This is a genomic window from Solibacillus sp. (assembly GCF_040273735.1).
Taxonomy (GTDB): domain Bacteria; phylum Bacillota; class Bacilli; order Bacillales_A; family Planococcaceae; genus Solibacillus.
In genome coordinates, this window is the sequence record NZ_JBELZM010000001.1 from 173,015 (window position 1) to 288,357 (window position 115,343).

Annotated in this window: 111 protein-coding genes (1 of these 111 cut by a window edge); 107 read left to right on the plus strand and 4 right to left on the minus strand. The window is 39.5% G+C overall.

From position 1 onward, the window contains the following. From lepB to ABS917_RS01210, 71 genes are all read left to right on the plus strand, one after another. On the plus strand, positions 1–157 hold the end of the coding sequence (gene lepB / locus ABS917_RS00860) for a signal peptidase I (protein ID WP_008403307.1). The gene continues 407 nt to the left of window position 1, outside the view; 157 of the gene's 564 nt are visible here — the last part of the coding sequence; the start codon falls outside the window, past its left edge; the stop codon is at positions 155–157. A 100-nt stretch (positions 158–257) separates the two neighbouring features. Continuing rightward, the gene (gene ylqF / locus ABS917_RS00865) at positions 258–1,211 is read left to right on the plus strand and encodes a ribosome biogenesis GTPase YlqF (protein ID WP_350477242.1); all 954 of its coding nucleotides are present in this window, start codon (positions 258–260) and stop codon (positions 1,209–1,211) included. 271 nt (positions 1,212–1,482) lie between these two features. Next, positions 1,483–2,256 (plus strand): ribonuclease HII, encoded by a 774-nt coding sequence (locus ABS917_RS00870; protein WP_350477243.1) that lies wholly within the window; start codon positions 1,483–1,485, stop codon positions 2,254–2,256. Positions 2,257–2,260: 4 nt separating this feature from the next. Next, a complete protein-coding gene (locus tag ABS917_RS00875) occupies positions 2,261–4,183 on the plus strand; it encodes a hypothetical protein (RefSeq protein WP_350477244.1) in 1,923 nt (640 codons plus the stop codon). Further along, entirely contained in the window at positions 4,180–4,473 is a 294-nt protein-coding gene (locus tag ABS917_RS00880) for an EscU/YscU/HrcU family type III secretion system export apparatus switch protein (RefSeq protein ID WP_350477245.1), read from the plus strand. The genes ABS917_RS00875 and ABS917_RS00880 overlap by 4 nt, the downstream gene beginning before the upstream one ends. A 188-nt stretch (positions 4,474–4,661) precedes the next feature. Further along, the gene (gene sucC, locus ABS917_RS00885) at positions 4,662–5,843 is read left to right on the plus strand and encodes an ADP-forming succinate--CoA ligase subunit beta (RefSeq protein WP_350477246.1); all 1,182 of its coding nucleotides are present in this window, start codon (positions 4,662–4,664) and stop codon (positions 5,841–5,843) included. Continuing rightward, positions 5,840–6,742, plus strand: coding sequence for a succinate--CoA ligase subunit alpha (sucD, locus tag ABS917_RS00890; RefSeq protein ID WP_079525181.1), 903 nt, complete (start codon positions 5,840–5,842; stop codon positions 6,740–6,742). The genes sucC and sucD overlap by 4 nt, the downstream gene beginning before the upstream one ends. A gap of 174 nt (positions 6,743–6,916) precedes the next feature. Beyond that, positions 6,917–7,810: a DNA-processing protein DprA gene (gene dprA / locus ABS917_RS00895; protein ID WP_350477247.1), complete on the plus strand. Its 894-nt coding sequence runs from the start codon at positions 6,917–6,919 to the stop codon at positions 7,808–7,810. A 125-nt stretch (positions 7,811–7,935) separates the two neighbouring features. Next, positions 7,936–10,020 (plus strand): type I DNA topoisomerase, encoded by a 2,085-nt coding sequence (gene topA / locus ABS917_RS00900; RefSeq protein WP_350477248.1) that lies wholly within the window; start codon positions 7,936–7,938, stop codon positions 10,018–10,020. 18 nt (positions 10,021–10,038) lie between these two features. Continuing rightward, on the plus strand, positions 10,039–11,352 hold the full coding sequence (gene trmFO / locus ABS917_RS00905; protein WP_350477249.1) for an FADH(2)-oxidizing methylenetetrahydrofolate--tRNA-(uracil(54)-C(5))-methyltransferase TrmFO: 1,314 nt from the start codon (positions 10,039–10,041) through the stop codon (positions 11,350–11,352). 269 nt (positions 11,353–11,621) lie between these two features. Beyond that, the gene (gene xerC, locus ABS917_RS00910; protein ID WP_350477250.1) at positions 11,622–12,521 is read left to right on the plus strand and encodes a tyrosine recombinase XerC; all 900 of its coding nucleotides are present in this window, start codon (positions 11,622–11,624) and stop codon (positions 12,519–12,521) included. An 18-nt stretch (positions 12,522–12,539) separates the two neighbouring features. Then, a complete protein-coding gene (gene hslV, locus ABS917_RS00915) occupies positions 12,540–13,082 on the plus strand; it encodes an ATP-dependent protease subunit HslV (RefSeq protein WP_079525191.1) in 543 nt (180 codons plus the stop codon). Next, entirely contained in the window at positions 13,082–14,473 is a 1,392-nt protein-coding gene (gene hslU / locus ABS917_RS00920) for an ATP-dependent protease ATPase subunit HslU (protein ID WP_350477251.1), read from the plus strand. Before hslV ends, hslU begins: the two co-directional genes overlap by 1 nt. A gap of 83 nt (positions 14,474–14,556) precedes the next feature. Beyond that, a complete protein-coding gene (gene codY, locus ABS917_RS00925) occupies positions 14,557–15,336 on the plus strand; it encodes a GTP-sensing pleiotropic transcriptional regulator CodY (RefSeq protein WP_350477252.1) in 780 nt (259 codons plus the stop codon). Between the two features lie 561 nt (positions 15,337–15,897). After that, positions 15,898–16,290, plus strand: coding sequence for a flagellar basal body rod protein FlgB (flgB, locus tag ABS917_RS00930; RefSeq protein ID WP_350477253.1), 393 nt, complete (start codon positions 15,898–15,900; stop codon positions 16,288–16,290). A 2-nt stretch (positions 16,291–16,292) separates the two neighbouring features. After that, positions 16,293–16,757, plus strand: coding sequence for a flagellar basal body rod protein FlgC (gene flgC, locus ABS917_RS00935; RefSeq protein ID WP_350477254.1), 465 nt, complete (start codon positions 16,293–16,295; stop codon positions 16,755–16,757). Between the two features lie 7 nt (positions 16,758–16,764). Beyond that, a complete protein-coding gene (gene fliE / locus ABS917_RS00940; protein WP_079525200.1) occupies positions 16,765–17,073 on the plus strand; it encodes a flagellar hook-basal body complex protein FliE in 309 nt (102 codons plus the stop codon). A gap of 57 nt (positions 17,074–17,130) precedes the next feature. Next, positions 17,131–18,726 (plus strand): flagellar basal-body MS-ring/collar protein FliF, encoded by a 1,596-nt coding sequence (gene fliF / locus ABS917_RS00945; RefSeq protein WP_350477255.1) that lies wholly within the window; start codon positions 17,131–17,133, stop codon positions 18,724–18,726. Positions 18,727–18,740: 14 nt separating this feature from the next. After that, entirely contained in the window at positions 18,741–19,754 is a 1,014-nt protein-coding gene (gene fliG, locus ABS917_RS00950; protein ID WP_350477256.1) for a flagellar motor switch protein FliG, read from the plus strand. Then, positions 19,747–20,544 (plus strand): flagellar assembly protein FliH, encoded by a 798-nt coding sequence (gene fliH / locus ABS917_RS00955; RefSeq protein WP_350477257.1) that lies wholly within the window; start codon positions 19,747–19,749, stop codon positions 20,542–20,544. The genes fliG and fliH overlap by 8 nt, the downstream gene beginning before the upstream one ends. A 5-nt stretch (positions 20,545–20,549) precedes the next feature. Beyond that, positions 20,550–21,875 carry a flagellar protein export ATPase FliI gene (fliI, locus tag ABS917_RS00960; RefSeq protein ID WP_251689336.1) on the plus strand — a complete coding sequence of 442 codons (1,326 nt, stop codon included), beginning with the start codon at positions 20,550–20,552 and terminating at the stop codon, positions 21,873–21,875. 2 nt (positions 21,876–21,877) lie between these two features. Further along, on the plus strand, positions 21,878–22,324 hold the full coding sequence (fliJ, locus tag ABS917_RS00965; protein WP_350477258.1) for a flagellar export protein FliJ: 447 nt from the start codon (positions 21,878–21,880) through the stop codon (positions 22,322–22,324). Continuing rightward, positions 22,281–22,943: a MotE family protein gene (locus ABS917_RS00970; protein WP_350477259.1), complete on the plus strand. Its 663-nt coding sequence runs from the start codon at positions 22,281–22,283 to the stop codon at positions 22,941–22,943. Before fliJ ends, ABS917_RS00970 begins: the two co-directional genes overlap by 44 nt. A 26-nt stretch (positions 22,944–22,969) precedes the next feature. Further along, entirely contained in the window at positions 22,970–24,220 is a 1,251-nt protein-coding gene (locus ABS917_RS00975) for a flagellar hook-length control protein FliK (RefSeq protein WP_350477260.1), read from the plus strand. Then, positions 24,221–24,916 (plus strand): flagellar hook assembly protein FlgD, encoded by a 696-nt coding sequence (gene flgD / locus ABS917_RS00980; protein WP_350477261.1) that lies wholly within the window; start codon positions 24,221–24,223, stop codon positions 24,914–24,916. It abuts the gene before it with no gap. A 12-nt stretch (positions 24,917–24,928) separates the two neighbouring features. Beyond that, a complete protein-coding gene (locus tag ABS917_RS00985; RefSeq protein ID WP_350477262.1) occupies positions 24,929–25,303 on the plus strand; it encodes a TIGR02530 family flagellar biosynthesis protein in 375 nt (124 codons plus the stop codon). A gap of 97 nt (positions 25,304–25,400) precedes the next feature. Next, entirely contained in the window at positions 25,401–26,366 is a 966-nt protein-coding gene (locus ABS917_RS00990) for a flagellar hook-basal body complex protein (protein ID WP_350477263.1), read from the plus strand. A 62-nt stretch (positions 26,367–26,428) separates the two neighbouring features. Further along, positions 26,429–26,650 carry a flagellar FlbD family protein gene (locus tag ABS917_RS00995; RefSeq protein WP_350477264.1) on the plus strand — a complete coding sequence of 74 codons (222 nt, stop codon included), beginning with the start codon at positions 26,429–26,431 and terminating at the stop codon, positions 26,648–26,650. Further along, on the plus strand, positions 26,640–27,065 hold the full coding sequence (gene fliL / locus ABS917_RS01000) for a flagellar basal body-associated protein FliL (protein ID WP_350477265.1): 426 nt from the start codon (positions 26,640–26,642) through the stop codon (positions 27,063–27,065). Before ABS917_RS00995 ends, fliL begins: the two co-directional genes overlap by 11 nt. 45 nt (positions 27,066–27,110) lie before the next feature. Next, a complete protein-coding gene (gene fliM / locus ABS917_RS01005; protein WP_350477266.1) occupies positions 27,111–28,106 on the plus strand; it encodes a flagellar motor switch protein FliM in 996 nt (331 codons plus the stop codon). Continuing rightward, complete coding sequence (gene fliY / locus ABS917_RS01010; protein ID WP_350477267.1) at positions 28,099–29,367, plus strand: flagellar motor switch phosphatase FliY; 1,269 nt, start codon at positions 28,099–28,101, stop codon at positions 29,365–29,367. The genes fliM and fliY overlap by 8 nt, the downstream gene beginning before the upstream one ends. A 22-nt stretch (positions 29,368–29,389) precedes the next feature. Further along, the gene (locus ABS917_RS01015) at positions 29,390–29,752 is read left to right on the plus strand and encodes a response regulator (RefSeq protein ID WP_008403273.1); all 363 of its coding nucleotides are present in this window, start codon (positions 29,390–29,392) and stop codon (positions 29,750–29,752) included. Between the two features lie 4 nt (positions 29,753–29,756). Continuing rightward, the gene (locus ABS917_RS01020) at positions 29,757–30,440 is read left to right on the plus strand and encodes a flagellar biosynthetic protein FliO (RefSeq protein WP_350477268.1); all 684 of its coding nucleotides are present in this window, start codon (positions 29,757–29,759) and stop codon (positions 30,438–30,440) included. Further along, on the plus strand, positions 30,437–31,102 hold the full coding sequence (gene fliP, locus ABS917_RS01025; RefSeq protein ID WP_340800471.1) for a flagellar type III secretion system pore protein FliP: 666 nt from the start codon (positions 30,437–30,439) through the stop codon (positions 31,100–31,102). Before ABS917_RS01020 ends, fliP begins: the two co-directional genes overlap by 4 nt. 13 nt (positions 31,103–31,115) lie before the next feature. Continuing rightward, positions 31,116–31,385: a flagellar biosynthesis protein FliQ gene (gene fliQ, locus ABS917_RS01030; RefSeq protein WP_350477269.1), complete on the plus strand. Its 270-nt coding sequence runs from the start codon at positions 31,116–31,118 to the stop codon at positions 31,383–31,385. A 4-nt stretch (positions 31,386–31,389) separates the two neighbouring features. Continuing rightward, positions 31,390–32,166, plus strand: coding sequence for a flagellar biosynthetic protein FliR (gene fliR / locus ABS917_RS01035; RefSeq protein WP_350477270.1), 777 nt, complete (start codon positions 31,390–31,392; stop codon positions 32,164–32,166). A gap of 1 nt (position 32,167) precedes the next feature. After that, positions 32,168–33,262 (plus strand): flagellar biosynthesis protein FlhB, encoded by a 1,095-nt coding sequence (gene flhB, locus ABS917_RS01040; RefSeq protein ID WP_350477271.1) that lies wholly within the window; start codon positions 32,168–32,170, stop codon positions 33,260–33,262. A gap of 23 nt (positions 33,263–33,285) precedes the next feature. Further along, a complete protein-coding gene (gene flhA, locus ABS917_RS01045; RefSeq protein ID WP_350477272.1) occupies positions 33,286–35,319 on the plus strand; it encodes a flagellar biosynthesis protein FlhA in 2,034 nt (677 codons plus the stop codon). Then, positions 35,316–36,506: a flagellar biosynthesis GTPase FlhF gene (gene flhF, locus ABS917_RS01050; protein ID WP_350477273.1), complete on the plus strand. Its 1,191-nt coding sequence runs from the start codon at positions 35,316–35,318 to the stop codon at positions 36,504–36,506. Before flhA ends, flhF begins: the two co-directional genes overlap by 4 nt. Continuing rightward, complete coding sequence (locus ABS917_RS01055) at positions 36,490–37,368, plus strand: MinD/ParA family protein (protein WP_350477274.1); 879 nt, start codon at positions 36,490–36,492, stop codon at positions 37,366–37,368. The genes flhF and ABS917_RS01055 overlap by 17 nt, the downstream gene beginning before the upstream one ends. Then, a complete protein-coding gene (locus ABS917_RS01060) occupies positions 37,369–38,508 on the plus strand; it encodes a protein-glutamate methylesterase/protein-glutamine glutaminase (protein WP_350477275.1) in 1,140 nt (379 codons plus the stop codon). Positions 38,509–38,525: 17 nt separating this feature from the next. Beyond that, entirely contained in the window at positions 38,526–40,622 is a 2,097-nt protein-coding gene (locus ABS917_RS01065) for a chemotaxis protein CheW (RefSeq protein WP_350477276.1), read from the plus strand. Between the two features lie 20 nt (positions 40,623–40,642). After that, positions 40,643–41,089, plus strand: coding sequence for a chemotaxis protein CheW (locus ABS917_RS01070; RefSeq protein ID WP_079525246.1), 447 nt, complete (start codon positions 40,643–40,645; stop codon positions 41,087–41,089). Positions 41,090–41,153: 64 nt separating this feature from the next. Beyond that, positions 41,154–41,792: a chemotaxis protein CheC gene (locus ABS917_RS01075; protein ID WP_350477277.1), complete on the plus strand. Its 639-nt coding sequence runs from the start codon at positions 41,154–41,156 to the stop codon at positions 41,790–41,792. Next, positions 41,789–42,292 carry a chemotaxis protein CheD gene (locus tag ABS917_RS01080; RefSeq protein ID WP_350477278.1) on the plus strand — a complete coding sequence of 168 codons (504 nt, stop codon included), beginning with the start codon at positions 41,789–41,791 and terminating at the stop codon, positions 42,290–42,292. Before ABS917_RS01075 ends, ABS917_RS01080 begins: the two co-directional genes overlap by 4 nt. After that, positions 42,292–42,663: a multidrug transporter gene (locus tag ABS917_RS01085; RefSeq protein ID WP_350477279.1), complete on the plus strand. Its 372-nt coding sequence runs from the start codon at positions 42,292–42,294 to the stop codon at positions 42,661–42,663. The genes ABS917_RS01080 and ABS917_RS01085 overlap by 1 nt, the downstream gene beginning before the upstream one ends. 143 nt (positions 42,664–42,806) lie before the next feature. Beyond that, positions 42,807–43,577, plus strand: coding sequence for a FliA/WhiG family RNA polymerase sigma factor (locus ABS917_RS01090; protein ID WP_350477280.1), 771 nt, complete (start codon positions 42,807–42,809; stop codon positions 43,575–43,577). A gap of 12 nt (positions 43,578–43,589) precedes the next feature. Further along, positions 43,590–43,898: an RNA polymerase subunit sigma gene (locus ABS917_RS01095; protein ID WP_350477281.1), complete on the plus strand. Its 309-nt coding sequence runs from the start codon at positions 43,590–43,592 to the stop codon at positions 43,896–43,898. A gap of 11 nt (positions 43,899–43,909) precedes the next feature. Continuing rightward, on the plus strand, positions 43,910–44,461 hold the full coding sequence (locus ABS917_RS01100; protein ID WP_350477282.1) for a hypothetical protein: 552 nt from the start codon (positions 43,910–43,912) through the stop codon (positions 44,459–44,461). A gap of 159 nt (positions 44,462–44,620) precedes the next feature. Then, positions 44,621–45,343 (plus strand): 30S ribosomal protein S2, encoded by a 723-nt coding sequence (gene rpsB, locus ABS917_RS01105; protein WP_008403254.1) that lies wholly within the window; start codon positions 44,621–44,623, stop codon positions 45,341–45,343. 162 nt (positions 45,344–45,505) lie between these two features. After that, on the plus strand, positions 45,506–46,390 hold the full coding sequence (gene tsf, locus ABS917_RS01110) for a translation elongation factor Ts (protein ID WP_350477283.1): 885 nt from the start codon (positions 45,506–45,508) through the stop codon (positions 46,388–46,390). Between the two features lie 161 nt (positions 46,391–46,551). Next, positions 46,552–47,277 carry a UMP kinase gene (gene pyrH, locus ABS917_RS01115; protein WP_079525266.1) on the plus strand — a complete coding sequence of 242 codons (726 nt, stop codon included), beginning with the start codon at positions 46,552–46,554 and terminating at the stop codon, positions 47,275–47,277. After that, complete coding sequence (frr, locus tag ABS917_RS01120) at positions 47,277–47,834, plus strand: ribosome recycling factor (protein WP_350477284.1); 558 nt, start codon at positions 47,277–47,279, stop codon at positions 47,832–47,834. Before pyrH ends, frr begins: the two co-directional genes overlap by 1 nt. A 351-nt stretch (positions 47,835–48,185) precedes the next feature. Continuing rightward, entirely contained in the window at positions 48,186–48,980 is a 795-nt protein-coding gene (locus ABS917_RS01125; protein ID WP_350477285.1) for an undecaprenyl pyrophosphate synthase, read from the plus strand. Next, positions 48,977–49,774, plus strand: coding sequence for a phosphatidate cytidylyltransferase (locus ABS917_RS01130; RefSeq protein WP_350477286.1), 798 nt, complete (start codon positions 48,977–48,979; stop codon positions 49,772–49,774). Before ABS917_RS01125 ends, ABS917_RS01130 begins: the two co-directional genes overlap by 4 nt. 22 nt (positions 49,775–49,796) lie before the next feature. Further along, positions 49,797–50,942: a 1-deoxy-D-xylulose-5-phosphate reductoisomerase gene (dxr, locus tag ABS917_RS01135; protein ID WP_350477287.1), complete on the plus strand. Its 1,146-nt coding sequence runs from the start codon at positions 49,797–49,799 to the stop codon at positions 50,940–50,942. A gap of 140 nt (positions 50,943–51,082) precedes the next feature. Then, complete coding sequence (gene rseP / locus ABS917_RS01140) at positions 51,083–52,339, plus strand: RIP metalloprotease RseP (protein WP_350477288.1); 1,257 nt, start codon at positions 51,083–51,085, stop codon at positions 52,337–52,339. Positions 52,340–52,459: 120 nt separating this feature from the next. Then, the gene (locus ABS917_RS01145) at positions 52,460–54,166 is read left to right on the plus strand and encodes a proline--tRNA ligase (protein ID WP_350477289.1); all 1,707 of its coding nucleotides are present in this window, start codon (positions 52,460–52,462) and stop codon (positions 54,164–54,166) included. A gap of 213 nt (positions 54,167–54,379) precedes the next feature. After that, a complete protein-coding gene (locus ABS917_RS01150; RefSeq protein WP_350477290.1) occupies positions 54,380–58,705 on the plus strand; it encodes a PolC-type DNA polymerase III in 4,326 nt (1,441 codons plus the stop codon). A 466-nt stretch (positions 58,706–59,171) separates the two neighbouring features. Then, positions 59,172–59,657 carry a ribosome maturation factor RimP gene (gene rimP, locus ABS917_RS01155; RefSeq protein WP_079525284.1) on the plus strand — a complete coding sequence of 162 codons (486 nt, stop codon included), beginning with the start codon at positions 59,172–59,174 and terminating at the stop codon, positions 59,655–59,657. A gap of 14 nt (positions 59,658–59,671) precedes the next feature. After that, positions 59,672–60,799 (plus strand): transcription termination factor NusA, encoded by a 1,128-nt coding sequence (nusA, locus tag ABS917_RS01160; protein WP_350477291.1) that lies wholly within the window; start codon positions 59,672–59,674, stop codon positions 60,797–60,799. A 39-nt stretch (positions 60,800–60,838) separates the two neighbouring features. After that, positions 60,839–61,117, plus strand: coding sequence for an RNase P modulator RnpM (rnpM, locus tag ABS917_RS01165; protein ID WP_008403237.1), 279 nt, complete (start codon positions 60,839–60,841; stop codon positions 61,115–61,117). Next, on the plus strand, positions 61,114–61,422 hold the full coding sequence (locus ABS917_RS01170) for a YlxQ family RNA-binding protein (RefSeq protein ID WP_079525290.1): 309 nt from the start codon (positions 61,114–61,116) through the stop codon (positions 61,420–61,422). The genes rnpM and ABS917_RS01170 overlap by 4 nt, the downstream gene beginning before the upstream one ends. A 14-nt stretch (positions 61,423–61,436) precedes the next feature. Then, positions 61,437–63,806 carry a translation initiation factor IF-2 gene (infB, locus tag ABS917_RS01175; RefSeq protein ID WP_350477292.1) on the plus strand — a complete coding sequence of 790 codons (2,370 nt, stop codon included), beginning with the start codon at positions 61,437–61,439 and terminating at the stop codon, positions 63,804–63,806. Next, positions 63,806–64,084: a DUF503 domain-containing protein gene (locus ABS917_RS01180; RefSeq protein WP_008403234.1), complete on the plus strand. Its 279-nt coding sequence runs from the start codon at positions 63,806–63,808 to the stop codon at positions 64,082–64,084. The genes infB and ABS917_RS01180 overlap by 1 nt, the downstream gene beginning before the upstream one ends. Before the next feature lie 59 nt (positions 64,085–64,143). After that, a complete protein-coding gene (gene rbfA, locus ABS917_RS01185; RefSeq protein ID WP_079525296.1) occupies positions 64,144–64,488 on the plus strand; it encodes a 30S ribosome-binding factor RbfA in 345 nt (114 codons plus the stop codon). 385 nt (positions 64,489–64,873) lie between these two features. Further along, complete coding sequence (truB, locus tag ABS917_RS01190; RefSeq protein WP_350477293.1) at positions 64,874–65,785, plus strand: tRNA pseudouridine(55) synthase TruB; 912 nt, start codon at positions 64,874–64,876, stop codon at positions 65,783–65,785. A gap of 10 nt (positions 65,786–65,795) precedes the next feature. Beyond that, entirely contained in the window at positions 65,796–66,746 is a 951-nt protein-coding gene (ribF, locus tag ABS917_RS01195) for a riboflavin biosynthesis protein RibF (RefSeq protein WP_350477294.1), read from the plus strand. A gap of 136 nt (positions 66,747–66,882) precedes the next feature. Next, positions 66,883–67,152, plus strand: a complete 270-nt coding sequence (rpsO, locus tag ABS917_RS01200) for a 30S ribosomal protein S15 (RefSeq protein ID WP_008403229.1) — start codon at positions 66,883–66,885, stop codon at positions 67,150–67,152. Positions 67,153–67,434: 282 nt separating this feature from the next. Next, the gene (gene pnp, locus ABS917_RS01205) at positions 67,435–69,549 is read left to right on the plus strand and encodes a polyribonucleotide nucleotidyltransferase (RefSeq protein WP_350477295.1); all 2,115 of its coding nucleotides are present in this window, start codon (positions 67,435–67,437) and stop codon (positions 69,547–69,549) included. Positions 69,550–69,879: 330 nt separating this feature from the next. Continuing rightward, positions 69,880–71,106: a M16 family metallopeptidase gene (locus ABS917_RS01210; protein ID WP_350477296.1), complete on the plus strand. Its 1,227-nt coding sequence runs from the start codon at positions 69,880–69,882 to the stop codon at positions 71,104–71,106. 44 nt (positions 71,107–71,150) lie between these two features. Here the strand turns inward: ABS917_RS01210 and ABS917_RS01215 are convergent, their stop codons facing one another. The 4 genes from ABS917_RS01215 to ABS917_RS01230 all read right to left on the minus strand — a co-directional run bounded on the left by ABS917_RS01215 (position 71,151) and on the right by ABS917_RS01230 (position 73,580). Continuing rightward, positions 71,151–71,582, minus strand: a complete 432-nt coding sequence (locus ABS917_RS01215) for a hypothetical protein (protein ID WP_350477297.1) — start codon at positions 71,580–71,582, stop codon at positions 71,151–71,153. Between the two features lie 185 nt (positions 71,583–71,767). Continuing rightward, positions 71,768–72,364 (minus strand): ATPase, encoded by a 597-nt coding sequence (locus ABS917_RS01220; protein ID WP_350477298.1) that lies wholly within the window; start codon positions 72,362–72,364, stop codon positions 71,768–71,770. Next, positions 72,361–73,206 carry an ABC transporter ATP-binding protein gene (locus tag ABS917_RS01225; protein ID WP_350477299.1) on the minus strand — a complete coding sequence of 282 codons (846 nt, stop codon included), beginning with the start codon at positions 73,204–73,206 and terminating at the stop codon, positions 72,361–72,363. Before ABS917_RS01225 ends, ABS917_RS01220 begins: the two co-directional genes overlap by 4 nt. A 2-nt stretch (positions 73,207–73,208) precedes the next feature. Continuing rightward, positions 73,209–73,580 (minus strand): GntR family transcriptional regulator, encoded by a 372-nt coding sequence (locus ABS917_RS01230; protein WP_008403222.1) that lies wholly within the window; start codon positions 73,578–73,580, stop codon positions 73,209–73,211. 260 nt (positions 73,581–73,840) lie between these two features. Between ABS917_RS01230 and ABS917_RS01235 the strand changes: the two genes are divergently transcribed. From ABS917_RS01235 to ABS917_RS01410, 36 genes are all read left to right on the plus strand, one after another. Next, entirely contained in the window at positions 73,841–74,113 is a 273-nt protein-coding gene (locus ABS917_RS01235) for a YlmC/YmxH family sporulation protein (protein WP_079525316.1), read from the plus strand. Continuing rightward, positions 74,106–74,882, plus strand: a complete 777-nt coding sequence (locus ABS917_RS01240) for an NAD(P)-dependent oxidoreductase (RefSeq protein ID WP_350477300.1) — start codon at positions 74,106–74,108, stop codon at positions 74,880–74,882. Before ABS917_RS01235 ends, ABS917_RS01240 begins: the two co-directional genes overlap by 8 nt. After that, positions 74,875–75,465, plus strand: a complete 591-nt coding sequence (locus ABS917_RS01245) for a dipicolinate synthase subunit B (protein WP_350477301.1) — start codon at positions 74,875–74,877, stop codon at positions 75,463–75,465. The genes ABS917_RS01240 and ABS917_RS01245 overlap by 8 nt, the downstream gene beginning before the upstream one ends. Positions 75,466–75,549: 84 nt before the next feature. Continuing rightward, complete coding sequence (locus ABS917_RS01250; RefSeq protein ID WP_350477302.1) at positions 75,550–76,590, plus strand: aspartate-semialdehyde dehydrogenase; 1,041 nt, start codon at positions 75,550–75,552, stop codon at positions 76,588–76,590. 17 nt (positions 76,591–76,607) lie between these two features. Next, positions 76,608–77,519 (plus strand): 4-hydroxy-tetrahydrodipicolinate synthase, encoded by a 912-nt coding sequence (gene dapA, locus ABS917_RS01255; RefSeq protein WP_350477303.1) that lies wholly within the window; start codon positions 76,608–76,610, stop codon positions 77,517–77,519. Between the two features lie 327 nt (positions 77,520–77,846). Further along, positions 77,847–79,514, plus strand: coding sequence for a ribonuclease J (locus tag ABS917_RS01260; protein ID WP_350477304.1), 1,668 nt, complete (start codon positions 77,847–77,849; stop codon positions 79,512–79,514). A gap of 326 nt (positions 79,515–79,840) precedes the next feature. Then, the gene (locus tag ABS917_RS01265) at positions 79,841–82,141 is read left to right on the plus strand and encodes an FtsK/SpoIIIE family DNA translocase (RefSeq protein ID WP_350477305.1); all 2,301 of its coding nucleotides are present in this window, start codon (positions 79,841–79,843) and stop codon (positions 82,139–82,141) included. Between the two features lie 199 nt (positions 82,142–82,340). Further along, complete coding sequence (locus ABS917_RS01270; RefSeq protein ID WP_350477306.1) at positions 82,341–83,069, plus strand: GntR family transcriptional regulator; 729 nt, start codon at positions 82,341–82,343, stop codon at positions 83,067–83,069. A gap of 61 nt (positions 83,070–83,130) precedes the next feature. Next, complete coding sequence (locus ABS917_RS01275) at positions 83,131–84,243, plus strand: BMP family lipoprotein (RefSeq protein ID WP_350477307.1); 1,113 nt, start codon at positions 83,131–83,133, stop codon at positions 84,241–84,243. A 262-nt stretch (positions 84,244–84,505) separates the two neighbouring features. Continuing rightward, on the plus strand, positions 84,506–86,047 hold the full coding sequence (locus tag ABS917_RS01280) for an ABC transporter ATP-binding protein (protein WP_350477308.1): 1,542 nt from the start codon (positions 84,506–84,508) through the stop codon (positions 86,045–86,047). Further along, positions 86,047–87,096 (plus strand): ABC transporter permease, encoded by a 1,050-nt coding sequence (locus ABS917_RS01285; RefSeq protein WP_350477309.1) that lies wholly within the window; start codon positions 86,047–86,049, stop codon positions 87,094–87,096. The genes ABS917_RS01280 and ABS917_RS01285 overlap by 1 nt, the downstream gene beginning before the upstream one ends. Position 87,097: 1 nt before the next feature. Further along, positions 87,098–88,057 (plus strand): ABC transporter permease, encoded by a 960-nt coding sequence (locus ABS917_RS01290; protein ID WP_350477310.1) that lies wholly within the window; start codon positions 87,098–87,100, stop codon positions 88,055–88,057. A gap of 786 nt (positions 88,058–88,843) precedes the next feature. Next, positions 88,844–90,106 carry an EF-P 5-aminopentanol modification-associated protein YfmF gene (gene yfmF / locus ABS917_RS01295; protein ID WP_350477311.1) on the plus strand — a complete coding sequence of 421 codons (1,263 nt, stop codon included), beginning with the start codon at positions 88,844–88,846 and terminating at the stop codon, positions 90,104–90,106. Between the two features lie 3 nt (positions 90,107–90,109). After that, on the plus strand, positions 90,110–91,414 hold the full coding sequence (yfmH, locus tag ABS917_RS01300) for an EF-P 5-aminopentanol modification-associated protein YfmH (protein WP_350477312.1): 1,305 nt from the start codon (positions 90,110–90,112) through the stop codon (positions 91,412–91,414). Then, positions 91,411–92,139, plus strand: a complete 729-nt coding sequence (ymfI, locus tag ABS917_RS01305) for an elongation factor P 5-aminopentanone reductase (protein WP_350477313.1) — start codon at positions 91,411–91,413, stop codon at positions 92,137–92,139. Before yfmH ends, ymfI begins: the two co-directional genes overlap by 4 nt. Positions 92,140–92,186: 47 nt before the next feature. Then, positions 92,187–92,444 carry a DUF3243 domain-containing protein gene (locus tag ABS917_RS01310; protein WP_350477314.1) on the plus strand — a complete coding sequence of 86 codons (258 nt, stop codon included), beginning with the start codon at positions 92,187–92,189 and terminating at the stop codon, positions 92,442–92,444. A 438-nt stretch (positions 92,445–92,882) separates the two neighbouring features. Next, positions 92,883–93,671, plus strand: coding sequence for a DUF3388 domain-containing protein (locus tag ABS917_RS01315; protein ID WP_079525352.1), 789 nt, complete (start codon positions 92,883–92,885; stop codon positions 93,669–93,671). 48 nt (positions 93,672–93,719) lie between these two features. Then, positions 93,720–94,622, plus strand: coding sequence for a helix-turn-helix domain-containing protein (locus ABS917_RS01320; protein ID WP_350477315.1), 903 nt, complete (start codon positions 93,720–93,722; stop codon positions 94,620–94,622). Between the two features lie 46 nt (positions 94,623–94,668). Next, a complete protein-coding gene (pgsA, locus tag ABS917_RS01325) occupies positions 94,669–95,247 on the plus strand; it encodes a CDP-diacylglycerol--glycerol-3-phosphate 3-phosphatidyltransferase (protein WP_350477316.1) in 579 nt (192 codons plus the stop codon). Between the two features lie 299 nt (positions 95,248–95,546). Then, a complete protein-coding gene (locus ABS917_RS01330; protein WP_350477317.1) occupies positions 95,547–96,806 on the plus strand; it encodes a competence/damage-inducible protein A in 1,260 nt (419 codons plus the stop codon). A 166-nt stretch (positions 96,807–96,972) separates the two neighbouring features. Next, the gene (gene recA, locus ABS917_RS01335; protein ID WP_350477318.1) at positions 96,973–98,043 is read left to right on the plus strand and encodes a recombinase RecA; all 1,071 of its coding nucleotides are present in this window, start codon (positions 96,973–96,975) and stop codon (positions 98,041–98,043) included. A gap of 782 nt (positions 98,044–98,825) precedes the next feature. Next, on the plus strand, positions 98,826–100,379 hold the full coding sequence (gene rny / locus ABS917_RS01340; RefSeq protein WP_079525364.1) for a ribonuclease Y: 1,554 nt from the start codon (positions 98,826–98,828) through the stop codon (positions 100,377–100,379). A gap of 279 nt (positions 100,380–100,658) precedes the next feature. Then, on the plus strand, positions 100,659–101,423 hold the full coding sequence (locus ABS917_RS01345) for a tyrosine-protein phosphatase (RefSeq protein WP_350477319.1): 765 nt from the start codon (positions 100,659–100,661) through the stop codon (positions 101,421–101,423). 157 nt (positions 101,424–101,580) lie between these two features. After that, positions 101,581–103,224: a phospho-sugar mutase gene (locus ABS917_RS01350; protein WP_350477463.1), complete on the plus strand. Its 1,644-nt coding sequence runs from the start codon at positions 101,581–101,583 to the stop codon at positions 103,222–103,224. 319 nt (positions 103,225–103,543) lie between these two features. Further along, entirely contained in the window at positions 103,544–104,455 is a 912-nt protein-coding gene (locus tag ABS917_RS01355) for an ATP-grasp fold amidoligase family protein (RefSeq protein WP_350477320.1), read from the plus strand. A 27-nt stretch (positions 104,456–104,482) separates the two neighbouring features. Then, positions 104,483–105,436 carry a glycosyltransferase family 2 protein gene (locus tag ABS917_RS01360; RefSeq protein ID WP_350477321.1) on the plus strand — a complete coding sequence of 318 codons (954 nt, stop codon included), beginning with the start codon at positions 104,483–104,485 and terminating at the stop codon, positions 105,434–105,436. Positions 105,437–105,498: 62 nt separating this feature from the next. After that, the gene (locus tag ABS917_RS01365; RefSeq protein ID WP_350477322.1) at positions 105,499–106,224 is read left to right on the plus strand and encodes an NAD-dependent epimerase/dehydratase family protein; all 726 of its coding nucleotides are present in this window, start codon (positions 105,499–105,501) and stop codon (positions 106,222–106,224) included. Positions 106,225–106,329: 105 nt separating this feature from the next. Further along, positions 106,330–107,127 (plus strand): TIGR00282 family metallophosphoesterase, encoded by a 798-nt coding sequence (locus ABS917_RS01370; protein ID WP_340800576.1) that lies wholly within the window; start codon positions 106,330–106,332, stop codon positions 107,125–107,127. A gap of 406 nt (positions 107,128–107,533) precedes the next feature. Continuing rightward, entirely contained in the window at positions 107,534–108,001 is a 468-nt protein-coding gene (locus tag ABS917_RS01375) for a VanZ family protein (RefSeq protein WP_350477323.1), read from the plus strand. A 206-nt stretch (positions 108,002–108,207) separates the two neighbouring features. Further along, complete coding sequence (gene galE, locus ABS917_RS01380; RefSeq protein WP_350477324.1) at positions 108,208–109,206, plus strand: UDP-glucose 4-epimerase GalE; 999 nt, start codon at positions 108,208–108,210, stop codon at positions 109,204–109,206. 117 nt (positions 109,207–109,323) lie between these two features. Next, a complete protein-coding gene (locus ABS917_RS01385) occupies positions 109,324–110,256 on the plus strand; it encodes an LCP family glycopolymer transferase (RefSeq protein WP_350477325.1) in 933 nt (310 codons plus the stop codon). A gap of 108 nt (positions 110,257–110,364) precedes the next feature. Continuing rightward, positions 110,365–111,264, plus strand: coding sequence for a UTP--glucose-1-phosphate uridylyltransferase GalU (gene galU / locus ABS917_RS01390; RefSeq protein ID WP_350477326.1), 900 nt, complete (start codon positions 110,365–110,367; stop codon positions 111,262–111,264). Next, positions 111,261–112,589: a UDP-glucose dehydrogenase family protein gene (locus ABS917_RS01395; RefSeq protein ID WP_350477327.1), complete on the plus strand. Its 1,329-nt coding sequence runs from the start codon at positions 111,261–111,263 to the stop codon at positions 112,587–112,589. The genes galU and ABS917_RS01395 overlap by 4 nt, the downstream gene beginning before the upstream one ends. Positions 112,590–112,651: 62 nt before the next feature. Beyond that, positions 112,652–113,284, plus strand: a complete 633-nt coding sequence (locus ABS917_RS01400) for a sugar transferase (protein ID WP_350477464.1) — start codon at positions 112,652–112,654, stop codon at positions 113,282–113,284. 32 nt (positions 113,285–113,316) lie between these two features. Next, complete coding sequence (locus ABS917_RS01405) at positions 113,317–114,531, plus strand: O-antigen ligase family protein (protein ID WP_350477328.1); 1,215 nt, start codon at positions 113,317–113,319, stop codon at positions 114,529–114,531. Between the two features lie 30 nt (positions 114,532–114,561). Continuing rightward, on the plus strand, positions 114,562–115,305 hold the full coding sequence (locus ABS917_RS01410) for a WecB/TagA/CpsF family glycosyltransferase (protein ID WP_350477329.1): 744 nt from the start codon (positions 114,562–114,564) through the stop codon (positions 115,303–115,305). The last annotated feature ends 38 nt before the right edge of the window (positions 115,306–115,343 follow it).

A 115,343-nucleotide genomic window follows, 5' to 3' on the forward strand; every position in this document is an offset into this window, starting at 1 on the left:
ACTGGACGTGATTCCGGAAGGCTATGTATTCGTAATGGGCGATAATCGTCGCTTCAGTAAAGACAGCCGCCATATCGGAATCGTCGACCAGAAAGAAATAATCGGCAATACGAACATCATTTTCTGGCCGTTAAACGAAATTGAGATTGTAAAGTAATATTTATTATCGTAAATATTGTCTAAAATGAGGGGGCAGTTTAAACTCCTCATTTTTTTGTTGAGAATAGAAGTACGTAATTTACAGGAGGTTATACATTATGACAATTCAATGGTTTCCAGGACATATGGCAAAGGCGCGCCGCCAAGTATCGGAAAGTTTAAAGCTTGTCGATATCATTTTTGAGCTTGTCGATGCGCGTTTACCGTTATCTTCACGTAATCCGATGATCGATGAAGTCATTCATCAAAAACCGCGCCTGCTCGTTTTAAATAAACAAGATATGGCCGATGAGCAGGAAACACGCCGCTGGATTCAGTATTTTGCCGACAGAGGCTTTAAAGCAGTAGCGATCAACTCGTTGGAAGGGAAAGGCTTGCAGGCGGTTACAAAGGCAGCTCAGGAGATTCTGGCGGATAAATGGGAACGCATGAAATCAAAAGGAATGAAGCCGCGTGCTATCCGCGCAATGATTGTAGGTATTCCGAATGTGGGGAAATCAACGTTAATCAACCGTTTAGCGAAGAAAAACCTTGCGAAAACAGGAAATATGCCGGGTGTTACAAAAGCACAGCAATGGATTAAAGTCGGTAAGGAAATTGAACTTCTCGATACTCCGGGTATTTTATGGCCGAAGTTTGAAGATCAGGAAGTCGGCTATAAGCTTGCTTTGACTGGTGCGATTAAAGATACAATTATGAATATGGAAGACTTGGCTGTTTACGGGTTACGTTTTTTAGAAACGCACTATCCAACACGCATGGAAGAACGCTATAAAATTTCATCCGTATCCGAAGAACTTGTCGAAACATTTGATGCAATTGGAAAGCTGCGCCGTGTATTTGGACAAGGCGGAGAGATTGACTATGATCAAGTGTCTGTATTAGTTGTACGCGACATCCGTGAACAGAATCTTGGGAAACTCACATTTGACTTTGTTTCCGAGCAACTTGAAAAAGAGCAATTGGAAGAAGCGATTGCACTGGAAAACGAAGAGCGCCGGAAAAAAACTGCCGCGCTAAATCGCCAGAAAAAGCAAGAAAGCAACGAATAAAGTGGGATAATAGACAGGCAAAACCTTTTTCATTTATTTGAGAAAGGTTTTTTCTTTTATAATAAGAAAAGTAGACGATATAACAGTAAGATTGAGAGAAAGTAAAATTAGATAAAAAGCCAAGTTGATTGGAATGGAGGGGGGCGACTCCTGCGGGAACAGCACGAGGGAGAGACAACAGGCTCGAGCCGTGCCCGTGGAAAGCGTCCACCCCGGAATGGAAATCAACTCTATATTAAGAAAACGGAAGTAATAGATTTGAGGACTTTATATGAAAACAATTAAAGAGATTACAGAAGCATTGAAAACAGCAGCACAAATCGAGCCATGGATGGGTTATATAGTAAAGGATGAACGGGCTGGGGTCCAAAAAGCATGGATGCAATTTCAAAAGCGTCTGGAAAAGATAGAAGCACTCCAACAAGCACATAATGAAAAATTGCAATTTGACGCAAGCTATCTACCATATGAAAGCGCCTATATCGCAGGCACAGACGAAGCAGGCCGCGGACCACTCGCAGGACCTGTCGTAACCGCGGCCGTTATATTGCCGAATCATTGCCAGGAACTGCTTGGTGTGAACGATTCCAAACAATTATCAAAAGAAAAACGCAATCAGTTTGCTGAACGGATTAGAAAACATGCATTATATTATTCTGTTCATTTTCAAAGTGCCGAAGAAATTGACCGCCTCAACATATATGAAGCAACACGTCAGTCTATGTTAAAAAGTATTGAAACACTTGAAATCACACCTAACTTCATATTGGCCGATGCGATGACGCTTTCGACGTCGATTCCGCAAGCATCCATCATAAAAGGGGATGCACGCAGCCTGGCAATCGCAGCAGCATCCATTTTAGCGAAAACGGCACGTGATGACTATATGGAAAAGCTGGATCGAGAATTTCCGCAATATGGTTTTGCGCAGCATGCCGGGTACGGAACAAAGCAGCACTTGGAAGCAATCGCCCAATATGGACCGACAGATCATCATCGAAAAACATTTGAACCGATTAAATCAATGCTTCAAAGAAGGGAGTAACGGTATGAACTTCTCATCGTTTAATGCAATCCAAACTAATGCTTCGCAGCAAGTATCAGCAAATCAGCCATTATCGTTAAGGCAGGATCAAGTATTTCACGGGACGATCAAGCAGCTATACCCAAATCAGATGGCAGAAGTCCAAGTGGGCAATCAAAAGCTCATGGCAAAGCTGGAAGTACCTTTAAAGGTAGGCGATGCACACTTTTTTCAGGTCACAGCGACAAATCCGCAGACAGAATTAAAAGTCGTAACTGGACCGATGTCACAATCAATGACAGCCGGCCAGCAAATGTCCCAGCTGCTCGAAACAATGAATTTGCCGAAATCGAATGAAATGCAGCAAGTACTTTCACATTTTATGAAAGCCCAGTTACCCCTTGCGAAAGAACAGCTCATTGCCGCGGAAAGCTGGATGAGAAACTTGCCTGCAGGAGTAGATAAGAATAATGCGCTTCACGCACTGCAGCGTATGGTGGAGCTGAAAATGCCTTTTACAAATACCGTATTTCAAGCATTGACTCAAGGGATCAAAACAGATGGTTTGTCGGCAAATTTAGCAAATTTAGCGCAGCTTTTGGCAACTCAATCTGGAGGGAATGAAGCGATCAAATCATCGCTCTTACAGCAAATTGACCAGTTGGCAAAGCCGTTGAACAATGAAACAGGCGGTATCCTCCTGGCGCGGGCGACCCAAAATTTACTGGATAATAATTCAGCGATTGCATCGAAACTTCAATCGCTGACGGTATTAAAAGAAGCGGGGATTTTACCGCAAAATGCAACTTTGCAAAATTGGCAAACGGTAAATCAGCAAGGGAACCAACAGACAATGAATCCAGTACAGGCTGCTGCAACACCGCTATTAAAAGAGGCGGGCCAAATGCTGCAACAGCTTTGGCAAACGAGCCCTGAACAAATAAAACCGGTTTTAGAGCAAGTGAAAGCATGGATTAATAATGAAAGCTTATTATCTTCTACACAAAAGCAGCAACTACAGCAATTACTATCGCGTTTTGAACAGCTACCTGCTTCAAAGCCAGCAGTGGAAGCATTGATAAATCAACTGCGGCAGCAACTGACAAACGCATACAGTGAAAATGTGACAACGCGATTATTTATGCAAAATGATCAAGGAATGTCCGCGAAAGATCAATTGCTTACGTTACTAAAGCCAGATATGAATTTACCGATTGCAGATCAGCTGCTGCGCAATTTAGTGAAAGTGACGGCTGATAGTCCGCAGCCTGTGATGCAAAGTGTGCTCACGCAAGCGGAAGGTCAAGTGCAGGCTGGGGTTGATAGCCGTGCGATGGAACAGGCGATAAAGACTGTCTTAAAAGGGCTTGGCGTAAGCTATGAGGCGGCACTGGCAAATAAGGCAGTGGATATACAGGCAATTGCCCAGCAAATAAAGCCGCAATTATTAGCGCTTCTTCAAGATGTCCAAACACCGGTTGCGATAAAAGATGCCACTGAAATGGTGATGGCCAGACTAAATGGGATGCAGCTTAATTCAGGGGAAAACGGACATCAGCATCAGCTTGTCATGCAGGTACCGTTGGATTTTTTCGGTAAGAAGATGGATGCCACATTGCAATGGAATGGTCGTATGAAAGAAGATGGTAAAATTGATGCCAATTTTGCGCGCATTCTATTCTATTTAAATATGGAAACATTGCAGCAAACTGTAATCGATATGCAAGTACAAAATCGTGTTGTCACAATTAACATATATAATGATATGCCGAATTTAGGTTCGTTGGCGACTTCGCTAAAAGGAACATTAAAGACAGGATTGCTGGAAAAAGACTATACATTATCAGGACTGTTTATCAAACCCTTTGGAGAACAAGCAGGAAAAACTGTCACAAAAATGTCAAATCAGCAAGAAGACGAGCAAGGAGGGGTAGATATCCGCGTATGACCGAAAAAAAATATATACGAAAAGAAGCGATCGCCCTTTCCTATGATCCGCAGAAAAGCAATGGTCCGACAATCGTCGCAAAAGGAAAAGGGAAGATTGCGGAAAATATATTAGAAAAAGCAGCAATGCATGAAGTGCCTGTTTACGAAGACCCGAACTTGGTGCAACTGTTAGGCCAGCTTGACTTAAACACATCGATCCCGGAAGAACTATATCAAGCAGTTGCCGAAGTTTTTGCCTTTATTTATCATTTGGACGAAAAGCAGAAGTTAACTTTTAAAAATAAATAACCGGTACTTTTTTATCTTTATGCAGAGTATATCTTTCGGAAAATTAGAAAATATCTATACAAAGAATATTTTGACATAAAGCAAACTAAAAATTGCTTGTGTGACAAATATAGACATTGTCTGAATAATTGTATAAAATAGATTATGTTAGTAGAATAATTTCCAAATGTCCGATGGGAGGATGTATCATGAATATCCATGAGTATCAAGGGAAAGAAATATTAAGACAATACGGTGTAGCGGTTCCAAGAGGAAGTGTCGCGTTTTCACCAGACGAAGCAGTAAAAGCAGCAAAAGAGCTAGGTTCAAACGTAACAGTAGTAAAAGCACAAATTCATGCAGGGGGCCGCGGTAAAGCTGGGGGCGTTAAAATTGCAAAAAACCTGGATGAAGTTCGCTCTTTCTCTAAAGAATTATTAGGCAAAATTTTAGTAACTCACCAAACAGGTCCAGACGGTAAAGAAGTAAAGCGTCTTTATATAGAAGAAGGTTCGGACATTAAAAAAGAGTATTACTTAAGTTTAGTATTAGACCGTGCAACTTCTAGAGTAGTAATGATGGGTTCTGAAGAAGGCGGTATGGATATCGAAGAGGTAGCGGAGACTAATCCGGAAAAAATCTTCAAAGAAGTGATTGACCCGGTTACAGGGTTAAATGCTTTCCAGGCACGTCGTATGGCATTCAATATGAATATCCCTGCCAAGCTAGTAAATAAAGCAGTAGGGTTAATGCTTGGTATTTACAAAGCCTTTATCGATAAAGATGCATCAACAGTAGAAATCAACCCTCTAGTTGTAACTGGTGATGATCAGGTAGTGGCGCTTGATGCAAAATTCAACTTTGATGCAAACGCTTTATATCGTCACAAAGATATCGTAGAATTACGCGATTTCGATGAAGAAGATCCAAAAGAAATTGAAGCATCTAAATATGATTTAAGTTATATTTCGTTAGACGGCAATATCGGCTGTATGGTAAATGGTGCAGGTCTTGCTATGGCGACGATGGATACGATTAGTTACTACGGCGGATCACCCGCAAACTTCCTTGATGTTGGGGGCGGTGCAACAGCTGAAAAAGTAACAGAAGCTTTTAAAATTATTTTATCTGACAAAAATGTAAAAGGAATTTTCGTTAACATTTTTGGTGGGATCATGAAGTGCGACATCATTGCAAAAGGTGTTATTACAGCTGCAAAAGAAGTCGGTTTAGAAGTTCCATTAGTAGTACGTTTGGAAGGGACTAACGTAGAGCTAGGTAAAAAGTTATTAAATGAATCTGGATTAAACATTGTGGCAGCTGACTCAATGGCGGACGGCGCACAAAAAATCGTGAAATTAGTTGAAGCTGAAGGCGGGGTAAAGGCATGAGTGTGTTCATTAATCAAGAGACAAAAGTAATCGTACAAGGGATTACTGGGGAAACAGCCCTTTTCCATACAAAACAAATGCTTGAATACGGAACGAAAATCGTTGCAGGGGTAACACCAGGTAAAGGTGGTCTTGAAATCGAAGGTGTTCCTGTATTCAATACAGTACAAGAAGCAGTCGATGCGACAGGTGCAAATGTATCAGTTATTTACGTACCGGCACCATTTGCTGCTGATGCTATTATCGAAGCAGTTGATGCGGATCTGGATATGACGATTTGTATTACAGAACATATTCCGGTTCTTGATATGGTAAAAGTAAAGCGCTATATGGAAGGCAAGAAAACACGTTTAGTTGGTCCAAACTGTCCAGGTGTTATTACTGCTGATGAGTGTAAAATCGGTATCATGCCAGGTTACATTCATACAAAAGGACATGTAGGCGTGGTTTCGCGTTCTGGTACATTAACTTATGAAGCGGTACACCAGCTGTCTCAGGCAGGAATCGGTCAAACAACAGCCGTAGGAATCGGGGGCGACCCGGTAAATGGGACAAACTTTATCGATTGCTTAAAAGCATTCAACGAAGACCCGGAAACTTATGCGGTTGTCATGATTGGTGAAATCGGTGGTACAGCGGAAGAAGAAGCTGCTGAATGGATCCAGGAAAACATGAACAAACCGGTAGTAGGCTTTATCGGTGGTCAAACAGCTCCTCCAGGAAAGCGTATGGGTCACGCAGGTGCCATTATTTCCGGCGGTAAAGGAACAGCTGCAGAGAAAATCAAAGCAATGAATGCAGCGGGTATTGAAGTAGCTCCGACACCTTCTGTAATCGGTGAAACACTGATTAAAGTAATTAAAGAAAAAGGCTTGTACGAAGCTTGTAAAACACATTAAAATGAAAGATGTAGCGGTCGCCTCGCTACATCTTTTTCGTATGTCTCCATATGCTAGGTTCCGTGAACGGGTTATGATCCCCATTCATTGGCAATACTATGTTCTGCACAATGCTTACCTCACACTTAAAAACTGCGGTCATCTGAATTTCTTCTATTAAAAAGGAGTGTCGAAATGACCAACCCAGTAAATGAACAATTATTGAAACTGCATTTTATTCTTCCTCTCTCCTGGAAAAAAGTCCGGAATTTAATGAAAATTACAGATGATTTCGACGAAATATTGCATATTTCGCCAAAATTTTTAGCGTTCCAGCTAAATATAAAAGAAGAAAAAGCCTCGCAGTTATTAAAACATTATAAAGAGCTCATACCAAAGACGATGGCAACTTATTATGGCCAACATAATATAATGGCCATTCCCTATACGGATCCTTTATATCCGGAACGCATTAGACAACTGTACGATGCACCTGCTGTTATATATGCAAAAGGTGATATTCAGTTGCTGAACAGACCGAAAATGATTGCGGTCATCGGTTCAAGGGCAGCGACAAGCTATAGTGAGGATGTATTGAATTTCATTCTTCCTCCGTTAATTCGTGAGCAATATGTGATAGTGAGCGGTCTTGCAAAAGGAGCGGACCGACTTGCACATGAAGCAACAATCCGATATGGTGGAAAGACAATAGGTGTTTTAGGTCATGGTTTTTTCCATAGTTATCCTCCCCAAAATAAAGAGCTGAATGCATCTATGGCACATGAGCATTTACTTGTAACAGAATATCCTCCCTATATAGGTGTGCAGAAATGGCATTTCCCTGCACGAAACCGTATTATTAGCGGTTTAAGCGAAGCGCTGGTCGTTACGGAAGCAGCACTGAAAAGCGGAACACTTATAACAACAGAGCTTGCTCTTGAACAAGGAAAAGATGTTTTTGCAGTGCCGGGAAATATTTTTAGCGAGCAGTCACGAGGGACAAATAAATTAATAAAAGAAGGGGCAATTCCAGTGTGGGATGGCTTTCAAATCTTAGAGGAAATTCAATTGTTTTCAAAATCACGTTGAAAAAAAGTTGCAATATTAGCCAATCTGTTATACATTTTGCAACAGGAAAAGCTTTGACATACATGGACAGCTTCATGTGAGTAGATATAAGAAAAATAACTATACCTCTATAAGGAGGACAACAGATGGCAGATTATTTAGTAATTGTTGAATCACCTGCAAAGGCGAAAACAATTGAACGATATTTAGGAAAAAAATATAAAGTAAAAGCTTCGATTGGGCATGTACGTGATTTACCACGTAGTCAAATGGGAATCGATACCGAAAATAACTATGATCCAAAATATATTACAATTCGCGGTAAAGGTCCGGTACTTCAGGAACTGAAAACAGCGGCAAAAAAAGTGAAAAAGATTTATCTCGCAGCCGATCCAGACCGTGAAGGGGAAGCAATTGCCTGGCATTTAGCCACTGCTTTAAACATTGATATTAATTCAGATTGCCGCGTCGTATTCAACGAGATTACGAAAGAAGCAATTTTAGAGAGCTTCAAGCATCCACGCCCGATTAATATGGATTTAGTCGATGCACAGCAAGCACGTCGTATTTTAGACCGTCTAGTAGGCTACAATATTAGTCCGATCCTTTGGAAAAAGGTTAAGAAGGGCTTATCGGCAGGACGTGTACAATCTGTTTCATTGCGTTTGATTATTGACCGTGAAAATGAAATTAAAAACTTCGAGCCGGAAGAATACTGGTCAATCGATGCAAGCTTCGAGAAAGGCAAAAAGCAATTCGATGCCTTTTATTACGGAAACGGCAAAGAAAAAATTAAATTAACAAATGAACAACAAGTGAAAGATATATTAAAAGGTGTTAAAGGCTCGGAATTTGAAGTAAAGAATGTTGTAAAAAAAGAACGGAAGCGCAATGCTTCTCCAGCCTTCACGACTTCTTCACTTCAACAGGAAGCCGCACGTAAGTTAAACTTCCGTGCCAAGAAGACGATGATGCTTGCACAGCAGCTTTATGAAGGTATTGAGCTAAGCAAAAAAGAAGGCGCTGTCGGTTTAATTACGTATATGCGTACCGACTCAACGCGTATTTCCGATACAGCGAAAACAGAGGCTAAGTCATATATCGAAACAAAATACGGCAAAGATTTCATTGCCGGAGAGCAAAAACAGGCAAAAGCAAAAGCAAATGCACAAGATGCCCATGAAGCGATCCGTCCAACGAGTGCGATGCGTACACCGGAGGAGCTTAAAGCTATTTTAAGCCGTGACCAGCTGCGATTATACCGTTTAATTTGGGAGCGCTTTATCGCAAGTCAAATGGCACCAGCTGTACTTGATACCGTGACAGTTGATTTGCAAAACAATGACGTATTATTCCGTGCAAACGGGTCTCAAGTGAAATTTGCCGGGTTTATGAAACTTTATATTGAAGGCACAGACGATCAGGAAGAAGAAACAAATAAGCTTTTACCTGAAATGGAAATCGGCGATAAAGTAAAATCGCTTGAAATCGAACCGAAGCAGCACTTCACTCAGCCACCTCCTCGCTATTCAGAGGCGCGTCTAGTAAAGACATTGGAAGAGCTAGGTATAGGCCGTCCATCGACATATGCCCCAACACTGGATACTATCCAAAAGCGCGGTTATGTGCAGCTTGATGCGAAGCGCTTTGTGCCGACAGAACTTGGAGAAATCGTTCATCAGGCAACATTGGAATTTTTCCCGGAAATCATCAACATTGAATTTACCGCACAGATGGAGCATAATCTTGATGAAATCGAAGAAGGCATTACACAATGGGTAAATGTCATCGATGAATTTTACAAAGACTTTGAACCGCGGGTGAAATATGCGGATGAAGTAATGGAAAAAATCGAAATTAAAGATGAGCCTGCTGGAGAAGACTGCGAAAAATGCGGTGCGCCAATGGTATTCAAGCTTGGACGTTACGGGAAATTTATGGCTTGTTCAAACTTCCCGGATTGCCGCAACACAAAAGCGATTGTAAAACCGATCGATGTTAAATGTCCTTCATGTGAGACAGGTGAAATTGTTGAGCGTAAATCCAAAACAAAGCGCATTTTTTACGGATGCAATCAGTATCCGGAATGTGACTTCGTATCATGGGATAAGCCGATTAGTAGACCTTGTCCGAAATGTAGTGCATTATTAGTAGAGAAGAAATTGAAAAAAGGTGTTCAAATTCAGTGTACAAACAGTGAATGTGATTATGAAGAAACACCGTCACAATAAAATGAAGAGGTAACAAAAATGACACAACAAGTAGTAAATGTAATTGGTGCAGGTTTAGCCGGTTCAGAAGCAGCTTGGCAAATTGCGAAGCGCGGTGTGAACGTACGTTTATATGAAATGCGCCCAGTAAAACAAACACCAGCACATCATACAGATAAATTCGCTGAGCTTGTATGCTCAAACTCTTTACGTGCAAACGGACTGACAAATGCTGTTGGTGTAATTAAAGAGGAAATGCGTAAATTGGATTCTGTTATTATTGCAGCAGCAGACAATAGCTCTGTACCTGCCGGCGGTGCTTTAGCAGTAGACCGTCATGAATTTGCTGGTATCGTAACAGAAAAAGTGAAAAACCACCCGCTAATCGAGGTAATTAATGAAGAGGTGACTGAAATTCCGGAAGGCATTACAGTAATCGCAACTGGTCCATTAACTTCTGAAGCATTGGCAAAACAAATTCAGGGACTTACAGGGGAAGACTATTTGTACTTCTATGATGCGGCAGCACCGATCATCGAAAAAGATTCAATCAATATGGATAAAGTATACTTGAAATCACGCTATGACAAAGGTGAAGCGGCATACTTGAACTGTCCGATGACAAAAGAAGAATTCGATGCTTTCCGTGAAGCGCTTATTACAGCGGAATGTGCACCTTTAAAAGAATTCGAAAAAGAAAAGTATTTCGAAGGGTGTATGCCAATTGAAGTAATGGCGGCACGCGGCGAGAAGACTATGACATTCGGACCGATGAAACCGGTTGGTCTGGAAGATCCGAAAACCGATAAACGTCCATATGCTGTTGTTCAGTTACGACAAGATGATGCAGCCGGGACACTTTATAATTTAGTAGGCTTCCAAACACATTTAAAATGGCCTGAACAAAAGCGTGTCTTCTCGATGATTCCTGGTTTAGAGAACTTGGAAATTGTACGCTACGGCGTAATGCACCGTAATACGTTCATCAATTCACCGAAAGTGCTGACACAGACATATCAGCTGAAAGCACGTCCAAACCTTTTCTTCGCAGGTCAAATGACAGGTGTTGAAGGTTATGTAGAATCTGCCGGCAGTGGTCTGATCGCCGGGATTAATGCAGCACGTATGGCTTTAGGCCAAGAGTTGCTTTACTTCCCGCATGAAACAGCATTAGGTGCAATGGCTCGATACATTACACATACAGATGCGAAAAACTTCCAGCCGATGAACGTGAATTTCGGGATTTTCCCGGAACTTGGCGAGCGCATCAAGTCAAAGCCAGAGCGTGCTGAACGCCATGCTAACCGCGCATTAGAGGCAATTCAGAATTTTATTAATAATCAGGCAATTTAATTGCGAAAAGCCCTTAAAGATTGTTATACTTTAAGGGCTTTTAATTTTGCGGTGATTATTTTGTAAATGACTATAAAATGAAGTATTGCTTGACATGATGTTGCGAAATTTGTCGAATAATACAAAGAAGTTGAATAACTCCAGCAAATTTTACTTGAAAAGTATTCACAATAGGTATAGTGTCAATATGTGTGTTTTTTTAGTAGGAAAATAAACATATTTATTCATACAACATCATTTCTCTTTTGTAATAACAGGGGGTATACACGATGGATGAAAATTTGCAAAGCCAGTTAGACCAATTTATTCGCTACGTGCAACTAGAAAAAAACTTTTCCCTACATACTGTTCGCGAATATACTTCTGATTTAGAAGAGTTTTTTGCATTTTTGCATGCTGAAGGTATACAAAAAATTACAGAAGTTGAGTATATCCATGCACGTCTATATGTTACAAAGCTTTATGATGAACAAAAAGCAAGAACTTCAATTTCCAGGAAAATCTCATCGATCCGTTCTTTTTTCCGTTTTTTAAATCGAGAACAGAATATTGATGATGCTCCGTTTCGTTCACTTTATCACCCGAAAAAGGAAGAGCGATTACCGAGCTTTTTTTATGAGGAAGAATTGAAGGAACTATTCGAGAAAAATGAAGGCGATGAGCCAATTCAAATTCGTAATATGGCGCTATTGGAACTTCTTTATGCGACCGGAATGCGTGTAAGCGAGTGTGTCAGTCTTGATCTGACAGATATCGATTTTCATTACAATATCGTCCGTGTAATGGGAAAAGGCCGAAAAGAGCGAATTATTCCGTTCGGTCAATATGCGCATGATGCACTTATACGTTATATAGAACAAGTACGTCCGACATTAATGAAGAAGGAAAATCATCAGAAAGTTTTTGTCAATATGCGCGGTGGCGAACTTACTACCCGTGGTGTGCGTTATATATTAAGTGAGATGATTGACAATGCCAGTATGCATACGAAAATTTATCCACATATGTTACGACACACATTTGCTACGCATTTATTGAATAATGGGGCAGATATGCGTACAGTCCAGGAGTTGCTTGGGCACGCCAATTTATCTTCAACTCAAATTTATACTCATGTAACGAAGGAAGCTTTAAGAAAGACATATATGAATAGTCATCCGCGAGCATAGTTAAGGAGGAAATAAAGAATGGGTCAAATTCATGCGACAACGATTTTCGCTATTCATCATAACGGTGAATGTGCAATGGCCGGGGATGGTCAGGTGACATTGGGAAATGCAGTTGTAATGAAGCACACGGCACGTAAGGTCAGACGTCTGTTTAATGGGAAAGTATTGGCAGGTTTCGCAGGTTCTGTTGCGGACGCTTTTACATTATTCGAAATGTTTGAGGCAAAACTGAATGAATATAATGGTAACCTGCAAAGAGCTGCCGTAGAAGTAGCGAAGCAATGGCGCGGAGATAAAATGCTCCGTCAATTGGAAGCGATGCTGCTTGTAATGGATAAATCAACATTGCTTCTTGTTTCAGGGACTGGTGAAGTAATTGAGCCCGATGATGGCATTTTAGCTATTGGTTCAGGTGGAAACTATGCATTATCAGCTGGCAGAGCATTAAAAAAACATGCGGGCGATCATTTATCGGCAAAAGAAATCGCAGAGGCTGCGCTGACGACCGCTGCGGATATTTGTGTGTTTACAAACCATAATATTATCTTGGAGGTATTATAATGACTGCGATCAATTTAACACCAAGACAGATTACGGAACAATTAAACCGTCATATTGTTGGCCAGGAAACAGCAAAACGTGCAGTTGCAGTTGCGCTGCGTAACCGGTACCGCCGCTCTTTATTAAGCGAAGAATTAAAAACAGAAGTAATTCCGAAAAATATTTTAATGATTGGACCTACCGGAGTAGGTAAAACAGAAATTGCGCGCAGAATCGCAAAACTGACGAATGCTCCGTTTATTAAAGTCGAAGCGACAAAGTTCACGGAAGTTGGTTATGTTGGGCGTGATGTCGAATCAATGGTACGCGATTTGGTAGAGGCTTCTCGTCGCCTTGTGAAGGACGAAATGTTCGAAAGAGTAAAAGATCAGGCAGAGCGCAATGCGAATGATGTACTTGTTAAATTACTTGTACCTTCAAAAGTAAAAGAAAAGCTTACGCAAAATCCTTTTGAAATGCTGTTCGGACAAAAAGAGTCGTCACAAGAAGATACAGCAAACCAGGATGAACCGGAAATCCGTACAAGACGTGCGCAAATTGCCCAAGATTTAAAAGACGGAAAATTAGAAGAGCAATGGGTAACAATAGAAGTAACGGAAAATGCCCCATCTCTTTTTGATGCAATGCCTGGTATGAATATGGATAATGCAAACGGTATGCAAGATATGCTATCTAATTTAATGCCGAAAAAGACAAAAAAACGCAAAGTCCAAGTAAAGGATGCACGTCGTTTGTTAACGCAGGAAGAAGCAAATAAGCTGATCGATACGGATGCGTTGTCCAGTGAAGCGATTCAACGTGCAGAACAGGCAGGCATTATTTTTATTGATGAAATCGATAAAATTGCAAGCAAAGGTTCTTCATCGGCGGAAGTATCCCGCGAAGGCGTTCAACGTGACATATTACCGATTGTGGAAGGATCCACAGTTACGACAAAATACGGCACTGTAAAAACTGACTATATGCTCTTTATTGCAGCAGGTGCTTTCCATATATCAAAACCAAGCGATCTTATTCCTGAATTGCAAGGACGATTCCCGATTCGTGTTGAACTTGAAAAATTAACGAAGGATGATTTTGTTCGTATTTTGAAAGAACCAGATCAATCGTTAATATTGCAATATAAAGCATTGCTTGAAACAGAAGGTGTTACGCTGAACTTTACGGACGAAGCGATTGAACGCATTGCGGAAATTGCTACAGAAGTAAATCAGGAGACGGATAACATCGGCGCACGCCGTCTGCACACAATTTTAGAACGCTTGCTTGAGGAACTTTCCTATGAAGCATCGGAAATTGCACCGGCACATATCGACATTACACCGAACTATGTCGATCAAAAATTGGCGAATATAGTAAAAAACAAAGATTTATCGCAATTTATTCTCTAAGTACAAGTTGAAATAGTATCTTTAAATTGTAAAAACCTTTAGAATATTAAGTGAATTAAAACGTTCCGTAGGAGGAAACAGAAATGAATTTATTAACAAAAACACGAAAAATCAATGCAATGTTACAAGCATCTGCTGGTAAACCAGTTAACTTTAAAGAGATGGCCAATACTTTAGGTGATATTATCGAAAGTAACGTATTTATCGTAAGCCGTAAAGGAAAGTTGCTTGGCATTTCAATTCACCAACAAATCGAGAATGAGCGTATTAAAAAAATGTTTGAAGAGCGCCAATTCCCTGAAGAATATACACAAAACTTATTCAATATTACAGAAACTTCTTCAAATTTAGATATTAACAATGAGCACACTGCTTTCCCAGTGGAAAACAAAGATCTATTTGCATCTGGTTTAACTACAATTGTACCGATTATCGGTGGCGGTGAGCGTTTAGGCACGTTAATGTTAGCGCGCATTAGTGATCAGTTTGAAGATGATGATCTTATTTTAGCTGAATACGGCGCAACAGTAGTAGGTATGGAAATTTTACGTGAAAAATCTGAAGAGATTGAAGAGGAAGCACGTTCTAAAGCAGTTGTACAAATGGCGATCAATTCATTATCTTATTCTGAGCTTGAAGCAATCGAGCATATTTTTGAAGAATTAGACGGTAATGAAGGTTTACTAGTTGCTTCCAAAATCGCTGACCGCGTAGGTATTACACGTTCAGTAATTGTAAACGCATTACGTAAACTAGAATCTGCCGGTGTTATTGAATCACGTTCATTAGGTATGAAAGGAACATACATTAAAGTATTAAACGGTAAGTTCCTGAACGCATTAGCAGAAATTAAAATGAAATAAGACATATTCAGGCACAGCAAGGAGGTTTTTCTCCTTGCTGTTTTTTTATTTCTTATTAAGAAATGAAGAATATTGTCGAATAAAAATACTTTAAACAAGATAATTTTTTGATTTAATTGTATAATTAGGTATATCGTAGTTGTTACCTAAAATAAATAAATATCTTTTATACCTAAATGATGATAAAATCCATATGACAAACGATTTGTTACAAATTTATGAAATGTAATTATATAAATACTAATACAAAGGGATTTAATGTATGATGTTTAAGGAAATAAATAGTATTTCAGTAAACTAAAAATTTTAAGGATAAGATTTATATATTAAATTTCTGTTAGATAAAGTATATATGTAGGTCTTAATAGTCTTATGAAATTTAATGTCGAAAAATATTTGGACTAATATATTGATAACTGTTAATTTTTACAAGTAAAAATAGTTCCTTTTGACTATTCGAAAGGGTCAAAAGTCGATAGACACTAAGGTTTAATCTAATTACAATTGTATTATTAAGTTTCTGCACGCAAATTTTAGCGAAATATGAACGAGGTGAGAAATTTGGATTTATTTGGCGGAACGATAAGTAGCCTGGAAAAGGGACTTTCCTATGCAACATTGAAAAATAAAGCAATTACTCAAAACATAGCGAATGTTGACACACCGAATTATAAAACTAAAGAGGTAAGCTTCAAAGATGTATTGAATGATGCCAAGCAAGCAACGATTCCTGCATATCGCACAGACGAAAGACATTATGATTTTAAAATTAATATTGGGGGCAGCGGTGTGTATTCAAACGAAAACTTCCGAAGCAGAGCAAATGGAAATGCTGTAAATATGGATGCAGAACAAGCAAAGCTGGCTGAAAATACAATCTACTATAATGCGCTTATAGATCGCGTCAGCAGTAAATTTTCAACATTGAATAATGTTGTTAAAGGAGGAAGATAGTGATGTCGATTTTTCATAGCATGAATACGACAGCTTCTGCATTAACGTCACAGCGATTACGAATGGATGTAATTTCCTCCAATATTGCCAATGTCGATACAACAAGAGCAAAACAGGTAAATGGAGAATGGGAGCCGTACCGAAAAAAATCTGTCACTTTAAAAGAGCAGGAAGGACAATTTTCTAGCTTTTTGAATATGGCAATCGGAAGAACGGAAAAAAGCGGTGTTGGGAACGGTGTTAAGGTAAGTTCTATTAAAGAAGATACGGAAACCCCTTTTAAATTAGTTTATGATCCATCAAATCCCGATGCGAATGCAGAAGGGTATGTTCAAATGTCGAATGTTGATGTATTAAAAGAAATGGTTGATCTCATTTCGGCGAGCCGCTCTTATGAAGCGAATATTACTGCTTTCAATGCAAACAAGAACATGTTAACAAAAGCATTAGAAATCGGGAAAGGATGATATATAAATGGCGATTAATCCAATAACATTCATGTCTCCTGCGCAATCAGTTAATGAAGTAAATGTTCAGAATCAACTGACTCCTGCAAATGCCCAGCAGCAATTTGCGGACACATTAAAAGAAGCGATTGCAAGTGTCAATGAACATCAAAAAACTTCAGATACAATGACACAAAAATTAATTAACGGTGGAGATGTCGATTTATTTGAAGTGATGATTGCTGCACAAAAAGCAAGTGTTACTTTAAACACAACAATTGAAGTTCGTAATAAAGCTGTGGAAGCTTATCAAGAAATTATGCGTATGAGTGTGTAATGATTTGAAAAACGACTGACGAATTGTTGGGCATTCACTTTAAGCGGAGGATTCATAATGAATGAACGACTTACAAAAATTAAAAGCGATTCAACCGGTTTCTGGAAAAGTCGCACTAAAAACCAAAAAGGGGCATTAATCGGTGCGTTTGCTGCTGTCATTGCAATTGCAGCGGTAATTACGTATTTCTCAACGCGTACGACAATGGCTCCGTTATTTCCGGAGATGTCACAGGCTGAAGTAGGGAGAATTACGGAAGTACTTACTTCACAAGGTGTAACGTACGAAGTGACAAACGGCGGGACAGTAATATTAGTGCCGGAAAATCAAGTACAGGACTTACAAGTGTCATTAGCAGCCCAGGGTTATCCTGATTCTGGGGAAATTGACACGTCTTTTTTTACATCTAACGCAGGGTTTGGGATGACCGACAATGAATTTAACGTAATTAAGCAAGCGACGATCGAAACGGATCTGGCGAATTTAGTTCGTAAGTTCGAAGGAGTGAAAGATGCAAGTGTCATGATTTCTTTACCTGAAGAAGGTGTCTTTCTTAAAGATGCCAAAGGTGAAGCACAGGCTGCAATTGTGTTAGATACAGCACCTGGACATAAATTCTCGGACGATCAGATTAAAGGATTATTTAATTTGGTATCGATGAGTATACCGAATTTACCTAAAGAAAATATCACTATCATGAATCAGTATTCTGAATATTATGATCTGGCATCTGCAGAGAGCGGTGGCGGTGGGATTGACTCAGTTACTGGACAAATGGAAGTGAAGAAAACGATCGAGCGTGATCTTCAGCGCCAAGTGCAGCAGATGCTCGGTACATTAATCGGTCAGGATAAAGTCGTAGTAAATGTATCGGCGGATATTGACTTTAAAAAAGAAAATCGCGAAGAAAATTTAATCCGACCTGTTGATGAAGAAAATATGGAGGGTATAGAAATAAGTGCCCAACGTATTACGGAAACTTACTCAGGCGGTGCTGCAGGAGCGGCAGAAGGTACTACTGAAGCCGGAAGTGTAACAGATAATTTTGTAGATTATGTTGAAGGAACAAACGGTGACGGCGATTATGAACGAGTGGAAGAGACGATTAACAATGATGTTAACCGTATTCGTCGAGAAATTCAGGAAAGTCCATACAAGATTCGTAATTTAGGTATTCAAGTAATGGTAGATCCTCCAAATGCAGAAGAAGGGTTCGATCAAGGTGTTCGTACCGATATTGAACAAATTTTATCAACAATTGTCCGTACATCGATTGATCAAGAAGCTGCCGGTAACCTGACAGACGAAGATATTGCAAATCGTATTGTCGTGTCTGTACAGCAATTCCAAGGAAATGATACAGCGGAAGACCAACCGCAATCGGTTATTCCTTGGTGGGTATGGGTAATTGGCGGTATATTAGTCGTTGCGATTATATTACTTGTCATTAACGTACTTCGTGCACGCCGACGTAAGCAAGATGAAGAAGAGCTGGAGATTATAGAACAACAACAGCAATTAATTGAAATAGAAGATATTTCCGAAGAAAAAGAAACTGAAGCGACTGTACGCCGTAAGCAATTAGAGAAAATGGCCAAAGATAAGCCGGAAGATTTTGCGAAATTATTGCGTAGCTGGATTGCTGAAGACTAATAGGAGGTTCCGCTGTGTCCAAGAAAGATAAAGACCTATCAGGAAAGCAAAAGGCTGCTTTACTGTTAATTTCTCTAGGACCGGAAGTTTCGGCTTCTGTATATAAGCATTTAAGTGAAGAGGAAATTGAACGTCTAACACTGGAAATTTCGAGTGTGAAAAGGGTGGAATCGACAGTCAAAGAAGAAATTATAGAAGAATTTCATCAGATTGCACTCGCGCAGGACTATATTACGCAAGGCGGTATAGGATATGCGAAGACGGTACTGGAAAAAGCATTAGGTACTGAACAGGCACAGGCGATATTAAATCGTTTAACTTCTTCATTACAAGTAAGACCATTTGATTTTGCTAGAAAAGCAGATCCGGCACAAATTTTCAATTTCATCCAAAATGAACATCCTCAAACAATTGCCCTTATTCTATCTTACTTAGAACCAGGGCAAGCAGGGGTTATTCTATCTTCGTTACCACAGGAAGTACAGGCGGATATTGCGAAGCGTATTGCGATTATGGAATCGACGTCTCCGGAAGTTATTAGTGAAATTGAATCCGTATTAGAGCGAAAACTATCATCTACTGTGACACAGGACTACACAGAAACAGGTGGCGTAGATGCAGTCGTGGAAGTATTGAATGGTGTGGACCGTCAAACAGAGAAAACGATTCTGGACGCGCTTGAAATTCAAGATCCTGAACTTGCCGAAGAAATTAAAAAGCGCATGTTTGTGTTTGAAGATATCGTTACACTCGATAATCGTTCAATCCAGCGTGTTATTCGTGACTGTGAAAACGAAGATTTATTATTATCGATGAAAGTTTCTTCAGAAGAGGTAAAAGAAATTATATTCCGCAATATGTCTCAACGTATGGCGGATACATTCCGTGAAGAAATGGATATTATGGGCCCTGTGCGCTTACGTGATGTAGAAGAAGCGCAGTCTCGAATCGTAGCAGTAATCCGACGTTTAGAAGATGCAGGGGAAATTATTATTGCACGTGGCGGAGGAGATGATGTAATTGTCTAAAATCATCCGTTCAACAAATGCACAGCAATCCGAAGAGTCATCAATTGTAGAAATTAAACTTCAAAATTTCTTCGAGCCGATTCATTATGGGAAAACGGAAGATGAACGTATAGAGGAATTGTCACAACAAAAATCAATTGACATTGAAACTGAACGTCAGCAAATGCTGGAGCAGGCAAATTATGAAATCGAACAGCAAAAAGCCCAATTCGAGCAATATCGAACAGAGCAGCTTGCGGCAATTGAAACGTTAAAGCAATCATGGGAAGAAGAAAAAGTCATACTTCAGCAGGAAGCTTATGACGACGGTTTTGCACAAGGATATGAAGATGGCGTACAAAAGGCAAATGCAGCGATGCAACAGGCATTACAAGCGGCAAATGAGACGATGGCAAATGCGCAAAAAAATGCAGCATCTTATATTGAATCACAGGAATCAATCCTTTTGGATCTTGCATTAACAGCTGCAGAACGCATTATTCATACAGCACTGGACCGTGACGATGAAATATTCGTTTCAATTGTACGACGTGGGTTAAAAGAAGCACGGGAAATGAAAGAAATTAAATTATATGTTTCGCCGAAATACCATCCGATTGTGACAGAACAGCAAAAGGAGTTAGCGGAAATGTTTCCGGTAAATGTTCCCTTTATGGTATTTGTCAATGAAGATCTGCTAGATTCGGAAAGTTATATCGAAACAAATCATGGACGCATCGTTGTATCAATTGACGAACAATTGCAGGAGCTCCGCAGACAGTTATACGAACTAATCGAAAGTAAGGAATGATAAGGATGAAAATGGCTCAATTAGTTGAACAAATTCCTAATCTTAATACATTTAAAAAGTATGGTAGAGTGACGAGAGTTGTCGGCTTGATGATTGAGTCCCAAGGTCCTGAAAGTTCCATCGGGGACGTTTGTAAAATTCATATCCAAACATCGAAAAACGGCCCGCAAGTAATGCTGGCAGAAGTTGTGGGGTTTAAAGATGAAATCGTGATTTTAATGCCATACTCTTCGCTGAAAGAAATTTCGATCGGCTGTCTTGTAGAGGGGACAGGCTCACCACTGGAAGTGAAGGTAGGCCCTGAGCTGATCGGGAAAGTACTTGATGCAATGGGCAACCCGTTTGACGGCCAACCATTGCCAAAAGGATTAACGACAGTCCCAACGGAAAAAGAGCCGCCAAATCCTTTAAACCGTCCTCCGATTAACGAACAGTTAGAGGTCGGAGTAAAGGCGATTGACGGAATGCTTACAGTTGGCAGCGGGCAGCGTGTAGGTATATTTGCAGGATCGGGCGTCGGAAAAAGTACATTGCTTGGGATGATTGCCCGAAACACGGAAGCGGATATAAATGTAATTGCTCTAGTAGGAGAACGTGGACGTGAAGTACGTGAGTTTATCGAACGGGATTTAGGTCCGGAAGGTTTACAACGGTCGGTTGTCGTAGCGGCTACTAGTGATCAGCCTGCATTAATGCGAATTAAAGCGGCATTTACCGCAACAGCTATTGCAGAATATTTCAGGGACCGCGGCAAGAACGTCATGTTAATGATGGATTCCGTTACCCGTGTGGCGATGGCGCAGCGTGAAATTGGACTAGCAATCGGTGAACCGCCTGCAACAAGAGGTTACACACCTTCCGTTTTTGCAATTTTACCAACTTTGTTGGAACGGTCAGGGACAAATATAAATGGGACAATTACCGCATTTTATACAGTGCTTGTAGACGGTGATGATATGAATGAACCAATTGCAGATGCTGTACGGGGGATTTTGGACGGTCATATTGTACTGGACCGGAATCTTGCCAACAAAGGACAGTATCCGGCGATTAATGTGTTAAAAAGTGTAAGCCGTTTGATGAACCATATTGCACAGCCTGAGCATGTTCGTGCAGCGAGCCGTTTGCGGGAATTATACTACAGCTATTCAAAATCAGAGGATCTGATTAATATCGGGGCATATAAGCGCGGGACATCGAAGGAAATTGATGAGGCGATTATGTATGAGCCGCTCATTACAGAATTTTTAAAGCAAGGGTATAAAGATAAAATTTCGATCGAACAAACAGTCAATGAAATTATCGCTTTATCGAATGGTGGTGCCCGTTAATTATGAGATACAATTATCGTTTTGAAAAAATTCTTGTCGTTAAAGATCAGGAAAAAACGGAATCGGAACTTGCTTTTAAACAATCGGTGCAAGTATTTGAGGAAATTGCTACAAAGCTGTATGACCTGTTAAAGAAAAAAGAAGATTTGATCGAGTATCAGCAGGAACGGTTAAAAATAGGATCTTCCATCGATGAAATCAATCATTACTCGAAATTTATCGATAGTATGGAAAAAACTATTGAAGACGCACAGCAAAAAGTAATGCAGGCACGGGCAAAAATGAATTGGCATGAACAAAAATTATTGGAAAAAAGTTTGGAAGTACGTAAATATGAAAAAATGCGTGAAAGAGATCATGAAAGATTCATAGAAGATCAACTTCATTTAGAAGCAATCCAGTTAGATGAGCTTTCAACAATTGCGTATTACAAGAAGGAAATCAGGTGATTCCGTGGCAAAAAAAATTAAAAATACGATGGAGCAAGTGGAAGAAATAGAATTGGAAAGCCAATCTCCAGGTTTTTTCAAAAAGTTTTTCTACCTATTTTTAATCCCGTTCATGTTTCTCATCGCAATTTTATTGATTATTACATCTATGACGGAATATAACGTGTTTAAAATGGCGGATAAGGCAATTGAAAAAATCCCGTTTATCAGCTCGGATGAACAAGAGGGAGTAGTAGAAAACAGCTCATTAAATGAACAGAAGGTAGTAGAGCTGCAAGCGGAAATACAAGAAAAGGAAGTGCAAATTTCCCAGCTACAATCACAAATTGACGCATCAGCGACTGAAAAGGAAGAGCTTTTAATTGAACAGGAACGTTTGCTGTTTGAAATTGAAAAACTGCAGCGCGATCAGGAAGAGTCGAAAAAAGAGTTCAAAGAAATTCTGTCTACTTTTGAGAAAATGTCTGCAAGAAAAGCAGCACCTATATTAGTTGAAATGAGTGACACGGAAAGCGTACGTATAATGTCAGAGATGAAACCCGATACATTATCAGCTATTTTCGCAAAAATGGCACCGGCAGATGCTGCCCGCTTTACAGAGCTTTTATCACAGCAATAGTCTTTGAGTGGAAGGAGGTGTAGTAAATGAATATAGCAATGTTACAAACAGTAAAAATGCCAAAGCAAGATATCCAGCCAAACACAGTAAAAACAGTAAAGCCGGATTCAAAAGCATTTGGGAGTGTGTTTAATTCGATGATTTCAAAGTCGTCTGCTCCAACCGCTAAGCAAGCTGAAGTATCAGAACCGCCGCTGGCTGAAAGTATTTCCGGGATTTTAGAAGAGGACTCACTGGAGGGTCTACTTGAACAATTAGGTGTGAAGATGGATGAGTCGGGGCTATTCGCATTAGTAGGTGAAGAAAGTACACCGATTGCGATAGACGAACTAATGACGTTAGATAACTTAACGGAGCTTTTAGGAATGACAAAAACGGAGTTGGACGAAATTGTTCAAAAGTTATTAGGTGATACAAAACAAGAAATAACGGATATTTGGTCCCTGATCGAGCAAGCTCCACAAATTCTAAGTGAAGTATTAGCAGCTATTGAAAAGCCTGAGCAAAATAAGGTTCAAGCGAAAGAATTGCAGCAAGTTGTGCAAATTTTAAAGCTAGCTCAACTAGCCGGAAGTAAAGTCGATACGGTCTATCAACAGGAAATCCAATTAGCCAGTTTAAAAGATGTATTGCTGGTATTGGCGAATGAAGCTCAGAAATTAGCAGGAACAGAGCAGAGCACTACGAAAACTACGACTTTCCAACAAGTAGTACAGCAAGGTCAACAGACTGCCCAAAACCAACAGACGACCGTTAAAGTTGAAGCGGATACGCAAACAGCAGGGCATTTACAGCAGCAAGTGACACATTCAAAAACAGTGACCGTTACATTACCTGCTGAAAAGCCGGCACAGTCGGATGCATTAATAAAAGAAATTCAAAACTTGATCAATCGAAGCCAACTTTCAGGTCAGCCAGGTAATATGAAATTATTCCTGAAACTGTTTCCAGAGAATCTCGGTCAAATACGAATTGAACTAGTTCAAAAAGACGGGGTCATGACTGCCCGATTATTGGCAACGACAGCAATGGGGAAAGAGTTGCTGGAAAATAACATTAACCAATTAAAAGCCGGTTTCGTTTCTCAAAATATTCAAATGGAAAGAATCGATGTTGCACAGTCTTTACAGGATGCCGATCGAAATGCGCGTGATCAAAACTTCTTTAATAACTTCTTCCGTCAAAAAGATGGGGAAAAAGAGCAGGATAATAATGAAGATACGCTAGAAGAAGAAAATGTTTCGTTTAAAGATCTATTAAGCGAGGAGGTAGAATAAGTGGCAAATTCAATTTCAAATGATTATTATTTACCGGCGAATAATGCAAATTTCAAAGTAACAGATAAACAAGATAACGGGGCGCTCGGTAAAGATGCGTTTCTAAAAATATTAATTACACAGCTGCAAAACCAGGATCCAACAAGCCCGATGGATGATAAGGAATTCATTGCACAGATGGCACAATTTTCTTCATTAGAGCAAATGCAGAATATGACAAAAGCGATGGAAAATTTACTGGAATCACAGCAACAGTCACAATTGATGAGTTATACAACATTTGTAGGCAAAGAAGTGAAATGGCATGAAATTACAGATAAAGTGGATGCAGATAACAAGCCAATTTACAACGAAGGAACAGGCGCCATTCAAGAACTGAAATTTGTTAATGGGGAGGCCGTGTTTGTACTGGCTGACGGCAAGGAAATTAAACCAGGCAATATTTCATCGATTCTTGGTGGTACGAGTACGACAGAGCCGACAGTTCCAGCCGGAAATCCATTAGCAGAAGCGAGCCAGCTGATCGGACAGAAGGTACAATATACAAATGGTGACCAGGTCGTTGAGGCAATTATTGAAGCGATTAAAACAAATAATGTGAATATCGAATACATTTTAAATGATGGTTCTCGTTTAACAAAAGACCAATTTACAGTGAGTTCTCAAACAACCCAAAATGAAAATGCAGCAGAATAAGAGGTGGGGCTGATGAACAGAGTCAATATTCAACATATCCCTTACCATCCACCGATAAAGCCGATAGCAAAGCAAAATACGGAGCAAGTTTCAAAGCAGTCCTTTATGGACCATTTAAAAAAGGCGACCGGTGATGAACTGAAAATAAGCAAGCATGCATCAGAACGGTTGAATGAACGAAATATTTCTATAACAGATCGTGAATGGCAGCAAATCTCCGAAAAAGTATTTGAGGCAAAAAATAAAGGTGTGAAGCAGCCGTTAGTCCTGTTAGATCAGGCTGCCTTAATTGTAAGTGCAAAAAATGCGACGGTTATTACGGCATTGGATCGTAATGAAGCGAAACAGCAACTATTCACCAATATTGATGGAACAATCCTTTTATAGGCCGGACCTTCAGAAGTAAGGAAGCCTACAGTCGTTGAATGATCGATACGACTGAACAAAAAAACAGATTTGAAAAACGAAGGGAGAACGACATTTCATGTTACGTTCAATGTATTCAGGTATTTCAGGCTTAAAAAACTTTCAGACAAAATTAGACGTGATTGGGAATAATATCGCGAATGTTAATACGTACGGCTACAAGAAAGAACGTACTATTTTTAAAGATCTAATTTCGCAAACACAGACAGGGGCATCTGGTCCATCTGCTACTCGCGGTGGTGTAAATGCTGTACAAGTGGGTTTAGGCTCTCAATTAGCTGCGATTGATACGATCCACAATCCCGGGTCAATGCAAACTACGGGTCGTACGCTAGACATGGCAATATCAGGTGATGGATTCTTTATGGTAGGAGATTCAGTTGTTGGTCCAGATGAAGAGGGGTTAATTACTGAAAGTGGTTTTACTAATACACTTTATACCCGCGCCGGGAACTTTTATATGGATCGCAATGGCTATGTCGTAAATGGCGACGGTAAATATTTAGTGGGTTTACCAAATGCAGAGATTTATGATGAAGTTGATGAAGCAGCAATAAGCAATGCCGATGCAGATAAAGAAACAGCTGCGGGTACAATTGGTACGGATAACCTGTATGAAGAAGGAGCAATTACTATTGCAGATGAAATTGCGCCAATTAAGATTCCAACAAATGCGCAATCTATGTCTATTTCACAGGATGGTTCGATCTATTATGTGGATGTAAATGGTAAATTACAGTTTGCGGGTCAGACATTATTAGCAAAGTTTCCTAACGCATCGGGTCTAGAAAAAACAGGTTCCAACTATTTCCAAGTAACGGCTAACTCTGGAGACCCATTAGTACAAGTAGGTACACAAGCTGGTATCGGCTCAGTTAACTCAGGCTTCATGGAAATGTCCAATGTAGACCTATCGGAAGAATTCACAGAGATGATTGTTGCACAGCGCGGGTTCCAGGCTAACTCTCGTATTATTACAACTTCGGATGAAATTTTACAAGAGCTTGTTAACTTAAAACGATAGTTTAAATTTACTATAGAAGGGGGGCCGGGTCGGTTCTCAAGTTCAGGTCCGGCCCTATTTCAATGATTGAGGTGACTCGCCTTAATGGCAAAGCATTTATTTTAAATGCTTTATACATAGAAACAGTTGAAGCATTTCCGGACACCCAAATTACGCTTACGACTGGACGTAAATTCATTGTGTTAGAGACTGAAGAACAGGTGCGGCAAAAAGTGAGGACATTTTATCAGAATGTCCAAGTTTTATCTAACCCGCACCTTAGAGGTGAAGAAGATGAAGAATAATAAACTATTAACAATTATGCTAATTATATTGGTGACGATTACATTATTCGGTGTTATTGTAGTTGTGTTATTGACACAGTTCGACAAAGAGAAGCCGGATGGTCCGTCGATTGATGAAATTATCGAGTCATCTGTAGACATTCCTGAGATTACGACGAACTTGGCAGATGGAAGCTTTGTCCGAATTACATTAAAAATTCAGGCATCAGATAAAAAGGCTGGAGAAGAGTTGTTTAAGCGAGATTTTCAAGTGAAGAATATCGTAATTCAAGAACTTTCTGAAATGGAAGAGAAAGCTTTAGAAGGCAAGCAAGGGAAAATTACATTCCAGGATGCAATTAAATCTCAACTAAATGAGTTAATGCAAGAAGGGGAAGTTACGCAAGTGTATATTACTTCATACGTACTTCAGTAATCATCAGTACTAAACAATTTTAATTTTTGAAATGGAGGTGGGCAAATGGCAGGAGATATAATGTCGCAATCCGAAATTGATGCGCTTTTATCGGCGATATCGACCGGAGAGATGTCTGCAGAAGACATAAAAAAAGAAGATGAGACACGAAAAGTTAAAGTATATGACTTTAAGCGGGCTCTGCGCTTCTCAAAAGACCAAATCCGAAGTTTGACCCGTATACATGAAAACTTTGCGCGACTGTTAACAACATTCTTTTCTGCACAGTTAAGAAGCTATGTCCAAATAACAGTTGCATCTGTGGACCAAATTCCATTTGAAGAATTTGTTCGTTCAATCCCAAACATGACATTGATCAATGTATTTGAAGTCCCGCCTTTGGATGGCAATATTTTAATGGAAATCAACCCGAACATTGCCTATTCGATGCTCGATCGATTGATGGGCGGAGCAGGGGGAAGTCATAGCAATGTTGACAATTTAACTGAAATCGAAACGAAAATCATGACAAATTTATTTGAACGTTCTTTTGATAATTTACGTGAAGCATGGGAGAACGTTGCTGAAATCGATCCGATGCTTGTGGAATTGGAAGTAAACCCGCAGTTTTTACAAATGATTTCGCCAAATGAAACCGTTGTTGTCATTTCGTTTAATACAATTATCGGGGAAACGACAGGGATGATTAATATTTGTATTCCGCATGTTGTACTAGAACCGATCGTTCCGAATTTATCTGTTCGCTACTGGATGCAGACAAATACGAAAGAAATTTCACCGGAACAAACAAAAATGCTTGAAACTCGTGTGAAACAAGCAAAATTACCGGTCATTGCAGAGTTAGGAACGGCAGACATTACAATTGAAGACTTCCTGACAATGGCTGTCGGTGATGTCATTCCGTTAAGTCAAAAAATTGAAAATCCGTTAACACTGAAAGTCGGCAGTTTACCGAAATTTACCGTTCAGCCAGGCAAATTGAATAATAAAATGGCTGTTCAAATTATCGACCCTTTGAAAGGAGGAGACGAAGATGAGTGATGAAATGCTCTCCCAAGAAGAAATTGAGGCTCTATTAAGGGGCGAAACGCTGGAGGATTTTTCTGCAAATACAGCAAATCCGGAAGAAGAAATTAAAGTTGAGGATCACTTAACTCCAATAGAAATTGATGCATTAGGTGAGGTAGGTAATATCTCATTCGGCAGTTCTGCAACTGCATTATCTTCATTACTAGGTCAAAAAGTAGATATTACAACACCTAGTATTGCAATGATTAATCGTAATCGTTTAGAACAAGAATTCCCGCATCCATACGTTGCTGTACAAGTAGAGTATACAACAGGTCTTTCAGGAATGAATCTTCTCGTAATCAAACAATCGGATGCTGCAATTATTGCCGATCTAATGCTGGGTGGCGATGGTATTAATCCAAGACCTGAATTAAGTGAAATTCAGTTGAGTGCAGTTCAAGAAGCGATGAATCAAATGATGGGTTCAGCAGCCACATCCATGTCGACAGTATTTAACCAAAAGGTTGATATTTCACCGCCGACAATTGATTTACTGAACATTTCACAAAATGAAGGTACTGACACGATTCCTACAGATGAATTATTAGTGAAAATTTCATTCAGATTGCGTATCGGTGAATTGATCGATTCTAATTTAATGCAATTACTACCTTTAAAGTTTAGTAAAAAGATAGTAAAGTCATTAATGGGAGAAACTGATGAGCCTCTTACTGCAACAACAACAGTGGAGCCTGCACCAGTTCAGCCTACACAACAGCAGCCAATGCAGCAGGCACAACAACCGACTGCACAGCAACCGGTGTTTGAACAACCTGTTCAGCAGCCAGTATATGAGCAGCCAGCACAACAGCCCGTCTATCAGCAACCGGTGCAGCAGCAAGCGTATCATCAACAGCAGCCTGTATATGAACAGCCAGTTTACCAGCAGCCTGCTTATACAGCACCACCGGCAAATGTACAGCAAGCTCAATTTGCAAGTTTCGAATCGCCGAATATTACACAGGCAGAAGCGCGCAATTTAAATATGCTGCTTGATATTCCATTGCAAGTAACAGTCGAGCTTGGACGTACTAAACGTTCAGTAAAAGAAATACTCGAACTATCGAGCGGATCGATTATTGAATTAGATAAGCTTGCAGGCGAACCGGTAGATATTTTAGTAAACAGTCGGTTAATTGCAAAAGGTGAAGTTGTAGTAATTGATGAGAACTTCGGTGTTCGCATCACAGATATTTTAAGTCAGGCAGATCGCTTGAACAATATTAGATAGTTTTAATTGGAGGAATTGGATTATGTCTAAAAGGATTTTAATTGTGGACGATGCAGCTTTCATGCGCATGATGATCAAAGATATTTTAACGAAAAACGGTTTTGAAGTAGTAGGGGAAGCAGCTGACGGAATTCAAGCGGTTGAAAAATACAATGAATTGCGCCCTGATTTAGTAACAATGGATATTACAATGCCTGAAATGGACGGTATTGCAGCATTAAAAGAAATTAAAGGCACAGATCCAAGCGCGGTAGTGATTATGTGTTCAGCAATGGGCCAACAAGCAATGGTTATCGATGCGATCCAAGCAGGTGCGAAAGACTTTATCGTAAAGCCTTTCCAAGCAGATCGCGTAATCGAAGCGATTCAAAAAGCTTTAGGTTGATCTGATGAAAGCAAAAAAATCATTTCGATTTTGGATCGCTGTTGGAATTGTATTGATGACGGCATTATTTACACCAATCTCAAATGGAACTTTTGCGATGGTAAGTAACGTATACGAAAACTGTAATGAAAACCCTGAAGTATGTTCAGAAGAAAAAATTTCAGATGAGAATACTCCGGATGCCGACGCAGAACAAACTGACTCGGCATCCGTTAGTATTGGTTTTTGGGATTATCTTAAAGTTTTAATAGCACTTGTCTTCGTCATAGGGCTATTATTGTTCATTTTAAAGTATTTAAACAAGCGTAACTTCAACTATCAACAAAATGCCGTTATAAAAAATATCGGTGGTTTGTCAGTAGGACAGCAAAAGTCTGTACAATTATTACTAATTGGTAAACGAGTTTATGTAGTTGGTGTCGGCGATAATATTCAACTTCTGAAGGAAATTGAATCCGATGAAGAAATCGACCATTTACTAAATCAAATTGAAACTAAGCAGAGCATGGTGAATACTTCACCATATATAGCTCAATTAATTAATAAATTTTCACAAAAAAAGCGCCCGCAGGATATTTCGGAAAGCCCTAAATTCAATGATTTGTTCAATGAAAAAATCGGGAAAATCAAACAGCAACGTAGTGACGAACTAGAGCGTTGGAAAGAACAGGAGCGTGATGATCGATGAACGACCTTCTTTCCGTGTTTTCTGAAAGCGATCCGGGAAATGTATCCACATCGGTTACGCTGTTATTTCTGTTAACTGTTCTATCTTTAGCGCCGAGTCTGTTAATATTAATGACTTCATTTGCGCGAATCGTCATCGTTCTGTCGTTTACTAGGACAGCCCTTGCCACGAACCAAATGCCGCCTAACCAGGTAATTATCGGGTTGGCGTTGTTTTTAACATTCTTTATTATGGCGCCGACATTCCAGCAAGTAAACGAGCAGGCATTACAGCCGCTCTTTGATGAGGAAATTAATTTGGAAGAAGCATATGAACGGGCGACGATTCCGTTCAAACAATTTATGGCTCAACACACAAGGCAAAAGGATTTAGAACTTTTTATCGAATATAATCAGGCAGAGTATCCGGATTCCATCGAGGAAATTCCTATGACGCTGCTAGTACCCGCATTTGCGTTAAGTGAAATTAAAACAGCTTTTCAAATGGGCTTTATGATCTTCATTCCGTTTCTAGTTATTGATATGGTGGTCGCAAGTACACTGATGTCAATGGGGATGATGATGCTGCCTCCAGTAATGATTTCACTGCCATTCAAAATCTTATTATTTGTACTCGTCGATGGTTGGTATTTAGTGATGAAATCTTTACTTCAAAGTTTTTAGGGGATGATATAAAGTGACACAGGAAATGGTCATTGCAATTGCAGAAAATGCAGTATTCACGATATTGATAGTTTCGGGACCTTTACTATTAATCGCACTTGTCAGCGGTTTAATAGTCAGTATATTTCAGGCAACAACTTCCATTCAAGAACAAACATTGGCGTTCGTACCTAAAATCGTAGCGGTATTAGTGGCGATTATTTTTTTTGGTCCGTTTATGATCAGTAGAATGACGGACTACTTTCACGACATTTTAAATAACCTAGTTCGGTATATTGGGTGAGAAAATGACGGAATTACTACCGAATTTATCAATATTGCTATTAATTTTAGTACGTGTTTCTGCATTTTTCGTCTCCGTCCCTTTATTTTCATATCGTACAATACCACCGCAAATGCGCATTATACTAGCTGTCGCTTTAGCGTGGATGATGTATTATACGTTTAATATTGAACCGTTTGAAATTAATGCTTTCTACTTGCTGCTCGTTTTAAAAGAGGCAATTATCGGGCTGATGCTAGGATTGGCCGCGATGATTATCGTTTCTGCTGTCCAGATAGCGGGCGGATTTATCGATTTTCAGATGGGTTTTGCGATGGCGAATATTATCGATCCGCAAACAGGTGCCCAGTCTCCGTTAATGGGTCAGTTTTTAAATTTTTTAATGCTTTTAGTATTGCTTTCAATAAATGGTCATCATCTTATTTTAGATGGGATTTTTTATAGTTATCAGTTTATGCCGATGGATCAGTTTTTTCCGAATTTCGGTGAAGAAGGGACCGCACTGTTTATTATAAAAATATTTGTTTCTGTTTTTGCCATAGCATTTCAAATGTCAGCTCCAATAGTTGCAACATTATTTTTAGTAACGTTAGCGTTAGGAATAACAGGGAAAACGGTACCGCAAATGAATATATTTGTAATCGGATTCCCGATTAAAATTGCAGTAGGGTTTCTAGTATTGATGGTGACAATGGGTGTATTAGTAGGGGTTATGAAGGAGCTAATTGAATTTATGATTATTTCTTTACGTGACTTAATGGTTATTTTAGGTGGTGGCTAACATGGACAAAAAGCTATTGATCAACGTTGACCTTCAGTTTTTTGCAGGCGAAAAAACGGAAAAAGCAACACCGAAAAAGCGGCAGGATTCACGAAAAAAAGGACAAGTATTAAAAAGTCAGGATGTCACAGCCGCCGTATTACTGCTATTGTCATTTTTCTTTTTACTTTTCTTTGCACCATTCATGTACGAAGGAATGAAAGATTTTTTACTACAAGCACTTAACCGCAATATGTTAATTGAAACGCTGAACGCTGAAACCGTAATGGATATGTATGTTGAATCCATTAAAGAAATGGCAATTATCGTTCTGCCGATCATGGTCATTGCCATTATTGCAGGTATTGGAGCTAACTTTTTTCAGTTTGGCTTACTTTTTACAACAGAGACATTAAAAATAGATTTGAAAAAAATGGATCCGATTAAAGGAATCAAAAAGATTATTTCTGTAAGAGCGATCGTCAATTTAATTAAATCATTATTGAAAGTAACGTTAATCGGGACCGTAACAACCGTTGTTATTATTATATATTTGGAAGATGTATTATCGCTTGCTTTACATAGTCCGGCAGAAATTTTGGCCACAGTAGCATACATGTCGGCAATCATGGGAATTGCCGCTTCGATCATGCTCGTATTCATTGCATTGTTTGACTATATTTATGAACGTTATGAATACGAAAAGCAATTGAAGATGTCGAAACAGGATGTTAAAGATGAGCATAAAAATGCAGAAGGCGACCCGCTGATCAAATCGAAAATTAAACAGCGTCAACGGGAGATGGCAATGCGCAGAATGATGCAGGATGTACCTGCTGCAGATGTTGTCATTACAAACCCGACCCATTTTGCCATTGCATTAAAATATGATGAAGATATGATGGATGCGCCGAAAGTTGTAGCAAAAGGAACCGATTTTGTCGCACAGAAAATTAAACTTATTGCAAAAGAACATGATGTCATTATGGTAGAAAATCGTCCGCTTGCCCGTGCGATGTATGACCAGGTTGAAATCGGCCAGGCTGTACCGGAAGAGTTTTTCAAAGCAGTTGCCGAAGTTCTTGCATACGTATACCGGATCAAACGCAAAATTTGACATAGATTTCAGGAGGGACAACAATGCAAATACGCGACTTAGGGGTTTTAGCTGCAGTGATTATGGTTGTAGCGATGCTCATTATCCCTCTTCCACATTGGCTACTCAGTTTTTTAATTATTATTAATATTACATTTGCACTTCTCGTGTTATTAACTTCGATGAATATGAAGGAAGCGCTCGACTTCTCGATTTTCCCAACTGTAATTCTATTATTAACGCTGTTCCGTCTGGCATTGTCTGTATCTACGACACGTGCTATTTTAGCGGAAGGTGACGCAGGTAAAGTAGTAGAGACATTTGGTAATTTCGTAACAGGCGGTAATATTTTAGTAGGTTTAGTTATTTTCTTATTATTAGTTATTATCCAGTTTATCGTTATTACTAAAGGTTCGGAACGTGTTGCGGAAGTTGCTGCGCGTTTTACTTTGGATGCGATGCCTGGTAAACAAATGAGTATTGATGCAGATTTAAACGCCGGAATGATTTCGGAAAAGGAAGCTCGAGAACGCCGTGAAAAAGTATCGGGAGAAGCAGACTTTTACGGAGCGATGGATGGTGCGACGAAATTCGTTAAAGGGGATGCGATCGCCTCAATCATTATGGTTGGTATTAACTTACTGTTCGGTATGATCATCGGAATGCTTCAGATGGAGCTGAGCTTTAGTGAAGCTGCATCGAAATATTCGATGCTGACAGTCGGTGACGGACTTGTATCGCAAATTCCGGCATTATTAATTTCGACTGCAACAGGTATTGTTGTAACACGTGCCGCTTCAAAAGGAAATCTTGGTTCGGATATTACAGCACAGTTATTTGCACAATCTAAGCTCCTTTATGTAGCAGCAGGTACAATCCTCCTGCTTGGGTTATTCACACCGATTCCGGACTGGATCACAATTCCGATTGCAGTAGCATTAGCTGCCGGTGCATTCTTAATGGATCGTAAAAAGGAAGAAACGCCGGAAGAGATTATGGAGTTTGAAGAGGAAGTTGCTTCTGATACGATGAAAAGTCCCGAAAATGTTATTAATTTATTAAATGTCGATCCGATTGAGTTCGAATTTGGCTACGGATTAATTCCGTTAGTGGATGCGGCTCAGGGCGGGGATTTACTGGACCGCGTGGTTATGATCCGCCGTCAGCTTGCATTGGAGCTTGGGATTGTCATTCCGATTGTCCGTATTCGTGACAATATCCAGCTGCAGCCAAATGAGTACCGGATTAAAATAAAGGGAAATGAAATGGCACGAGGTGAATTATTGCTGGATCATTATTTAGCAATGAGTCCTGGGGATGATAATTCAATCGATGGTATTGATACTATCGAGCCATCATTTGGATTGCCTGCAAAATGGATTACAGAAGCAGTAAAAGAGGATGCCGAAATGTTCGGCTATACAGTTGTCGACCCACCAAGTGTTGTATCGACACATTTAACTGAAATTATCCGTGCAAATGCCCACGATCTGCTTGGCCGTCAAGAGACGAAGCAATTGATCGATCATTTACGCGAAACCCATGCGATTTTAGTGGACGATTTAATTCCCACACCATTATCAATAGGGGAAGTACAAAAAGTATTGGCAAAACTATTGCGTGAAAATGTTTCAATACGTAATTTGCCGATCATTTTCGAAACATTAGCAGATTATGCAAAGCTTACTAGTGATCCCGATATTTTAACAGAATATGTGAGACAGGCATTGGCTAGACAAATTACATCTCAATTCATTAACGGCCAACAAGCATTGAAAGTTATCACAGTATCTGCAAAAGTGGAAAAACTTGTGGCTGACAGCATTCAACAAACGGACCATGGAAACTATTTAGCAATGGATCCGCAACAGTCGCAACTCGTATTGGAAGCTATTGCAAAAGAAGTGGAGCGTGTTTCCTATACGGAACAGTCGCCAATTATTTTATGTTCGCCAGCTGTACGACTGTATGTAAGACAATTAACAGAACGTTATTTCCCGCAAGTACCGATTCTTTCTTATAACGAATTGGATGCAGCCGTTGAAATTCAAAGTGTAGGGGTGGTGAATGTTGAATGAAGATGAAAAAATACAATGCACCTTCCATTGCTGAGGCTATGAAACAAATTCGGGCCGATTTAGGGGAAGATGCGGTTATTCTGAATTCAAAAGTCGTCGTGACGAAAAAGTTTTTCGGATTAGTAAAAAATAAAAGCTATGAAGTCGTGGCAGGATATGACCAGATGGAAAAGAAACCTTCATTGCCGTCTTTAGAAGACATTCCGACATTTGCGCCGCAATTGAAAGAGGAAGGAATCCGCGAAGCAGCCTCGTCTGTGGAACAGCATAAAAAAGTTCCGCAAGGCGATTCTGCCGGCTTGCCTGAAAACCTGATCAAAGAAATTGCCGATTTAAAATCGATGATGCAATCGATGCAGCGTATGTCGGCACAATCTCAATATCCTGATGAACTCTTACCATTTATCGACTTTCTACGTGAGCAGGAACTTGGAGAGGAGCTTATCACAGGAATCAGTGATGAGCTTTTTATATATTATAACGAGCATGGCAAGCAAATCACATGGAACGATATGCAGGAAGCAGCCAAGGACTATTTAAGAAAAGAATTGTATGACTTGCCGATTAGCGGAATTTCATATGAGAAAAAATACATTAATGTGTTAGGTCCAACAGGTGTTGGAAAAACGACAACGATTGCGAAAATGGCAGCACGTGCAGTCCTTGAAAAGAAAAAGAAAATCGGTTTTATTACAACTGACACGTATCGTATTGCAGCAATCGAACAATTGAAAACATATGCTGCTTTGCTGCAGGCACCTGTTGAAATTGTTTATAATGCAGCAGATTATGCTGACGCGATTAAAAAGTTTGACCATTTGGATTTAATTTTTATTGATACGGCCGGGAGAAACTATAAAGAAGCGAAATATGTAGATGATTTAAAGTCATTAATACAATTTAGCGAACAAGTAGAATCCTACTTAGTTCTATCTTTGACGTCTAAGCAAAAAGACTTAGAAGCAATTATTGAACAATTTACGAACTTGCACATTGAAAAATTTATCTTTACGAAGCTTGATGAAACAAATTCTATTGGCACTATGTTTAATTTAATGATTAAATATAATAAAGGACTAGCTTATTATACAAATGGTCAAGAAGTACCAGAAGATATCGAACAACCAAATAGTGATAATTTACTAGAACTTTTCTTCAAGGAGAATTCGGATGAAAGATCAAGCTGAAAAACTGCGCCAGAAAATGCTTGGAAGTGAACATAAGCCAGGGCGATCAATTGCAGTTGTTAGTGGAAAAGGCGGGGTAGGTAAAAGTAATTTTACGACAAACTTCGCTACCCTTTTATCAAAAAAAGGGAAGAAAGTAGTCATTTTAGATATGGATATTGGCATGGGCAATGTCCACATTCTCATAGGAAGCTCCGTAAAATACAGTTTAAAAGATTACCTCGATGGTCAAGTACCGCTCGAAGATGTTTTGTGCGAAACGAACGAAGGGGTAAGCTACATTTCCGGCGGTTCAGGCATGTCGTCGTTAATGGAGTGGTCTCCTGATGTTTTTACCCGTTTAATCACGGCATTTGAAACATTGCAGAAAAATTATGATTTTGTCTTATTTGATATGGGAGCGGGAGTTGTTGATTGGTCGCTCGATCTATTAACATCCATTGAAGAAATTATCGTTATTTCTACAGCTGAACCGACGTCCATTATGGATGCTTATTCTATGATGAAATTTATCCATCTAAAAGACCCGATTAAGAAATTTTATCTGTTAGGCAATCGTGCATTTACAGTTGAGGAAGGGCAAGATACGACACAGCGTCTAAAAACAGTGATGCAGCGTTTTTTAGAGAAGGAAGTATCGATTTTAGGCTCGCTGCCGGAAGACCCAGTTGTGCGTCAAGCGGTACGTCAGCAAGCCTTATTTACAGTGCTGTATCCTGATGCCCCAATCACAAAAACGATGGGGGAAATTGTTGAGCAATTTTTATCGACGCAGTCAGTAATGAAAGAAGTGCATGCAACAAACGATTCATTGAAATTTATATCAAAATTAAAAAGCATTTTTTCGAGAGGGCGTGATTAAATGAGCAACTTACAGAAAACCAAACTGCTAGTTGTTGATGATTCCGCCTTTATGCGGAAGCTAATAAGCGATTTTTTTTCGGATCATCTACATATTGAAGTTATCGGGACTGCACGCAATGGGAAAGACGCCATTAAAAAGATCGAGCAGCTAAAACCCGATGTCGTGACAATGGATGTGGAAATGCCGGAAATGAATGGGATGGAAGCGTTAAAAGAAATTATGCAAAAGTATCCATTACCTGTAATCATGCTTTCAAGTACAACAAAGCGCGGAGCAGAAAATACATTAATGGCAATGGAGTACGGAGCAGTTGATTTTGTTGCTAAGCCAAGCGGTTCCATTTCATTGGATTTACATAAAATTAAGGATGAACTTGTACGGAAAGTGGAAGAGGCATCTAAAGTAACGGTTTCAAAATTGAAAAAACCTTTCCATAAATCGACTGTCGCAAATCAAGCGATCCGTCATTCTTTCAGCAATGAAGAATCTAAACTAAGAAGTTTGGCAAAGCCAACCGTCAACATCAATGCGTCGATAAAAAAGACGGAGTGGAGCAAAACTTCAAAGAAAATCATTTTAATCGGGACTTCCACAGGTGGTCCTAGAGCTTTACAGGAAGTCATTACGAAAATTCCCGCAAATGTGGGTGCACCAATTTTAATCGTGCAGCATATGCCTGCCGGTTTTACAAAATCGTTGGCAGCAAGACTTGACCAATTGAGTGAAATTCATGTGAAAGAAGCAGAACAAGGCGACCTGTTGCAAAAGGGAACTGCCTATATTGCTCCGGGTGGCTATCATCTTAAATTAAGAAAAGTCGGATCATCATTTGCTGTCGTACTCGACGATCAGGAACCGCCAAGAGCAGGACATCGCCCGTCTGTAGACGTCATGTTTGAAGATGTCAGCCAGTATTCGGAGTTCGATAAAATTGCCGTTATTATGACGGGAATGGGGTATGACGGTTCAAAAGGATTAGTCTCACTCAAAAAAACGGGGAATGTCACGGCTATTGCCGAGTCAGCAGAAACATGTATCGTATATGGAATGCCGAAAGCTGCCGTGGAAACGCAGCTTGTAGATGAAGTGGCGGATGTTGATGATATTGCCCAAACAATTATGAAATATATGCCTTAAAAAGGGGTGCCTTCTAAATGGAATTAAATCAGTATTTGGAAATGTTCATTGAAGAAAGTAAAGAGCATTTACAAGCATGCAGTGAACACTTATTGGAATTGGAAAAGAATCCGGAAGATTTAACAATTGTCGGAGAGATTTTCCGTTCGGCACATACTTTAAAAGGTATGGCAGCAACAATGGGCTATGAAGATTTAGCCGACTTAACACATAAAATGGAAAATATTTTAGATGCGATCCGCAACAGTAAAATTAAAGTGAACGCTGAAATTTTGGATGTCGTTTTTGAATCAGTCGACCATTTAGAAGAAATGGTATTCGACATTGCAGATGGCGGTGATGGTAAACGCAATGTGCAAGCGACAGTGGAAAAGCTAAAGCGCATTGAAGCAGGCGAACCGGCAACTGCCGCTTTAGAAGAACCAATACATGGCCAGGAAATTGCTGCTGCATTGGTAGCCAATGAGGTAGAACAGCCAGCTGAAGCGCTCGAATTGAAATTATCCTATGATGATTTTGAAAAAACGGTCATTCTACAATCATCAGAACAAGATTACAATGCATATGAAATTACAGTAGCTTTGCGTGAAGACTGCTTATTAAAAGCAGCTCGCGTGTTCATGGTATTTGAAATACTGGAGAAAAACGGAGATGTCATCAAATCTTCGCCGACTGTAGATAAATTGGAAGAAGAGCAGTTTGATAGTGAATTCCACGTTGCCTTTATTTCGACAGAATCAGCGGAAGATTTGCAAAAGATGCTGATGAAAGTATCAGAGGTTGATCGTGTAGTGGTCAATAAAATCAACCGTGATGTGTTTGTTACAAAAACTACAGCAATCGAAGTACCTGCAGAAGAAGCATACCAACAGCCTGCAGTACAGGAAACTGTAACTGCCGTATCTGAGGAACAGCCAAAATCAGCAGCAGCTAAAAACAATACTGGTAAATCTGGGCATGCATCAAGTAAGACGATTCGCGTTAATATTGAACGCCTTGATATATTGATGAACTTGTTTGAAGAGCTTGCAATTGATCGCGGCCGCCTTTTATCGATCGCCGGTGATGTGAATCACGGAGAACTAAACGAGACAGTAGAACGTATGAGCCGTACAATGGGAGATCTGCAAAATATCGTTTTAACGATGCGCATGGTTCCTGTAGATACAGTATTTAACCGTTTCCCGAAAATGGTACGACAATTGTCGCGTGATTTAAACAAAAAAATCGAACTAAATATCGTCGGAGCAGAAACAGAGCTTGATCGTACAGTAATTGATGAAATTGGAGATCCGTTAGTTCACCTGATCCGCAACTCTGTTGATCATGGAATCGAAAGTCCGGAAGTACGCCGTGCAAAAGGCAAACCGGAAGAAGGAACGGTGGAACTTCGTGCTTATCATAGCGGGAACTATGTGTTCATCGAGATTGAAGATGACGGAGCAGGAATCAACCGCGATAAAGTATTGGCAAAAGCTTTGTCTAAAGGAATTGTTTCACATGAACAATCATTAACGATGACAGACAAGCAGATTAACGAGTTAATTATGGCTTCGGGTTTCTCAACAGCCGACGTCATTTCAGATGTGTCGGGCCGTGGTGTCGGATTAGATGTTGTTAAAACAACGATTGAATCATTAGGCGGCAACATTTCGATTGAATCGACTCAAAATGTCGGCTCGGTCTTCTCGATTCAATTACCGCTGACACTGTCGATTATTTCAGTCATGCTCGTAGAAATTGAAAATGAAATTTATGCAATTCCGTTATCATCTATTATTGAAACATCGATTATCCGTCATTCAGACATATTAAACGCACATAATCAAAAAGTAATCGATTTCCGTGGTAAAGTTGTACCGCTTGTATTCTTGGAAGAAATTTTTGAAGTACCACGAGCTGAACAAAAAGATGATGGCTTCCATTCAGTCGTAATCGTCCGCAAAGGCGATAAATTAGCTGGTTTAATGGTCGATTCATTTATAGGTCAACAGGAAATTGTACTGAAATCATTAGGTAACTACTTAACGAATATTTTTGCGATTTCAGGTGCGACGATATTAGGAAACGGAAAAGTGGCGTTAATTGTAGACTGTAACGCACTGATGAAGTAAAAGGATAAGAGGTGTGAAGAATGACGAATGCAACAGAGCAAAAAAACTTGAAAGTAATTGTGTTTCAATTAGCAGATAAAGAATATGCCATTCCTGTTTCGCACGTAAAGGGAATCGAAAAATTAATGCATATTACGCGTGTACCGAAAACAGAACGTTATGTAAAAGGAGTCATTAATCTTCGGGGTGTTGTAACACCTGTCATCGATTTACGTGAACGTTTCGACTTGCCGGTTTCGGGTAACGAAGAAACAACCCGAATTATTATTATTACACTGGAAACGATGGAAGTCGGTTTTATTGTAGATTCGGCAAATGATGTTTTGGACATTGATGCATCTTCCATTGAACAGCAGCCTGAAGTGGTTGGCTCATTAGAAGAAGATTTTATCGCAGGTGTCGCAAAATTGGAAAACCGCTTATTAATTTTACTTCACTTAGATAAAGTATTAAATCCGATCGATTAATTTCAATGAATAATTTTCCGGGTGAGCCTCGCTTGCCTGGAATCTATTAAAGTAGGGATTGAAAATGAACTTTAGTGAAAAAATCACGTTGCTGCATTTAGACGTTTTGAAGGAAATCGGAAACATTGGTGCTGCACATGCGGCTACGGCATTATCGAATTTATTGGGAAAAAAGATCGATATGCGTGTACCCGACGTGAAAATGGCCTCTTTTAATGAAATGATGGAGCTCGCTGGCGGCTCGGAAAATGCTGTCGTCGGCATTTATCTTCGTATTGAAGGGGATGCACAAGGAAGCATGTTTTTCATTTTGCCGATTGAGCAGGCAAACCGATTTATTCGAAGTCTCATTCATGACGAATCTTTTGATTTTCACACACCGCCATATTCGGAAATTGGCTTATCGGCAATGCAGGAAATGGGCAATATTTTATCCGGCTCTTATTTATCCGCCTTATCCGATTTTACAGGTCTTAAAATCTATCCGACGGTACCCGGATTAAGTGTAGACATGTTTGGCGCAATTATTAGTATCGGACTTATTGAACTATCACAAGTAAGTGATACGGTAATCGTCATTAACACATCTATATATGAAGAAGTCATGTCTGATGATGAAGCGGTAAAAGGACAGTTCTTCCTGTTACCTGAACCTGATTCATTTGAAGCGATTTTTAAAGCATTAGGAGTGCCTACGACATGATAGTTACCCATTCAAACGAAGTGATTAAAGTAGGTATTGCACAAATGGATATCGTGAAAATTCCTAAAACGATTCGTACGTCGGGGTTAGGTTCTTGTGTCGGTGCCGTCATTTACGATGATTCCAAAAAAGTTGCCGGTATGGTCCATGTCATGCTGCCGGATTCCAGTTTAAATCGTACGGCAACAATGAATGTCGCAAAATTTGCAGATACGGGAGTTGCCGCTTTAGTGGATCTTTTAAAACAAGAAGGAGCGCAACGCTTTAAGTTGAAGGCGAAAATTGCAGGCGGTGCACAAATGTTCCAATTTACAGCAGATAAAGATTCAATGAGAATTGGGCCCAGAAATGTGGAAGCTGTAAAAGCACAGTTAAAAGAACTGGGTATACCGCTTATCGCCGAAGATACGGGCGGCAACAGCGGTCGGACTATCGAGTTTAACCCTGAAACATGCATGCTTCAAGTACGTACCGTCAATAAAGGAGTGAGTGAAATTTAATGTTTGGTTCAATATTTTATAATTTTTGGGCAGCACTACTTTCATTCGCTGTATATTTTATCGCTGCAATTCAAAATCCGTATGCGATGCCGCTGCCGACGATTGGCACAGCTTTTGTCGTTGCTGTCATTGCATTTAGTGTAATGTTTATTATCCGTTACTTCCTTGGATATGTGTTTTATACACCGGAAGCACCTGTTTTGTCACAAACCGAAGAGGAACTGCCTGTAGTTGCCAAAGAGACGGATAAAACACAAACTGTTCCGCAAAACGATCATACAACAATGGAAGTTGAAGAAGATGAGAATACGGAAGAAATTGCAAAAGTCGTTCGTTCGATGCTTCAAAGCGATGAATCCCTAACACGGTAAAAGAGTCGTATATCCGGCTCTTTTTTATTTAGCAGAATATAAGGAAATACTGTGTCGAATTACTGGATTAAATGTATATTAAAAGGCTTTTTGGTATAATAAACATAAATAATGTTATTTTTCAAATAAAGGGGTGGGTATGTTTGACAGAACAAAGGCATAGAGACGAACAATCATTATGGGTTCGTTGGACAAAGAACCGTGATCCCGAAGCAGGCGATTTATTAATAAAAAAGTTTAAACCACTCGTATCGTATCATGTGCAGCGTATTGCTGTCGGGCTTCCGAAAAACATTTCCAGAGATGACTTAATGAGTCTTGGGATGATGGGGCTGTTTGATGCGTTAAATAAATTTGATATAAACCGAGATTTAAAGTTTGATACGTATGCCTCATTCCGTGTACGTGGCGCTATTCTCGATGGTTTACGTAAAGAGGACTGGCTCCCGAGATCAGCGCGTGAAAAAGCAAAAAAGCTTGAATCGCAAATCGAATCACTTGAGCAAAAGCTGATGCGCCATGCGACACCGGAAGAAGTTGCAGCACATATGAATTTGCCTGTCGAAGAAGTATACCAAACATTCCAGGAACATTTTTTCTCGAATGTGCTTTCGATCAATGAGCAGCTGGACCAGGAAGAATCGGAAGGCAAGTCCTTTGTTATCCGTGATGACAATACGAAAACACCCGAGCAGCAAACCGTTCTTGTAGAGCTATTAGGCGATTTGGCTGAAAATATTAAAAAGCTGAATGAAAAAGAACAGCTTGTCATTAGCTTATTCTACTCGGAAGAATTAACATTAACCGAAATCGGTGAAATACTGGAACTGTCGACATCAAGAATTTCGCAAATCCACTCAAAAGCATTGTTTAAATTACGTAAATTACTGTCTTCGGAAATGATCAATACGTAAGGAGGCGGCGTTATGAGCTTAAAGGGCCTGGAAATGCAGATTGCGATTCCTAAAACATTCGAGGCAGGGAAAATGGCGGATCAGCGTCAACAAAATACAATCCTGCAGCAAATGCATGCAAACGAAGCATTGAACAGAGAACTGGAACGCAAACAATTATCTGTCAATGAAACAGAGCATCTGAACGCAGTCAATGATGAGGAACAGGAAAAATCGCAAAACGGACAAGACCCAATGAAGGAAAACAAGAAAAATAAGGAACAGCTTGATCAAAAAGTGCAGCACCCGTTTAAAGGGAATCTTTTTGATTTTAGTGGCTAGGAGCAGTCATCATGATCGCAGTTATAATTACCTTATTTCTTATCCAGATGATTACGATTTTTGTAATTGTTCTTTTAAATAGTAAGCTTTCTAAGTTTCAGAATTTAGAAAAGCGCCAAAATGAACTGATTAATGAAATGGACAATGCGATTAGTGTATATTTAATGGAGATGAAAGAAGAAAATGACCGGTTAATCAGTGAATTGAAAAAACCGAATATTGCTCAAAAGACGGTAACATCCCGTAAAGAAGAGACTTCGCTGACTTTAAAAGAGCAGCCGGTAAAAGAACAGGAAATGGAACCGCGCAAATTCGTTCCGGTCAAGCAAGCAGCAAGCGCCTATCAAAAGCAAAAGGCACAGCAGCAAGTTGAGAGCAAAGACGATGCAGCATTAGTTGAAAATGAACCACTTTCTGAAGACAATGAAATCCAAGGACAAAACCTTACATTTGAGCAGCAAGTAATCCATCATTATCGCAATGGAAAAACAATTGAAGAAATTGCAAAAATGACGGAACGCGGGAAAACAGAAATTGAACTCCTCGTAAAGTTTCATGCGTAAAGTAGTTGCACTTGAAAGTCTATTATGATATATTTACAAACGGTGTTAACAATACACACGTATTTTGATGTAGTAAGTGGTGCTCGTAAGTCTACGGGTAGCTTGTTGCAGATGAAAAATACGGAGGAAAAAAACCAAACATATTAGGAGGAAACACTCATGTCAGTAATTTCAATGAAACAATTACTAGAAGCTGGTGTACATTTCGGTCACCAAACTCGCCGTTGGAACCCAAAAATGAAGAAATATATCTTCGTAGAGCGTAACGGTATTTACATTATCGATTTACAAAAAACGGTTAAAAAATTAGAAGAAGCATACGATTTCATGCGTCAAGTTGGTCAAGACGGTGGTAAAGTTTTATTCGTAGGTACGAAAAAACAAGCACAAGAAGCGATCAAAGAAGAAGCTGAACGTTCTGGTAACTACTACATCAACCAACGTTGGTTAGGTGGTACATTAACAAACTTCGGTACTATTCAAAAACGTGTTAAACGTATGAAAGATATCGAGAAAATGGAAGAAGACGGTACTTTTGCTGTACTTCCTAAAAAAGAAGTAATCCAACTTAAAAAAGAGCACGAGCGCTTAGTTAAATTCTTAGGCGGTATCCGTGATATGAAAGCTATTCCGGACGTAATGTTCGTTGTAGATCCTCGTAAAGAGCGTATCGCAGTTGCAGAAGCAATCAAATTAAACATCCCTCTAGTTGGTATCGTAGACACTAACTGTGATCCAGATGAAATTGATTACGTAATCCCTGCAAACGACGATGCTATCCGCGCGGTTAAATTATTAACTGCTAAAATGGCTGACGCTTTATTAGAAGCTAAACAAGGTGAAGAAGAAGCTCCTGCAGTAGAAGAAGCTACAGCTGAGTAATTAATTCACTGTTAGAAAAGGTGATAAGTGGATGAACCCCTTATCACCTTTTTTTGAGAAATGAATTTGAAGATGTATGAATCGTTGAAAAATAGCGATTTATCGCTTAAAGTATGAAATAGTGTAAATAAATTTTTCATTATATTTAGGAGGAAACTCAACATGGCAAACATTACTGCACAATTAGTAAAAGAATTACGCGAAAAAACAGGCGCAGGTATGATGGACTGTAAAAAAGCATTAGTATCAACAGAAGGTGACATCGATGCTGCAATCGATTTCCTACGTGAAAAAGGTTTAGCTGCTGCTGGCAAAAAAGCTGACCGTATCGCTGCTGAAGGTACAACTTACATTTTAGAAAACGGTAATGAAGCGATTCTTTTAGAAGTAAACGCTGAAACAGACTTCGTTGCGAAAAACGACAAGTTCCAAGTTTTAGTTTCTTCTTTAGCAGAGCAATTATTATCTGCTAAACCAGAATCAGTAGAAGCTGCTTTAGAATTAGAAAAAGACGGCGTGAAAATTGCTGACCAAATTTCTACAGCTACTGCTACAATCGGTGAAAAAATCTCATTACGTCGTTTCGAAATCAAAACAAAAACTGATGCAGATGCATTCGGTTCTTACTTACACATGGGCGGACGTATTGGTGTATTAGTAGTTCTTGAAGGTTCTACTGACGCTGCTGCTGCAAAAGATATCGCTATGCATATCGCTGCAATCAACCCAACTTACATTTCTCGTGACGAAGTTTCTGCTGACGAAGTTGAACGTGAGCGCAAAGTATTAACTGAGCAAGCGTTAAACGAAGGTAAACCAGAAAACATCGTAGCGAAAATGGTAGAAGGCCGTCTTGGTAAATATTTCGAAGACGTATGCTTATTAGACCAAGCTTTCGTTAAAAACTCAGATCAAAAAGTACGCGACTTCGTAAACTCATTAAATGCTACTGTAACAAGCTTCACTCGTTATGCTGTTGGTGAAGGTATCGAAAAGCGTGAAGATAACTTTGCTGAAGAAGTAATGAGCCAAGTTAAAGGTAACTAATTAAATTACAACTTAAATTAACATTAATTTAAGCAAACAGTAGGGAGCACCATTTGCGTGTTCCCTATTTTTAAAGAAATCTATTTTTGAATGAAGCGAAGTACGATACATAAAAAACACGTCGTATTTCCTTTTAAATAAATGAGTAACGGAGGTCTACTATGGGTGTGTCAGAGTACAAACGAGTAGTTATTAAACTTAGCGGGGAAGCATTAGCTGGAGAATTAGGCTTCGGTTTCTCACCGGATGTTATTAAATCGATCGCTGCAGAAATTAAAGAAGTTATCGACTTAGGTGTAGAGGTCGCATTAGTTGTCGGCGGAGGCAACATTTGGCGCGGGAAAATCGGCGCTGAAATGGGAATGGAACGTGCCAATGCAGATTATATGGGTATGTTAGGAACAGTGATGAATGCTCTTGCATTACAAGACTCGCTGGAAAATTTGGGTGTTCCTACACGTGTTCAATCATCGATCGTAATGACACAAGTGGCAGAGCCATATATTCGACGTAAAGCAGTTCGTCATTTGGAGAAAGCACGTGTCGTAATCTTTGCTGCGGGAACAGGTAACCCATACTTCTCGACAGATACGACAGCAGCTTTACGTGCCGCAGAAATTAATGCGGATGCAATTTTAATGGCGAAAAATAATGTGGATGGCGTTTATTCTGCAGATCCAAAATTAGATTCTGAAGCAGTTAAGTATGACACACTTACGTATTTAGACGTTATTCAACAAGGTTTACAAGTAATGGATTCTACAGCTTCGACATTATGTATGGATAATGACATTAAGCTTGTCGTTTTCAACTTATCAGAACCAGGTAATATTAAACGTGCCGCATTAGGCGAAAAAATTGGAACAGTTGTTAGGAGAGATGCGTAATGACACAACAAGTATTAAATCAAGCACAAGAAAAAATGACAAAATCAATTAATGCTTTCTCACGTGAATTAGCTTCAATTCGTGCAGGTGTAGCAAATGCTTCACTATTAGATCGTATTACGGTGGACTACTACGGTTCTCCAACACCGATCAACCAAATGGCAGGTATTTCTGTACCGGAAGCACGCCTTTTAGTTATCCAGCCTTATGATAAATCAATCTTAGGCGAAATCGAAAAAGCAATTATGCGTTCAGATATTGGAATCACACCAACAAATGACGGAAATGTAATTCGTTTAGCTGTACCGGCTTTAACTGAAGAGCGTCGTAAAGAATTAGTAAAACAGGTGAAAAAAGAATCAGAAGACGCAAAAGTTGCTGTACGTAACGTGCGCCGCGATGCTAACGATGACCTGAAAAAATTAGAAAAGAACGGTGAAATCACAGAGGACGAACTACGCGGCTTCAACGATGACATCCAAAAACTAACAGACAGCTCAATCGTTAAAATCGAGGAGTTAGTGAAAGAAAAAGAAAAAGAAATTTTAACAGTTTAATTTTAGTTTGCTTCGCGCTGGTGGATCACATTGGCGCGAAATCTTTTTCTGACGATGTATGAACTTTACATGGATTAAAACGTCCTGCTAATAAGGACGTTTTTTTTACAATAATAGATAAATTTTAAATTTGTTAGGGAAATATAGCTGTAGCAAAAAAAACATGCACATGAACCCGTTCCCCCTAATTGAAAGTATAAATTGTGGAAAAATTACATATGAAAGATTAAAAGAAGCACAATTATTCTTTAAGATACTAAAGAAGTTCATTATATAAAAAGGACAGGTTATCCCTTTTTTGATATGATAAAAAGGGAAGCAGTCCGATCTGTGCAGTTGGGGGTATTAACTATGTTTAAAAAACTTTTTGGGAAAAATACAAATAAAGAACAGTCATTCGGTAGTGAAAATGTGGACTTAGTTAAGGGAGAGGATATCCCTACCCATATTGCAATTATTATGGACGGAAATGGACGTTGGGCGAAAAAGCGTTCAATGCCACGAGTTGCAGGGCATCATGAAGGAATGAAAAATGTTCGGAAAATTACACGTTGCGCTTGTGATTTGGGAGTAGAAGTATTGACGCTCTATGCGTTTTCAACGGAAAACTGGAAGCGTCCTAAATCAGAAGTAGAATTTTTAATGCGTTTACCAGAGCAATTTTTAAATTCCTTTTTACCGGAGCTGATGGAGCGAAATATTAAAGTAGAAATGATTGGTGTGATCGATTCATTGCCAGACTATACACAATCTGCTTTAAAAAAGGCGATGGAAGCGACTGCAGGGAATACGGGATTAGTCCTAAACTTTGCGATGAATTACGGTGGGCGTGCTGAAATTGTAATGGCGATGCAACAGCTTCTGAAAGAAGTAGAAGCAGGAAAACTTACAATTGATGAATTAAATGAACAACATATTTCCCAGTATGTAATGACGGCTCATTTACCTGAACCCGATTTATTAATTCGCACGAGTGGGGAAGTGCGCATAAGTAACTTTATGCTATGGCAGCTTGCCTATACGGAATTCTGGTTCACTGATACGCATTGGCCTGATTTTGATGAAGCCTGTTTAAAAGAGGCAATCTCTGTGTATCAAAACCGTAACCGCCGTTATGGAGGGCTGAAAGGAGAAGGAACAAATTGAAACAACGCATCATTACCGGAGTAATTGCTGCAGCATTATTTATTCCATTCGTAATTTATGGAGGAACACCATTTGCGATTCTAATGAGTATCATCGCAGTCATTGGTTTCTATGAATTGCTGAAAATGAAAGGAATTTCAATTGCATCTGTTCCAGGTGTTATTGGTACACTTGCATTAGTAGTATTAGTTGTACCAAATGATTGGTCACTGAATATCGTTGAGTTTTTCCATTATGATTCAATATTGATGATTGTGTACGGAATCGCGACATTGTTGTTGATTTATATTGTACTTGTGAAAAATAAAATGACGTTTGATGAAATTGGTTTTATATTGCTAGGAGCATTTTATGTGGGACTTGGATTCCACTATTTTATCGAAACACGTTTTATCGGATTGGAATATGTCGTTTTTGTATTGTTAGTCGTATGGACAACAGATTCCGGTGCCTATTTTGTTGGACGTAAATTAGGGAAAAATAAATTATGGCCGGAAATTTCACCGAAGAAAACAGTGGAAGGGTTTATTGGCGGGATTGTTATTGCAGTTATTTTCGCAATTGCCATGCAGCTCATCTATCCCTTTGCTTCAAGCTGGCTGCAATTAATCGTTGTGACAATAATTGCATCGATTATTGGACAAATGGGTGATTTAGTCGAATCGGCTATTAAACGTCATTATGGTGTAAAAGATTCAGGCAATATTCTGCCAGGACACGGCGGCATATTGGACCGTTTTGACAGTTTATTATTTGTCGTACCATTATTGCATTTTTTACATTTCTTTTCCTAGGACATAGAAGGGACGTATCATTGTGAAAAAAATTAGTTTATTAGGTGCAACAGGTTCCATCGGATGGCAAACCTTTGATATTTTACTTGAGAATCCGAATGAATTTAAGCTTGTTGCATTTTCAGCCGGACAAAATATTGAAAAGTCCCGTGAAATTATAAAAAAACTTCAACCAGAATTAGTTTCAATGCAAACTGAGGAAGCTGCAGGCACTTTACAAAAAGAGTTCCCACATGTTTCCTTTACATATGGCGAAAAAGGATTGGTCGAAGTAGCGACACATCCGGATTCGACAGTGCTTGTCAATGCAGTATTAGGCAGCGTTGGACTGGAATCGACACTTGCTGCGATTCGTATGGGAAAAACGATTGCCATTGCTAACAAAGAAACACTTGTAACAGCAGGCCATCTTGTAATGGCTGAGGCAAAAAAATACAATGCCCCAATCTTACCGGTAGACAGTGAGCATTCAGCTGTATTCCAATCGATGAACGGTGAAAACAAAAAGCGTATCGAGCGCATCATTTTAACGGCATCTGGTGGTTCATTCCGTGATAGAACAAGGGATGAGCTAGTAGGAGTAACAGTAAAAGATGCTCTGAATCATCCGAACTGGTCTATGGGAGCCAAAATTACAATCGACTCAGCAACAATGATGAATAAAGGACTTGAAGTTATTGAGGCACATGTACTGTTTGATATGCCTTATGACAACATAGACGTATTGCTGCATCGTGAAAGCATCATTCACTCGATGGTTGAATATGAGGATACAAGTGTCATCGCACAGCTTGGAACACCGGATATGCGTGTACCGATCCAATATGCGCTTAGCTACCCGGACCGTTTACCACTTGCAAATGGCCAACGTTTAAATTTGGCCCAAATTGGACAACTTCATTTTAAGGAAGTGGATTTTGACCGTTTCCGCGCATTAAAGCTTGCTTATGATGCAGGACGTATGGGTGGGACAATCTTAACGGCAATGAATGCGGCAAACGAAGCAGCTGTTGCATTGTTTTTACAAGAAAAAATTACTTTTTTAGAAATTGAAGAATGTATTGAGCGTATTATGAATAGTCATAACAATATCGCTTTGCCAGATTTAGCAACTATTTTACATGTAGACAGTGAAACGAGAAAAACAGTCGCAAGCATGGTAAAATAGTGAAGTGTGAAAAACGGATGTGAAGAACGAAAAGGTGGACATCCCTTTTTGTACAAGCGGTGCCTTTTTTCAAAAGCTTTATTGCTAGAAAAGATTGAGCGAAATAATATTCGGCTCAGTTCCAATGAAGGTGGGAGATTATGCAAACAGTTATAGCCTTTATTTTAATTTTTGGCTCACTCGTTTTTTTCCATGAGCTAGGTCACTTCTTATTTGCAAAGAAAGCAGGCATTATGGTGCGTGAATTTGCGATTGGTATGGGACCGAAGATTTTTGGGATGACGAAAGGTGAAACAGTCTATACGCTACGATTATTACCGATTGGCGGTTATGTAAGAATGGCCGGCGAAGATACCGATACGGTAGAACTGCAGCCTGGTTACCGCGTAGCTTTAATAACGAACGAAGAAAATATTGTAGAAAAAATCATTCTCAACCAAAAAACACATTACCAGAACGTCATCTTTTTAGAAGTAGAGCGTGCGGATTTAGAACGCGAACTTTGGATTGAAGGTTATGATGAGGATGATCAGTTCATTCGCTACAATGTATCACGAACAGCAAGCATCGTTGAAAATGGTACAGAGCAGATGATTGCACCGCTTGATCGCCAGTTTAATTCAAAATCTGTTGGTGCTCGTGCAATGGCGATTTTCGCAGGTCCATTATTCAACTTTATTTTAGCTTTTTTCATCTTCCTGATTATCGGGCTTATTCAAGGGATCCCTTCCGATGAACCGATTATTGCCGAAGTTGTGGACAATTCTGTTGCGAGCAGTGCCGGTTTGGTCGATGGCGATAAAGTAGTCAAGGTGAACGGGCAGCCAATTTCTACTTGGACAGAATTATCAGAACAAATTGTCGACAATCCGAACAAAGCCGTAACATTCGAAGTGGAACGTACAACGGGAAATGAAGTGATTGAGCTGACACCAAATGCTGTGGAGCAGGAAGGTGGTCCACCTTATGGACAGATTGGTGTTATGCGTTCCATTGAAAAAAATCCGCTGCAAGCCGTAGTGTATGGTGTGGAAGAAACGTATAACATGATCATTACGATCGGAACACTTGTCGGCAAGCTGATTACCGGCCAATTCTCGATTGATGCACTATCAGGACCGGTAGGAATTTATAAAACAACTGAAACGGTTGTAACTTTCGGTTTTTATAATATTCTATACTTTGCGGCAATGCTGAGCGTCAACTTAGGGATTATGAACTTGTTACCATTACCAGCACTTGATGGTGGCCGTTTACTGTTCTTCGCTGTGGAAGCAGTAAGAGGAAAACCGATCGACCGTCAAAAAGAAGGTATGGTTCACTTCGTCGGAATACTCCTCCTGATGATCCTAATGGTCGTCGTAACATGGAACGATATCCAGCGATTCTTCTTCTAAAACAAAATACGTTTTAAAATGGCAGCTTTGAGCGTTTTGTATGAATAATACTAGCGTTCAAAGCTAAATTTGATTAGTATTATAGAAGTAGCAATTTAAATAAAAAAGGTGGCACTATTTATGAAACAGACCAAAACGTTTATCCCTACTTTAAGGGAAAATCCATCCGATGCAGATGTGAAATCGCATCGTATGCTTATGCGTGCCGGATTTATCCGTCAAAATGCAGCAGGAGTATATTCATACTTACCATTAGCGCGCAAAGTATTATCAAAAATCGAACAGATCATCCGTGAGGAAATGGAAGCAATCAATTCGATCGAGCTATTAATGCCTGCATTGCAACCAGCAGAGCTGTGGCAGGAATCAGGTCGCTGGGAAGCATACGGTCCAGAGCTTATGCGTTTGAAAGACCGTCATGACCGTGACTTCGCTCTGGGTGCTACTCATGAAGAAGTGATTACAACTTTAGTGCGTGATGAAATTAAATCATACAAAAAGTTACCGTTAACACTTTATCAAATCCAAAGTAAATTCCGTGATGAAAAACGTCCACGCTTCGGCTTACTGCGCGGCCGCGAATTCATTATGAAAGATGCTTATTCTTTCCACTCATCACGTGAGTCACTTGATGCAACATACGATGATATGTACCAAGCATATTCAAATATCTTCACGCGTCTTGGCCTGAACTTCCGTGCAGTAATTGCGGATGCAGGTACAATTGGCGGTAAAGGTACACACGAATTCATGGTACTTTCTGAAATCGGGGAAGATACAATCGCTTATTCGGATACATCGGATTATGCGGCAAACATCGAAATGGCAGAGGTTGTTGTAGAATATACAGCACCGACAACACCGATGAAAGACATCGAAAAGATTGAAACACCAGATCAAAAAACAATTGAAGAAGTATCGGCATTTTTAAATGTGGAACCTTCAAATGTGATCAAATCACTAGTTTTTGATATTGATGGCGAGTTGGTTGTTGTTTTAGCGCGCGGTGACCACGAAATTAACGATATTAAATTAAAAAATGCATTAGGTGCTACATCTGTTGAATTGGCAGAAGACGCAGCTATTAAAGAATTACTTGGCTGTACACCAGGTTCAATCGGTCCTGTGAAATTGCCGGTGAATGTAAAAGTTATTGCGGATAACGCAATCAAATCAATCCGTAACGGTGTTGCAGGTGCAAACGAAGATGGATTCCACTTATTAAATGTTAATCCGGAGCGCGACTTCGCGATCAGCTCTTATGAAGACATCCGTTTCATCCAACAAGGTGACCCATCTCCGGACGGTCAAGGTATCATTAAGTTTGCTGAAGGTATTGAAGTTGGACATATTTTCAAATTAGGTACAACTTATTCAGAAAAACTAAATGCAACATTCCTTGATGAGCAAGGTAAAGCACAACCATATATTATGGGATGCTATGGTATCGGGGTTTCTCGTATACTTGCTGCTGTGGCAGAACATTTCCAAGATGAAAACGGATTTGTATGGCCAGCACAATTGGCGCCATATGACTTGCAGCTAGTACCGGTCAATGCAAAAGACGAAGCACAAGTACAATTGGCGGACGAGCTTTATGGTGTACTGAAATCATACCGCTATGAAGTGTTATATGATGACCGTCCAGAACGTGCGGGCGTAAAATTTGCGGATGCAGATTTAATCGGATTACCTGTTCGTATTACAGTAGGTAAAAAAGCTTCAGAAGGTCTTGTGGAAGTGAAATTCCGTTCAACAGGCGAATCTGCAGAATGGGCGAAGGAAGAAGTAGTCGATCGCTTAAACGAATATTTCCGCCAAAACTAGTAACGATTAAGATAGAGAGAACGGGAAAGTACAATTTTTTGTGTACTTTCTTTTCTTTTTCATTGGAAGTGAAGGGCCTTTTTTATAGGTTGTGTTGATCTGGATGAATAACGGTATTAATTCCACTTATCTTAAAGAAAGTGGAGCATTTTTCCGTGCCCGACGAACTCCTTCGTCTCACAATGAAAACAGAATGATGAAAGGGTGAAACAATTGTCAAAACAGGAAGGAAGACAAAAATTCCTACTATTGTTACAGCAGCTTGAATTGACTGATGATGTCTATATGTCCTTTTTTGAAAATGGAACACTCGAACGTGTAACGGTTCATAAAAAGAAACGTATTTGGGACTTTAAAATAAAAATTGAAAATATATTGCCTTACCAAGTGTATCAATTACTGAGAATGCGGATGGTCGAGAAGTTTGCTCCCATAGCCAACGTGTTATTGACAATCGAATCCCATAATCCGGTAGTTAATGAACAGCATATTTTGGATTATTGGCAAGTAGTAATTGAACAATTAGATGAGATGTCGCCACTATTGCGCGCCAATTTATCGAAGCAAACACCAAAATGGACAGGTCATAAACTTGTCGTGACATCGATGCTCGAAGTAGAGTACTTATCATTAAAAGCGAAGTATACGGATAAAATTGCCGAGTCTTATAAAACATTCGGATTCCCTCATATCCCGCTTGAGTTTCAGCTTGTAGAGGAAAATGATGAATTTATCGCACAGCAAGAAGCGTTTTACGAACAGCGCAGGGAAGAGGAGGAGCGTCTGTCCAAACAGGCGATGACCGATTTTGCAACGCGTGAAAAAGAGAAGGCAGCCAATCCTGGTGCTGTTTCCAATGGAGATACACCGTTCCAGATTGGTGCACTCATTAAAAATCCGGATCCGGTCGAAATTCGTACAGTACTGGAAGAGGAACGCTCGATTGTACTGGAAGGGTTTATTTTTGCATGTGATATTAAAGAACTTCGAAGCGGTCGTTCTTTGCTTGAATTTAAAATTTCCGACTACACCGACTCACTAATGGTCAAAATGTTCTCAAACGGTGAAGAGGATGTCGTAAAGATGAAGCAGATGAGCAAAGGGATGTGGGTGCGTGTACGCGGATCTATTCAGCTTGATACATTTGCCCGCGATTTAGTCATGATGGTAAAAGACATCAATGAAATCAAGCGTGAACCTAAAAAAGACCATGCTCCGGAAGGCGAAAAGCGTGTTGAGCTTCACCTGCATACACCGATGAGTCAAATGGATGCGATGACATCTGTCGATAAACTAGTCGCACAAGCAGCCAAATGGGGACATCCTGCTATTGCGGTAACCGACCATGCTGTTGTTCAGGCATTCCCAGAGGCTTATGCTGCCGGTAAGAAAAACGGCATTAAAGTCATTTACGGCGTAGAAGCAAACTTAGTTGATGATGGAAAACCAATTGTTTACGATCCGATAGATGTCGATCTTGAAGATGCTACTTACGTCGTATTTGACGTAGAGACGACCGGCTTTTCGAACGTGTATGACACGATTATCGAGCTGGCGGCCGTCAAAATAAAGAATGGTCAGGTTATTGATACATTTGAACGATTCTCAAACCCGCACCGTAAACTGACGGCAAAAATTATCGAGCTGACACATATTACCGATGATATGCTCGTCAATGCACCAGAGCTGAGTGATGTCATTCGTGAATTCCATGACTTTATCGGCGATGGGGTTGTTGTCGCGCATAATGCAGCGTTCGACTTAGGTTTCTTATATGTTGCATACAAAAATGCAGGCATAGAAGTTCGCCACCCGGGAATCGATACGGTCGAGCTTTCCCGTCTTGTAAATCCAGGGCAAAAATCGCATAACTTAAAAACATTAACGAAAAAATACAATATCGAACTAACCCAGCATCACCGGGCAATTTATGATACCGAGGCAACAGGCGAGCTATTCCTGCATTTATTGAAACAGGCTGCCGATTTAGGCATTAAAAACCTGATTGAAATGAATGACCATGTCGGCGGTGCAGAAGGATATAAACAGTCACGACCAAGTCACTGTACAATTTTGGCGGTAGATGATGCCGGACTGAAAAATCTGTTTAAGTTAATTTCAATTTCGCATACGGAAACATTTTACCGTGTACCACGTATTCGTCGATCTGATTTGCAAAAACTGCGACAAGGTTTAATCGTTGGCTCAGGCTGCTCGAATGGTGAGCTATTTGAAACAATGATGAATAAAACGCAGGAAGAAGCCGAGCGTATCGCAAAATTCTATGATTATTTGGAAGTAATGCCGAAACCCGTCTATTCTCCATTAGTGGATGGCGGTACAGTCCATGATGAATGGGCATTGGAAGACATTATCCGCCGTATCGTCAAGCTTGGCAAAAAGCTGAACTTACCGGTTGTAGCAACGGGAAATGTTCATTATCTGCATGAAACCGATGCGAAGTTCCGTCAAATCCTCGTTGGATCAATGGGTGGGGCAAACCCGTTAAACCGGAATCCTTTACCGAAAGTCCATTTCCGTACAACGGATGAAATGCTGAAGGAATTCGATTTTTTAGGACCGGATTTGGCAAAGGAAATCGTTGTGACAAATACGCAGCTTGTCGCCGATATGATCGGCGATGTAAAACCGATCAAGGACGATTTATATACGCCGAAGATTGAAGGCTCGGATGATGAGGTAACGAATCTGACATATGAAATGGCACATAGCATTTACGGCGAAAATTTGCCGGAAATTGTTCAGGCGCGTATTGATAAGGAACTAAAGTCCATTTTAGGGCACGGGTTCGGAGTAATTTACCTGATTTCCGCAAAGCTCGTTAAAAAATCGCTCGCTGACGGTTACTTAGTAGGTTCGCGTGGTTCTGTAGGATCATCCCTCGTCGCGACATTTATGGAAATTACAGAAGTAAACCCGCTGCCGCCGCATTATGTTTGTCCGAAGTGCAAGCATTCTGAGTTTATCGCGGATGGTTCGGTTGCATCTGGCTATGACTTGCCGAACAAACAATGTCCGGAATGTGGTGCCCCGTTCAAAAAAGACGGCCAGGATATTCCGTTCGAAACATTCCTGGGATTCAAAGGTGACAAGGTACCTGATATTGACTTGAACTTCTCCGGTGAATATCAGCCACAGGCACATAACTACACGAAAGTGCTGTTCGGTGAGGATTATGTATTCCGCGCCGGAACAATTGGTACGGTTGCTGAAAAGACGGCATATGGTTATGTGAAAGGGTACGGAAGCGACAATGGCATCAATTACCGAAATGCGGAAGTTGACCGTCTTGTGCAAGGATGTACAGGAGTAAAACGTACAACCGGACAACACCCGGGGGGAATTATCGTAGTACCGGATTATATGGATATTTACGACTTCTCGCCAGTACAGTTCCCGGCGGATGCCCAGGATTCGGAATGGAAAACAACCCATTTTGACTTCCACTCGATTCACGATAATATTTTAAAGCTCGATATACTTGGGCACGATGATCCGACTGTAATCCGTATGCTTCAGGATTTATCGGGAATCGATCCGAAAACAATCCCGACAGACGATCCGATTGTTATGAAGATTTTCAGTTCGACGGAATCGCTCGGTGTAACGGAAAAGCAAATTGGCACGAAAACAGGTACGCTCGGTATACCGGAGTTCGGGACAAAATTCGTACGCCAAATGCTTGAAGAAACAAAACCGTCGACATTCAGTGAACTTGTTCAGATTTCAGGACTATCACATGGTACAGACGTATGGCTTGGAAATGCTCAGGAACTGATTAAAGACGGCACTTGTGTATTAAAAGAAGTAATCGGCTGTCGTGACGATATTATGGTTTATTTAATTTATCAGGATTTGGAACCGTCGTTTGCCTTTAAAATTATGGAATCCGTTCGTAAAGGTAAAGGCTTAACAGATGATATGGAAGCGGAAATGCGTGCGAAGAAAGTGCCGGAATGGTATATCGATTCTTGTAAAAAGATTAAGTACATGTTCCCGAAAGCCCACGCCGCAGCCTATGTATTAATGGCTGTACGTATCGCATGGTTCAAGGTCCATCATCCGATTCTTTACTATGCAGCGTACTTCACTGTACGTGCGTCGGACTTTGATTTAATTGCGATGACACAAGGTTCTGTCATGATCCGTAAAAAAATCGATGAGATTAACATGAAGGGGCTCGATGCAGCGCCAAAAGAGAAAAGTTTACTGACAGTTATGGAACTGGCACTTGAAATGTGTGAACGCGGGATGAGCTTCAAAAAGGTTGATTTATACCGTTCACAGGCGAGTGAGTTCATCATCGAAGGAAACTCATTGATTCCGCCATTTGATGCCATTCCAGGTCTAGGTACAAACGTAGCGAAACAAATTGTTGAAGCACGTAAAAACGGTGAGTTCTTATCGAAGGAAGATTTGCAGCAGCGCGGCCGTGTATCGAAGACATTAATCGAGTATATGGACGAGCTTGGATGTCTGGAAGGAATGCCGGATGCCAACCAGCTGTCATTATTCTAAAATTCAGATTGGCTAAGAGAGAGGATTATGTGTTTATGGATGCATATTCTCTTAATTGTTGTTAATTCTATCTGTTAATAGGCAAAATTTGCATTAGGATAGCCTTTGTGCTATGCTAAATGTAATAATTTGTTGATAGTTCACCAGCAAAAGAGTGGGGTTTCCCGCTCTTTTCTGTTGTTTACACAACTATTTAATTCCGATGAGCAAGTGTTCTGATCATTTGTTCAATGGTATTGAACTGTGGCGAATATCGCAAATTTTAAAATGAAAAAAATGAAGTCCGTCTAAAACGTCGTTTCTAACGGCAATTGACTGGCTGACCCACGTCCTGTGGGCCTCAAAAGAAATTTGGACGCAATTGCATGCAGATGTAAATGTCTCCATTTTTTTCAATGAAAACTCGTCTTTTGTTTAACCAATACTATGAAGATTTAAAACAAACAAAGACGTTAGGGAGGATACGATGAGCAAAGTTACGTCGATCATTGAAGAGCTAGTGACACCGATCGTGGAAGAGCTTGATTTGGAATTAGTTGATATCGAGTTCGTGAAAGAAGGACGCGACTGGTTCCTTCGTATTTATGTTGACACACCAGAAGGCGGCATTGATATTTTACAATGTGCACAAGTGAGTGAACGTTTAAGCGAGAAGTTGGATGAAAATGATCCAATCGAGCAAAACTATTACTTAGAGGTTTCTTCACCAGGAGCGGAACGTCCGTTAAAGAAACAACAGGACTTTGAAAAAGCAATCGGCAAATATATTTATGTGAAAACTTATGAACCAGTTAAGGATTTAAAAGAATTCTATGGTTATTTACGCGCATATACAGATGAATTTCTAGAAATCGAATTCCGTATTAAAACACGTAAAGTTACAGTACAAATTGAAAAAGAAAAAATTGCGCAAGCGCGTCTTGCTATCGATTTTTCAGATAAGCAAATTTAGGAGTGAAAACAAAAATGAGTAGTGAATTACTAGATGCCCTAACTGCCCTTGAAGAGCAGAAAGGTATTTCAAGAGATGTATTAATTGAGGCGATCGAGGCGGCTTTAGTAACGGCGTACAAACGTAACTTCAACCAAGCGCAGAACGTTCGTGTGGATCTTAACCTGCAAACGGGTTCAATGGTTGTTTATTCTCGTAAAGACGTAGTAGAAGAAGTAGAAGACGATCGTCTGGAAATCGCGTTGGAAGACGCGAAGTTCATTAATGCAGCTTATGAAATTGGTGACGTCGTTGAAGAAGAAGTAACACCACGTAACTTCGGACGTATCGCGGCACAGACGGCTAAGCAAGTTGTGACTCAACGTGTTCGCGAGGCAGAGCGCGGCTTAATTTATGAAGAGTATGTAGACCGTGAAGATGACATCGTAACGGGTGTAATCGAGCGTCAAGATGCACGTAATATTTATGTGTCAATCGGTAAAGTGGAAGCGGCATTACCTGTTAATGAACAAATTCAAGGTGAAGTTTATAAGCCAACATCACGCATCCGTGTTTACATTACAAAAGTTGAGCGTACAACACGTGGTCCACAAGTAATCGTATCTCGTACACATCCTGGATTATTGCGCCGTCTGTTTGAAATGGAAGTTCCTGAAATTTATGATGGTACTGTTGAAATCAAATCAATCGCGCGTGAAGCGGGAGACCGTTCAAAAATCTCTGTATATGCACATAATGAAGAAGTAGATCCTGTAGGTTCATGTGTTGGAGCTAAAGGTGCACGTGTGCAGACAATTGTAAACGAATTAAACGGTGAGAAAATCGATATCGTAGAATGGTCAGAAGATCCGGTTGTATTCGTTGCAAATGCACTAAGCCCTTCAAAAGTTCTGGACGTTCAAGTGAATGAAGAAGAAAAATCAACAACAGTTGTCGTACCGGACTACCAATTATCACTAGCGATTGGTAAGCGCGGACAAAATGCTCGTTTAGCAGCAAAATTAACGGGCTGGAAAATCGACATCAAGAGTGAGACAGATGCACGCGAATTGGGAATTTATCCTTCTGAAACGAGCACATTCGTTCCACGTGAAGATGCAGAAGAAGTACAATTTGATCTATATGGTGATGACGAAGAATAAGCCATCATTTGGAATGATTTTGCAAGGAGGGTAAGCAATATGGTCGTTAATAAAAAAATTCCTTTACGCAAATGTGTTGCAACAGGCGAGATGCTTCCGAAAAAATCAATGATTCGCGTCGTTCGTTCAAAAGAGGGCGAAGTGACTGTTGATATTACAGGAAAAAAATCCGGTCGTGGAGCATATGTTTCTAAAACGGAAGATGCTGTTGAAATGGCGCGTAAAAAGAATATTTTAGATCGCCAGCTTGATGCAAAAGTGCCGGATGAGGTGTATGAGGAGTTGCTAACGCTAATACGCCGGGAGTCGATTTTATGACAAACCCTGCATTGCTACAGTTATTAGGTTTAGCAGCACGTGCACGAAAAACAATATCCGGGGAAGAGCTTGTCGTAAAAGAAATTCGCAACGGCAATGCAAAACTTGTCTTTTTAGCTTCGGATGCTTCGGCAAATACGAGCAAAAAGATTCAGGATAAATGTACGTTTTATAATGTTGAGTATTATGTTTTCGGAGATCGATATGATCTTGGACATGCTACCGGGAAGGAAGCCCGTGTAGCGATTGCTATTACAGATAGCGGATTTGCTAAAAAAATGTCTAGTCTACTCAACGAAAATTAATCGGGGGTGAGCAGATGAGCAAAGTAAGAGTTCATGAATATGCGAAAAAGGTAAATAAAACAAGTAAGGAAGTTATTGAGGTGCTTGCAAAACATAATCTGCCGGTGAAAAATCATATGGCGGTTATCGATGAGCAGGCGGTCTCAAAACTAAATTCTGTCTTTAAGCAAGCAGTGGAACCAACGAAAGATTCTCCTGCAAAGACACCTGCCAAAGCTGTAAATGTAACACCAAAACGCGGTGAACAAGGGCAGAACAAAGTGCAGCAAGGTCAAAAGCAGGATCGTCCACAATCTGCTTCAAATAACCAGCAACCGAACAAAGCTTCAAACGCCCAAGGGCAACCAAAATCGCAACAAGGCGAAAATATAAGAAATGAAAAAGGTAACCAAAATCGAAATATGACACAAAATAACAATAATAACCGCAAAAGCGGCACAACACAAAACACTAGTAATAATAAAGGCGGTAACACGCCAAACAGAGGCGGAAATACGCCAAACAAGGGTGGCAACACTCAAAACAAAGGCGGCTATCAACAACGTAGAAAACCAGGTATCAATGGTGGTAAACGTCGTACGCATCGCCCTGCACCACAACCAATGGTGCAAAAGGAATTACCGGAAAAAATTACTTTCTATGAAAGTTTATCAGTTGCAGAACTTGCAAAAAAATTACACCGTGAGCCATCGGAAATTATTAAAAAATTATTCATGCTTGGCGTAATGGCAACAATTAACCAAGAGCTTGATAAGGATGCAATTGAGCTAATCTGTGCAGACTACGGGGTAGAAGTAGAAGAAGAAATCCGTATCGACAAAACAGATTTAGATACGTACTTCGATGATTCAATCGTGGAAGTTGACGAGAATGCATTAGAAGAGCGCCCACCAGTTGTAACAATTATGGGACACGTTGACCACGGTAAAACATCATTGCTTGACTCAATCCGTAAAACGAAAGTTACAGCGGGTGAAGCAGGCGGTATTACTCAGCATATCGGTGCATACCAAGTAGAAGTTAACGGGAAGAAAATTTCATTCCTTGATACTCCTGGACACGCGGCATTCACAACAATGCGTGCGCGCGGTGCATCAATTACAGATATCGCAATTATCGTAGTAGCAGCAGATGACGGTGTAATGCCTCAAACAGTTGAAGCAATCAACCACGCAAAAGCTGCAGAAGTACCAATTATCGTAGCAATCAACAAAATGGATAAACCATCTGCCAATCCTGACCGTGTACAACAAGAATTAACTGAACACGGATTAGTTCCTGAAGCATGGGGTGGAGATACAATCTTCGTACCAATTTCAGCACTAAAAGGTGAAGGTATTGACCAGCTACTGGAAATGATTTTATTAGTTTCTGAAGTAGGAGAATTAAAAGCGAATCCGACTCGTTCAGCAATCGGTACAGTAATTGAAGCACAGCTTGATAAAGGCCGTGGTGCAGTTGCAACACTTTTAGTTCAAGATGGTACATTACGCGTTGGTGATCCAATCGTAGTCGGTCATGCATATGGTCGTGTACGTGCAATGGTAAACGATCTTGGCCGTCGTATTAAAACAGCTGGCCCTTCTATGCCGATTGAAATTACAGGCTTAAACGAAGTACCACAAGCGGGCGACCGTTTCGTAGTATTCGCAGACGAAAAAACAGCTCGTCAAGTTGGTGAGTCTCGTTCAATGACAGCTATCCAAGCGTCACGTTCAGAAAAACAACGTGTTACACTTGATAACTTATTCGAACAAATGAGCCAAGGCGAAATGAAAGAGCTAAACTTAATCGTAAAAGCAGACGTACAAGGTACAGTGGAAGCAATGGCTTCTTCATTAATGAAAATTGATGTTGAAGGCGTTAACGTTAAAATCATCCACACTGGTGCGGGTGCGATTACAGAATCGGATATCTCACTTGCTGCTGCATCAAATGCAATCGTTATCGGATTCAATGTTCGTCCTGATACAAATGCAAAACGTGCTGCTGATGAAGAAGGCGTAGATATTCGTCTACACCGTATCATCTATAAAGTAATCGAAGAAATCGAACACGCGATGAAAGGGATGCTTGATCCAGAGTTCGAAGAGAAAATCGTTGGTCAAGCGGAAGTTCGTCAAACAATTAAAGTATCTAAAGTGGGTACAATCGCAGGTTCATACGTTATCGAAGGTAAAATCGTTCGCGATGCCGGTGTACGTGTTATCCGCGAAAACGTTGTTGTGTTCGAAGGTGAACTTGATTCACTAAAACGCTTCAAAGATGATGCAAAAGAAGTTGCCAAAGGATATGAGTGTGGTATTACGATTAAAAACTACAACGACATTAAAGAAGGCGACATTATCGAAGCCTTCGTAATGGAAGAAATCGTTCGTAAATAATGATTGTATACGCAGAAGTTGAATTCATGATTCAGACTGCCCACTCATTAAAAGAAAAGCGCGCCGTCCTTCAGCGGATGGTGACGCGCACGAAACAAAAATTCAACGTTTCCGTTGCAGAAATCGATCATCAGGATGTATGGCAGCGTACAAAGCTTGCGCTTGTCGCAGTTGCTTCTTCCAAAGAAGCGGCTGAACGCGAGCTAATGCGGGCTATCCATTATCTGCAGTCAAATCCGCAATGGGAACAGCTGGATTTCTATCGTGAATATTTATAAAGTCCACTTTTCGTGGCAAACTGTACTATTAATTACGCAATTTAAATGAGGTGACATTTATGTCTCTACGTTCTAATCGAGTTGCTGAGCAAATGAAAAAAGAAATTACTGAAATCATTGCGCGCAAAATCAAAGATCCGCGTGTAGGTTTCGTTACGGTTACAGATGTAGCAGTAACAGGAGATTTACAGCAAGCAACTGTTTATATTACATCGTTAGGCAATGACCGCGAACGTGCGGAAACATTGCAAGCGCTGGAAAAAGCATCCGGTTTCATCCGTTCGGAAGTCGGTTCACGTATCCGCTTACGCCGTACGCCTGAACTGGCATTCGAATTCGATACAGCAATCGAATACGGAAACAAAATCGATGCATTACTACGTGGCCTACACGAAGATAAATAAAACCAAGAAGTCTGCACTGCATAACTATGCGGGCAGGCTTTTTTGCATTTGAAGGTTCTTTAACTAAATTGTTGAATAATGCTAAGGTAAGAGTGACGCGAAGCGAAGGGGGGCGACTCCTAGGGGATCAGCGTGCGCGGAAAATCCACTTTATCGCTGCCGCCGTAAGAGGTAGCGATAAAGTTAGTTGGAGCCACGCCCCCAGGAATATTTGAACGAATGCTAAAACCGTTACGTCGTGTAACAACGCATTCGTGACCAACGTCCTGTTGGCCTCCCGTAGCGAAGCAGAACGGATCGTATGAAAAGTACCAACTATAGCTGAAGCTTATATCAAAGAATCTATTAAATATCGAAACCCTATTTCAAACAAAGGAGCAAAACAATGAACGGTATTTTGCCATTATGGAAAGAGCGCGGCATGACAAGTCATGACTGTGTGTTTAAATTACGAAAAATATTAAAGACGAAAAAAGTTGGACATACCGGGACACTTGATCCTGGTGTAGAAGGCGTCCTGCCAATCTGTATCGGTCAGGCAACACGCATCGCCGAATATTTAACAGATGCCGGCAAAACGTATGAAGCAGTCGTATCGATTGGACGCACGACAACAACAGAAGATGCGGAAGGCGAAACGGTAGAACAAAATACAGATCTCAAATCATTTACACGTGAAGAAATTTTAAACGCACTTCAAACGCTGACTGGTGAAATCGAACAAACGCCTCCGATGTTTTCCGCTGTAAAAGTGAACGGGAAAAAGCTTTACGAGTACGCAAGAGCTGGTCAGACAGTTGAGCGCCCAACACGTAAAATCAAGATTTACGAGCTGGAATTATTGGATGATGCACAAACGTTCGAAGGGGAAGAAGTGAAATTCTCGATTCGCATCAAATGTTCTAAAGGGACCTATATTCGTACATTAGCCGTACAAATTGGTGAAGCATTAGGCTACCCGGCGCATATGCATGAACTTGTAAGAACAGCATCGGGCACATTCACGAAAGATAATTGCTTAACATTGGCCGAAATCGCGGAAATGATGGCAGCTGGGGAGCAGGAGAAGTTTCTGTTGCCGGTTGAATATGCATTATCCGACTATCCATACATTGAAGTTACGGAAGACATTGAAAAGCAAATTTTCAATGGGCAAGTTCTCCCGATGCATACTTTATTAACGGAACATGATAAAATTGTATATGGTGTAGAGGGACGAGCATTTGCGGTTTACATCGCCCATCCGACAAAGAGCGGGCAAATGAAGCCGGACAAGATGTTTCCCGAAATTAATTAGGAGGCACGAGATGAACGTTATTCATTTGAAATACCCCCATCAATTAGCACAGGAAATAGAAAAAGAGGCATACTCATTAGCAATCGGATTTTTTGATGGGGTACATAAAGGACATCAGGCGGTCATTGAAGCGGCAAAGCAAAAAGCCGAGCAGCTTAATATTAAAAGTGCCGTGATGACTTTTGATCCACATCCATCGATTGTATTAGGTAGACGTAATGAAAAAGTATTTTATATTACTCCTCTATCGCAAAAATTAGATACTTTAAAAAAATTAAATATCGATACAGTATTTGTTGTAAACTTTACATCTGATTTTGCAAAGCTTACACCTGAAGAATTCATTAAGTATTTTATTGTAGATTTAAATGTTCGGCATGTAACTGCCGGTTTTGATTTCTCATTTGGCTCATACGGCAAAGGCAATATGGAGCTGATGGAGCAACTGTCTAACGGCCAGTATGGTGTAACAGCAATCGAAAAGCAGCAGGATGTAGTTGAAAAAATCAGTTCCACACGCATTCGCAAAGCATTGCAGGACGGAGAAATGGAGCAGGCTCGTAATCTATTAGGCCGCGCATTTGAAGTGCCGGGAATCGTCGTGCACGGAGATAAACGCGGGCGGACAATGGGCTTTCCGACAGCAAACGTCCAGGCGATGGAAGGCTGCTATATACCGGCAACAGGTGTGTATGCAGTGAAAATTTTAGTGCAAAATAAATGGTATGACGGGGTTTGTAATGTAGGCTATAAACCGACATTCAACAACCCGGATGAAAAGCAGCTGTCGATTGAAGTGCATATTTTAAATTTCAATAAAAACATTTACGGTGAAGAGGTCGTTGTCGGCTGGTATAAACGCATTCGCAGCGAACGGAAATTTAATGGCATCGAAGCGTTAATTGAGCAAATCGAATTAGATAAGCAGCAGGCAATCACCTATTTTGAACAACTACGCTAAATAGTTGCGCATCTATAAACAATTATGGTACTATTCACTAGTACGAAATTCTCGTATGAACCTTAGCTCGGCTTTTCGCAACTCCAGCGACTGCTGTGCTATTGGGGATATCTTATTTATCAGGAGGTCATTTAAAATGGCAATTACACAAGAACGTAAAAACGAAATTATCGCTGAGTACCGCGTACACGAAACAGACACTGGTTCTCCAGAAGTACAAGTAGCTGTATTAACTGCAGAAATCAACGCATTAAACGCTCACTTAGCTACTCACAAGAAAGATTTCCACTCTCAACGTGGTCTTCTTAAAATGGTAGGTAAACGTCGTCATTTATTAAAATATTTACGTGAAAACGACGTAGCTCGTTACCGTGAATTAATTACTAAACTTGGATTACGTCGCTAATACGTCGATAATCCGATAATAAAAGCGGGATTTTTCCCGCTTTTTATTATGTTTGAAAAGATTTTGCTTTCCGAATCAATGGTGCGATGTTTAACTTCTTTGAGCAGGTGTCAATACGCCTGTTGAAAGAAGTTAAACCATTGCTGGAAAGCCAAAAATATTTTACGAAATTTATCGATATTTTCAATCAAAAAATTTAGCATAGAAAACGCTTTTTTGATACACTAACTATGGTACATAATATGATACGTAGAGTGTTTCAATAAGAAAGGGGTTCATTTAATGAACGAAAAAAAGGTCTTTTCGTATGAATGGGCAGGCCGTCCACTTGTAGTAGAAGTAGGACAGCTAGCAAAACAAGCAAATGGTGCTGCAATGATCCGCTATGGCGAAACAGCAGTTTTAGCTACGGCGACAATGTCAAAACAGCCAAAAGCATTAGATTTCTTCCCGTTAACAGTTAACTTTGAAGAACGTCTTTATGCAGCAGGTAAAATCCCAGGTGGTTTCATTAAACGTGAAGGACGTCCATCAGAAGCGGCTGTATTAACTTCCCGCTTAATCGACCGTCCGATCCGTCCAATGTTCCCGGATGGTTTCCGTAATGAAGTACAATCAATTTTAATGGTTATGTCAAATGATTCAGACTGCCCTGCTGATGTAGCAGCAATGTTTGGTTCTTCATTATCATTAGCAATTTCTGATATCCCATTCGACGGACCGATTGCAGGTGTACATGTAGGATATATCGACGGTGAATTTGTTGTGAATCCGACTGTAGAACAATCTGCAAAATCGACTGTTCACTTAACAGTAGCAGGTAACAAAGACGCGATTAACATGGTAGAAGCAGGTGCTTTAGAAGTAACTGAAGAAATCATGCTTGAAGCGATAATGTTCGGTCATGAAGAAATTAAAAAGTTAATTGCTTTCCAAGAGCAAATTGTTGCTGAAGTTGGTAAAGAAAAACTAGAAGTAACATTATATGAATTAGATGCAGACTTAACAGCAGCGATCAAAGCTGAATGTGAAGCTGATATGAATACAGCGATCCAAACAGTGGACAAGCAATTACGCCAAGAAAATATTACAGCAGTAAAAACACGTGTTATTGAATCTTATGAAGCGCAGGAAGCTGACGAAGATACGATGAAACAAGTGAATGCTATTTTAGATAAAATGGTAAAAGACGAAGTGCGTCGTCTAATTACAGAAGATAAAGTTCGTCCGGATGGTCGTAAGCAAGATGAAATCCGTGCACTTTCTTCAGAAGTAGATTTATTACCACGCGCACACGGTTCAGCATTATTCACACGTGGACAAACGCAAGCATTATCAATTTGTACTTTAGGTGCTTTAGGTGACGTTCAAATTATTGACGGCTTAGGTATCGAAGAGTCAAAACGTTGGATGCACCACTACAACTTCCCGCAATTCTCAGTTGGGGAAACAGGTCGTTATGGTAGCCCAGGCCGTCGTGAAATCGGTCACGGTGCATTAGGTGAGCGTGCAATTTTAGCGGTAATGCCAACAGAAGAGGAATTCCCGTATGCAATCCGTTGTGTATCGGAAGTGTTGGAATCAAACGGTTCTACTTCTCAAGCATCAATTTGCGCATCAACAATGGCACTTATGGCTGCAGGTGTGCCAATTAAAGCACCAGTTGCAGGTATTGCAATGGGTCTTGTTAAAAAAGGCGAGCACTATACAGTATTATCAGATATCCAAGGTATGGAAGACCACCTTGGCGACATGGACTTTAAAGTGGCAGGTACAGCTAAAGGTGTAACAGCACTTCAAATGGACATTAAAATCGATGGTCTGTCTCGTGATATTTTAGAAGAAGCATTAACACAGGCGAAAATCGGCCGTATGCACATTTTAGAGCATATGATGTCAACGATTTCAGAGTCTCGCACTTCATTATCACAATACGCACCAAAAATTGTTTCAATCAAAATTAATCCTGACAAAATCCGCGATGTAATCGGACCGGGTGGTAAAGTAATCAATAAAATTATTGATGAAACAGGCGTTAAAATTGATACAGAACAAGATGGTACAATTTACATCGCTTCAGCTGATGAAGCAATGATTAACCGTGCTAAAGAAATGATCGAATCAATCGTACGCGAAGCTAAAGTAGGCGAGTACTACTTGTCAACAGTAAAACGCATTGAAAAATTCGGTGCATTCTGTGAAATATTCCCAGGTAAAGACGGATTACTGCATATTTCTGAAATTCAGGAAGAACGTACGAAAGAAGTAGAAGACGTATTAAAACTAGGTGATGAATTACTAGTGAAATGTATCGAGATCGATAAACAAGGTCGCGTAAACTTATCACGTAAAGTAGTTATCAAAGAAGAAAAAGAGCGCGCAGAACAAGGGAAATAATTGAAACAAGCGTTTCAAACAAGATAAAAAGGGAGGTTGTACACTATTGTACAGCCTCTTTTTTAAATAATGTCAAGTTGATTAAGCCGCGGAAAATCTGGTTGCTCCTGCAGTTGCTCCAAAGCTTTATTCAAAGCTTTGGAGCAACGCCCCCGGAAGTAATGGAACGAATGCTAAGAGCGTCACATCGTGTGACAACGTATTCGTGACCAACATCCTGTAGGCCTCCGGAATGGAGCATCCCATACTTTATAAATAAGCCCCAAATTGGAATACTACGGATTTTTAAGTCATACTTATAGTTTATTAGCCGAAATAAAGGAGAAATTTATGGTACAAGTAATTACAGCAAAAAATGGCGTGCGCATTGTCACAGAACAAATGTCGCATGTCCGGTCATTATCGGTCGGCATTTGGGTCAATGCAGGCTCACGCTACGAAACAAAAGAAGAAAATGGGATTACTCATTTTATCGAACATATGCTTTTCAAAGGAACGAAAAACCGTACAGCCCGTCAAATTGCGGAAGAGTTCGACCGCATCGGTGGAGAGATTAATGCTTTTACATCGAAGGAACATACATGCTATTACGCAAAAGTGCTGGACCATCATGGGGAGCTTGCAATCGACATTCTGGCCGATATGTTCTTTAACTCACTGTTTTCAAAGGAAGATATCGAACGCGAACGCCAAGTTGTGCTGGAAGAAATCTACATGAGCGAAGACGACCCGGCAGATGATGTCCATGAAAAATTATGGGGTGTCATGTTCCCGGATGATGCGCTAGGGCGTCCGATTTTAGGAACACCGGAAACGTTATCGACATTTGATGAAGAGATGATTCGCTCGTATATGGCGAAACATTACGGCCCCCAAAATGTTGTCATTTCAATTGCTGGGAATATTGAAGATAGTCTGCTGGAAAAAGTGGAAGCATTATTTGGAAACTATGAATCAAGTGAAGAATCGATAGTTTCCAAACCGTCTTACCCGACATTTACACCAGGGGAAGTTGAAAAACTGCGCGATACCGAACAGGCGCATATTGCAATTTCATTCCCGGCGATTGCAGTAAAAGATTCGAAAATGTATAGTTTTATTGCGTTGAATAATATTATCGGCGGCAATATGAGCTCACGTCTGTTCCAGGAAGTGCGTGAAGAGCGTGGCTTGGCGTATTCTGTTTTCAGCTATCAGTCGAGCTATGAAGATGTGGGGACGTTTACGATTTATGCATCGGCATCGAAACAAAACTTGGATGCATTAAAGCAGCAGATCGACCAGACGTTATTTGACCTTGTGGCAGGAGGGGTAACGGAAACCGAGCTTGAAAATGCGAAGGAGCAGCTAAAAGGCGGCTTCGTTTTAGGCCTTGAAGGTACGGAAGACTTTATGAACCGTAACGGGGTCAATGAACTGATCCATCAAAATCATCGTTCAGTCGATGAAGTACTAGCAAAAATCGATACAATATCGATGGAAACAATCGATGAGCTAATTACACAAATTTTATTATCCGAGCCGGCAATTGCGATTATCGGACCGGAAAACGATTAAACAAAAAGGACAGCGCGTGCTAGCAGTTAGCATACGCTGTCCTTTTAAAATTCGGCCGCTGGGAATTTCGTTGAAGCCGACTTGAAATATTGATAATAGATAATAAAACCAATAATCGGAACAATCGGTGCACCCATTAGTACAATATCCATAATACTAAATATAAGCACGATCACTAAATGAACAAACGTAAAGAGAAAAAAGTAGCCTAGCAATGTTCCAATTGAGATGCTTTTCGTACCTTTTGTCGGATTGCTTAAATAGTTTTTCAGCATTGATCCGATGGAAGCGATTCCGGCAGCAAAAGCAATTGAAAGAAAGGAAAATTCAAAGCCCCCGATTTGATTATTTAAATATAAATAAGTTTGATAGATTCCGATAGGAACTGCAATGATAAGCAAGAGCAGCAAACTGAAGATAAATAAGCTTTTTACTAAGTCCTTTGGATCAATCGGCATTACTCGTAATCGTTTCATAAAATGGTTCTCGAGTAAGTAGCTCGTACCTAATGAGGGTGAGAGCATAAATAAATAGAAAGTCAGAAAACCTAAATTAATTTCTTTGCTAATTACCCACTGAATTGCGATCATTCCTATAATAAATAAAAAAACAGTGATAAATAGTTTTCTAGATAGATAAAAATGAATTTTAAGTAGTGCTATCAAACGACATCCCTCCTGTTTTCACGAAAGTAAGTGATGCTTGCTGCGATGATGAGCAGAATCAATAAACTCACAAATAAAATGAAACTTTGAAAAGTAGATAATCTTCCAAGAAATACGAATAGTTGTGATAACCCTAATGGAATAAGAATTATAAAGAAGTTCGTAAATCGCCCAAACTGGCTTCGGCGAAAAAGCAGGAAAAAAGCGATAATAAAAAAGCTGATGCCAAAGCTTACTAATAGCTGTCTGACGGAAGGCAAAACAAGCTGCTTTTCCAGCAATGTTTGAATAGCGGTCGTTGCTACAATTGTATAAAGGATATAGTACAGTGTGTAACGTCCTAAAAAAGAGAGATCCACTATGAAAAAAGTCTTTCTGGAAATCGGAAACAAACTTGCCATGACGAGCTGGCTCTCACGTTGATCCAAATAAATGGCACATAGCGCTGTAATACTGATTGACAGTATAAAGTACGCCGCGAATTCGGCACCTTCAAATAATAAAGGAAGACCGAAAATTGATGCCACAAGTGGTGTAAACAAAATCCATGCAGACAATTGCTGTCCGTAAAAACGAAAAAGCATCTGTTTCATTTTTTCCGCCCCTTTACGAAAAACAGCATCAGATCATCAATCGTCGGTTTTTGCAGTTCAATAACAGGATTCACGAATTCACGCATAACCAAGTACTCAATTCCAAATACATAATCCCGTTTGCCTACAATCGAATGGCTCGGTATAATTTTCGCTTCTTCATGCGTTCCTTTCCAAATTCCGTAACCGTACAGCAGATCATCTTTATTTTTACTGAACAAAATTTCGCCATCATGAATAAATGTTATCGTATCTGCGATTTTCTCTAAATCCGTTGTAATATGCGAAGAAAATAGAATGGCATGATCTTCTTGCTCCATAAAGTTTTGAAGCATGCCGAGTACTTCATCACGCACAATCGGATCAAGACCGCTCGTTGGTTCATCAAGCAGCAAAAGTTTTGGCCTGTGACCCAATGCAAGTGAAAGAGCGAGTTTCATTTTTGCTCCTTTAGACATCGATTTGATTTTGTCATATTTCGGCACATCCAGCTCCTCCAGCAATTGATAAAAATAAGGACGGTCCCAAGTAGGATAAACATTTCCGTAAAGGACATCGAGCTCCTTTGGTGTAAAGCTTTCCGGTACATGCAGTTCATCAAATACAACTCCGATCAGCGCCTTTGACTCCACTTCATGTTCAATATGATCTTTTCCGAATAAAAGGATTTCTCCATCAATTTTTTTCAGCAAATTTAAAATCAGTTTGATCGTCGTTGATTTCCCGGCCCCGTTTTGTCCGATAAAGCCTGCAATGGTTCCGCTCTCAACCGTGAACGAAATATTATTTAAACGGAATTTTTTAAATTGCTTCGAAACATTTTTCACTTCAATTGCGTTCATCATCATTCCTCCAATAGTAAATCGAGTAAGTCATGCAGTTCCTCTTTCGGCACATTGGCAGTTTTCGCGATGGAAACCGCTTTCGTGAAATGCACTTCAATTTGGCGGATCAGCTCTTCTCTCAAGAAATCCTGATTACGTTCCGATACATAGCTTCCTTTACCGGCAATCGTGACGATAAAGCCATCCCTTTCCAAATCTGCATACGCCCGCTTTGTTGTCATAACACTGATCTTCAGTTCTTTCGCTAATGCCCTTATAGAAGGTAGGGAATCACCAGTTAAAAGAGTGCCTGTCAAAATGGCCTGTTTTAACTGGTCGGTAATTTGCTCATAAATAGGTTTTTCGCTGTTATTGCTTAATTTGATAATCAATCGTTTCACCTCACATGTTCAAACTGTGTATATACAGTATATACAGATATGGAATATTTTGTCTACCAAAAATTCAAGAAACAAAATTTTTACGCATTTGCATTTTTAAATTACATTATTTACTACCATTATTTTTCCGAACGAGTGCCGTGTGACTCGTTACACACGAATAGGTCCTTCAAACTTAAATGTTGAACCATTTCACTTCTGCCAAAGTTGATGCATATAGTAATGTAGGCTCTTACAAGAGGAGGGATGCAATGCTTTTATCAGAGCTCGCTGAAAAAGAACTGATCGAAATGGAAAACGGTGTTCGATATGGATTTTTAGCTGAGACGGAATGTATTTTTGATGCCAAAACAGGAAAAATTGCCGGATTTGAAATGCCGGCGCAAATGGTGAAAATGCCGTTCCAAAAGAAAAAGGCAGGGATGGTAAAATATATTCCTTGGAGTGAAATTATTTTAATTGGGGAAGACCGGGTATTATTTCAAAAAACAACATCGACATTAAAGCATGCCAATGATGACTGAACGCTGGCTTGTGATCGGTACAGATGAGCGGATGAAGTTTTTGGCGAAGCAATTATCTACAAGTGATCGCACGGTGTATTACAAAAACACGACTGTTTGGGATGAAGCACTGAACAAAGTGGCATTGGAGCTGCACCCGACAGAAATTGTGTTGCCGATCCACCCTTTATCGATTCAAGTGGAGGAGCTTTTAGGTATTCGTCGGGCACAATTTTTTGCGGGGAAATTGACAGATCAATGGAAACAAATTCTTGGAAACAAGCAAGTGCATTACTATTTGGAAGATGAAACATTCATCTGGAAAAATGCCGCACTTACTGCAGAAGGCTTTTTAGCGCATTTGTATAAAGATAAGGTAAATGTGCAGTATAAAACAATTATGATTACAGGGTTTGGACGTGTAGCGAAGATGCTTGCCCTGTTTTTAACACGTCTCAATGCAAAGGTCATCATCGCCGTACGTTCGGAAACGCAAAAAGCCGAGGCCCTTGCATATGGCTATCAAGGAATTGAATTAAATGAGAAAAATAGTATGGAATCGGATTTTATGATTAATACGATCCCGACAAAATGGCTGACGAAGGATTTTGAATCATGGATGGTCCATCCGATTTATGATGTCGCATCAAGTCCGGGATGTTTGAACGATATCAGATTATCACAATATGAGCTGCTACCTGCATTACCTGGGAAATACTTTCCGCAAGCTGCGGCAAACTTGTTATACGAAACGATACTAGATTTACGAAAGGAGGAAGCAAATGCTTGAGGGAAAACGCATTGGTTTAGGAATTACCGCATCACATTGTACGTATGAAGATGTCATACCGAAAATCACCCAATTTCGTGAAGCCGGTGCAACCGTTGTACCGATTATAACGCCTTCTGTATTACACGCTGCTACACGATTTGGAACGGGTGAAGAATGGATTGCGAAAATCGAGGAATTCTCGGGGGAAAAGGTTGTCAGTTCCATTGCGGAAGCGGAGCCGTTTGGACCGAGTAATCCGCTAGACTGCATGGTAATCGCACCGATGACAGGGAACTCCATCAGTAAATTTGCGAATGCCGCAACAGACAGTGCCGTACTGATGGCAGCAAAGGCGACACTCCGTAATGGTTCGCCTGTAGTACTTGGTATTTCAACGAATGATGCGCTTGGGTTAAACGGAATGAATTTAATGAAATTAATGAATGCAAAAAACATTTACTTCATTCCATTCGGTCAGGATGATCCAATTAAAAAACCGACGTCGCTCATAGCGGATTTCACAAAAATGCTCGATACTGTAGCATATACGCTCGCTCATAAAAAACAGATCCAGCCAATATTTATACAATATTTTAAATAATCAAATTATCTCGCACAATTCTTGTAATATATGATACAATATCCAACATTATATACATACCGATATTTTTAGGAGAGATGAGACATGACAAAGAAATTGAATGTTGCCGTAGTTGGGGCAACAGGAGCTGTAGGTTCAAAAATGATGGAGAAGCTGATTGAGCGCAAATTTCCAATCGCATCGATCAAGTTTTTAGCTTCTGCTCGTTCAGCAGGAAAACAAATTGAATTCAATGGTGAAAACTATACGATAGAAGAAGCGAAACCGGAAAGCTTTGAAGGGATCGATCTAGCACTATTTTCAGCAGGCGGCTCTGTATCAGAAACACTGGCACCTGAAGCAGCAAAACGTGGAGCGATTGTTATTGATAACACAAGTCATTTCCGTATGGATCCAGAGGTACCGCTTGTTGTACCGGAAGTAAATCGCCATGCATTAAAAACGATACCAAAAGGGATTATCGCAAATCCTAACTGTTCGACAATTCAAATGGTTGCAGCATTACAGCCAATCCGTGAAAAGTTCGGTTTAACAAAAGTTGTTGTATCAACGTATCAAGCGGTATCCGGTTCTGGTGTGGCGGCAATTGAAGAGCTGCGTGAGCAAAGTGCACAGTGGGATGCAGGGAAAAATGTTGAAGCGAAAGTTTTACCGGTCAAATCAGATAAAAAACATTATCCTATCGCACGTAACGTCATTCCGCAAATTGATAAATTTACGGACAATGGCTTTACATATGAAGAAATGAAAATGATCAACGAAACGAAAAAAATTATGGAAGCACCTGAGCTGAAAGTCGCTGCAACATGTGTACGTGTTCCGGTTGTTTCAGGCCACTCAGAATCGGTTTATATCGAACTGGAGCAAGAAGCAACAGTACAGCAAATTTTTGACGCATTAACTGGTGCGCCGGGCATTGTTCTGCAAGATGACATTCGCGAACAGCTTTACCCGATGCCGATTTTTGCGGAAAATGAAGAACCGACATATGTTGGACGCATTCGCCAAGATTTAGACAACAAAAAAGGATTCCACTTATGGATTGTGTCAGATAATTTATTAAAAGGGGCTGCACTCAACTCTATTCAAATTGCAGAAGCTATGCTAGAGGATCACTTACTATAAGGGGAGGATTATTAGTTATGGATTTCGGACGTATTGGTACAGCGATGATTACGCCGTTTAAAAAGGACGGTACGATTAATTATCCTGAGTTAGAACGAATTATTGATCATTTAATTGAAAATGGTACAGATTCAATTATTGCTTGCGGAACAACTTCGGAAAACCCGACAATGTCAACTGAGGAAAAAATCGAGGTCGTGCGCTTTACAGTCGAAAAAGTGGCAGGACGCATACCTGTTATTGCCGGTACAGGGGATAACGAAACAGCCTACTCGATTATGATGACTCATAAAGCAGAGGAAAATGGGGCAAACGGAATCATGCTCGTAACTCCATATTATAATAAGCCAAACCAGCGCGGCATGTATGCCCACTTTAAAACGATCGCAAAAGAAACGAAACTGCCTGTCATGCTCTATAATGTCCCTGGTCGTACAGGTGCCAATATTTCAGCAGAAACAACGATTGCGATCAGCAAAGACGTACCGAATATTACATGCATTAAAGAAGCAAGCGGTAACCTGGATCAAATGGGTGACATCATTGAAAATGTCGATTCGGATTTCTATGTATATTCAGGGGATGACGGGTTAACATTGCCACTGCTTGCAATTGGCGGTCGCGGCATTATTTCTGTCGCTTCACATGTAGTAGGGAAAGATATGCAGCAAATGGTTCGCGCATTTGAAGAAGGCCGTCACCAGGAGGCTGCACAAATTCACCGTGCATTACTGCCGCTCGTGCGCGCATTATTTGCACAACCGAATCCATCACCAATTAAATACGCGATGACAAAATTAGGCTTTGATACACTTGATGTACGGATGCCGATGATGGAAATGCTACCGGAAGAAAAGGCAGCATTTGATGAAATATGGGATACGTATCAGGAAAAAGCAAAAAGTTTCCGCGCATTACAAGTGAACTAACACAATCACAGTCACTCCTTCCGATGAGAAGCGGGTGACTGTTTTTTTGTTTTTAGTCAGTTTGAGGAATATAGCGGATGAAGTGAGGATTAACGGTCAGTAATTGAGGATTATGAGATCTCGCTTGAGGATTATCGGCCACCAACTGAGGATTATCCAAATAAAACCGGGGATTTAAATATCGGTATTCTGTAAAACGGTTGTGATTTTAATTTGCCCGGTATTCCGTAAAAAAAGAAAATCACTTTTTTATTTGTACTAACGACATTCTCACCGTATAATGAACTTTAAGTGGTTGCTGTTCGGAACAATTTAGGAGGAAATAAAGTGACAAAATCAAAAAATGAACTAATCCGTGTCATTCCATTAGGTGGAGTTGGCGAAATCGGAAAATCAATGTATGTAATAGAAATCGATGAAGAGCTTTTCGTAGTAGACAGTGGGCTCATGTTCCCAGAAGACGAAATGCTCGGAATTGATATCGTCATTCCAGATATCACGTATTTGGAGGAAAATAAAGAGCGCGTAAAAGGTATTTTCCTTACTCATGGACATGAAGATGCAATTGGATCGATTGCGTATGTATTGAAGAAAATTAAAGCACCGGTATACGGTTCAAAATTAACGATCGCATTGGCGAAGGAGCACTTAAAAGAATTGCCTGCACCTTACCAAGTGAAATTCTTTGAAGTATCGAGCAATAGTCGCATGAACTTCAATTCTACTTATGTGACATTCTTCCATACAACACATAGTATTCCAGATTCATTAGGTATCGTGTTCCATACTTCAGAAGGCGCTATCGTTCACACAGGCGAATTCAAATTTGACCAGTCAGCAACAGGCAAGTTCAAGCCGGATCTGGCAAAAATGGCGATGCTCGGTGAAGAAGGCGTATTCATGCTTTTATCAGAATCAATGGAAGCAGAACGTCCAGGCTATACAACAAGTGAAGCAGTTATTGCGGAAGAATTGCAAAAAACGTTCCATTCGGCACCAGGTCGAATTATTGTAGCATTATATGCATCAAACTTTATACGTATTCAGCAAGTGTTTAGACAAGCTGCCGCATCGCACCGTAAAGTCGCGGTAGTCGGGAAATCATTAGAGAAAATGGTCGATATCGGTGTGAACCTGGGCCATTTGGAAATCGATGAGTCAACACTTGTGCCAGTAAACGAAATTCATAAATATCATGATGACGAAATTATTATTATGGCAACGGGCAACAAAGGTGAACCACTTGATGCACTAGATAAAATTGTACGTAAACACCACCGTGATATTAAAATCAGAAATACAGATACAGTTTTAATTACATTCACTCCATCACCAAGCATGGAAGTGCAAATGTATAACACGATGAACCAATTGGCAAAAGCTGGAGCACATGTCATGACTTCGAACAAAAAAGTCCATGTTTCCGGCCACGGCAGCGCGGAAGATTTAAAGTTGATGCTGAACTTTATGAAGCCGAAATACTTTATCCCGGTTCAAGGGGAGTACCGCATGCTGATTGCGCACTCAAAACTTGCACAACAAGTGGGATTGCAAAAATCACAAATCTTCATTGCAGATAAAGGCGATATTGTCGAATACAAAAACGGCAAAGTGCGCATGACAGGACGCGTACAGGCAGGGAATGTACTGATCGATGGAATCGGTGTAGGCGATGTAGGTAATATCGTACTGCGTGACCGTAAACTGCTTTCACAAGATGGTATTTTCATTGTCGTTGTGACATTGAACCGTGCACAGAAGAAAATTGCTTCAGGTCCCGAAATTTTATCGCGCGGATTCGTATACGTACGCGAATCAGAGCAGTTAATGGAAGAAGCTTCTGAAATCGCACGCGAAGTGATCGAGAAGTACGTCGGCAAAGAAACGTTCGAATGGACAAACATTAAGCAAGAAATTCGCGACACATTAAATCAGTATTTATTCCAAAAAACAAAACGTCGTCCAATGATCATTCCGATCATTATGGAGTATTAATTTAAAGGGACAATTATCGTTGCTCCTATATCTAATAATCAAAAAGGGTTTTCTTACATTAAGCGTGAGAAAGCCCTTTTTCTAACTAAATTTCCGGAGTGAAGATGTTCCTTGTTGCTACTATTAGAGAATGCTGGATAATTGCGGTAAAGAATAATGTTTATTTGAAAAAAACTGATTTTTCGGTACATAGCAGTAAAAGTATTCTTAATTCAGCACAAACTAAATCAATTGATTAAATATTAAGCATCATCATAACCCGGAAGCCTATACAGCAACTTTGGCGTCTAACAATAGGGAACAATTTTTAAGTAGGTGAACAAGGATTGGATAAAAAGAAAAGTAGTAAAACAAAAGCAAAAGCAAAGCCGACGCTAAAGCCAAAAACGAAAGAGGAGCTCCACCCGCTCGCATATGAGATTATCGGATTGCTGCTCATTGCGCTAGCCATTATCGAATTTCTGGAGTTCGGACTTGTTGGGAGAATGCTCCATTCAATTGCCATGTTTTTATTCGGCAATTTACATTTTATCATCCCATTACTATGCTTTTTAGTCGCAGGGATGCTAATGGTCAAACGCCGGGGTGTCGCATTTAATACCCGTGTTGTATACGGGGTGCTGTTTGTCGGGGCCAGCTTGACGATTTTCAGTCACAGTTTGTTATTCGAACAAATGCATGCAACAAACACTCTGTTGTCAAATTCAGTATTAAAGGAAACATGGAGAATACTCATCAGCACAGATGGAATCGCAAATCGAAGCAATGCGCTTGGCGGCGGTATGATCGGCGGATTATTATTCAGCCTGTTTCATGTATTATTCGACGCATCCGGAGCAAAAATTGCCGCATTTGTATTATTGGCAATCGGGATTATTTTAATTACCGGAAAAGCGCTCGTGCCAATATTAGTGGAGAAAGCCCCTACACTTAAGGGAAAGTTCAGAAGAACGAAACGCAGCACAAGAAGTAAACCAAAACCTGAAACGAAAGAGAAGCAGCGTCGTTCTAAAACCGAACCAATTATGGATGAGGAAGCAGCCGATTTGGAAGACCTGATTATTACAACAGCAACGCCCACACCAACAGCGCATCATGAGCCGATCATTTCAAATTTTGTGGAGCAAGTAAAACAGGAAAAGCAAAAGGGTAGCGAAATTGAGGTAGAAGAAAAAATAAGTGAGCCGATCATGGCTGTAACTTCCGAACCGGACCAAACATACATTTTACCGTCAATGCAGCAGCTGAACCCACCGCCGGAACATGACCAAAGCGGTGAATATTCGGTCATCCAAACAAATGCAAAGAAATTGGAACAAACATTTTTAAGCTTTGGTGTAAAAGCGAAAGTGACACAAGTACATTTAGGTCCTGCAGTTACGAAATATGAAGTAATGCCGGACACAGGTGTAAAAGTAAGTAAAATTGTCAGCCTTCAAGATGACTTGGCACTTGCTCTTGCAGCAAAAGATATTCGTATTGAAGCACCGATCCCAGGTAAGTCGGCTGTCGGTATTGAAGTACCGAACAGTGAAGTGGCGGTCGTGACGTTGCGTGAAGTGCTTGAAGCAAATGAGCAGGTGAAAGTCGGAGCGAAATTGCTAGTGAGTTTGGGACGAGATGTAACAGGCCAGGCGATAGCGGCAGAATTAAACAAAATGCCACACTTATTGGTCGCCGGTTCTACTGGTAGCGGTAAAAGTGTATGTATCAATGGCATTATTGTGTCACTATTGATGCGCGCAAAACCAAGTGAAGTGAAAATGATGATGATCGATCCGAAAATGGTGGAGCTAAGTGTGTATAATGGCATTCCGCATTTATTGGCACCGGTTGTAACAGATCCACGTAAAGCGGCACAGGCATTGCAGAAAGTTGTATCGGAAATGGAGCGACGCTATGATCTGTTTTCACATTCCGGTACAAGGAATATTGAAGGATATAACGAATATATCGATATAGGTAATGAAGGTGCAATGGAGAAACAGCCTAAGCTTCCGTATATTGTCGTAATTGTCGACGAGTTGGCGGACTTAATGATGGTTGCGTCCAGTGAAGTGGAAGATGCGATTACACGACTTGCCCAAATGGCGCGTGCAGCCGGAATTCATCTCATTATCGCAACACAAAGACCATCTGTGGATGTTATTACCGGCATCATCAAAGCGAATATCCCTTCCCGTATTGCATTTGCTGTGTCATCGTCTGTCGATTCCCGCACAATTTTGGATATGGGCGGCGCCGAGAGATTACTTGGTCGCGGCGATATGCTTTATTTACCGGCAGGGGCATCGAAACCTGTCCGTGTGCAAGGTGCATTTGTAAGTGATCATGAAGTGGAAAGAATTATTAACAGTGTCATTGAGCAGCAAAAAGCTCAATATGAGGAGGCGATGATTCCGACCGATGAACCGATTGTTGACGTAATGGACGAAACGGACGACCTGTATGACGAAGCCGTACAACTCGTAATGGAAATGCAAACCGCTTCTGTATCTTTATTGCAGCGTCGATTCAGAATCGGGTATTCACGTGCAGCACGAATTGTCGATCAGATGGAGCAGCGCGGAGTTGTCGGACCACCAGAAGGAAGTAAACCGCGTCAAGTGCTAGGAAATAGATACTAGAAAACCTTGACATTATCGGACTTTTCGGAATATATTCTTTTCTATAAGTTTTTAAATAAATTCGCTAATTTTTCACAATAACATGACACATTTAAAGAAATATGTTTTCTTTTTTCGTTTAAAGTGTTATATTATTCACGAATTAGTAGGAATGTTGTACATCAGATGTCTGATCTCTATGTTATGGTGGTGATACTAATTGACAATTAAAGCAGATCATCGTCATTTATACTTACAAGTTATTGATCGTTTGAAGTCAGATATAGATAAAGGGACCTATCGTGAGAACGAAAAATTACCCTCTGAATTCGAACTTTCAAAAACATTAGGTGTGAGTCGTGCAACGCTTCGTGAAGCACTGCGACTTTTGGAAGAAGAAAACATTATTGTCCGACGTCATGGTGTCGGTACATTCGTCAATCCAAAGCCGGTCTTTACATCAGGCATTGAACATTTATCGAGTGTATCATCTATGATTGAAAACGCTGGTATGAATCCAGGCACAATCTTCATCAGTGCAAAGGAAGAAAAAGCCACGGAAGATGATGTGGAACGTTTCCAAGCTGACATTGATGACAATGTTATCACGATTGAACGTGTAAGAACGGCTGACAATGAACCGGTCGTCTACTGTGTAGACAAAGTACCGGCAAATTTATTGCCAAAAGAATTTATAAGTAATCAAAAAGTTTCTATTTTCTCAGCTTTAGAGCAAACTGGATCTATCCGTGTTGCATATGCAGTGACATATATTGATCCTGTAGGCTTCCACGATGAAGTATCACCGATATTGAAATGTGGGCCGGAAACAGCATTACTTGTATTAAAGCAACTTCACTATGATGAAAATGATCGTGTTGTTCTTTATTCAAAAAATTATTTCAGAGCTGACAAATTCAGCTTCCATGTAGTACGTAAACGGGTGTAGAACAATAATTTCTATTATTTAATTCCTGCTAATATCAATTACCTTTGAGGGGGACTCATTAATGAAAAAGCGTAAATTTGGTTTATTAATTTCTTCTGTAGTAGCAACTGGTGCAATTTTGGCGGCATGCGGAACTGACGAAGAGTCAACTGATTCAAAAGACACTTCTAAAAATGATTCTAATTCTGGTTCTGAGACAAGCACTGACACAGGTTCTGGCGATTTCTCAATCGCAATGGTTACAGACGTTGGCGGCGTAGATGACAAATCATTCAACCAATCAGCTTGGGAAGGTGTTCAACAATTCGGTGCTGACAACGGCCTTTCTAAAGGTGACGGTGGTTTCGACTACTTACAATCTCAATCAGATGCTGACTACAACACAAACTTAAACAACTTATTACGTCGTGACTTCGATTTAGTATTCGGTGTTGGTTTCATGATGGGTGATGCAATTGAAGAAATCGCTAATGACAATCCAGATGCACAGTTAGCATTAATCGATGCTGCAGTTGAAGCTGAAAACGTAGCAAACATTTTGTTCAAAGAGCAAGAAGGTGCTTTCTTAGCTGGTGTTGTTGCAGCTTCAATGTCTGAATCAGGCAAAATCGGTTTCGTAGGTGGCGTTGATATCCCAGTAATTAACCGCTTCCACGCTGGTTTCATCGAGGGTGCAAAAGCTGTTAACCCGGATATCGAAATCCAAGTAAACTACACAGGTGTTTTCGATGATGCATCTAAAGGTAAAATCGCTGCGAACTCAATGTACTCTTCTGGCGTAGATATTATTTTCCACGCTGCTGGTGGTACTGGTAACGGTGTATTCTCAGAAGCTAAAGAGCGTAAAGCAAAAGATCCAGATGCTAACGTATGGGTAATCGGTGTTGACGCTGACCAATACGCAGAAGGTCAAGTTGATGACTCTACAAACATCACTTTAACTTCTATGTTAAAAGGTGTTAACAACGCAGTAGTGGATATCGCTACAAAAGCGAAAAACGGTGAGTTCCCAGGCGGTGAAACAACTGTTTACGGTTTAGCTGAAGACGGTGTTGGCTTAGCAGATTCTCGTGGTGCGATTCCTCAAGAAGTAATGGATAAAGTAGAAGAATATAAAGAGAAGATTGCTTCTGGCGAAATTAAAGTTTCAGAAGAAAAACCTAAAGATAAATAATAATTCTTAATGGAGTAATCATCATAGGGGAATTATTCCCTATGATGATTTTCTAATTTACAGGTTCGTTTTAAATATTCAGTAAATTTAGTATTGAGAGAAATGTAAGCGTTATATTTTCATAGAATTGCAAGATGAGATACTTATTTAGTGTAGATTTCGTCTAAAAAAATTAATAGATGAAAGATTTTACCAAAAATCTTTCATGTGTTAATTTTATAAAAATAATTTTAAAGATAAATAGCCTAAGGGAGTGAGTCTAGTGGAATACGTGATTGAAATGCTCGGGATCCGCAAAGAGTTCGGTAATTTCGTAGCAAACAACAATATCACCCTCCAGTTAAAAAAAGGCGAAATTCATGCACTACTAGGAGAAAACGGTGCAGGTAAATCGACTTTAATGAATGTACTTTTCGGTCTATATCAACCAGAAGCCGGAGAAATTAAAGTACGCGGAGAATCAGTAAAAATTACAGATCCAAACAAAGCAAATGATTTAGGAATCGGAATGGTACACCAGCACTTTATGCTTGTAGAAAACTTTACGGTTACGGAAAACATCATTTTAGGTAGCGAACCTACGAAATTGGGAGCTATCAACATAAAAGATGCCGCAAATGATATCGCTGCATTATCGAAGAAATACAACTTGGATGTGGATCCATATGCGAAAATTGAAGATATTTCTGTCGGAATGCAACAGCGTGTAGAAATTTTAAAAACATTATACCGTGGTGCGGAAATCCTAATTTTTGACGAGCCGACTGCATCATTAACACCACAAGAGATAACGGAATTAATGGCGATTTTAAAACTTCTGATTAAAGAAGGCAAATCGATTATCATCATTACGCATAAGCTGAAAGAAATTATGGAAGTATCTGACCGTGTAACGATTATCCGTAAAGGTGAAGGGGTTGGAACTGTCGTAACGAACGAAACAAACCCGGATCAGCTTGCGGAATTAATGGTAGGCCGACAAGTAGAGTTCAAAACAGAAAAAGGGGAAGCAAACCCTACTGAAGAAATCTTTAAAGTCGAAAACCTTGTTGTAACGGATTACCGAGACATCGAAAAAGTAAAAGGTCTGAATTTATCGATTCGCCGTGGTGAAATCGTTGGTATTGCAGGGATTGACGGAAATGGTCAATCAGAATTAATCGAAGCAATTACAGGATTGCGCAAAATTAAAAGCGGTAAAGTGACTTTAGGCGGCAAAGATATTACAGGCTTAAAACCGCGTGAAATTACGGAAACAGGTGTAGGACATATTCCTCAGGACCGTCACAAACACGGGCTTGTCCTGGATTTCCCTATTGGGCACAATATCGCACTACAAACTTACTATAAATCGCCAATTTCAAAAGGCATTATTATGGACTATAAAAAAATCAATGAAAAAGCACGCAAAATCATTGAAGAGTATGATGTTCGTACAGGTCAAGGCGAAATGACGCCTGCACGTGCGCTTTCAGGCGGTAACCAGCAGAAAGCGATTATCGGACGTGAAGTCGACCGTGATCCGGATCTGCTTATCGCAGCCCTTCCTACTCGTGGATTGGACGTAGGGGCAATTGAATTTATTCACTCTCGTCTAATCGAGCAACGTGATAAAGGAAAAGCCGTATTATTGATTTCGTTTGAATTAGATGAAGTTATGAACGTTTCCGACCGAATTGCCGTTATTTATGATGGGACAATCGTTGATACGGTTTATCCGAAGGAAACATCTGAACAAGAGCTGGGCTTATTGATGGCCGGTGAAAAACGTAAAGCAAAGGCAGTTAAGGAGGGGAACGAATAATGTCAAATCGAGTTGTGAATCTGCTCGTTCCACTCATCTCGGTAGTTTTAGGATTACTCGTTGGCGGTATCATCATGGTTGTCAGCGGCTATGATGCGATCGATGGGTATACAGCACTATGGAATGGTATTTTCGGAGATTCTTATTCTATCGGTAATACTATCCGTCAAATTACACCGTATATTTTAGCAGGTCTTGCGGTAGCATTTGCCTTCCGTACTGGATTATTCAACATCGGTGTTGAAGGTCAGCTGTTAATGGGTTGGCTTGCAGCGGCATATGTCGGTTATGCAATTGAAGGATTACCACGTATTATCCACTTGCCATTAGCATTACTTGCGGCAGCGGCAGCTGGTGCATTCTGGGCATTTATCGTCGGTTTCCTGAAAGCAAGACTTCAAGTACACGAAGTAATTGCTTCGATCATGTTAAACTACACAGCATTATATTTAACAAATGCTGCGATTAAATCATTATCAGACGGCGGTTTCAAAACGCCTACTGTATTAGAGTCAGCGACATTACGTAATCAATGGTTACGTGAAATTACGGACAATTCAAGTCTTCACTTAGGGATTATCGTGGCACTGATCATGGTAGTTGTCATGTGGTTCATTTTAGAAAAAACAACTCGCGGTTATGAGTTAAAAGCAGTAGGGTTCAACAAAAACGCTGCTGAATATGCGGGTATGAACGTAAACCGCAACATCATTTTAGCAATGACAATTTCCGGTGTATTCGCCGGTCTGGGCGGTGCGATGGAAGCGTTGGGAACATACCAAAACGCATCGATTAAAGCGGCAGCTTCAGGTATCGGATTCGACGGGATCGCCGTAGCATTACTAGGAGCGAACAATCCAATCGGTGTTTTCTTCGGGGCTTCATTATTCGGTTCCCTGAAATACGGTTCATTAAACATGCCGAACGAAGCAGGTATTCCGGAAGAAATCGTATCAATCATCATTGCAGTAATTATTTTATTCGTAGCTTCAGGCTATATTTTACGTGTTGGTTTACAGAAATTCGGAAAGAAAAAGGAGGGCAAGTAACATGAGCTTTTTAGAAGTGTTATACTTTATCGTCCCTTCTGCCCTTTTATACGCAACACCGCTTATTTTAACAGGTATCGGGGCTCTATTCTCGGAGCGTGCAGGGGTAATCGGTCTTGGTGTTGAAGGGTTAATGATTGTCGGTGCATTTACAGGTATTTATATCAACTTGGAATACTATGCTGACTTTGGGAAAAACGTCATTTGGCTGGCTTTATTGGCATCGTTGTTGGCAGGGGCAATTTTCTCGTTGATTATTGCGGTTGCAGCTGTAACGTTCCGTGCAGACCAAACTGTTACAGGTGTTGCACTGAACATGCTTGCTGCAGCGATTACAGTATTCTTAGTAAAATTAATTTACGGTAAAGGTCAAACGGATATGGTTTCAGCACCATTACAACGTTTTGAAATACCATATTTATCAGATATACCATTCTTAGGACCGCTATTGTTCCAAAATGTATACTCCACAACAATTATCGCATTGGTTGTTGCGGTAGGAGCATGGTTTGTTCTTTACAAAATGCCATTCGGTTTACGTATTCGATCAGTAGGCGAACATCCAATGGCAGCCGATACGATGGGGATTAACGTAGCAAAAATGCGTTATATCGGCGTTATGATTTCCGGTGCATTAGCAGGTGTTGGTGGTGCTTCATTGGCTATGACATCATCTGGTGATTTCTCTGGATCAACAGTAGCCGGACAAGGTTTCATTGCGATTGCCGCGATGATTTTCGGTAAATGGCATCCACTTGGTACACTAGGTGCTGCACTGTTCTTCGGATTAGCACAGACATTGAGTATCGGTGGCGGGAACATCCCATACATTCAAGAAATCCCACCAGTAATCCTGCAAGTCCTACCATACGTTCTGACAATCCTGGCATTAGCAGGCTTCGTAGGAAAAGCAGTAGCACCAAAAGCATCAGGCGTTCCATATATCAAAGGAAAACGCTAATTATAAAACCGTCTGTACAAAGTGGATTTGTACAGGCGGTTTTTTTGTTTCTATTGGAGGTGGGCGCGAAATTTATCAGCTGAGTTGCGGAGGAAATTAGAACATCTTGAAGGTAAAGTAGAAACTATTTAGGCTAAAGTGGAAACTATTCATGTAAAAGTAGAACGATTCGCCTGGAAAGTAGAAAGTCCGAATTTTATTAACCAAGTGGCTGAAGAAAGTAGAAAGTATTGAGGGGAAAGTAGAAAGATATACGGCTAAAGTGGGATGTATTAAAGAGAAAGTAAAAAGTTTTGGGGAAAAAGTGGAAACTACTTACGGAAAAGTAGAACGATTCGCCTGGAAAGTAGAAAATTCGTATTTTATTAGCCAAGTTACGTTAGTGCATGAACTTTGAAGTTAAAGGGAATAAAATTCAGCATAGCTTGACTCAAAATATAAAAGAAGCTCAAACCCCATACAAAAACTTAGTTGGAGCCACACCCCCAGATTAAAAGGAACGAATGCTAAGAGCGTCATATCGTGTGACAACGCATTCGTGACCAACATCGTGTTGGCCTCCCGGAACGCAGCACAACGGAACCATTTAAGAAAAGCAGCTTCTAGAAATTTTATTAGAAAATGAATTTTTTTATTTTTTAACACCTTCAAACTTTTCATTCATAAATGTCACGAATTAGGGAACACTTAGTACGGATAATAATTTTGCACAAATCTAGGCAACACATGTATAGTAGAGAAGAAGCATTTATATTTATATTCACGAGGTAGTCAGGAGGAGTTTTTTTGTTTTTAACAACAGAAATTGCGAAAGGTGTTTCGCTTCATATACGACAAACCGCCCAATTTAAAACGGTGAACTTTTCGATTAAATGGAGAGCACCATTAAATGAAGAAACAGCGGCAAAGCGTACAGTATTATCGAATGTCCTGCAGCACAGCAACGAAAAATTTCCAACATCGGCAAGTTACCGCAGCTATTTAGATGACCTTTTCGGCACAGTATTGTACTTTGACACAGCAAAGCGCGGTCAGGAACATACAGTACTATTAAATGTCGAAACAGTAAACGACCAATATTTATCGCATGGCAATGTATTAAATGAAGTAATCGACCTGATCCAGGAAGCGATCTTCAAACCAAACTTCGAAAACGGCGTATTTAAAGAATCAATTGTGAACCGTGAAAAAGAAATGGTCATCCAACGTATCCAATCTATTTTTGATGACAAGTCACGCTACGCACAAAAACGTTTAACAGAAATCATCCGTCCAAACAGCGCAGCATCATTTTCTGCAAACGGAAATATCGAAGCCGTAAAGGCAATTACACCACAATCATTGACAAAAACTTATGAAGATATGCTAGCAAATGATGTCATTGATATTTACGTTGTCGGTGATATTAACGTAAAAGAAATGACAGAGCAGTTAAAAGCTGCATTCAAATTTGCTGACCGCAATGCACCACAAAAGACAAAAGAAGATACAGCTCCTGCAAACATTGAACCGTACACGAAAGAAACGCAGGAAATGAAACAAGGGAAACTGCATATCGGCTACTCGACACCAGTTCGATTTGGCGATAAAGATTTCCCGATCATGCAAATTTTCAACGGTATTTTTGGCGGGTATGCCCATTCAAAATTATTTATGAATGTCCGTGAAAAAGAAAGTTTAGCTTATTATGCATCAAGCTCTTATTCTTCACAATACGGATTACTGTTTGTCGTATCAGGTATTGAGCCGGCAAATGAAGAAAAGGCACGCCAATTAATTGCAGAACAGTTAAAAGTGATGCAAAATGGGGAAATTACTGATTTAGAATTGGCGCAAACGAAGGCGATGCTTATTAACCAGTTAAAAGAAGCATTGGATTCACCTCGTGGCCAAATTGAAATTTTTGACCAATACAAAGCATTAGACGAACCGTTTACTTTAGATACGTGGACTGCACGCTGGCAATCTGTGTCAAAAGAAGATGTGCAAAAAGTGGCACAGGATATTAAATTAGAAGCAACGTATTTCTTATGCGGTAAGGGGGAGTAATCCATGGAAACAATTGAATTCCAGCAACTAGATGAAACATTATATTACAAACAGCTAAACAATGGATTAGACGTATACATTTTGCCGAAAAAAGGCTTTTCAAAAACATTTGTGACATTCACAACGAAATATGGTTCGATTGACCGTACATTCGTACCGATCGGAGAAACAGAGCCGATTACTGTTCCGGACGGGATTGCCCACTTTTTAGAGCATAAAATGTTCGAAAAAGAAGACGGGGATGTCTTCCAAAAATTCAGTGAAGTAGGCGCGCAGGCGAATGCGTTCACATCTTTTACCCGCACAGCGTACCTGTTCTCCGCAACAGACCATATTTATAAAAGTACGGAAACATTATTGAATTTCGTACAGGAGCCGTACTTCACGGAAGAAACGGTAAATAAAGAAAAAGGCATTATCGGACAGGAAATTACGATGTACGATGATCAGCCGGATTGGCGTTTATATTTTGGTGCGATTGAAAATATGTACCATAACCACCCGGTGAAAATTGATATTGCCGGCACAATCGATTCAATTGACGGCATTACAGCCGAGCATTTATATACTTGCTACAACACGTTTTATCACCCATCGAACATGCTATTGTTCGTAATTGGTGCAGTAGATCCTGTTGAAATGATGGCATTTATTGAAGATAACCAGAACAAAAAGACATTCCAGGAGCCGACAGACTTAAAACGCTTATTTGATGAAGAACCAACAAATGTAGCGGAAAAAGAGCGTGTGCTTCATATGGATGTGCAAAAGCCAAAAGTATATGTTGGTTTAAAAGCGAAGCAAGTTGGTTTAAGCGGCGAAGAAATGCTGAAGCACGAGCTTGCCGTTCAGATCGGTGTTGAATGTTTATTCGGTCGCGCTTCATCATTCTACACAGATGTATATGAAAACGGCTTAATCGATGAATCATACGGCTATGATTTCTCATTGGAAAACGGCTACGGGTTTGCACTAATCGGCTCGGATTCAGAACAGCCCGAACAGCTTGCCAAATTGATTAAAGAGAAGCTGGCAGAAACAGAGCAAGGAAACTTGTTCACTTCTGAAGATGTAGAACGTATTAAACGAAAAAAAATCGGTTTCTTCCTGCGTGCACTGAATTCCATCGAATTTATCGCCAACCAGTTTACACGTTACAAATTCAATGATATGAATTTATTCGACGTAGTACCGGTACTGGAGACGATTACAGTGGAAGATATCCAAAAAGCATTTAAAACAATTCAAGGTGAAGAACAACAAACGGTGTTTACAATCATGCCGGTTAGCGGGCGCGATCAAAAATGAAGAAGTTTGCATTAGTTTGCGGAGCTTCCGGTGCGATTGGGCAAGCGATTTGCCAGCAGTTAGCACAGGATGGCTGGTCACTCTATCTGCATTATCATACTGGGCATACTGTCATTGACAGTATGCTCCAGGTGTTTACCGAGAACTTTCCGGATCAGGAGTTTATCCCGGTAAAAGCCGATTTCAGCAGTGACACAGGGGCGGAGCAAATTGCCGCCCAAATTTATTCATTGCAGGCGATCGTTTTTGCAAACGGCCATGCATTTTATGATTTACTGGAAAACACACCTGCAGAGGAAATGACCAAACTTTGGCACGTCCATGTACAAAATCCGATGCGGACGACGGCACTGCTCGCGGGCAAATTACGAGCGAACAAAGTCAGCTATGTGCTTGTGATTGGTTCGATCTGGGGAGACGTCGGAGCAGCAGGCGAAGTTGCCTACTCAGCTGTAAAAGGCGCCCAGCATAGCTTCGTGAAAGCATACTCGCAGGAAGCGGCGTTTAGCGGCATTCGTGTTAATGCCATTGCACCTGGAATTATTAATACAAAGATGAACGCAAAGTTTGATGTCGAAGAGCGTGAAATGATCGAAAGCCAAATTCCTTTGCAATCATTTGGAGAAGCGCTCGATATTGCGAATATGGCAGCTTTTTATTTAAGCGGACGCGCAGATTATGTAACAGGACAAATAATTCGAGTTAATGGCGGCTGGTACATATAATTTCCTGATATCCGCACATACTATTTGTGCGAGAGGAGGGAAAGCAAATGGGACTTTTACAAAACTGGGAACAATGGACAAGCTTCTTAGGTAAGCAAGTATCTGATGCAAAAGAAAGCGGCATGCCTAATAAAATGATTGAGAAGGCCGCAGTTCAGATTGGCGAGTATCTTGCGAAAAACGTTGACCCACAAAACGAGCAAGAGCGCGTGTTATCAGATTTATGGTCTGTTGCCGAAAAGGACGAAAAGCAAGCGATTGCAAGCTGTATTATGAAGCTCGTTCAAACTAAAACAACTCACTAATTAGTTTTACGGAAAAAATGCCGCTCACTGCATAAGTGAGCGGCATTTTTTCATGTATGCGAAAGTGGCGGAATAAGCTCTCTGAATTGATGAATGGTCAAAACTGGCGAATATCTCTATAAAAGTGACCATTAAAATTTACCCTACATAAAAAGTAGTAATTATTCCATACATATTGGCGATTAACTTAATAAAAACGTCTAACTAAATCCCCCTTCTGGTAAACAAAATTACCTTGCATCATTTTCTATTAGTACCAATCTTGAACTGTAAATGCACGATTGACCAACATTGATACTTCTAGAACGTGTTTTTCAAAAATTATTTCAAGAAAACTAACAAAAACGTGGCTTTCTAACTTTTCAATAGGTAGAAAATCCGCTATGATGGAACTTGTAAGAAATAAATACGTTTCTATTATGAGGGGACAGATACAAAATGGGCGAATGGTATTTTGAATATGAAATTCAAGTGAATCGACCAGGTTTATTAGGAGATATTGCATCGCTATTAGGAATGCTTCGCGTTAATATTGTCTCGATTAACGGTGTGGATGAGGAGCATCGGGGAATGCTGTTATCTACAGAGAACGAAGAATCTATCCAGCGTTTTATTTCAATCGTCTCAACAATGGAAAATATTAATGTAACAAGATTTCGTGAGCCAAAGCTGCGTGATCGGTTGGCTGTTCGGCACGGGCATTATATACCGAAAGATGCGGATGAAAAAAATACATTCCGGTTCGTACGTGACGAATTAGGAATTTTAGTTGATTTTATGGCCGAATTATTTAAAAAGGAAGGGCATAAATTAATTGGGATCCGTGGAATGCCGCGTGTAGGAAAAACAGAGTCAATCGTTGCTGCAAGTGTGTGCGCGAATAAAAAATGGATTTTCATCTCTTCTACTATGATTAAGCAAACCGTCCGCAATACATTAATGGGCGATGAGTTTAATGGGAATAATATTTTTATATTGGACGGTGCCGTGACACGTCGCTCTACGGATGAACGCCACCAGCAGTTAGTTCGGGAAATCATGGGTATGCCGACGATTAAAGTCATTGAGCATCCAGATCTGTTCGTACAGCATTCATCATATAAAATAGAAGATTTTGACTATATTATCGAATTGCGCCATGAGCCGGATGAAGAAATAACATATGAAATTATCGAAAAGAATAATATGTTATCGAGTACAGACCATTTTGGCGGATTTGATTTTTAGTAAATAAGAGGGCTTTGTGCCAACTTTATTTGAATATATTAAAAGTAGGTGTTTTTTTTGACGGAACTAGGAGCTCGCTTGAAGGAAGCGAGATTAGCTAGAGGTTATAGTTTAGATGATTTGCAAAATATCACTAAAATCCAAAAACGTTATCTAATAGGAATCGAAGAAGGCAACTATACAATTATGCCTGGTTCTTTCTATGTACGTGCCTTCATTAAGCAGTATGCTGAAGCAGTTGGTTTAGATGCGGATGAAGTATTAACTGAGTATCGAAAAGATATTCCGGAAATGCAAAAAGAAGAAGTTGCGCAATCATTCACACAAAGTCCGAGTCGCCGCAATATGAAAGCGACATCGAGCAATAAGATGATGGAAGCAATGCCTAAATTAATCGTCGCATTATTTGCGATTGTCATTATTATTGTTATTACAACTTTATACATCCAAAAAACTGGCAGTGTGCCAGATGTAGTAGAAGAAGACAATAAACCGATTGAATACGAACAAAATCCAAATTCAACACCAACAAAACCTGTTGAAGACAGCGAAGAAAACACAGATGAAGATACTGAAGAAAACACTGAGCCTGAAGAACCTGTCACAGATGAGCCTGAAGTAGCCCAAACAATCAGTGAAGGTGTTGTACAAGGTGAAGATACAACGTTTGAAGTATCGGGAACAGACAGCTTAAATGTTCGTGTTGAAGTATCAGGTCAAACATGGGTTGGTATCCGAAACGAACAACAGCAGGAGCAAGTAAATGCAACGGTTTATAATGCTGGAGATATCGTAGAAAATGATTCAACTGCAGATGGCTATGCAAGAATTCGTTTAGGGAATTCAAAAGTGGCTAAAGTATATGTAAATGATGTAGAATTGACATACGCACAAGATCGTATGACGCAAAATATCATTTTAAAATTAGTGAATGAAGGACAAGGAGAGTAGTCATCTTAAAAGATGGCTCTTTTCTTTAGACGAAAGGTGTTAACAAATGAACATTCCAAATAAGATTACAGTCTCGCGCATTTTATTGATCCCACTATTTGTGATTGTAATGATGTTTGATTTCGGTTGGGGAAATATGACGCTGTTTGGCGCGGAAATGCAAGTGAACTATTTTGTCGGGGCACTGATATTTATTTTCGCTTCTGCAACGGACTGGGTAGATGGCTATTATGCCCGCAAATATAATCTAGTGACGAACTTAGGGAAGTTTTTGGACCCGCTTGCAGACAAGCTGCTCGTTTCCGCTGCCTTTATTTTATTGGTGGAAATCGACTTGGCACCTGCATGGATTGTCATTATCATTATTTCGCGTGAGTTCGCGGTAACGGGACTTCGATTAATTTTAGCAGGACAAGGGGAAGTCGTAGCGGCGAACCAGCTTGGTAAAATTAAAACTTGGGCTCAAATCGTGGCGATTTCTGCATTAATTTTACACAATACGATTTTTACATTAGTTGGCATACCTTTTGATATGATTATGCTTTATGTAGCATTATTCTTTACAGTATGGTCTGGATGGGATTATTTCTATTTAAACCGTCGTGCATTATTGGATTCAAAATAAATAAAATTTCTAAAACTAGGTTAGAATTTCTTTTAGGATAGGTAATAGTAATAAGTATCCATAAAAGATAGAACAGGACTCGTGCATGAGAGGAATGTTTTTCTAATCTAGTTTTCTTTATTCTTACAGCAGTTGCCAAAACAACTGCTGTAAAAAAAGCCTCTGGCAGATGTCACAGATTTTCTTAAGGAAAGGAAGTCAGCCTACAACGGTTGCTTCGTGCGACAACGGCTGACTGACCCACATCCTGTGGGCCTGAATTACGCCAAGGTGAAATTGATCTATAGGGGGTTTTAGGAATGAATGCAGAAATTATAGCGGTAGGATCGGAATTACTATTAGGACAAATCGCCAACACGAACGCAAAATTTATATCGAGCCAGCTTTCTGAACTTGGCATTAATGTTTATTATCATACAGTTGTAGGGGATAACGAGGCGAGGCTTTTAGAGGCGATCAAAATTGCGGAACAGCGTGCGGATATTATAATCTTCTCAGGTGGTCTAGGTCCGACAAAGGATGATTTAACGAAGGAAGCGATTGCGAAGCATTTAAATCGTACGTTAGTGTTTGATGAAACGGCGCTGTTTGCAATTGAAGAATTCTTCTCGAAGCAAAGACGACCGATGACGGAAAACAACCGGAAACAGGCGCTTGTACTGGATGGCTGTGATGTATTGCTGAACCAGCACGGTATGGCACCGGGAATGTTTTTGGAGGAAAATGACCGTATTTATATTTTACTGCCAGGTCCGCCGAAAGAGCTTGAGCCGATGTTCCAATATGAAACGAAGCCGAAACTTGCGGCGCTTCTGCATGACGGCGGCGTTATTTTATCGCATGTACTACGTTTTTACGGTATCGGCGAAGCAGATCTGGAAACCCGCATACAGAACATTTTGGATGAACAGACAAATCCAACCGTTGCCCCGCTTGCTTCAGATGGTGAAGTAACATTGCGCATTACGGCAAAAGCGCAAAACGAGCCACAGGCATTCCGTCTTATTGAATTGAAGAAACGTGAAATTCTCGATATTGTCGGAGAATACTATTACGGGGTAAATGATGAATCATTAGGATTCAAGCTTGTACAAATGCTTCTTGAGAATGAGTTAACGGTTTCCGCTGCCGAAAGTTTAACGGCCGGTCTGTTCCAGTCGGAGCTGGCGGAAGTTCCAGGTGTCGGGTCCGCATTAATCGGCGGTGTCGTAACGTATACGAAAGAAGCGAAAATCCAACACCTCGGTATTTCCGGTGACCTGCTTGATGAATATGGTATCGTCAGCAGTGAATGTGCTGCCGCAATGGCGACACAAGTCCGTGAAAAGTTCGGTACAGATATCGGTGTCGGGCTGACGGGTGCAGCAGGACCAGGCGATCACGACGGACAGCCTGCAGGATCAATCTGGGTTGGTATTAAGATTGGCGACACAGAGCCATTAACGTACCGACTGCAGTTAACCGGCTCAAGAAATACAAACCGGATTCGCGCGGTGAAGTTTACGTTCAGCTATTTAATGAGAGAATTAGCGAATCAAGGTTACAAAAAGCTGATTTAATTGTCGGTTTCTTTTGATAAAGGCGATTTGATTACTGATTTAAAGGTATTTAGAAACATTCAAAGAAAAAGCGAAAATATGTTCGCTTTTTTCTTGAATGTTATCTCATTAGCAAGTATAATAGAGACATAAGTTAAATAAAGCTTTTTCTTAAGGAGGAAATAGTTTGAGCGATCGTAAAGCAGCATTAGATATGGCGTTAAAACAAATAGAAAAACAATTCGGTAAAGGTTCTGTCATGAAGTTAGGTGAGAACTCGAACAACAAAATCGATACAACTTCATCAGGTTCTATCGCAATTGATGCAGCATTAGGTATAGGCGGATACCCGCGCGGACGTATTGTAGAAGTTTACGGACCAGAATCATCTGGTAAAACAACAGTTACATTACATGCCATTGCAGAAATACAGGCTAACGGCGGTACAGCAGCATTTATCGATGCTGAGCACGCACTTGACCCGGTATATGCACAAAAATTGGGTGTTAACATTGACGAATTATTATTATCACAGCCGGATACAGGTGAACAAGCACTTGAAATCGCGGAAGCATTAGTACGTTCTGGTGCGATCGATATTATCGTAATCGACTCTGTAGCAGCATTAGTACCAAAAGCAGAGATCGAAGGCGAAATGGGTGACTCGCACATGGGTCTTCAAGCACGTCTAATGTCTCAGGCATTACGTAAATTATCAGGTGTTATCAACAAATCGAATACGCTTGCTATTTTCATCAACCAAGTACGTGAAAAAATCGGTGTTATGTTCGGTAACCCGGAAACAACTACAGGTGGACGTGCCCTTAAATTCTACTCTTCTATCCGTTTAGAAGTGCGTCGTGGTGAAGCGATTAAGCAAGGTACAGAAATTATCGGTAACAAAACGAAAATCAAAGTTGTAAAAAATAAAGTAGCGCCACCATTCCGTACAGCGGAAGTTGATATTATGTACGGTGAAGGGATTTCAAAAGAAGGTGAAATCGTCGACATCGGTGCAGAACTGGACATCATCCAGAAGAGCGGTTCTTGGTATTCTTACAACAGCGAACGAATTGGCCAAGGTCGTGAAAATGTAAAACAATTCTTCAAAGAAAACCCTGCAATGAAAGAAGAAGTAACAGAAAAAATTCGTCAACACTTCGGTATCGGCGAACTAGGCTACACAATCGGCGCCAACGATACAACTGACGAAGAAGAACTGGACGAACTAGAATTATTCGAAGACGAAAAAGAATAATGTTACAGACCCAAGCGAAGTAGTTTGCTTGGGTTTTTGTATTTGTTGGGGGTATGGATGGGGGAGCTGTTTAGGTATAGGGGCGCGGACTTTGGTCAAAGTACCTGCGGGTGAGGTAATCTGTGATTTTATTAGAACAAACATGGGGTTTATTAGAAGAAGTCTGAGTGATATTAGAAGATTAGGAGCAGATAATAGAAGATGGGACGGACTTGGCCCATTTTGACTGAATTTTGCTAGAGAAATTCGGTGAAAAAGTACAGCAAGAACTTTAATTAGAACAAACTTTACGATATTAGAAAATCTCCACCTGATATTAGAAGATTTGAAGACGATATTTGAAATTCGGGACCACTTATTAGAAGAAGTGCTGAATATATTAGAAAATCGAAAGTTTATTAGCACAATTAAAAATATATTAGAACATTTTATAATTTATTAGAACTTCCAGCGGCCAGCCCCGCCTCAATTGGGTATCTCCTGGAAAATTAGGGTATACTAGAACAACAGGGCCCGGGTACTCTATACTATGATACCGAACCCTATTTAGAAAATTTTAGGGTATACTAAACCTATCGCTTCTACCAATACAACTCACCCAAAAAATATAAAAAACCCCATAAACCATGGCTATTCTTGACATACCTAATTTTGAACTATACAATTAAAATGTATAATTTCTAAATTTTGAAATGAATAGGCGGTATGTTTGAACAATTCAGATATATTTAGCCGAATAAGAGAACATCAGACATATATAGGCATAGGAGGGAAACGATATTATGGAAATGATACTCCCTGCTTTGCTAGGATTCGCTGTCGGTGTCGCTGTTATCTATTTCTACATGAAAAACGTGAATGAATCAAAAGTGACTGGTGCAAAGCATGTTGCCGAACAAATCGTGGAAGACGCGAAACGTGAAGCAGATGCACTTAAAAAGGAAGCACTGCTTGAAGCAAAGGATGAAACTCACAAATTTCGAACTGAAGCGGAAAATGACATTCGTGACCGTCGTGGAGAGCTTCAGAAACAAGAGAACCGTTTATTGCAAAGAGAAGAAAACCTTGACCGCAAAGATGATACTCTGAACAAAAGAGAGATAAGCTTAGAGCGTAAAGAAGAAGCTCTGGCTAGCAGACAACAGCATATTGAACAGATGGAAAGCAAAGTAGAACAACTTGTTGCAAGTCAAAAAACTGAGCTTGAGCGCATTGCAGCTCTGACGCGCGAAGAAGCGAAAGAGGTTATCTTGAAGGAAGTTGAAAACGAACTTTCTACAGATATCGCTGTAATGACGAAAGAATCAGAATTGCGTGCAAAAGAAGAATCAGACAAAAAGGCTCGAGAAATTTTATCACTTGCATTACAACGCTTTGCAGCCGACCATGTTGCAGAAACAACAGTTTCCGTTGTAAATCTGCCAAATGATGAGATGAAAGGCCGCATCATTGGTCGTGAAGGCCGTAACATTCGTACTTTAGAGACGCTTACAGGTATCGATCTGATTATTGATGATACGCCTGAAGCAGTTATTTTATCCGGCTTTGATCCGATCCGCCGTGAAACAGCTCGTCTTGCATTGGAAAAACTAGTTCAAGATGGTCGTATTCACCCCGCACGTATCGAAGAAATGGTAGAAAAATCTCGCCGTGAAGTGGATGAGCAAATCCGTGAAACGGGTGAGCAAACAACATTCGAAGTAGGTATTCATAACCTGCATCCGGATTTAATGAAGATCCTTGGTCGTATGAAATACCGTACAAGCTATGGTCAAAATGTGTTGAAACATTCAATCGAAGTAGCCCACTTAGCAGGATTACTTGCAGCTGAACTAGGTGAAGATGTGACATTAGCGCGTCGTGCAGGTTTACTGCATGATATCGGTAAAGCAATTGACCATGAAGTCGAAGGAAGCCACGTTGAAATTGGTGTGGAACTGGCAACGAAGTATAAAGAACATCCAGTTGTTATTAACTCAATTGCATCCCACCACGGTGACACAGAAGCAACTTCAGTTATTGCCGTACTTGTAGCAGCAGCCGATGCATTATCAGCAGCCCGCCCAGGTGCCCGCAGTGAAACATTAGAAAACTATATTCGCCGCCTTGAAAAGCTGGAAGAAATTTCGGAAAGCTATGACGGCGTTGAAAAATCATTCGCGATCCAAGCAGGTCGTGAAGTACGTATCATCGTACAACCTGAAAAAATCGACGATCTAGCATCTCATCGTTTAGCGCGAGATATCCGCAAACGCATTGAAGAAGAACTCGATTATCCAGGTCACATCAAAGTGACAGTTATTCGTGAAACACGTTCAGTGGAGTATGCGAAATAATAATATTTTATATTTATCAAAAAACCCCATTTCGTAGGAGCTAATCTATGATATGGGGTTTTTATTATTAAATAAAATTGCTATATTATTCATTTTCATTATAGAATGAAATTAGTTTTACAAATAATGGTTTTTATAATGCAAAATGTAAATTATAAAAAATATTAATAACATAAATTCCATAGGCAACTAGGCTATTTAAAGTGTAATTATTAAGTGCAGTTCTATGTGCTTGAAGATGTTCTCCCTATATTAAATATTTGAAAGAGGGAAATGAAGATGATCGATATCCATAGCCATATTTTATTTGGTGTAGATGATGGTCCAAAGGAATTGCAAAATACACTTGAAATGTTGCAAAAAGCTGTCGATGAAGGAATAACAGCAATAATAGCAACATCACATAGTTTCCATCCTCAATACCATGTACCACCAGAAGCGGTGCATAAACAAATTTCGATTATAGAGCAACAGGTAAGCAGATTTAATATTCCTTTAAAAATCTATGCTGGACAAGAAGTGCGCTTAGTTGGAAATCTTTTCAAATTAATAGATGAAAAGAAAACTTTGTCCCTTGCAAATTCAAAATATATGCTTATTGAATTACCGTCCAACACTATCCCTTTCTATACAAAAGAAATTATTATTAAGCTTAAATTAAAAGGAATAACCCCAATTATAGCGCACCCCGAGCGTAATAAAATAGTTGCAGAACGTCCAAGCAAGTTAGAAGAGTTAGTGAGGGAAGGGGCAATGACGCAAATTACTGCTGGAAGTCTGGCAGGACAATTTGGAAAAAAGATTCAAAAACTTTCATTGGATTTAGTGAAAGCCAACTTAATCCATACTTATGGTTCTGATGTCCATAACCTTACTACAAGACCATTCCTCTTTAATGAAGGATTATCTTTTTTAGAGAAAAAGAAACAACTACATGCAGTTGAGCTATTTTTAGAAAACAATGCCCGAATAATTGAAAATAAAGATTTTATATTATATGAACCTGAAGAACTACCCTTAAAAAAATCCTGGCAAATTTTTTAATTTATATAACTTACCGCTTACTGCCTGTTCTGTTCTGCTGAAAATATATTCAAGCAATACATGTAATATTTTAGATTCAAGAATATAAAAAGAAATTATTAATTCAAATGAAGGTGATTAATTGATTAAGATTCAAACGCAAGTTGAGGAGTGGAGAATGGCAAAGCTACCTCACTATTTGCAGAAAGAGCTTGAAAAAATTACAAATGACAACAAGTTATTAGAAGATCACTTTTATCAATATGTGAAATTCGGTACTGGTGGCATGCGTGGTGTCCTAGGTGTTGGTACGAATCGGATGAACATATATACAGTGCGTCGTGCAGCGGCAGGTCTTGCCAAGTATGTATGTGATGGCGGTGAGAAAGCGAAAACTAGGGGTGTAGTCATTGCATATGATACGCGTCATTTTTCGAAAGAATTCGCTGTTGAAACTGCAAAAGTTTTAGGTGCTTACGGAGTGCATAGTTATGTGTTTAGTGAATCTCGCCCGACACCAGAGCTTTCATTTGCCGTCCGTTATTTATACGCCTATGCGGGAGTTGTAATTACGGCGAGCCATAATCCGAAACAGTATAACGGTTTTAAAGTATACGGTGCAGATGGAGCACAGCTTGTTCCTGCGGGTGCAGACGCAATTGTTTCCTATATGGATAAGATTGAGGATATATTTTCGATTGAAACAGTGGAGTTTGAACAGTATGGTCAATATATTTTAGAAAAGATTGACGAGGCTTATCAGTCGAGTCTGCTTCAACTAAAAGAACAGCCTGTGAAAAGTAATATGAAGCTCGTTTACACACCGCTTCACGGTGCTGGTTTAGTGCCTGTATATGAAGGGTTAAAAGCATTTGGTTTCGATGAAGTACATGTTGTTGAAGCACAAGCACTTCAAGATGGTGCTTTTTCGACTGTTCCTTATCCAAATCCGGAAGAAGCAGCAGCATTTGAAATGGCAATGGAATTAGGTCATCAAGTAGGTGCAGACTTACTGCTCGCAACAGATCCGGATGCAGACCGTCTAGGTGTTGCGGTTAGAAACGGCCAATCGTATGAACTTTTAACGGGTAATCAGTTAGGGGCTTTACTGTTAAACTATATTTTGCAAACAAAGCAAAGCAATAAAACTCTACCTGAAAATGGGGTAATGATTAAAACAATTGTCACATCGGAATTAGGAGCCAAGATTGCTGCTCATTATGGCGTGGAGACTATTAATACGTTAACAGGATTTAAATACATTGCCGAAAAAATTGCTGAATATGAACAGTCAAGTGCTTATATGTATTTGTTTGGCTATGAGGAAAGCTACGGCTATTTAATCGAACCATTCGTACGTGATAAAGACGCGGTGCAAGTGGCGTTAAAAGTAGCGGAAATGGCAAGTTTCTATGAGTCACAGGATAAGACATTGCTTGATACCATAGAAGATGTGTATAAACAGTTTGGCTACTACAAAGAAGCGCTCATCTCTAAGGTTTTTAAAGGTAAATCGGGTCAAGAAGAAATGGCCCTGCTGTTGGATACAGTTCGACAAAATCCACCAGCTGAAATTGCTGGTAAAAAAGTTGTTCTATACGAAGATTATTTAACAGCGACAGCAACTGCTATTACAGGTGATAAGCTACCGATCGATTTACCTAAAGAAAATGTACTGAAATTCATACTTGAAGATGAATCGTGGATTGCTATCCGCCCATCCGGAACCGAGCCGAAATGTAAATACTATTTTGGTGTAACTGGTGAAAGTGCTAGTCAAGCTTCAGAACGATTGGAACAATTAAAATTGAGTTTTATATAGATTATGTAAAGGTGTTTAGAATGAAATATTCTAAATACCTTTTTCATTTTAATAGAAGAAAAACTTGAATAGTAGGTATATATTAGATGTTTCGAGACTATACTATTAGAAAGATATTTATAGAATCTATTTTAATGCACCAAAATAGTTGAGACTCAACAAATCGTCAATCAGTCTATCTACTACACTTTATCAAACATATTTCATCTTTAAAACACTACCATTGCCACTCTATTATTCACAGCTAAAACTTCACTAACTTACTTAATCACAACCAGTTAATATGTGAAAAAATAATAGAAGGAGCTGTGATTCGTTTATGCAAATCCCATTACATGCAAAGCGCTATGCATTCACACAAGTCGTAAAGCTGTCCCCAATTGCCGCAAGTAAATTATTATACTGGAACAAATTCAAAACCCGTTTAAACCTGGAAAACCCAAAAACCTTTAACGAAAAAATAATGTGGCTCAAACTATTTGAAGATGTTGAATTTAAAAGAAGATTTACAGATAAGGTGAAGGCACGCGAATATATGATTACAGTCGGCTATAACTATTTACTGCCACCGCTGATCGGAATTTTTGATGAAGTGGAAGATATTATTTTCGAACAACTACCAAGGAAATTTGTTTTGAGATGCTCGCACGGTGATGGTATGACAATAGTTTGCGAGAACAAACGTGAAATGGATTACCGGGAAACAAGGCTGCAATTATCAGAAATGATGGCAACGGATTATTCGTTGAAATTTGCGGAACCTCACTATGCATCGATACTGCCTAGAATAATAATCGAGCGTTTCATCGAATCATCAACTGGCAATGATACACAAGAATACAGCATTCATTGTTTCCATGGTGTACCTAAGATTATCGAAACTACTTTCCACCGTTTTACACCGAAAGAGCAAACGCTCATGTTAACGCCGGATTGGTTTAATACAAATTATATTAAGAAAAAGTATCCGTTTGATGAAGGAAAAGCGAAACCTGCGCAGCTGGACGAACTGCTTGCCATTGCGAAAAAGCTGAGTAAGCCGTTTACGTATGTACGGATCGATTTAAAGGTAGTAGATGAGAAAGTTTACTTTAACAACTTTACATTCACACCGGACGCTTGTTTAAATAACCAAATTCAAGAAGATGACAGTTTGAAGCTTGGACAATGGCTTGATTTGGATATTGAAAAGTCAAGGCATCCTGTTTCTGTAGCCCGTTCCAAATATTAATCACTTTAACTGATTAGGAGGATTCCCATGATACCGATTGTATCTATTATTGTGGCAACACACAATGTTGAATATTCGATAAGAGAATGTCTGAAAAGCCTGCAGCAGCAAACATTGCAAGAGATTGAAGTGCTAATTATGAATAATGGTTCTTCTAAAGGAACGGCTCTTATTTGTGAAGAATTCGTTAGTGAAGATGAGCGTTTCAGTTTATTTAACGCGCAAAACCTTACGTTAAGTGAAGCGCGCAATTTTGGGATGCAGGAAGCTGCCGGAAAATACATTGCGTTTGTGGATGGACATGATTTTGTGGAAAGTACGATGTATGAAAAGCTTGTGCAGCGAGCTGAGCAGAAGCATGCGGATCTCGTGCTGTGTGGTTATACGAAGTACTGGCCGGAAACAGAGCGAAAAAAACAGGTGAAAGTAAATGAAGCACTTTTAACAAAACCGAACCCTGTTAATTATTATCTTACAAAGCATAATGAAGCCTATATTGTGCCATGGAACAAACTGTTTTTACGTTCCATCATTATGGGAGAACAATTATATTTTGATAATTATCCATTTTTTGAAGATGTTGGGTTTATCGCACAGTACTTATCGTTTGCGAAAAAGATCGCCATTGTGAATGAAGCGCAGTACAACTTTGTGCAATATGAGGAAATGCTGATGAAAAACTATAGTCCGTCCATTGCTCATTCCCATGCGCAAACATATGCACAAATGAAGCAGTTTTTTGATAAAAGGCAATATCGTAATGTAATTGAGGGATTAAATTTACGTCTATATATTCATCGTTATCATCATGTGCTGTTAACGACGTCAAATACACGCCAAGTAAAATCGCTGGAGCGTCAAATTATCCGGGAAAGCAAAAATTTTTCCCAGCTTCCTTGGAATCTGCGCATCATGAAACCGTTAGTGAAAATGAGGGTGTATCCGGCATTTTTCCGGTTGGTTCATAAAGTAAGGGCTTAAATAGAGGGAGAGAACTCGTTACTGTACAAGAAAAATTCGAAGCTGGATAAGGGGGAATATTTGTGATATTAGTCGTTGGTGGCGCGGGCTTTGTTGGAAGCCATGTCGTAAATTTGTTACTGGAAAAAGGGCCGGTCGTTGTGTATGATAATTTATCCACAGGACACCGCGGATCAGTCGATGAGCGGGCTATTTTTATTGAAGGCGATCTATCGGACCAAAAACGGTTAACGCAAATATTTACATTGTTTCCGGTTCAATCTGTACTCCATTTTGCAGCATCGGACTCAGTCAACGAGGCAATGGGGAATCCTGAATATTACTATGAAAACAATGTCGGCGGCACATTGGCGTTATTAAAAGTCATGCGGGCGTGCAGAGTAAAAAATATCGTTCTCTCTTCGGCGGTTACAGAAGAAAATGAGCGACAAGGGCAAAAGTGTATGATTGAACAGATGTTGGAAGTTTATACGAAAGCTTATGACATGAATGGAATTGTTCTTCGTTATAGTAAGAACAGCAGCGTACAAGCTTCGGTAAGCGGAACTCCGGAAGCTGCGATTTCTGAAAGGAAAGATAACAGTGGTTTTAACAATGTGTTCGATGTAGCAAATGCACATTTATTGGCACTTGAAGCGTTGGAACGGGAGGAGCCGGCATTCAGAATGTATGATTTGTCGGCGGCTAGCCCGAAAAATACGAACGAAGAGCTTGGCTGGCAGGCCGAACGAAATGTTCATGAAATGATTGAAGATGCCTGGAATTGGCATGAAAACTCAAAATGTTAGCTTCTTACTCTGTTACAATTCAATTTGTAGCAGTTTTTTTGCGTCTAGTATAAAAACAGTGGTAAAATAATTAGATGTTGAAGAACAGAAAGAGTGGTTTTAAAAATGAAAGTATTATTTATAGGCGATATCGTCGGTTCAATCGGTCGCGATGCTGTGGAGCAGTATTTGCCTCGATTAAAGAAAAAATATAATCTTGATGTAGTGATCGCGAACGGCGAAAACGCTGCAGCGGGCCGCGGCATTACACGTGCGATTTATAATGATTTACTTCAAATGGGTGTTGATGTCATTACAATGGGTAACCATACATGGGACAACAAAGACATTTTTGATTTTATTGATGATGCAGATTACTTAGTGCGTCCGGCAAACTTTTCGAAAGATGCACCAGGACGCGGTATGACGCAAGTATCGAAAAACGGTGTGACAATTTCAGTCATCAATCTGCATGGCCGCGTGTTTTTACCACCGCATGAAGATCCATTTGCGATGGCGGTCGAAATGGTCGAAGAAGCGAAAAAAACGTCGCCAATCGTATTTGTCGATTTCCATGCTGAAGCGACAAGTGAAAAAATCGCATTAAGCTGGCATCTGGATGGAAAAGCATCTGTCGTTGTTGGAACACATACACATGTTCAAACAGCGGACAACCGTATTTACCCAGGTGGCACAGCATACATTACAGATGTTGGTATGACTGGTCCGTATGATGAAGTATTGGGTATGGGCAAAGATAATGTCATTTATAAATTCCTGACAAATATGCCGGCACGCTATGAAGTACCGAAAAAAGGCCGCGCTGTATTAAGTGCATTCTTTGTAGAAATTGATGATAAAACAGGAAAAGCCATTCGCCAGGAACGTGTATTGATTAATGAGGATAATCCGTTTCGCGGCTAAGTAAACATTGAAGATTTAATCACCTATTACTGAACATGAGAGGCAAACGTCTTTTCAAATCAGTGATAGGTGTTTTTTTGTTGCGGATGAATTTAGTTATGGGTTCTTTTTGATTGCAATTGAGAATTATAAATGAAAGTGAGGATTATACAGATAAAGGCGATGATTGTCCGTCTAGAATTGAGTTTCAGGTTTTGTAGCATGCAAATTGCTGGCAACTTGGAACTGAGGATTAATGTTACACTTTAAGGATTAAGTCATACGTATTAAGAATTATAATTGCAGCACATATAATAAACCTGTAAAATCCAATGAATTTAAAAATTGATAATAGTATGGCAGTAGAAAATAGAATAAAACGAAAAGAGTATGGAAATAAATGTATTAAAAAGGGTGGAAGAAAAAGATGGGAAAAAGAATGGCTTGGCTGATAGTTGTTTTATGGATGTTGCTCATTTTTTATTTTTCACACCAACCAGTATTTGAATCGAGGGAATTGAGTACAATGATTACAAAACGATTGATAGAGATTGGAGAAAATGTTACACCAATAGAAAATGTGAAATTAGATCAGATTCATCATTTTGTCCGGAAAAATGCGCATTTCAATATATATTTTTTCCTCGGTATTTTTACGATGCTGGCACTAAAAATAAGTGGGGTGAAAGGTAATCGCAGTGTAGTTATCGCACTAATTATTTGTATAATCTATGCAGTTACCGATGAATTTCATCAATTATTTGTTCTCGGCAGAGGTGCTCAATTAAAAGACGTTATAATTGATTTGGTTGGAGCTACTACTGGTATTGCTACTGCCTCTCTTATTGGTATGAGAAGAAAATCTAGAATGGCTAATCTAAACAAGGGTCTTTGAAGTTAGTGTGCATAAATATGATTGTGAGTCATGGTAGAAAGTGAATTATTCTATAATATATTGTTAATCTGAGAATAGAATCTTGTCGAATACAAGATTCTATTCTCTTTTTTTAGGAAGAATGAATAGTTTCTCACTCGTATGAATATGCTAAAACTACTAATTATTTGGATTAGTAGTTAATCATCTATTAAGGTGGGGATATCGTGAATATTTTAGTGACGGGCGGGGCGGGGTACATCGGTTCACATGCCTGTATTGCATTAATTGAGGCAGGACATTCAGTAGTCGTTATAGATAATTTAAGGAATAGTAGCAAATATTCCATAGAGAGTATTAAGAGAATTACAAATCAAGAAATTTCTTTTTGTAAAATAGATATTTCGGATAAATCTGCGGTTGAAAGGATTTTCGAAAAGAATTCATTTGACGGTGTGATTCATCTGGCTGGATTGAAAGCAGTCGGTGATTCAGTAAAAAGACCGTTGGAGTATTATGAAAATAACCTCATGAGTACACTTTCCATTCTAAATGCATGCCAGAAGTTTAATGTGAATCGATTTGTATTTAGTTCTTCTGCTACAGTGTACGGAGAAAATAAAGTGCCTTTTACAGAAACGATGGAATTAATGCCAACTACTAATCCGTATGGCGAGACGAAGGTAATCTGTGAACGAATTTTAACTGATATTGCTAAAATTAATCCGGCATTTTCAGTTTCCATTTTGCGCTACTTCAATCCGATTGGTGCACATGAAAGTGGCTTAATCGGTGAGTCACCAACTGGTATTCCCAACAATCTCATGCCATACATTACACAAGTTGCTAAAGGAAAGCATCCATTTCTAAATATATACGGTAATCACTACCCAACAACTGATGGTACAGGGCAACGTGATTATATTCATGTTATGGACTTAGCTGAAGGACATGTAGCTGCGATGGAGCAGATGACTGAAGGGGTTCATATTTACAACTTGGGAACTGGTCGTGGCACAACAGTATTAGAGTTAGTAAAAGCATTTGAACAAGCTACTGGAATTACAATTCCCTATAAAATTTCGGTACAAAGACAAGGAGACATTGCAACGTGTTATGCAGATGTTTCAAAAGCACAGCGACAACTACAATGGTCAGCAAAACGCGATTTAATCGGCATGTGCCGTGATGCATGGCGCTTCGAGCAAAACTTTCAAAAAGTATAAGCCTTAATTATTTTCTATCTATCCTACTCTATCCATTCTAATATAGCGACATTATCTAATCCTACTTTGCCAATCTGCTTTTAACTAATCAAGGACAAACTAATCAGGAGGCACTTCATGAAAACTAGATGGAAGTGGGGAATTGGCATTACTATTCTTTTTTGTATAGTATCGCTGATTGTCTCGCTTAATGTATACGGAGATATTAAAAGTACTGCAAATGAAATCTATACCCCTCTTCAACTTAATAATTCAACTATTCGTTCACAACCTGTTGACATTAAAATAAAAGCAGAACCGTTTTCAGCATTGCTTTTAGGCGTAGATGAGCGCGGTGGAGACTCAGGTCGTACAGACACGATGATTGTTTTAACAGTTAATCCATCGCTCCAAACGACAAAAATGCTTAGCATACCTCGAGATACGTATATCGAGATTGTAGGCAAAGGATTTGAAGATAAGATTAACCATGCCTACTTTTATGGTGGAATGGAAATGTCAGTTAAAACAGTAGAAAACTTTTTAGAGATTCCAGTAGATTATGTAGTGAAAGTTAATATGGAAAGTTTTGTTGATATTGTAGACATTGTAGGAGGTATAACAGTTGATAATGGGTTAGATTTTTATTATGAAAATGAGCACTTTCCAATTGGTGAATTGACATTGGACGGAGAGAAATCTCTGAAATATGTTCGCATGCGTTATGACGATCCGACAGGTGACTTTGGCAGACAAAATCGACAAAAGCAGGTTATCCAGGGTGTCTTAAAAAAGGGGTTGTCTCTAAATACGGTTTGGAACTACAAATCTATTTTCAAAACAGTAGAAAAAAATATAGAAATGAATATCCCATTTAATGATTTATATAAACTTCAAAAAAATTATAGTAATAGTTTAAAAAACATTGAGCAACTTCACATAAATGACGGGAAATCGATGATAAAAAACAGAATTTATTATTATGTGCCGGATGAGAAGGAACTTTCTGATGTAAAAAAAAATATACAAGAGCATTTAGGAATAAAGAATGAACGAGAACTTGGGAAGTAGGTATAATTTAAATTAGATTATTAGTGATAAAGTCTCTATAGATAACATATAAAATATAATTAATCTTCAAAAAGACCTAAATGAATTAGCTATTGAAGGGGTGTTTTAATGAAAACAGTGAAAAAAGCCATCATTCCAGCAGCGGGATTAGGTACAAGATTTTTGCCTGCTACAAAAGCGATGCCTAAAGAAATGTTACCGATTGTCGATCGCCCTACTATTGAATTTATCGTTGATGAAGCAATTCAGTCGGGTATTGAAGATATTATTATCGTAACTGGAAAAGGAAAGCGGGCAATTGAAGATCATTTTGATCGAAATGTAGAACTTGAGCAATATTTAATAGAAAAAGGGAAAGTTGATTTGTTGGAAAAAGTGAATAAATCTTCGAAAGTCAATATTCATTATATCCGTCAAAAAGAGCCAAAAGGATTAGGGCATGCTATTTGGTGCGCACGTAAATTTATTGGAAATGAGCCATTTGCTGTGCTTTTAGGTGATGATATTGTACAAGCAAAAGTGCCATGTATAAAGCAATTAATCGCACAATATGAACAAACGCTATTTTCTGTTATTGGTGTTCAACCTGTATCACATGAAGAGACAAATCGCTACGGTATAATCGACCCAATTAACAATGAAAATCGATTGTATCGCGTAAGACAATTTATTGAAAAACCTGAATTGGGATGTGCACCATCAAATCTTGCAATAATGGGGCGTTACGTATTAACGCCTGAAATTTTTACGTTTTTAGAGCTTCAGGAAGTTGGGGCAGGAGGAGAGATTCAGTTGACTGACGCGATTCAAAAATTAAATGAAACACAGCCCGTCCATGCATATAACTTTGAAGGGAAGCGCTTTGATGTAGGCGAAAAGCTGGGATTTATATTGACAACAATTGAGTTTGCTCTACAAAATGAGGAGTTGGCCGCCGAGATACTTAAATTTCTGGAGCAAAATTATAATAGTACTTTAAAATTACCGTTAATGGAGGGAATCGGTTGAAAGTAGCGGTAGTTGGTACAGGATATGTAGGATTAGTAACAGGTGTCACTTTATCTGAAATTGGTCACCATGTGACGTGTGTAGATATCGATGAAGTTAAGGTAGACAAAATGAAAAAAGGAATTTCTCCTATATACGAGCCTAACTTATCAGAATTGATGGGAAAGAATATAGAAGCTGGAAGATTAAAATTTACAACGAATTATGAAGAGGGATTTAGTAAAGCACAAGTGATCTATATTGCTGTTGGAACACCGGAAAATGATGATGGTTCCGCTAACTTACAATATGTAGAACAAGTAGCCACAACAATCGCACTAACTGCCAAGCAAGATACGATTGTTGTAACAAAAAGTACCGTACCAGTTGGCACGAACGATCGATTACAGCTAATAATCGATCGTACTAAATTATATCATATTTCGATTGAGGTAGTGTCAAATCCTGAATTTTTAAGAGAAGGAACAGCAATTTTGGATACTTTTCAAGGAGATCGTATTGTAATTGGTGCTAAGAGTGAAAAGGCAGCCAAAATTGTAGCTGAGGTGAACCGTCCATTTAATATTCCAGTTTACACAACGGATATTCGGAGTGCGGAAATGATTAAGTATGCTTCTAACGCTTTTTTAGCAACAAAAATTAGTTTCATTAATGAAATCGCTAATATTTGCGAACGAGTAGGAGCTGATGTGGAAAAGGTTGCAGTTGGAATGGGACTTGATAAACGAATAGGGACAGGCTTTTTAAAAGCGGGAATTGGCTATGGAGGCTCTTGTTTCCCAAAAGATACTAAGGCATTAATCCAAATTGCCGGGAATGTGGAATATGATTTTGAAGTATTGAAAGGTGTAGTCAATGTAAATAAAAAACAACAAAGAAAAGTATTATCTCTCCTATATGAGCAATTACCCCAAGTTCAAGATAAAAAAATTGGCGTTCTTGGATTAGCATTTAAACCAAAAACGGATGACATGCGTGAAGCGCCATCAATCCCTATTATTAATGAGCTAATCAAAGCAGGAGCACGAGTTTATGCTTATGATCCCATTGCGGAGGAAAATGCAAGGAAATTTTTAGATCCGTCTGTCCATTATGTAGAAAAAATTGAGGGTGCAATAGAACAGGCTGATGCAGTGCTCATTCTGACAGAATTGGACGAGATTTTAAATATAAATTTATCAATTTTTTATAGAATGAATTACCCATTGATTATTGATGGGAGAAATTGTTTTGAAATAAACCAATTGGAAAAATTTCAATATGAATATTATTCTATTGGAAGAAACACTTTAAAACCACAGTACCCTTTGATGGAAAGTCGGTGATTAAGGTGATGTTTCAATCCATTAGAGAGTCAAAAAAAAAAATTAAAGACCAAAATACACCAATGCATCAAGTTCAAATAAATAATAACAAACTTTACTTGGTTAGTAAAAGAATTATTGACATCATATTTTCGTTATTTGGAGTTATCTTATTATTTCCAGTATGTATCATAATTGCTTTTTTTATAAAGTTAGAGGATAGGAAAGGGCCAGTGATTTTTAAACAGATTCGTGTTGGAGAGAATGGAAAAACATTTCGAATTTATAAGTTTCGTTCAATGATAACGAATGCTGAGGAAATAAAGTTACTTTTAGTGAATCAAAATGAAGCATCAGGTCCTGTTTTTAAAATGAAACAAGACCCTCGAGTCACTAAATTTGGTAGGCTTATACGGAAAACGAGTTTAGATGAATTGCCTCAACTTATTAATGTGTTAAAAGGTGAAATGACCTTAGTTGGTCCAAGGCCACCATTACCTGAAGAAGTTGAAAAATACTCCAGTTATGAAATGCAAAGATTAAGAGTAACTCCTGGACTTACATGTTATTGGCAGGTAAATGGGCGAAGTAATATTAGTTTTGAACAATGGATTGAAATGGATTTAAAATATATAAATGAAAGAAATTTATTTCTTGATATAAAACTAATTTATAAAACCATTTTTGTATTATTCGGATCTAAGAATGCCTATTAATTTCCTGATTTTATAAGAAAGGTAAACACTAAGTGTCTATATTACACAATAATCCAAAAATAAAGACAGATTTTCTTATATTTTACTTATTATGGCCAATTATAATAGTCCCCAAGGAAATTCAATTTGTTGGAATTGTCATTGTTTTAGTTTATTTACTTCGTAAACATAAACTAAATTTTGATGTTTTAAGTTGTTTTATGTTGGCATTTATTACAATTTATTTGTTTTCGATTATCGTCAATCTTATTGGGAATACGTATGAATTAGAGCGAATATTTGCTACTGTAAATACTTTTAGCATATGGGTATGTTCTTTATTTTTTTACTTGATTTTTAAAGTAATTCCACTCGATTTGGAACATTTAAAAAAAATAACTTTTATTAATTACTGTATTTTAATCATTTTATGGATATCCAGTATGATTATTTACTTTATTACTAAGTTCCCCAGATTTGAAATACTCAATAGAGAGTTATATTACACAGAATGGTTTGGCAATATGCCGGTAATTAGGTTTGTCGGTTTTATGGATTATCCAAATTTAATAATTATGTTTTTTATGTTTTTCTATCCACTCTTTTTATCATATTTGAAGTATTTAAAAAATTACATTTTTAGAATACTATTGATGATCCTCGGTATACTTCCAATAATTGGCTCTTTTTCGAGAAGCGGCTATGTCATCATGTTAACTTACTTACTAATAATAAGTATTTATTTTACTTATACAAAAATGAATAGAAATTTATTTATTGCTATTTCTTTCTTTAGTCTTTCAATATTCATCCTAACGATATTTTATACAAACGCTTATAACGAGTCAGTATCTATTTTACAGGAATTATTAAATGCACGTGAAGGTAGTAATGTTAGTAGAATTTATTTAATGGTTGAAAGTATAAAAATCACACTAGTTGAATCCCCAATAATCGGTATGGGTGTAAAAGTTACTTCTTTAATTGGTTATCCACTAGGGTCTCATTCGACCTATGTAGGATTATTTTATAGAACGGGAATTGCAGGAGTTATTTTAGGTTTACCAATTTTTGTGATAATAACTTTAAAAATTTTATTTACTAGAGTGGGTATCGATATGACGGTAATTAAAATTTCAATATTAATGATGCCTCTTCTCTTTATTTTTGAAGATATAGATGGGGCAAATTGGTTAATAATAATGTATTTCCTATTAGTAGCTACAATTTTTAATAAAACACCAATCTTATATAAAGACAGTCGATAATGAGCTCACTATCTTTAAAGGAGGCGCAGGATGAGGACTTTTATAGATAAGGATTTATATTTAGGCAGTCAGTTGGAACTCATTAAACTAATTGTAAAAAATTCAAATGACAAATTTAAAACTGCTTATTATGCTATCAATTCGGACTGTATGCTTAAATATTGGAATGATATAGAGTACAGGGGGATTATCAATAAAAAGGATAATATCTCTTATGTTGATGGAATGGGCGTAATTTATGCACAAAAAATACTTAATATTCCTGTAGCGAAAGAGAGAATCGCAACGACTGATCTCTTTCCGGAATTAATGAATTATTTAAATGTGCACAAAAACAATTTAAATATATTTTTGTTGGGAGGAGAACCAGATATAGCTGAGACCGTTAAAAGGAATTTCTCGGAGATATATCCTAATGTGAATATTGTTGGAACACATCATGGATATTTTAATAAGGATACTGATAGTAAAAGTATCATTGATATTATAAATTCTTTGGATGTGAATATTTTATTTGTAGGATTTGGAAATCCACTTCAAGAAAAATGGGTAGAGAAGCATTATTTTTCACTTGAAGTAAATTCAATAATTACTTGTGGAGGGCTATTTGATTATTATGCAAACAAAGTAAAAAGAGCTCCAATTATTTTTCAAAAAACAGGTTTCGAATGGCTTTTTAGACTATTTCAGGAACCGAGACGACTATATAAGAGATATATATATGGAAACTTAAATTATGTATTAAAGGTATTATTCATGAAATTGAAGTCATGAAGAATTATAAATTAATTTTTTGCTGCAAGTTTCGTAAA

What these genes read in the sequence shown, in the direction of transcription:
- ylqF (WP_350477242.1), top strand. Translation starts at nt 258, where the DNA reads ATGACAATTCAATGGTTTCCAGGACATATGGCAAAGGCGCGCCGCCAA.
- ABS917_RS00870 (WP_350477243.1), top strand. Translation starts at nt 1,483, where the DNA reads ATGAAAACAATTAAAGAGATTACAGAAGCATTGAAAACAGCAGCACAA.
- ABS917_RS00875 (WP_350477244.1), top strand. Translation starts at nt 2,261, where the DNA reads ATGAACTTCTCATCGTTTAATGCAATCCAAACTAATGCTTCGCAGCAA.
- ABS917_RS00880 (WP_350477245.1), top strand. Translation starts at nt 4,180, where the DNA reads ATGACCGAAAAAAAATATATACGAAAAGAAGCGATCGCCCTTTCCTAT.
- sucC (WP_350477246.1), top strand. Translation starts at nt 4,662, where the DNA reads ATGAATATCCATGAGTATCAAGGGAAAGAAATATTAAGACAATACGGT.
- sucD (WP_079525181.1), top strand. Translation starts at nt 5,840, where the DNA reads ATGAGTGTGTTCATTAATCAAGAGACAAAAGTAATCGTACAAGGGATT.
- dprA (WP_350477247.1), top strand. Translation starts at nt 6,917, where the DNA reads ATGACCAACCCAGTAAATGAACAATTATTGAAACTGCATTTTATTCTT.
- topA (WP_350477248.1), top strand. Translation starts at nt 7,936, where the DNA reads ATGGCAGATTATTTAGTAATTGTTGAATCACCTGCAAAGGCGAAAACA.
- trmFO (WP_350477249.1), top strand. Translation starts at nt 10,039, where the DNA reads ATGACACAACAAGTAGTAAATGTAATTGGTGCAGGTTTAGCCGGTTCA.
- xerC (WP_350477250.1), top strand. Translation starts at nt 11,622, where the DNA reads ATGGATGAAAATTTGCAAAGCCAGTTAGACCAATTTATTCGCTACGTG.
- hslV (WP_079525191.1), top strand. Translation starts at nt 12,540, where the DNA reads ATGGGTCAAATTCATGCGACAACGATTTTCGCTATTCATCATAACGGT.
- hslU (WP_350477251.1), top strand. Translation starts at nt 13,082, where the DNA reads ATGACTGCGATCAATTTAACACCAAGACAGATTACGGAACAATTAAAC.
- codY (WP_350477252.1), top strand. Translation starts at nt 14,557, where the DNA reads ATGAATTTATTAACAAAAACACGAAAAATCAATGCAATGTTACAAGCA.
- flgC (WP_350477254.1), top strand. Translation starts at nt 16,293, where the DNA reads ATGTCGATTTTTCATAGCATGAATACGACAGCTTCTGCATTAACGTCA.
- fliE (WP_079525200.1), top strand. Translation starts at nt 16,765, where the DNA reads ATGGCGATTAATCCAATAACATTCATGTCTCCTGCGCAATCAGTTAAT.
- fliF (WP_350477255.1), top strand. Translation starts at nt 17,131, where the DNA reads ATGAATGAACGACTTACAAAAATTAAAAGCGATTCAACCGGTTTCTGG.
- fliI (WP_251689336.1), top strand. Translation starts at nt 20,550, where the DNA reads ATGAAAATGGCTCAATTAGTTGAACAAATTCCTAATCTTAATACATTT.
- fliJ (WP_350477258.1), top strand. Translation starts at nt 21,878, where the DNA reads ATGAGATACAATTATCGTTTTGAAAAAATTCTTGTCGTTAAAGATCAG.
- ABS917_RS00970 (WP_350477259.1), top strand. Translation starts at nt 22,281, where the DNA reads ATGAGCTTTCAACAATTGCGTATTACAAGAAGGAAATCAGGTGATTCC.
- ABS917_RS00975 (WP_350477260.1), top strand. Translation starts at nt 22,970, where the DNA reads ATGAATATAGCAATGTTACAAACAGTAAAAATGCCAAAGCAAGATATC.
- ABS917_RS00985 (WP_350477262.1), top strand. Translation starts at nt 24,929, where the DNA reads ATGAACAGAGTCAATATTCAACATATCCCTTACCATCCACCGATAAAG.
- ABS917_RS00990 (WP_350477263.1), top strand. Translation starts at nt 25,401, where the DNA reads ATGTTACGTTCAATGTATTCAGGTATTTCAGGCTTAAAAAACTTTCAG.
- ABS917_RS00995 (WP_350477264.1), top strand. Translation starts at nt 26,429, where the DNA reads ATGATTGAGGTGACTCGCCTTAATGGCAAAGCATTTATTTTAAATGCT.
- fliL (WP_350477265.1), top strand. Translation starts at nt 26,640, where the DNA reads ATGAAGAATAATAAACTATTAACAATTATGCTAATTATATTGGTGACG.
- fliM (WP_350477266.1), top strand. Translation starts at nt 27,111, where the DNA reads ATGGCAGGAGATATAATGTCGCAATCCGAAATTGATGCGCTTTTATCG.
- fliY (WP_350477267.1), top strand. Translation starts at nt 28,099, where the DNA reads ATGAGTGATGAAATGCTCTCCCAAGAAGAAATTGAGGCTCTATTAAGG.
- ABS917_RS01015 (WP_008403273.1), top strand. Translation starts at nt 29,390, where the DNA reads ATGTCTAAAAGGATTTTAATTGTGGACGATGCAGCTTTCATGCGCATG.
- ABS917_RS01020 (WP_350477268.1), top strand. Translation starts at nt 29,757, where the DNA reads ATGAAAGCAAAAAAATCATTTCGATTTTGGATCGCTGTTGGAATTGTA.
- fliP (WP_340800471.1), top strand. Translation starts at nt 30,437, where the DNA reads ATGAACGACCTTCTTTCCGTGTTTTCTGAAAGCGATCCGGGAAATGTA.
- fliR (WP_350477270.1), top strand. Translation starts at nt 31,390, where the DNA reads ATGACGGAATTACTACCGAATTTATCAATATTGCTATTAATTTTAGTA.
- flhB (WP_350477271.1), top strand. Translation starts at nt 32,168, where the DNA reads ATGGACAAAAAGCTATTGATCAACGTTGACCTTCAGTTTTTTGCAGGC.
- flhA (WP_350477272.1), top strand. Translation starts at nt 33,286, where the DNA reads ATGCAAATACGCGACTTAGGGGTTTTAGCTGCAGTGATTATGGTTGTA.
- flhF (WP_350477273.1), top strand. Translation starts at nt 35,316, where the DNA reads ATGAAGATGAAAAAATACAATGCACCTTCCATTGCTGAGGCTATGAAA.
- ABS917_RS01055 (WP_350477274.1), top strand. Translation starts at nt 36,490, where the DNA reads ATGAAAGATCAAGCTGAAAAACTGCGCCAGAAAATGCTTGGAAGTGAA.
- ABS917_RS01060 (WP_350477275.1), top strand. Translation starts at nt 37,369, where the DNA reads ATGAGCAACTTACAGAAAACCAAACTGCTAGTTGTTGATGATTCCGCC.
- ABS917_RS01065 (WP_350477276.1), top strand. Translation starts at nt 38,526, where the DNA reads ATGGAATTAAATCAGTATTTGGAAATGTTCATTGAAGAAAGTAAAGAG.
- ABS917_RS01070 (WP_079525246.1), top strand. Translation starts at nt 40,643, where the DNA reads ATGACGAATGCAACAGAGCAAAAAAACTTGAAAGTAATTGTGTTTCAA.
- ABS917_RS01075 (WP_350477277.1), top strand. Translation starts at nt 41,154, where the DNA reads ATGAACTTTAGTGAAAAAATCACGTTGCTGCATTTAGACGTTTTGAAG.
- ABS917_RS01080 (WP_350477278.1), top strand. Translation starts at nt 41,789, where the DNA reads ATGATAGTTACCCATTCAAACGAAGTGATTAAAGTAGGTATTGCACAA.
- ABS917_RS01085 (WP_350477279.1), top strand. Translation starts at nt 42,292, where the DNA reads ATGTTTGGTTCAATATTTTATAATTTTTGGGCAGCACTACTTTCATTC.
- ABS917_RS01095 (WP_350477281.1), top strand. Translation starts at nt 43,590, where the DNA reads ATGAGCTTAAAGGGCCTGGAAATGCAGATTGCGATTCCTAAAACATTC.
- ABS917_RS01100 (WP_350477282.1), top strand. Translation starts at nt 43,910, where the DNA reads ATGATCGCAGTTATAATTACCTTATTTCTTATCCAGATGATTACGATT.
- rpsB (WP_008403254.1), top strand. Translation starts at nt 44,621, where the DNA reads ATGTCAGTAATTTCAATGAAACAATTACTAGAAGCTGGTGTACATTTC.
- tsf (WP_350477283.1), top strand. Translation starts at nt 45,506, where the DNA reads ATGGCAAACATTACTGCACAATTAGTAAAAGAATTACGCGAAAAAACA.
- pyrH (WP_079525266.1), top strand. Translation starts at nt 46,552, where the DNA reads ATGGGTGTGTCAGAGTACAAACGAGTAGTTATTAAACTTAGCGGGGAA.
- frr (WP_350477284.1), top strand. Translation starts at nt 47,277, where the DNA reads ATGACACAACAAGTATTAAATCAAGCACAAGAAAAAATGACAAAATCA.
- ABS917_RS01125 (WP_350477285.1), top strand. Translation starts at nt 48,186, where the DNA reads ATGTTTAAAAAACTTTTTGGGAAAAATACAAATAAAGAACAGTCATTC.
- rseP (WP_350477288.1), top strand. Translation starts at nt 51,083, where the DNA reads ATGCAAACAGTTATAGCCTTTATTTTAATTTTTGGCTCACTCGTTTTT.
- ABS917_RS01145 (WP_350477289.1), top strand. Translation starts at nt 52,460, where the DNA reads ATGAAACAGACCAAAACGTTTATCCCTACTTTAAGGGAAAATCCATCC.
- rimP (WP_079525284.1), top strand. Translation starts at nt 59,172, where the DNA reads ATGAGCAAAGTTACGTCGATCATTGAAGAGCTAGTGACACCGATCGTG.
- nusA (WP_350477291.1), top strand. Translation starts at nt 59,672, where the DNA reads ATGAGTAGTGAATTACTAGATGCCCTAACTGCCCTTGAAGAGCAGAAA.
- rnpM (WP_008403237.1), top strand. Translation starts at nt 60,839, where the DNA reads ATGGTCGTTAATAAAAAAATTCCTTTACGCAAATGTGTTGCAACAGGC.
- ABS917_RS01170 (WP_079525290.1), top strand. Translation starts at nt 61,114, where the DNA reads ATGACAAACCCTGCATTGCTACAGTTATTAGGTTTAGCAGCACGTGCA.
- infB (WP_350477292.1), top strand. Translation starts at nt 61,437, where the DNA reads ATGAGCAAAGTAAGAGTTCATGAATATGCGAAAAAGGTAAATAAAACA.
- ABS917_RS01180 (WP_008403234.1), top strand. Translation starts at nt 63,806, where the DNA reads ATGATTGTATACGCAGAAGTTGAATTCATGATTCAGACTGCCCACTCA.
- rbfA (WP_079525296.1), top strand. Translation starts at nt 64,144, where the DNA reads ATGTCTCTACGTTCTAATCGAGTTGCTGAGCAAATGAAAAAAGAAATT.
- truB (WP_350477293.1), top strand. Translation starts at nt 64,874, where the DNA reads ATGAACGGTATTTTGCCATTATGGAAAGAGCGCGGCATGACAAGTCAT.
- ribF (WP_350477294.1), top strand. Translation starts at nt 65,796, where the DNA reads ATGAACGTTATTCATTTGAAATACCCCCATCAATTAGCACAGGAAATA.
- rpsO (WP_008403229.1), top strand. Translation starts at nt 66,883, where the DNA reads ATGGCAATTACACAAGAACGTAAAAACGAAATTATCGCTGAGTACCGC.
- pnp (WP_350477295.1), top strand. Translation starts at nt 67,435, where the DNA reads ATGAACGAAAAAAAGGTCTTTTCGTATGAATGGGCAGGCCGTCCACTT.
- ABS917_RS01210 (WP_350477296.1), top strand. Translation starts at nt 69,880, where the DNA reads ATGGTACAAGTAATTACAGCAAAAAATGGCGTGCGCATTGTCACAGAA.
- ABS917_RS01215 (WP_350477297.1), bottom strand. Translation starts at nt 71,582, where the DNA reads ATGAAACGATTACGAGTAATGCCGATTGATCCAAAGGACTTAGTAAAA.
- ABS917_RS01220 (WP_350477298.1), bottom strand. Translation starts at nt 72,364, where the DNA reads ATGAAACAGATGCTTTTTCGTTTTTACGGACAGCAATTGTCTGCATGG.
- ABS917_RS01225 (WP_350477299.1), bottom strand. Translation starts at nt 73,206, where the DNA reads ATGAACGCAATTGAAGTGAAAAATGTTTCGAAGCAATTTAAAAAATTC.
- ABS917_RS01235 (WP_079525316.1), top strand. Translation starts at nt 73,841, where the DNA reads ATGCTTTTATCAGAGCTCGCTGAAAAAGAACTGATCGAAATGGAAAAC.
- ABS917_RS01240 (WP_350477300.1), top strand. Translation starts at nt 74,106, where the DNA reads ATGACTGAACGCTGGCTTGTGATCGGTACAGATGAGCGGATGAAGTTT.
- ABS917_RS01245 (WP_350477301.1), top strand. Translation starts at nt 74,875, where the DNA reads ATGCTTGAGGGAAAACGCATTGGTTTAGGAATTACCGCATCACATTGT.
- ABS917_RS01250 (WP_350477302.1), top strand. Translation starts at nt 75,550, where the DNA reads ATGACAAAGAAATTGAATGTTGCCGTAGTTGGGGCAACAGGAGCTGTA.
- dapA (WP_350477303.1), top strand. Translation starts at nt 76,608, where the DNA reads ATGGATTTCGGACGTATTGGTACAGCGATGATTACGCCGTTTAAAAAG.
- ABS917_RS01275 (WP_350477307.1), top strand. Translation starts at nt 83,131, where the DNA reads ATGAAAAAGCGTAAATTTGGTTTATTAATTTCTTCTGTAGTAGCAACT.
- ABS917_RS01285 (WP_350477309.1), top strand. Translation starts at nt 86,047, where the DNA reads ATGTCAAATCGAGTTGTGAATCTGCTCGTTCCACTCATCTCGGTAGTT.
- ABS917_RS01290 (WP_350477310.1), top strand. Translation starts at nt 87,098, where the DNA reads ATGAGCTTTTTAGAAGTGTTATACTTTATCGTCCCTTCTGCCCTTTTA.
- yfmH (WP_350477312.1), top strand. Translation starts at nt 90,110, where the DNA reads ATGGAAACAATTGAATTCCAGCAACTAGATGAAACATTATATTACAAA.
- ymfI (WP_350477313.1), top strand. Translation starts at nt 91,411, where the DNA reads ATGAAGAAGTTTGCATTAGTTTGCGGAGCTTCCGGTGCGATTGGGCAA.
- ABS917_RS01310 (WP_350477314.1), top strand. Translation starts at nt 92,187, where the DNA reads ATGGGACTTTTACAAAACTGGGAACAATGGACAAGCTTCTTAGGTAAG.
- ABS917_RS01315 (WP_079525352.1), top strand. Translation starts at nt 92,883, where the DNA reads ATGGGCGAATGGTATTTTGAATATGAAATTCAAGTGAATCGACCAGGT.
- pgsA (WP_350477316.1), top strand. Translation starts at nt 94,669, where the DNA reads ATGAACATTCCAAATAAGATTACAGTCTCGCGCATTTTATTGATCCCA.
- ABS917_RS01330 (WP_350477317.1), top strand. Translation starts at nt 95,547, where the DNA reads ATGAATGCAGAAATTATAGCGGTAGGATCGGAATTACTATTAGGACAA.
- rny (WP_079525364.1), top strand. Translation starts at nt 98,826, where the DNA reads ATGGAAATGATACTCCCTGCTTTGCTAGGATTCGCTGTCGGTGTCGCT.
- ABS917_RS01345 (WP_350477319.1), top strand. Translation starts at nt 100,659, where the DNA reads ATGATCGATATCCATAGCCATATTTTATTTGGTGTAGATGATGGTCCA.
- ABS917_RS01350 (WP_350477463.1), top strand. Translation starts at nt 101,581, where the DNA reads ATGGCAAAGCTACCTCACTATTTGCAGAAAGAGCTTGAAAAAATTACA.
- ABS917_RS01355 (WP_350477320.1), top strand. Translation starts at nt 103,544, where the DNA reads ATGCAAATCCCATTACATGCAAAGCGCTATGCATTCACACAAGTCGTA.
- ABS917_RS01360 (WP_350477321.1), top strand. Translation starts at nt 104,483, where the DNA reads ATGATACCGATTGTATCTATTATTGTGGCAACACACAATGTTGAATAT.
- ABS917_RS01370 (WP_340800576.1), top strand. Translation starts at nt 106,330, where the DNA reads ATGAAAGTATTATTTATAGGCGATATCGTCGGTTCAATCGGTCGCGAT.
- ABS917_RS01375 (WP_350477323.1), top strand. Translation starts at nt 107,534, where the DNA reads ATGGGAAAAAGAATGGCTTGGCTGATAGTTGTTTTATGGATGTTGCTC.
- ABS917_RS01385 (WP_350477325.1), top strand. Translation starts at nt 109,324, where the DNA reads ATGAAAACTAGATGGAAGTGGGGAATTGGCATTACTATTCTTTTTTGT.
- galU (WP_350477326.1), top strand. Translation starts at nt 110,365, where the DNA reads ATGAAAACAGTGAAAAAAGCCATCATTCCAGCAGCGGGATTAGGTACA.
- ABS917_RS01400 (WP_350477464.1), top strand. Translation starts at nt 112,652, where the DNA reads ATGCATCAAGTTCAAATAAATAATAACAAACTTTACTTGGTTAGTAAA.
- ABS917_RS01410 (WP_350477329.1), top strand. Translation starts at nt 114,562, where the DNA reads ATGAGGACTTTTATAGATAAGGATTTATATTTAGGCAGTCAGTTGGAA.